The organism is Enterobacter sp. CPE_E863 (assembly GCF_046521465.1).
Lineage (GTDB): Bacteria > Pseudomonadota > Gammaproteobacteria > Enterobacterales > Enterobacteriaceae > Enterobacter > Enterobacter adelaidei.
The window spans coordinates 1-115,343 of the sequence record NZ_JBKFZX010000002.1 but is presented as its reverse complement, the minus strand read 5'-3'; the positions used below and the strand labels follow the sequence as shown (position 1 = coordinate 115,343).

Here is a 115,343-nt window from a genome sequence, read left to right as displayed (position 1 = left end):
TTTGGGTTTGCATTTAATCTCTCGCTGTCATTTAGTGAACAAGACTAATCCTCGCCGTGGTTCAGCTTATGGCTTTATTTACGCTGACGATCCTTAGCCTTAAATTTTTGCCATCGTATCCGAAGGTTTTCGATGTTAACCGGAACCTGCATGCGTGTCGTCTCTATCTCATTCCCATGCCATTTCAGGAGATCATCATCCAACTCCCGGGCCTCCCGGCTGAAGTAAATTTTCATAGTGTCAGGGTTTATGGCGCAATGGTCATTGTCGAACAGTGTATGGATATCACGGCGAAGTAAAATTCCGTTCGTTACGTCGGGAATGCCTTCTTCATGACGTGGCGTTAAGTGCGCGGCCTCAGTACGCCAGGGGGACCTTACGCCGGTGACAACACATCGCCCGTAGCAATTCAACCTAACATCCCGGGCGAAAGGACCTTGGTCAGGACTGGTGACAGAAGTACATTCCTGGCCCTCTTTGTAGATACGCTTCGGGAAGTCGATAGTGGTTTGAGCTGTTTGGGAAAGTGACACATACGTAACCCCTTTGTATCTCTTTATCCCACCATTAAAAGTGGTAGGAATCGAGCTGGTTATGGCCACCAGTTTCACATCGCCCATTTCGACGATCTTAAGGCTCTTATTAGCGGCTACATGTAACTGGATGAATTTACCTACGTACACATCATGGTTCTCATCTTGTCTTTCAACACACAGAACGACATGGTCGAAGGTTCTCTTGTCAGAGATTACCCAGTTGCCGGTTTTCACACGGCCTGCTTCACTCACCCCTGCGGTAAGATCGGGTATGAGCGTCCCCTGCATGCCGTCAGTTCGAATTGAAAGAATTTCACCCGATAAACCCAGCTCTGCAAGCTCACTAATAAACGGTCTTTTCATCCGGCTTACCGGTTTTGGCTTCGTCATTTTCATCTTTGCTGTAACACCTCAGTACCCCATTGCTCGTTCCTGGCGGGACAGCCGTTCATCAGCAGCCTGAAGACGCTCATCACGCCGCCGTGCTGCCAGAACCCGTCGTTCTGAAAAAGACATAGCCGCTACGTTTGGTACGCTGAGCTTACCGTCACCGGCACAAACGTCACAGCGAACATCAAATGCTCCGGCAAAATACTTTTCACGCATTTCTGGCTCCCACTCAGCCATTTCTGATTGGGTGAATCCATTTTCAAAGGCCGGGTTTTCCATGGTCCCGTGGCCTTCGCACTGGTGACAGATTATGTACTTAAATTTGCGCATGTAACGCTCCTGTATATGATGGATGAACCACTCTCGTTCAGGGTTATGGCGAAATGTTTATCGCCGCAGCGAGAGATTCAGTCTTGCTATCAATATTCCTGAAGGTTGTCCGCCTGATTTCAGGGAAAGCATTCATTCACTGGCCGGTTCTACCTTATTATTCATACAGATTAAAGTAGTTGTGCCTACTACTGCGGTCACCTTCCTTGACAAAGTAAGCAAAGTTTGAAAAATTTAACACCGACGAAAGGCCATACCTTCGTTAGTGTGCGAAAGCCGCTTGCGAGCGACGGAATAGGTGAAAGCTTTAGTCAGGGTTAATTACCCTGTCTGCGGTGATGGGATGGCTCAGGCGTATATCATCACTCCTTCCAAAGTCCGTACACACTCTTTCAGCCTTTGCAGAAATGCAGGGGCTGTTTCATATCAGACAAGCGCAATGAAATTTTCAAATGCTTTCCAGAAATTCAAAGGCCTTAAGCTTTATCTGTATCTTACGGTCCCCGCACGGAAAGTAACTTTCCTGAACAGGAACCGCCTTGCCAGCCTTAACTTTCTAAACGGTTAAAGTTACACCAGGCTGTAAATGGTGAAACAGTTTTTGAAGCCCATGAAACACCGCTGTCGGAAAGATAACTAGCCCCAAGACGTCTAACTTCTTTTTGATGTAGAGCTAATTCTTTCGGATCGGCAATATCTTCCACCACGCTCATCATGGCAATCTGAACTCCGGGAGATGCCATTTTATAAGCTGTCGAGCTTGCAACTGAATTTTTCAGGATTGCCAATCTTTCTTTTTCTGGTCGCCCGTTGTCAGACGTATTCGCGTACGTTGTACCCGCAACTAACAATGGAAGACTGGCGTTGGCACAGAACTGCATAACGCGTTTTTGCTGGAGCTGTAATTCAGTGGCTGCAAATGCTTTACTGCATCCGAGGATCCCGATAATCATCACTAATGCTGTTTTATACATAAAATTGAAACCGTCCTTATTGAACTTTAAATGTTGCGGTTAACACTGTGTGGAGATGTATGGACTGGATAATACCCACATGCCTGCGCCTGCCAGTATACCGGCTCAGGTATTAAACCTAAGAGATCTGGTGCACCGGATTTTACCTTTTCATTTCGGTTTTATCTTGAGCCTGGCTCTTGAGTTTAAATTTAAAGGTATGGCGCATGCAGGTTTCACTGACGGGTTTTCACACATCCCGGCTGTAACCCATCATTGTTCATGAGCCAGGCCCTGGTATCCTGCCCAGCGTACGGCCAGCCGCTCTAAGTCCAGATCGTACACCAGCGGTGTGATTTTACGGCCTTCAAACAGCTCGCCCAGCTCAATGCCTGGCTTAAAATGAACGGTCAGGGTGGCCGGATCTATGCCCATAAGATCGGCATCAAACAGAGCATGCATTGTTGGAGTCATCAGGATGCCATTAGACGGATTGTACCGGGTTCCATGTTCAATGTGTGCCGCATCCAGGACACCGCCATTAACCCAACCGGTTACCGCACAACGGCCCGCGAAATTCTCGATGAGCAGAGCTTTAAATTTACCCTGTGCCACGCCACTACGTTGCGTCACTACGCGCTCGCAGTGCTCACCCTGGATATCTACGTCAGGTTTCCGCTTTGGTTCGCTGGTGGCCGTCTCAGCTTGTTTTAGGGTGGAACGTGGATAGGCCAGGTTATATGCTGCGCCTGTGGTCATTTGCTCGATGACCGCAGGTGCATAACCTTCTGCTTCCAGCTTACGATATGCAGCCCGGTAGTCTCTTTGGGTTTTCAGCGGGTATATCTTTCCGCCTTTACCATCGAAAGCGATAAACCAGAAATCGTCCGTGCCAGTTTCCAGATTTCTGCAACGTTTCAGATGCCATCCGCCTTCTCTCGCCCAGATGGTACGGTTATTTCTGGCATTCGTTTTGTCATAACCGTTCTCGTCAAGCCAGCTATCAAAGCTGGTCAGCCCCAGATCCTGAACCTCCAGAGAAGGCACTCGAATGACCTGCAAGGTATGGCGGGGTCTTGGCTCTCTCATCTTGATCTCTTCCTAGCGCTGGTCTGGGAAATACGGATATTGCGGGCCATATTCATAGTCATGCGGGCCTGGCTCAACTTCCCAGAATGGACGGCCGCTAATTGTCTTTGGACCGCGCTCGTTTACGATGTCTTCTACATCCTGAATATTAAATGGCATCGTTGCCAGTAACAGCTGATCTTCGGGTGTCAGCGTCACAGTTGCACCGTCGATACGGCTGTAAAGGTCGGCAAACTGTTTACCTGCACCGTGCAACCGGTGCTCCGCTACACTTCTGATTGCGTGTAAGTCCAGCTCCGCCGCTTCCATGCGATCCACGTATAGTTTCATTTCTTTACGCAAAGCGCTCAGCTCACGGGCTTTAATAAACCCGCAGGCGTACCCACCCAGGGCGATAACTGCAATGATTGCTAAAATTGCCATTTTTTTCTCTCACGTGATTGCGGCCGTTACTCTAGTCTTAATGTGAAGTCTGGGAATTCGCTGGATGTTAAGTACGTTTTCATCCCCAGACTGACAGATGCTAAGGCGCGATCCCAACACTCCATTTGTAAGTATCAGGCCCATCTTCTCCGCTGGTGGCATCTGCTACAATCTGTGCATAACGTTCTCCAGCAAGTTCTCTTACCATCTGATCCACGACCCATTGCAGATGATGCATTTCATCGGTTCCGCCGTAACGACAAGCCAACTCAATAGCCCGCTCTATTCTTTTTTGTTCTTCAGTCATACTGAATCCTCACGCTTACATCAGCTATTCTGAAAACATGCACACTATAAATTGCGGCTGTCATTTCTCAGCCAGGCGCCTGCATTGCTGCCTCATTCCATCAAAAATACTTTCCGCAAGCTGCTGGGGGAACTGGTCCGGAAGAAGCCCGCTAACACGTTCAATGACACCCGGGGTTCTGGCGATGATTTCCTCTATCATCGCCTCTGTCTGCTGTTTACTCAGGCCGGTTATCTCACCATGCCTGATCCAGTGGCGTCGTTGTATTCGATATATCTGGTAATAGTTGCTACTGCCACGTACGGCCATCGCCAGTTTGCACTTCTGCCAGGATATCTGATTGTTCCCATGACCGATCACCGGCCATGCCGACAACACATCATAGAGTGGTGTAAGGTGATAACGTCCCTGTGGCCCAATAGAAATACTGAAATTTTTAGCGTGGCCATCTGTTGCGGCCATCATCCAGAAAACTATCTGCGTCATAAAAAACTGCGCTTTGTCACGCTCAGCACGGTCTGAATTACTCAGAACTTCCATAATTTCCGATATACCTGGCCCGCCGTCCGCCTGATATTTTCGTAATGGCGAAATGCCCAGGGCCTGACACATATCCTCCTGGGGTAAACGAATGATCCATTGTCCGTTTCCTGACCATTTTCGGTCAAAACGTTCTACCACCAGCGCTTTCTGATCTTCAAAGTGAGCAATCTGCGTTCTTGCCACGGGGAGCCCGTACTGTTCGAGAAGTACCGAGCAGAGCCATTCATTTTCAACCGACGAGCGCATGTCGGCTTTCATGTTCCCCACAAGTCCGAGCGGTAGCTTGAATATATGCGTCGTTGGTGTATTACCCTCCGGCATACACCACCGATCTTCATGCCACAGTAGGGCTGTTTTCTCCTGAGCACCGGCAATAGATAAACGTAAGTCGTCGTTATCTTCTGGCCTGCCCGGTAGCAATGTCTCCGTGGTATTACGCAAAGTTGCCGCAATTTCTGATTCAGTAAGCGGGTGATACTTCACGGAATATAAATCTGTGGGTTCATCTCCGTCATGAAGCAGCTGTATCGCGCCCACGCAGTCTTTTCCCAGCTCCGTCAGAAGATCAAAAGGCTCCAGGCTATCGGCCTTGTAACGCATTGCCAGACGTCTGCGTATGCCTTCGCTGTCCGGGAGTAAATTATCAAAATAGTCACGTACCACATTTCCACGCCAGACCTGGTTCCCGGGAGTAAAAGGAAGGGACAATGACAGCGGCCTTCCCTGTTCGTCTGCACTCCAGTCAGGAAGGTATTGTAAGCTGTCTACCCCTTTACTTTTTTCCCAGTATCCGACTTTGATTCCGTTCATCCAGATTGCCAGACGCTGCTGTTTCCGGCTCATATCGTTACCATTTCTCCTGTCGTGCAGGTGAGTTTGATTTAAGCATTTCTTCCGTCTGCTTCCCCTCTGAAGAGGCGGTTGTCGAGGAGAAGCTGATTTTTACGCCCAGGATAGAAAACACCTTGAATAGCCGTTCAATGCTCGCACTGGCAGGGTTGGCTTCCAGACGTGAGTATGTCTGTTGAGTGACCCCTAACCTTTCGGACAGGTCTTTTTGCGTCAGGCCATTCGCCTTGCGAAAACCAATGAGCAAGGGACGCAACTGGTTGAGCGTGTTTAACGGGTAATCATTATTGATCATAAGCTGGCCTCAGTAGTTCCTCTGATACACCTTGTACGCTGTTTTCTAAACATACACCCTAAAAGCTGTAATATCAAATTAACAGCCTAAAAGCTGTTAAATAGAGAGTACAACCTTTAGGCTGTTACTAAGTGGCAGCATAAATCTTTATGAGGTTTGATATGAGAGAACTATCAATAATAAGCCGTTACGCTCGTACAGCATCCGGTAAGAGAGCTGACAGATCAGGATCATCGGTAAACGAGAAGCGGAGTATCTTATGGCCCTGTTGTGAGCTGTATAAATAACTACGAGCTACTCTCTGCCTCGGGGAGGAGGCAGAGAGAGTATTAAAAGCAAAGGCAGACATTTTTAGCAGCTGGTGGGCTATGGGGTTCCGGAGGTGCTCCGGTGAATGTTACTTGACTGGCAAGTTTCCTGCTCTGATGGTCAATGCCTCGATGCTGTCTATATTGTTCTGAAGCCGTTCCAGTTCTGCCTTTTCAATACCGGCCCAAAGCTTTAAGTGTCGCTGATAAAGGGACCACTTGAGTGAGTGAAAACCATTCCAGGCCAACCCCATCCAGGAGGCGTAATTCGCATTGAGAATATTGCCGGTGATATACATTTTACCTGCGTTAACAGCACTGGAAGTTCCATAACCCAGGGCAAGCATCATCCGGAAGCGTGGATTTAGCCGCAACGGCATGGTATCCAGTAAGGTCTCCCCAAAAGCTCCTTTTCCCAGCGATACCTGTTTCGCCACATAGAAAACCCGCATCAAAACTTCCATTATGCTCATCGGAATACTTGTCACGATAAACTGACGAAAGTCATACCCGTTGACATACATGTACTCTATTTGTTTGCCGAAGTTAGAACTCCCCACAGGGATCCCCTCAAGCATACGAAGTAGCCCCATAAAAGGAGCCGGTAACCCCATGCCACGGTTTCCTTTTGCTGAGGGGGCATTAACATCCGATGCCAGGTGTCCAAACATTCTGGCGATGAGCCTGAAAATATTGGTTTCGTCTGTAACGCCTTTACTGGAAGGATAAACCACGATCTGTCCATTCTGAACCACCGTACAGGTCCCGTTCAGCATATCCTTTATACCGAAAATAATGCCCAGTACGGGATCGTGTGACAAAGCTCTTAAGCGGTGATTTGTGGGAGACAAAACGCCACCGGCCGCACCCACTAAATCGCTGCTGATCGAACTGTCTGGTGCCCCTATAGGGAACAAATCTGAGAGTTTTGTACTCAGGTCCTCCGGCAAAATGGCATTGAAGGCTTTCTGCACCTGTTTATTGAAAATACCATCCACTTCTGCCGTAAAGCTCACCGTAGGTTTTGGCGGGGCTCTGACGCAAAGTAAATCCAGCATGGATGCTATGAGCCCGCATCCGCAGGCAATAGCATAATCCCAGGCGTCGAGTGCGTAGCGATCATTAAATTCTTTAATATGATTCTGGATCCGGGCATCTACAACAGCCAAGTCATCCGTGGAGAGTATTGTGGCCAGTCCAATATCACCGCATACACGCTGGTTAGCCTCGCTATATATAGTCTTGAGACCAGTAGAATGCATGGCAGTATCTGAAGGGGTCATTTCTCGCAGATGATGTTCTTTAAGCGCCAGATGCTCCGCTTCATCAAGTTCAGTGCCGCTGATTAGCCCGGTCAACTGTGCCTTAAGGCTCTCTATATCACTGTTAATTGTCTCGTGAGCGTTCGCGATATCCTGACCACGGAGCTGAATATAACGGATGGCCCTGAACTCATCATCATAAGGAGACTGACTCATGTGTTTACCTCACCGCGACCAGGCTACCTTTTGGAGCTTTCTTAGTAAGCATGTCGATTGTTGCCTTGATGCCAGCAATTTCTGCCTTAAAATATTCCGCATTCGACATCAACCTTTCCTGAACTTCGTAGAGCTTTTGGATGGCCTGACTAAGGGCGGCTGTCAGTTTCGCATTTTTTTTGTGTTTCACTATCGCGTACCCGCCAATCCCTAACACAGCTACAGGTGCGGCCAATACCGCAATGCCTGCAACCATACCGCCACCGACGATAGACCCTGCTGTAGCGAGCCCGGAGGTTATGCCTGCTGCTGACACTCCCGTTGTACCAAGCGTATAGAGAGCACCGAAGGAAGCCGCTGCGCCTACGCCTGACCCCGCCAAAGCTGCTGCGCCCTCAGTAATACCCGGGAACTTATTTTCAAGCGCCTGAAGAGCACTTGTAACTTCATCCATTGCCTTCTTGCGAATTTTTTCGAGCTCTTCAGTTTCGGTAGCGTCCATTACAGGCCTCGTATTCATAACTTGCTGTGTGATAGGTGAAAAAGAGCACCATAAAAGTGATGAAGAAATCATGACTTACTATTGTGGCACTTTCGAGTTCATGTTTGTCAGTTTCAATGCTGTTGCTGTTAGTAAGGGCAGACGCCATATCGGGCAGACCCAAAATAACTATCGTGCCAGCGTCATTTTGGAACTGACTTTGCTAAAAATCAGTAGCGGACTGAACAGACATGTGTGGATTTGAATCTGGGCAGGTTCCAGACATTATTCCAACCAGACTTCCAATGACAAAATGCTCGTCATTCTCGGAGACGACATAGGGTCCACCAGAGCAACCATCGGTGTTGAAATGTGCTATTACAAAGCGAGTTGTGAGATGTTGGGGAGAATGATTTGAGCAATTTAAAGGCCAAATGCCTGAAACTTCACCAGGGAATGTCGAAATTGTTGTCTCATTCATTGGATATCCGACACCCAATGTACCCATGCCAGCTGCGGGAGCCAGGACCTTAAAGTAACTACTTACAGGCTGTTGTATTCCAGCTGGTAATACGATTTCTGCACTGTCAACAAACGGAATGCCGTCTTTAAAGTCTGCCCTGTCATTAGCCTCATTGAGAATGAAATCGACTAGAACAGGCTCTTCGTTCACCAGTCCTTGATGGTTAAGAAATTTGACGTAAAGTTTAAGTGTATTGCTGACGGGATAAATTTTTCCAAGAGCATTGGTAACAACATGGGCTGCGGTGAGAATCTTTTGCTGCTGACCATTATCGAAACCAAACGCAGTTGCTTCGAGATGGCTACTAAAATGAGGATCATTGCTTACATAGATTTTACAAACGTAGTTTTCAAACATTATTTCCTCCTTTTGCCGGTACCTAATCAGTTACACGGCTGCATGTTATAAACAACTAAACTCGCTTCCTGATATTTGAGTTTGTATGTTTTGCCAGGCACCAGCTCACCTCTGAAACACGGTTAGTCTCCTCCATGACATGGTTATGGCGATGGTCAGAAACTGTTATCGACGAAAGGCTGGAATTCCTTTAATGGCATTATCCATTTCAAGTCGTATGTCCTGAACGGGAGCGTATATTTTTATGATTCCAGATCTTAACCCTGAAACATTCCCCGTATCAAAACTGACCCGTTACAGATAAGTCACCACCGGTGCTGTCGATTAATTTAGTGAATTGCATGTCCTCATCCCATAAAGGGTAGGGCCTACCCCCGGCATCGAGCAAACCTGACCACCCTGCCCTTATTAAGACCCCACATGCGGCAATGGTGCCCTGTCCACGCCGCCCGCGAACTTTGAGGAAATGGGGAGAAAATAAAAAGAAAACAGAAAGTTATCGGCTGAAGTACCGGCGCAGATCGGGAATCAGGCGAAGCCTGACAGCACGTTAGGGCCTGGCAGGGGGCTTGAGGGATGAGGACATGCAATTGTGATAACCTTCCCGCCACGGGGTCGGTTAAATTCGTATCCTGCCGGTGCAATTCCAACGGCCGCGTTACCAGTTCGCCGGGTAGCATGGCCAGCAAAGCCAGGCATCGAGCACCCGGGTTTCACTGACGGCCGCTGCATAGACGCCGGTATCCGGGAAGAAATAAACCGGGGTGGCGTTGTTCAGCTGGTCGCCTTCATCGGCCAGAGCGCCGATCACCTCATGAGGCTTAAGCAGCATATCCGTTAAATATTCATCCGGGTGGATGGCATTCAGCGATATGGCCATCTCCAGAAATTCATCCAGGGTATGGCGGGTACGATACCCCCGGAAAACCTCGTATGAAGGCGTGACGCATTCACCATCCAGGGAACAGGCATCGTAACCGGCCAGCTGCTCTTCGGTGAGTCCGGAGGCATGCTTTGCCACAAGATTCGTAAATTGCTCTTTATCGTCCATCACAATCCTTACGCTGTAGGGGCCTGTTTGTGTTATCACTGCTTCCGGTTTTTACTTCGCACAACCCGGCAGGTATCCGGTCGCCCGGGCGTCCTTTGCGGTCTTGTTCGCCCTTCGCCTGAATTACGTCAAATCCCTTTCACTACCCGGCCGCAGGGTGACACCTCCCCTTTTCTCCGGAAGCGAAAGAGGAAGAACAGTTTAACAGCCCGGATCCTCAATAATTTTCGCGTAACGGACTAAATAACCGGTTTATGCAGCTTCTGATAACCACAGACCGCGATAGAATAAAACGTCTGGTGAGGAACCGGAGTGTTATGTAAGCGGGGGGTTTAACTGGGTATCTGTGTAGTCCTATTTAGCCAGATATCCCGAATAAAAACCTCAACGATTAGGTAAACGAAATGGATGGATTCTGGTCGATGTTCTGTTTGTTTGTCGTGGTAGTTTCACTGCATAAAGCCCTTTCTGTAGCAGCAGCACGAGCAGACGCAGCAAAATTAAATATGCTTCTCAGAATGAGAAAGTTTAAAAAGTAGCTTTCAAGACATCTGAGAATTCTTTTAAATCCTCAGAGGAAGTTATATGTTTAGGCTATTTGCAAACTAAGGTTGGAATTCCATCATTCTAGCCTTAGATCTTTGATCAAGTGAAGTTGCTCACTTGGTTGGATTTTACCGTTTCCTGACGGCTTTTCAGAAGCGAGGGCTGGTTGGAATGCCTTCCAGCTAGAAGTCTTGCAGATGCTCTCCGGGCATTAACTCATTGTCGAATCTGCACCAGTATCACTAGGTTGTTGAGCGGGCGATTAGCTTTTTCACTGAGCCGCTGTACACTCGACTGCTTCAAGAAGCACTACTTACCATTTGCCTGCCGTAAGGTCTGTTCTTAGCTGGATTTTTTTGGGAGGATACGCAGTCATGACAACTCAATCCAGCTCAATACAATACGCTTACGCGCTAGACGGCGAGGGCACCCTCACGCACATTGGCGCTGCCCTGCGCTCACATACTTACACCTGCCCAGGTTGTAAGAGCCCCCTGACCCCGGTAATGGGCGAGTTCAACGCTAAGCACTTTCGCCATTCGGAAGAATGCTGTGCCCTTGAAACCTATCTTCACAAGTGCGGCAAAGAAGCATTCTTCTATCGCTACCAACAAGCTCTCAGCCGTGAAATGCCTATTAGCCTTGAGCTGGAGCGCCGGGTTGCCTGTAATGGTTCTCGTTTAGCCTTGGTTAGAGACGAAGCACGTCAGTGCGTAAAATCCGTGCCTGCACGCTACAACTTGACTCAATTTTTCGATCAGGCAGAGCTGGAAAAACACGATAAGGTCACAGGGCTGCGACCAGACGTGATGTTGTATGATACGACTGGCGAAAGGCGTTGCTACGTAGAGATTTGTGTCACACACCCCTGCTCTCAAGACAAGATCGAAGCCGGTATCCCGATTCTTGAGTTTAAGGTCCAATCTGCCTCTGATATTCAGATGTTGCTTACCGGGGCCTACTCGATCAAGGAGAAGATCCTGAGAGTATTCAACTGGCTTCCCCCGTTTCAATCTGTGGACACCTGTAGCGGCGTCTGCTCAGTAGGTAACGTGGATATGTCTGTCTGGAGTTTAAGTGGTTCCGGCCGACTCAACGAACAAACGATGCCGCTCGCTGAAGTGGATTTAACAATCAATTCTGACGTGAACACATGGCCTAGATCGTTAGGGGCCGCTGAGCTGGCTGATAACTTACGAGCTTTTATCCGTCACGCCGATCCTCATTCACTATTTCCCAACTGCATTATGTGCGAGCAAGCAGGCCGATGGGAGGATGGCTATCTGCAATGTCACAGTAAGGCAAAGATCGTTCCCTACACCGAGGCCCGTCAGTGCGCCAATTACAAGGTTAAGGCATGACCAAAAGACTGACTTGGGAGCAGAAAAGTATTGTCAGCCATGACACCGGACATGCGTTGGTAAAAGCCGTACCTGGTAGCGGGAAAACAACCACACTTGTAAAGCGCGTTGAGCGGCTGGTCAAGACGGGAACTGATCCTCGCTCCATTCTGATCCTGATGTACAACAAGTCGGCGCAGGTGAGCTTCACGGAGAACTTGAAGACGGCACTGATGTCGAGCGTGATTCCAGAAATCCGCACGTTCCACAGCTTGGCCTTAAAGATTGTTGGTTACGGAGAACGCCAACAGATAATCAAGAAGAAAGACCTCATTACTCCAAGCGACTACCGCTATGAGCAACTGGTAAAGCAAGCCTACCGCTATGGCTTTGACCATGAGGCGAATTATATTGACCCCAATGAAATTGAAAACTTCGAGCTGTTTATTGCTCGCTGCCGGGCGGCGGCCGTAACTCCTGTTGATGCTGCCAATGATCCAACGTTCAGCAACATCAAACGGGAGTTTATTCACGCCTATGGCCGCTATTGTGAGCTGCTGGAGGAAAACAGTCTGCGAACCTTTGATGACTGTTTGATTGAGGCTGTCGCACTGTTGCGTAATGACAGCAGCCTTGGTGCCCACTTCAAGCACATCATTGTTGATGAATATCAGGACGTTAACCTGATACAGCATGACATGACCCGCTTGCTATCTAAGTCGGATACGTCGGTTATGGCTGTTGGTGATGTTAACCAGTGTATTTATGAGTGGCGTGGTGCTCGACCAGACTTTATCGGCGGACTGTTTGAAAGGCACTACCCGAATACGAAGGTGTTTCAACTGTCATGCACGTTCAGATTTGGCCATGAGCTTTCCTTGATGGCTAACTCGGTAATTCGGCGCAACTCTACAAAGCTGACCAAGCTTTGTGTCAGTCATCCTAGCACCCCCAAAACAGAGGTCAGATTGCACTTTGATAACTGCCTATCCAAGGTGCTATCAAACCTCTCGGTGAGCAGTGGAACACAAGCCATATTGTCCCGCACTAAGGCGAACCTTGCTGAGGCGGAAATTGCTTTACGCCTGTGTGGGCTACCTTATCGCTACCTCAATGGTTCAAGCGCATTACACACCCGCACCGAAATCGGGATACTGGTAGTTGGCGTCTTGCTGTCTGTGTACGGCGATCTGCGGCTACTGGAAAACCATCCCAACAAACAAGCGATTGTTTACGGCTTTCTGAAGGAGGCTGGTTTTAGATGGCAGAAAGGGCAATTCAAAGCGGCGCTCAGTGGATTGATGGCTCCGCACGCCGACCTATGGTCTGCTCTAGGTCAGTTATTCGAGGGCGCACAATACCAAAAAGATCGGCTGGGCAGGCTCGCCACTATCTGCCAGAAAGACGGAGAGGAAACGCCTGCTATCGATGTGTTACGACGCCTGAGTATGGAGGGTTTCATTGATAGTGTTGGCTCTGAGGGTGTAACTCGCACTGGATCGAACGACCAGCAACGAGGGGTCGTGAGGATCGGGGAGCTACTTGACTCCAGTAAGATCGATTCCCGCACGTTTTTAAACCTTATCTTGAATCCAGGCGAGGCTGCTACTGACTGCGATCCCTTCATCCTTTCCACACTGCATGGTTCCAAGGGGCTGGAGTGGGATAACGTAATACTGATCGGGGTCGTCTCAGAAAACGGAATCTATGGTCACTCCCGTTTTTGCAACACCGATTTTGACGACAAGTTGGCTTGCTTGAATCTATCCGGCGTCTGAATGGGATTTTATTCCCGCGCCTTGATGAGTTCCGCGCCTGATGAACCTCCAGAAAATATACGGCTTCAATGAGCCTTTCCGTTTTACAGGTTCCTCAACAGGCCGGTGGGCCGTTAGTATCATCAATATCAGTATTCGCAAAACCAGATCAGTAATTCTTTAAACCGGTGTATTTCTGCCGTTATGCTACATAAGTTTGCTGTCGTGCCGTTAGGGCCCAGGCTATTCTGGCCAGCTTGTTTGCCAGAGCACAAGTGACGACAAAGTTGCTTTTCCGGCACAGTAAATCCCTGACCCAATCGGCCAATTTGCCAGACTGGTGTTCCAGTTTTTGTATGAATACCCTGGCACATTGAACCAACAAAGTTCGGATCTTTTTATTACCTCGCTTACTAATTCCCAGCAATGTCGTCCTACCTCCCGTGCTGTACTGCCGAGGTACAAGCCCTGTTGCCGCCGCAAAGTCACGGCTGCTGGCGTACTGCTTCCCGTCGCCAATCTCAGTTGAAATAGTACTCGCTGTCAGTGTTCCGACGCAGGGAATGCTCAGCAAGCGCTGTCCAACCTCATCTTCGTCCAACTTTCGTTTCAACTGGGATTCCAAATCTTTAATCTGCTCAACAAGATAGTGATAATGCTGTTGTAATTTCAGCAATAACTGGCTGAGGTAAAGAGGCAAACTATTATCCTCAAGAATGGTACTCAGTCGGCTAATAACGGCAGCTCCTCGGGGAACGCTAATGCCAAATTCCAGCAGAAAAGCATGCATTTGATTGGTTGTTTTTACCTTATCCTGAACCAGGGATTCACGGACACGATGCAGAGCCCGCATTGCCTGCTGAGATTCCGTTCTGGGCTGCACAAAACGCATAGACGGACGCGATGCAGCTTCACAAATAGCTTCGGCGTCGACAAAGTCGTTTTTATTGCTTTTAACGAACGGGCGGACAAATTGTGGTGATATCAGCTTTGGGGAATGCCCCAACTCTTCCAACTTGCGTGCCATAAAGTGAGAACCGCCACAGGCTTCCATTGCGATGGTTGTAGCGGGGCATGTCGCCAAAAATTCGATCAACTTTGGCCGGGTAAATTTTTTACGGTAAACAGCCTTCCCGCGACGATCCTGGCAATGAATATGGAAAGAGTTTTTACCCAGATCGATACCAATGAGCGCAATGTTTTCCATGATAGTTCTCCGAATGAAAGCCTGTCCTCAGCATAGTACCGGGAAGGAGGGAGTGACCATCTCATTAAATAAAGCACGCTAAGCGTGCGTGGAGGCTGGCACCCAGCGGTACAGCGTCGGAATGGACACGCCGAGGTTCTTGGCCACGTCCTTGGGCGGCACCCCGCTGGCCAGCAGCTTCTTGGCCGACTCGATCTTGCTGTCGGTCATCTTCGGCTTGCGGCCGCCTTTGCGGCCGAGCTGCTTGGCGACTTCCAGCCCGGCGCGGGTGCGCTCGACGGTCAGCTCGCGCTCCATTTCGGCAAGGCTCGCCATGACGTGGAAGAAGAACCGCCCGGATGGTGTGCCGGTGTCGATGGAGTCGGTGAGGCTCCTGAACTGGACACCGTGCTTGTGCAGATCGCCGACCAGATCGACCAGTTGCTTGACCGACCGGCCCAGCCGGTCGAGCTTCCAGACGACCAAAGTATCGCCTTCGCGCAGCATTTCGAGCGTCTTGGCCAAGCCAGGCCGGTCTGCCCGCGTGCCACTCACCTTGTCCTCGAAGACCTTTTTACATCCGGCCTTGCTCAAGGCTTCGCGTTGCAGCTCCAGGTTCTGATCCTGCGTCGAGACGCGCGCATAGCCAATCAACATGGCTTGTCTCGCGCCCGGTCGATGCGTTCCTGCATCGCCTGCATCACTTCTTCGTGGGTGTACGATCTGGCGTTGGCGTCGGTGGCTTGCCGCAGGGCTTCCTCAACCTCGCGCGTCATCCGCTCGTAATCCTCCGGCCACAGCGCTTGCTCCATGCGCAGCGACGCCTGACTCAGCAGGTGCAGCAGGCTGAACAGCCGCATGTCGTTGGTGGCGACGATGCGCTCCCGAATCTGCTCCTGAATAGCTTCGCTAGCCCGATGCGCTTGTGGTGTGGCAGTCCCCTCGTAGTCAGCGGGGAATTCCGCTTCCTCGGCAATCCTTGCCCAGGCGCTGGCCAGCGCCTCGATGGTTGACGTGCTCATTTCCGCCGCTCCTGTGCTCTTTGGCGAATCAACCGGCCAAGGGGCCTCGACGCGAAAACCAGCAGCATCACGCCTATCGGATACCAGGTCGAGAAGACCACCAAGGCATCGAAGGCTGGCCGTCCGGTGTTGGTAGGCAGTACGGCGGTCACAGCCATCAACCCGCCGACCGTCCAGATGATGCGCCACACGTAGGGCATCACGCGGGGCACGTAGCCGTCATCGAAAGCGGTCTGGTAGTAGCGGCGCAGGCCGCGCTCGGCAAGCGCCTGGCGCTGCCGCTCCGACAGCGCATCCGTCCGGCCATACCAGCGCCGGAATGGTGGACAGCGCAGCAGCAAAGGGGTGAAGAGGATCATCACCGCCACGATCGCGACACCCCACGCCATGACGGCGCCGGCATCGGGCCGCTTGGCGTTCTCGATCACGGGCGCGAAGACGCCCGGAGCACCGATCATCCAGAACAGCGCAATGTGCTGATGGAAGGAGAGCTTCATTTGCTCATCCACTTGCGCAGCAGGCGCTTTTTCAGGGAGGCGCGTTCTTGCGGGTTGCGTCCCTTGTGATTGGCGATGCGATCCGCCGTGGCGGCCTGGCGCTTGACGGGCCAGTAGGAGCGGCCATCCTTGCCCATCGACCAGACGCTGCTGGCCTGGTTTTCCAGCAGGGGCAGATGGGCGCTCAGGGCTTCGGGCGACGCGCTGGTCAGCGCCGTGCGCTCACGGGTGCGCCAGCGCTGATGCCAGAGCTTCTTGTCCTCGCGCTCGCTGCCGCAGGTCGTGTGCCCGACGATGGGTGTTTTGCGGCGGCTGCGGCTCATAACGTAGTGGTCTCCAAGAACATTCAGGACTGATCCCAGGCGTCGATGGTCAAGACCTGATCGGCAGGACAGGCGGCTACGCGGTCGGGAACTGGATGGTGTTCAGTCTCATGCCGACCCCATTCGATTGATCGCGTCGCTTGCGGCACGCTGCGACGCAAGGAGGTTTGCGACCTGGTTTAGCAGCCGTGTCCGCTGCATGTCTGTTACCTATCTCCCCGACCGCTCATTGGACCAACTCCAGAGATTGGGCTCTATCGCTCAGCCAATACGAAACCGGCATTGGCTGATGCCACAACCGAGACTAACACAAATGGCTCGGTACCTGTATTTCGCGCCCCGTGCACTTGGCCCGGTCTTGCCACGGCTATCTCACCTTCCCTGAGGGCACGAACAATCCCATTGCCCTGAAAGTAATCAGCCATTCCCGACAAAACAGTCCACGTGTCTTGGCCGTGAGGATGAATGTGAGCCGCAATTTCCTGCCCGGGATGGACATGCCAAACCACGATAATTGAGTCTCGGGTTTCAAGCACAACGGAACGAATAGGCTCGCCTTCGGACGGCTGAACATACTCGGCTACAGAAAATATTCTCGATTCAACAGTCATCGGAGATCCCTCTTTCACAGTTGTCGTTACGGTCTTCATCGTCGGCATCCTGACGCACGGCGGGCAATTGCTGGAGCAACGCCGGCAGCCATTCCTGTACCGTCTCCCACACCACATCGAGGTTGATGTCGAAATAGCCGTGAGCCATGCGATTACGCATATTGCGCATGCTGCGCCACGGCACGTCGGCATGCGCCTGGGTGAACTCGACGTAGCCATCCATCACCTTTGTGGCCGCCTCGCCGATGACGATCAGGCTCATGATGACGGCCTGCTGGGTGCGCTTGTCGGCCAAGAAGTCGTCCTTGGCCATCCCTTCCACGAAGCTGCGCGCATCGGTTGCGGCCTGCTGAATGTGGTCGAGGTAATCGGGCAGGCGGTTCTCGCTCATATCGGTTGCGCCTCCGCGAGCACCTTGGCCCGGAACTTCGGCGGCAGGTCGCCGGGAGTCAGCAGATCGACGTCAACGCCGAGCAGCGATTTCAGTTCTTCTTCCAAATCGCCCAAGTCCAACAACGTGGCACCGGGCAGCGCATCGACCAACAGGTCGAGGTCGCTGCCATCCCGGTCGGTGCCATGCAGCACCGAGCCGAAGACGCGCGGGTTCGCGGCGCGAAAGCGGCCTACCGCTTCACGCACTGCGCTTCGCTTCATGTCAAGCACAACAGACGGTCGCATGCGCATCCTTTCTTATCGAAACTCGTTGAGATGATATGCAATCAAGAATAGAATTTCAAGAACTATTTTCGAGAATCGCAATGCCTTGATTCCCGTGCCGCGCCTGTCATTTTCAGAAGGTGACTGCACGGAATATCAAGAGTCGGCTGCACAGTCTTTTCTGATCTGTGGTCGTCTCAGAAAACGGAATCTATGGTCACTCCCGTTTTTGCAACACCGATTTTGACGATAAGTTGGCTTGCTTGAATCTATCCGGCGTCTGAATGGGATTTTATTCCCGCGCCTCGATGAGTTCCGCGCCTGATGAACCTCCAGAAAATATACGGCTTCAGCGAGCCTTTCCGTTTTACAGGTTCCTCAACAGGCCGGTGGGCCGTTTGTATCATCAATATCAGTATTCGCAAAACCAGATGAATGATTGTTTAAACTGGTGTATTTCTGCCTTTATGCTTCGTAAGTTTGCTGTCGCGCCGTCAGTGCCCAGGCTATTCTGGCCAGCTTGTTTGCCAGAGCACAGGTGACGACAAAGTTGCTTTTCCGACACAACAACTCCCTGACCCAGTCGGCCAACTTGCCAGACTGGTGTTCCAGTTTTTGTATGAATACCCTGGCACACTGAACCAACAAAGTTCGGATCTTTTTGTTGCCCCGCTTGCTAATCCCTAACAATGTCGTCCGACCTCCCGTGCTGTACTGTCGGGGTACCAGCCCTGTTGCCGCCGCAAAGTCACGGCTGCTGGCGTACTGCTTCCCGTCGCCAATCTCAGTTGAAATAGTACTGGCAGTCAGCGTTCCAACGCAGGGAATACTCAGCAAGCGCTGTCCAACCTCATCTTCGTCCAACTTTCGTTTCAACTGAGATTCCAGATCTTTAATCTGCTCAACAAGATAGTGATAATGCTGTTGTAATTTCAGCAGTAACTGGCTGAGATAAAGAGGCAAACTACTGTCCTCAAGAAGGGTACTCAGTCGACTAATAACGGCAGCACCTCGCGGAACGCTGATACCAAATTCCAGCAGAAAAGCATGCATCTGATTAGTTGTTTTCACCTTATCCTGAACCAGGGATTCACGGACACGATGCAGAGCTCGCATTGCCTGCTGAGATTCGGTTCTGGGCTGCACGAAACGCATAGATGGACGTGATGCTGCTTCACAGATAGCTTCAGCATCAACGAAGTCATTTTTGTTGCTTTTAACGAATGGGCGGACAAATTGCGGTGATATCAGCTTTGGAAAATGCCCTAACTCTGCCAGCTTGCGTGCCATAAAGTGAGAACCGCCACAGGCTTCCATCGCGATGGTTGTTGCTGGGCATGTCGCCAGAAATTCGATTAGCTTTGGTCGGGTGAATTTTTTACGGTAAACGGCCTTCCCACGATGATCCTGACAATGAATATGGAAAGAGTTCTTACCCAGATCGATACCAATAAGCGCAATGTTTTCCATGATGGTTCTCCGAATGAAAGCCTGTCCTCAGCATAGTACTGGGAAGGAGGGAGTGACCATCTCATTAAATAAAGCACGCTAAGCTGTGGAAGCCCCTGCCAAGCTCGTTCCACCTTGCAACGACGCAATCAGCGGACACGAAACATTCCCCTGCCGCGAATGGCAGGCGCACACCAGGTCAGACAGCACAGCCTCCATGCGCGCCAAATCGGCCATCTTCTCGCGCACGTCTTGGAGCTTGTGCTCGGCCAGGCTGCTGGCCTCCTCGCAGTGGGTGCCATCGTCGAGCCGCAGCAACTCGGCGATTTCATCCAGGCTGAAGCCCAACCGCTGGGCCGATTTCACGAATCGCACCCGTGTCACGTCCGCCGCGCCATAGCGGCGAATGCTGCCATAGGGCTTGTCCGGCTCGGGCAACAAGCCCTTGCGCTGATAGAACCGGATGGTCTCCACGTTGACGCCGGCTGCCTTGGCAAAAACGCCAATGGTCAGGTTCTCCAAATTATTTTCCATACCGCTTGACTCCGTACATGAGTACGGAAGTAAGGTTACGCTATCCAATTCAAATTCGAAAGGACAAGCCGAGGAAGGTAGCGGACGACTCATTGGGGTACAGGCAGTGGCCCCGGAAGCGGGCGAGCTGATCCAGACGGCGGTGCTCGCGATCCGTAACCGCATGACCGTACAGGAACTGGCTGACCAGTTGTTCCCCTACCTGACGATGGTCGAGGGGCTGAAGCTCGCGGCGCAGACCTTCACCAAGGATGTCAAACAATTGTCCTGCTGCGCAGGATGAAAGGAGATGGAACCATGAAGCTCGCCCCATATATTTTAGAACGTCTCACTTCGGTCAATCGTACCAATGGTACTGCGGATCTCTTGGTCCCGCTACTGCGGGAACTCGCCAAGGGGCGTCCGGTTTCACGAACGACACTTGCCGGGATTCTCGACTGGCCCGCTGAGCGAGTGGCCGCCGTACTCGAACAGGCCACCAGTACCGAATATGACAAAGATGGGAACATCATCGGCTACGGCCTCACCTTGCGCGAGACTTCGTATGTCTTTGAAATTGACGACCGCCGTCTGTATGCCTGGTGCGCGCTGGACACCTTGATATTTCCGGCGCTGATCGGCCGTACAGCTCGCGTCTCATCGCATTGCGCTGCAACCGGAGCACCCGTTTCACTCACGGTTTCACCCAGCGAGATACAGGCTGTCGAACCTGCCGGCATGGCGGTGTCCTTGGTATTGCCGCAGGAAGCAGCCGACGTTCGTCAGTCCTTCTGTTGCCATGTACATTTCTTTGCATCTGTCCCGACGGCGGAAGACTGGGCCTCCAAGCATCAAGGATTGGAAGGATTGGCGATCGTCAGTGTCCACGAGGCTTTCGGCTTGGGCCAGGAGTTTAATCGACATCTGTTGCAGACCATGTCATCTAGGACACCGTGATCGGATATCGACCCAATGTTCTACGGCACCGGCATCGGATTCGCAGCGCGCGGATTGAACTCGGCGAAACGGTATATGCATTGCCGTGAACCGACCAAAAGGAGGTGTTCGATGAACGCCTACACGGTGTCCCGGCTGGCCCTTGATGCCGGGGTGAGCGTGCATATCGTGCGCGACTACCTGCTGCGCGGATTGCTGCGGCCAGTCGCCTGCACCACGGGTGGCTACGGCCTGTTCGATGACGCCGCCTTGCAGCGACTGTGCTTCGTGTGGGCCGCCTTCGAGGCGGGCATCGGCCTCGGCGCATTGGCGCGGCTGTGCCGGGCGCTGGATGCGGCGAACTGCGATGAAACTGCCGCGCAGCTTGCTGTGCTGCGTCAGTTCGTCGAACGCCGGCGCGAAGCGTTGGCCAATCTGGAAGTGCAGTTGGCCGCCATGCCGACCGCGCCGGCACAGCATGCGGAGAGTTTGCCATGAACAGCCCCGAGCGCATGCCGGCCGAGACGCACAAACCGTTCACCGGCTACCTGTGGGGCACGCTGGCCGTGCTGACTTGCCCCTGCCACCTGTCCATCCTCGCTGCCGTGCTGGCCGGCACAACCGCCGGTGCATTCCTTGTCGAGTATTGGGTCATCACGGCGCTCGGTTTGACCGGCCTGTTTCTTCTGTCACTGGCGCGGGCGTTGCGGGCATTCAGGGAAAGATCATGAGCGCTTCCCGGCCGGATGGATGGACTACGGCGGAGGGCCCAAGCGTTCGAGCGCGGGCAAGGCTTTCTGTTCGCAAAGCCGATGCCGGCGGCGGCATTCGCCGTCTTCGTCAGTCAATGGAGGGGTGCCACCATGAATGCAAATGATCCGACCGCCACCAGTTGCTGCGTGTGCTGCAAGGAAATTCCGCTCGATGCCGCCTTCACACCGGAAGGCGCGGAGTACGTCGAGCACTTCTGCGGGCTGGAGTGTTATCAACGTTTCCAGGCGCGGGCCAGCACTGCGACCGAAACGAGCGGCGAACCGAACGCTTGCGGTTCGCCGCCGTCAAATTGAGACAAACCACGCTTTCGCTACGTCGCCTCATGTCGGCATCAAATTCGGCTGAGTAGCTTCTCGCCATCTGGACGTAGCTCGCCCTTGGGTGAAATATGCCGATACAGGGTCTGCCGCGTGATGCCAAGTTCCTGGCACAGGTCGCCGACCTTGGTCTCTGACTGCCCCATTGCCGCCATCGCCAGCCGCAGCTTGGCGGCGGTCATCTTGAACGGCCGGCCGCCTTTCCGGCCGCGTGCCCGTGCTGAGGCCAGGCCCGCCACGGTGCGCTCGGCGATCAACTCGCGCTCGAACTCGGCCAGCGCGGCGAAGATACCGAAGACCAGCTTGCCGGCGGCGGTCGTGGTGTCAATGGCCGCGCCGTGCCCGGTCAGCACCTTGAGGCCGATGCCGCGTCCGGTCAGGTCATGGACGGTATTGATCAGATGGCGCAGGTCGCGCCCGAGCCGATCCAGTTTCCAAACGACCAACGTGTCGCCTGGCCGTAGTGCCTTCAGACAGCTCGCCAGACCGGGACGATCCTCGCGTTTTCCGGACGCTTGGTCTTCATAGAGATGCGCCGGATCAACACCGGCCGCGACCAGCGCATCGCGCTGCAAGTCCGTCGCCTGGGAGCCATCCGCCTTCGATACTCGCATGTAGCCAATCAGCATCTTGTACCTGTCACATATACGTTCGATTATGTGACAGTTTGCATCGGGAAGCTCTGCACGTCAAAATTTGTCACTTAACCCGTCATTCTGTCTAAGGCATGCAAAGGGTAGGCTAGGCTCATAATGTGACAGAAATTCCGGGGGGATGCCTTCCTTCGCGAAGGTGGCGCGCAACTGTTCCAAGGAAGCGGGGTCGCGCCGACCATAGGAAGCCAACGCGAACAGCGAGCGTGCCGTCTCGGGGTTGTGTCGTGCTTCAATGATGGCCTCATCAATGGCCTGGATTGCACGCTGCCAGTGATCGACGGGTTCGGGCTTCGGCGCTTTCGCCGGCAGGCCACTGGTGAACCCGGTTTGGGGCTCGGACCAGAATAGCTTTGCGTGCTCGCCTGGCGGGCTTATATCCCTCACCTCAATCAAGCTGATTGCCGTTGCCGCCGCCTCCAGCATCTGCAACCGTACTGCCGGGTTCAGGGTTTCATACGGTCGCCACAGACTTTGCCCAGCACGCAGCGGATGCCCGCAGCATTCCCAGATTTGGCGGAGATACCCCGCGTAGGTGCCGCACGTCGAAAGCGGGGTGTTCAGCTCATCGAGCAGCGTGCGTAGCAGCCTAAACCACAATCCGGCGTGGATGCGTCGGCGCGGCAACTCCACGTGGCCGGTCGTCAGTGCCTGCCAGGTACGCTGGTCCATCGCCGCAATCGCGTCGCTGGCAGTGCGCGGTTCGGCGTCGGCGTTCTCCCAGCCGAGAAACCGCCCTGGCACGCCCCAATAGGATTCCAGCCAGCAGCCATGCAGTGGGCAGCTCAGCATCAGGGGCAGCTTCCACGCGAGCAGTACGGCTTGGTTCTCCGGATCGTTCAGACAGAGCGGGCAGGCGCGATGTATCGGCTGGCTGGGCAGCCAGGCACGCCAGCTCGTGATGGATCGCGTCCTACGGCGGAGTTTCGGCAGCAGCACCGAGAGCTGGAACGCATAGGTTTCCAATGCATCTGGAATCTGATCATCAAGGCTGTCCAGTAGCCAAGGCACCCAGCCGGCGAAACTCATGCAACGCAGCCGGTCCGGCTCGATGCCGCTCCGCTGGGAGAGCATCGCCAGCAGCGCCAGTGGTGGCGCGGTGTCCAGGTCATCAACCTGGCCGTGACCAAGATCGTGCTCCAGCAGCTCGGACACCTCCATGTGATAGCAAAGGGCCACGCGGTTGAGCCACGAAGACAAGGCTTCGCCTTCCCTGGGAGCCGGATGCAGTGGCCAGTGTGGCGCTGGCTTCACATCAGTTCCCGCTCGAATTGCCGCCGCCGCTCGCTGGGACCGGTGTAATCGGCCATGCTGAGCGTGCGATGGTTGATCGCTTCCTCACCGCTCTCCACGGCAGCGACGGCCGCCGCCATCAACAGGTGCGCCAGCTCGCCGATGGTGCCCTCGCTGCGCGTGAGCAGGTAGCGGGCCATATCCAGCGTGGCAATCGACGAGGGTCGCCGCAGCGGGAGCGAAGCCGCGAAGCTGGCCAGCAGTGAGCAGCAATCGTCGTTGGCCTCCCACACCGGCAGCATCATCGGCTCGAAGCGGTTTTCCAACTGGTCGTCCGAGCGGATCGCCAAGTAGGCATCGCGTGTGCCGACCCCGACCAGCGGGATGCGCAGCTCGTTGCCGAGGAAACGCAGCAGGTTGAGGAATTCCCGGCGGTTGACGCTGTTGCCGGCCAGGACGTTGTGCAATTCGTCGATCACCAGCATGCGCACGCCGACCTTGCGTAGCAGTGCCAGCGCCAATTGCTCCATTTCCGGCAGCCGTGGGCGCGGGCGCAATGGCGCGCCCATCGCGGCAAGTAGCGCGACGTAGAAGCGGATTACCGACGGTTCGGATGGCATCTGCACGACCAGTACCGGAATGTGCTCCTGGTCGGCGTCGGAGCTGGCCGGGTGGGTGCGGCGGAATTTCTCGACGATCATCGACTTGCCGTTGTTGGTTGGACCGACCAACAGCAGGTTGGGCATGCGTTGTTTGTTCGGCCACGCATACAGGGCTTCCAGCCGATTCAGCGCCTCGACTGCTCGCGGATAGCCGATCCAGCGGTCAGCGCGAAGGCGATGGATGCGTTCGTCCGCCGGAAGACGGGCCAAGCCCTGGGCCACCGGCATCAGGTGGGACAAGTCGATGATGGGATATTCTTCCACGGCTACCACTCCTCAATCTGGTCGAACGGTTTGGCAGGTGGCTGGTTGTCTGCCTGCGGGTCAGCCATGTCCGCGTCCGGTGGTGGCGTGGTTTTGAAAAGAACTGCCGTTGCCTTGAGATGCTGGCGTCGATCCGCGTCGCGCCGCGCCTTGCGCGTAGCTTTCTGCGCGGTGGACACGATTTCGCGCATCTGGCCGATCATGCGAAACAGCGCCGACTCATCCACCTGTTCGCGCCCTTGCTGCCGCAATTTCGCCAGCGCCTGTCGTTGTTCCCAGAGGGTGACAGCCGGGTGCGACAAGGTGCGGTATGGAATTTCCAGATAGTGCTGCCCCTCCGGCTCCAGCACCCAAATGCGGCTGATGTCGCGCGGGTCGCGCCGGATCAGGAACGCAGGCAAGCGGTCGCGCCGAGCTATCCACGGCTTGAGCGCATCGGCGTAGTAATGGATGTGGTCGATGACGAAGCCGGTGCGGGTCAGCGTGCGGCGGATGATGGGCAGAAAATCGACCAGAAAAGCCGTGGTGCGAGTGATGACGGTTGGCACGCCGGTCCGCGCGATAGCTTCGGCCCAGCGCGCTGCCGGCGGCTGGAGCAGGCCGTTGTGCACGGAGCCGTGGTAGGTGCCGACCGCCAATGTGAGCCAGCGCTCCAGCTCACGCAGCGTCAGGGCGGCCTTGTTTTCGGAATCGTAGTCGCCGCGCTGGTCAGGGTTGGAGAAGGTCGTCCCTGGCAATTCGTCGTGGATCATCTGCATCGCCGTGCCGATGATCCGTTCCACGATGCCGCCGTAGTGCGGCTGCCCGAGCGGGCGATAGTCAAGCCGGATGCCATGCTGCTCGCAGCCTCGGCGTAGCGCTTCGCTCTTGAACTCGGCCGCGTTGTCCAGGTAGAGCAGCCTGGGCTTGCCGCTCATCGGCCACTCCATTTCTATGTTCAGACCCTCCAGCCAGGGACGCTTGTCGCAGGCGACATGCACAAGGCACAGGCCGACCGAAACAGATGACGGCGCTTCCAGCGTGACGACCATGCCGAGCACGCAGCGGGTAAACACGTCGATGGCGATGGTCAGATACGGACGGCCAATCGGTTGCCGGTCGCGCTCGTCCACCACGATCAGGTCGATGACCGTGTGATCAATCTGCACTTGTTCCAGTGGCGCGGTCACGGCGGGAGGCTCACCACCGACACCTTGCAGGCTGCGGGACGCATCCTGACCTTCCCGGCGGCGAGTGGCCTTGAGCGGATCGAGGCCGGCGATCCGCAGAGCCACGGTGTTGCGCGCCGGCGCCCGCAGCTTTTGCGCTTTGCAAGCCTGCGCGACCTCGCGGTGGAACGCTGCCAGGCTACGCTTCTGCTTGGTCAGGAAGCGCTTTTGCAGCAACTCGCGGATGATGCGCTCAACTGATTCCGGCAAGCGTCCCTTGCCTTTTCCGCCGCCGGATCGGCTGCGAGCCAGGTCCGTCACAAGCCCAGCACCTTGCCGGGCACGGCGGATTAGGACATACACCTGCCGCCTGGACAGGCCAAGCGCGTGAGCAGCGGCATCGGCGGCTTCATGCCCGACCACATCAAGCGCTGCCAGCGGCCCGATGATTTCCGCCCGTTGCCGGGCCTGCGCCCAAGCCGCATCGGGCAGGGTGGCCACGCCTTGCTCGGCAATCAATGATGTGTCTGACGCCATGCTCACACCTCGCTTTGGTGCACACGAGTATTGAGCATAGTCGAGATTGGTGCAGATGACTTCTGATATTGCGTTGTCAGGAGTCGCCTGCACATCTGGCGTTACGCCCCGTCAATTGGTGCAGTCGTCTTCTGAAAATGACAACTATCATGGAAAACATTGCGCTCATTGGTATCGATCTGGGTAAAAACTCTTTCCATATTCATTGCCAGGATCGTCGCGGGAAGGCTGTTTACCGTAAAAAATTTACCCGGCCAAAGTTGATCGAATTTTTGGCGACATGCCCCGCTACAACCATCGCAATGGAAGCCTGTGGCGGTTCTCACTTTATGGCACGCAAGTTGGAAGAGTTGGGGCATTCCCCAAAGCTGATATCACCACAATTTGTCCGCCCGTTCGTTAAAAGCAATAAAAACGACTTTGTCGACGCCGAAGCTATTTGTGAAGCTGCATCGCGTCCGTCTATGCGTTTTGTGCAGCCCAGAACGGAATCTCAGCAGGCAATGCGGGCTCTGCATCGTGTCCGTGAATCCCTGGTTCAGGATAAGGTAAAAACAACCAATCAAATGCATGCTTTTCTGCTGGAATTTGGCATTAGCGTTCCCCGAGGAGCTGCCGTTATTAGCCGACTGAGTACCATTCTTGAGGATAATAGTTTGCCTCTTTACCTCAGCCAGTTATTGCTGAAATTACAACAGCATTATCACTATCTTGTTGAGCAGATTAAAGATTTGGAATCCCAGTTGAAACGAAAGTTGGACGAAGATGAGGTTGGACAGCGCTTGCTGAGCATTCCCTGCGTCGGAACACTGACAGCGAGTACTATTTCAACTGAGATTGGCGACGGGAAGCAGTACGCCAGCAGCCGTGACTTTGCGGCGGCAACAGGGCTTGTACCTCGGCAGTACAGCACGGGAGGTAGGACGACATTGCTGGGAATTAGTAAGCGAGGTAATAAAAAGATCCGAACTTTGTTGGTTCAATGTGCCAGGGTATTCATACAAAAACTGGAACACCAGTCTGGCAAATTGGCCGATTGGGTCAGGGATTTACTGTGCCGGAAAAGCAACTTTGTCGTCACTTGTGCTCTGGCAAACAAGCTGGCCAGAATAGCCTGGGCCCTAACGGCACGACAGCAAACTTATGTAGCATAACGGCAGAAATACACCGGTTTAAAGAATTACTGATCTGGTTTTGCGAATACTGATATTGATGATACTAACGGCCCACCGGCCTGTTGAGGAACCTGTAAAACGGAAAGGCTCATTGAAGCCGTATATTTTCTGGAGGTTCATCAGGCGCGGAACTCATCAAGGCGCGGGAATAAAATCCCATTCAGACGCCGGATAGATTCAAGCAAGCCAACTTGTCGTCAAAATCGGTGTTGCAAAAACGGGAGTGACCATAGATTCCGTTTTCTGAGACGACCCCTGATCGGGCTGAATGAGCAGGAATTTCCTGGCGGCAAACCCGATGATGTTTACAGCGTTCGCACATCGATGAACACCCCTCCGGCCGAAGAGGAAATCGAGGAGGAACGTCGGCTGTTTTATGTCGGTATCACTCGCACAAAACAGCAGCTAAATCTGGTGGTCCCTCTTGATGAAGGGCTTGCGCGGTGGCTCAAAAACCGCTGGGATAGCACCCCGAAGAAGTCACCGATAGCTACTCGCTTCGTCTATGAGGCTGGCTGGACTGCTTGTGCGGTTACCAGTGATGCGATCTATAACAGCACGGTAGAGAAACAGAAGGCTGACTTCAGCAAGTTTCACCAATGGTATCTAAGAGATCTTCAGCGGCTAAAAGTCTAGGGCTACCGATACTTTTCGATTTCAGACAGGTGCTCGTTATCCAGATCAATTGTGGCTTTTCTTTCAGAAGCGAGCTTCTTCGCTCGCTTTGCATACTGAAGCCCCTTGGCTGGCTGCTCTCCGCGTAGGATCTGTTCAGCCTGCTTGCTCGTGCTGTGCCCCAGAAAGCGTTCGTACTGCTCGTCAGATACCTCAGTGCCGATCAGTCGTTCGATCCAGCCGCTTTTCGGCGGGTAACTTACGCCCAGCGCAAGCAACTGCCTTTTCTGTACCCACTATTTCCGGCGCGGCCGGCTTCAATCAAGGCTTTGGTTAGAACTACAGCCATTTGGGGACTCTCATACACAAACCTGAACCATGCGGGTCTGATTGGCGGTCAAGATAGCAGCGCATCGAAATCAACACTGAACTCTGCTTCTAAGAACTCAATCGTGGCTGGTTGGCTATCGAGCGATGCTTCCCGTGTAGACTCCAGTGCGCACTCCAATCGACGCAGCAGAGTAAACGGCAAAATGATCTTGCCGAAGTCGGTATGCTTGAAATCCCCCCCCACAGGTCTTCCGCGTTCTTCCAAATGAAATCAGCTTGCGAAGCAGCCGAACCTACGAACTCTGCCATCTTGGCCTCCAACCAACTTTTGCACGAAACGGCACATCTTCCAAAAGAGGGTTGTCAACCAAGTTTTGCACAAAACGGACTTTGATCCATTTCTAACTAAAATCTACAATCCAACCTCAGATTGCAAATAGCCTATGTTTATTACAGATGGTATGGTTCGTGTTTTTGTTTATTCGATGGCAACTGTACTCTTTCTGCCGCTTGGCTTGTTGAAAAGCACGTGGTGGTTTTCACCATTGTTTGCGATAGCTGCTATTGATTACTTAATGTTTCTGCGTCGACAAGGCTAGTTGCTGAACCTCATACCTCAGAGCAATCTGTATGTTTTTTACACCACTGGTTAAAAGGTCAGGCTACGTTCCTGACGTTTTTTAAAAAACAGTTTTATGTTTGATGCGTTACTGGTCTGTCTGGTAACCCAGTGGTACATTACCATTATTAAGGCTGGCTGGCGGTGGTGCATCATGCTTAAACGACCCTCTCTGAGCGTACTTTCCGACAGTCCTGTGCACCGCACCACTTACCCGGCAGGCCTATGTCTTGGTTATTCTTCGTTGTACCTTTTTCTTCAGCTTTATCCCTGACATGTCTGTCTGAACAGTTCTAAGCAAACCGGAATGTTGTCATGGCCAAAGTACAAGGGCTCTTTGTTGGATACCGAAAATTCGCTGTTGATCGCGACTGGCTTCGTCAGCAGGAAGAACAACGTTATCGGGATCGCCAGCGACAATTTGATGAATGGTCCAGGAAATGGGTCACTGTAACCAGGCTCAAAGAGACTCGTTTATGGACTGACGGAGCCATCAGGCGATGGTTGGGTGAACCTCAGCAGCAGGGTAAATATAAAGTTTTCCCCGTTGAAGCGGTTTTGGCTGCTGAGAAGTTGAATGAGTTTCGGCTCTGGCTTAAACCCCGACTGGAAAAGAAACGTGCCCAGCACCACCACTTTTTAATTCCATTTCTGTAAAGTAGAAACAACGGCAGTTCCGGCCGCATTCAAGGCTTCGGCATCTGGTCAGAAATAAAGCGCCATTTTTCAGTATAAGGGAGGTTAGATAGTGGAAGGTATTGAGACACTGAGTTTGCAGCTTGATGAGAATGAAACTATGGCCCTTGCTCAATTAGTTAAACGTCTGAGCTGGAGCGATCTTCGTGGCTGTGCTGTGAGTGACGAAGAAGCCTGGGTAATGAAAAGCGCAATTGAAAAATTACAACAGGCGTTAAGGGAAGAAGGTTATGCGCCTCGATGAGGCTGGCTTCGTTCTTTATTCCGATAACAAATTTGCTTAAGGACTAACTATGAGCCAGCACTGGTATGAGGTGAAAAGCAATCAGGGAATTGTTCAGGTGATTGTTGGGAGAAGATATTAATGTAATGCGTTTCTGCATTACATCAAGCAGATTAGCTTTTTCTGGTCAAAATAGACGATGTGATTTTTCTTTAGCCGAAGTCCATCCGCTCCCCACGCAACCGGTAAAGGTTCGCAGGTTTAATAAAGATAGGTTTCGTATCTCCCTAAGGGTGGGATAGGTAAACTCATAATGGCATCTGTGTTTACTATGTAAGTATTCGGGTAAAATTCATCTAATACAGTAAAGTTTAGTTTCTTACAAAAGCTTAATAAATATGGGTTTTTCACGTCTTCTATTACAACATCGCACCAGGGATTCGATTCACAGCAAAGCTTCAGAAAAGACTTAAACCATCCCTTGTTTTGTATTTCTTCCGGAAGCCGTACCACATGTATGGTCAGACAATCTCCATGATAACGATTAGTACTTTGTCTAAGCCCTACAACAATCCCCTTTTCTTGAATCTGTACACCTGCCTGATGCTCTTTCATGTCGGGCGTATAGTGCCTTGCTCTGTTTAACCAGGCCACCAGCTGCTGAGCCGTACTTGGTGATTCTTCAGCTATCCATTTCAGGTACTTGATGCGGTCCATATGCGCCTCCCTGTACGATTTCCAATGAACAAAGGCTCTACAGTATTAAGCTGCTGTAGAGCTCATTCAACCAAGCTCAAACTGTGCGTATTAAAGGATGCCTAACCTTTTTGTTTCATCGATCCACGGTCTGAATTCTTCCAGTAGATTATCATATAACTTTTCATCGCTAATCGAACCGAAATCATCCATGGCAAAGAAGTGGGTGTTATCAACCCGGCGGTCAGTAAAGTCATCCAGATTTTTGAGGATACCGTAGCTTGAACCACCCAGGCCGACAAACTTCCAGAAGATGGGGTAGTTGGCAGAACGCCGGATTGCATCTTTAATCGCCCGGGTCTTGCTGATCCCGCCATCGGTAATAAATACAACATACACCGGGATTTTCGAGTCCTTAAAGTAGTCGACTATTTCTTCCATCACAGGAGGCTCGTTGTTTGTCCCTCCGAGGCCCGGCAGGTTCTCCCAGGCTGAACGCTTTCCAGCCCCGCGAATGGACTGAATATATGTGTCCAGGTTGTCCAGTGTGACGTTTGGATACTTCTTATGCTTCTCTCCAAATCCCCAGACATCCATTTCACCGTCGTCGTCGAACTGGGCGGCAAGAACGGCGATGCGGTCCAGCACAGACTGAACGTTACCCTTACTGAACTGGCCACTCATTGAGCCGGATGCGTCAAGTACAAATGCAACCGCTGCCTCAAGGGTGTCCAGTTTATTTTTAGTAAGACTGACCGAGGCTTTTTTAGCGAGGCTTACAAGGCGCGGAGATCTGGTTTCCAGTTTCTTTTCCAGACTGATACGAGCAGGCTTTGCTGGCTGCGGAGCTGGCTGTGCGACATCAACGCCATAGCTAATGGCCAGAGGCTCAAGACCACCGTTGAAACCCTGCCCGAGCGCACGAAGCTTCCAGGCGCCATTGTGCCGATATACTTCACCCAGGATAATTGCTTTCTCACTGCGGCCCTGAGTCTCAGCCTGGAACTCAGCGATTCCTTGAGCCTGCATGCTCAACGAACTGAGCCCACTGATGGTATCTTCACCATCAATGACAACTGTGATTGCAATTTTACTGATGTTCGCAGGAACACGATCCAGTGCTATCTCAATGCTGGACTGCTGAGAACCGGTAACGAGCTTTACTGCCCCTTCAGGAGAAGACAGATTATTGTAAAAGATAAAGTCAGAATCGCCGCTGACCTTTCCCTGAGCATTAAGCAGGAACAGGCAGGTATCGGGTTCGCCTTTAAAGCCGGATTTGGTAGGGTACTGAAGATTCAGCCTGATCGCAGATTGCTGAAGTGGTATGTTTTGTCCGGATTGTAGATTCACATTAACTCTCCTGATTTTTGATTATTTTAAAGCGCAGCGTTTATATAGGTTCCCCTGGCTTAGTTCAGGACGCTGGATTTCTGGTGAGGCGTATATATGGTGTGACACCATATTTCATCACGTTGAAGTTTCTATACCTGTTGAATTGGAATTTCCATTGGTCGGGTATTTTATCTTCCAGAACCCGTGCCTTCATAAGTCGCAAACGTAACATATATCAGAGGGGCATGCTGTTGATATAAGGCACGGAATACAGGCTTTAACCAGCAACCAGAGAAAAATCCGTTTCCTGCCTTTAAAAGGCTCACGTCAGAATTAACATCTCTCTGCTTTCTGAGATTCCCGAACCCTTTCTGCCCCCCCCCTCCTGATAGCGGATCGCAACCAAAAAAAACCCCGGCATTGCCGGGGTATGATTCAGCGTTATTTTAGATGTTAACGCCGTGCTGGGAGGCAAGAGCCGCCAGGCCACCGGCAAAGCCCTGACCGACAGCTTTAAACTTCCACTCAGCGCCATGACGATACAGTTCACCGAAGACCATAGCGGTTTCGGTTGAGGCATCTTCAGACAGATCGAAACGGGCAATTTCCGTGCCGTTGTCGTTGTTGTAAACGCGCATGAAGCTGTTGCTCACCATGCCGAAGTTTTGTTTACGCGCTTCTGCATCATAGATGGTAACGGCAAACACCAGTTTTTTGATATCTGCTGAGACTTTGGTCAGATCGATTTTGACCTGCTCATCGTCGCCGTCGCCTTCACCGGTACGGTTGTCGCCCTGGTGCTCTACCGCGCCATCAGGGCTGGTTTTGTTATTGAAGAAAATGAAATGCGCATCTGACAACACTTTACCGTCTTCGCCTACTGCGAACACGGAAGCGTCCAGGTCAAAACCCTGACCATCGGTTACACGGGCATCCCAGCCTAGGCCAACCATAGCAACATTCATGGTTGGTGCTTCTTTGGTCAGAGATACATTGCCGCCTTTTACGAGAGAAACTGCCATTTTTAGCTCCTGCAAACAGTTGAATGAGGGCTGCATTAACAGCCCCGGGTAGAAAAGTTACTTTTTGATCAGGACGCGTTAATGCCGTACTGAGCACATACAGATGCCAGACCACCAGCATAACCCTGACCTACTGCGCGGAATTTCCACTCACCATTGTGGCGATACAGCTCGCCGAACAGCATGGCAGTCTCAGTGGACGCATCTTCGGTCAGATCGTAGCGAGCAACTTCAGTCTGGTTATCGTCATTAACCAGACGAATAAACGCACCGGATACCTGACCAAAGCTCTGGCGACGAGCCTGAGCATCGTGGATGGTCACAACGAAGATGATCTTGTCAACTTCAGACGGGACGGCGTCCAGTTTAATTTTCAGCGATTCATCATCACCATCGCCCTCACCGGTGCGGTTATCGCCGGTGTGCGTTACGGAACCGTCGGATGACGTCAGGTTGTTATAGAAGATGAAATCTGAATCGCCGCGCACTTTGCCGTTTGAGGCCAGCAGGAATGCTGAAGCATCCAGGTCAAAGTCCTGACCGTCTGTTGAACGCGCATCCCAGCCAAGGCCCACCAGGACGTTTTTCATTGACGGAGCTGCTTTACTTAGGGAGACGTTCCCGCCTTTGGAAAGAGAAACACTCATAAAATAACCTCTTCGATTAGTAATTGTTCAGGTTAACACTTAAGGGGATTAACTCCCCTTTTCCTCAGATTCAGGTTTGCCCGGGAACATGACGCTTGCGAGAATGCCCAGCGCCAGTACACCCAGTACAACATACAGGCTGGTTGTTGCCGCGATGCTGTAACCATGATGCCAGATGTGATCGGTCGCATTCAGGCCGAGTTTTGCCGCGATGAAGAACAGTAGCACGATAACGGCCTTCTCCAGATGAACCAGGTACTGTTTCAGTGCCTCAAGGACAAAGTACAGAGTACGCAGGCCCAGGATAGCAAACATCATGGCACTATAGACGATAAGCGGTTCACGACTGACGGCAATGATTGCCGGTACCGAGTCAAACGCGAACATTACGTCCGAGAGTTCAACCACAGCCACACACAGGAACAGCGGGGTCGCATACAGCGCCGCTTTTTTACCACGGCCAATGGTGACATCGCTGTTTTCTGGTTTCGCCAGTTCAGCATCCACTTCCTTCTGGTTAAGCAGGAAGGCATGCCCTCTGAGCTTCGGCCAGATAGGGAAGAAGCGTTTAACCATGCGGTAAGCCAGATGCTGGGAGTAATCCTCAATTTCATCATCGTCATCACCGCTTTTAAGCATCATGACCGCTGTCCAGGCAACGATAATAGCGAAGACAACTTCAACATACGGCCCCAGACTCAGCAGGCTCGTACCGATGGCGACAAAGATGCCCCTGAAGACAATGGCACCAATGATCCCCCAGTAGAGAACACGGTGGCGATAACGATCCGGAACGGCGAACCAGGAGAAGATGGCCATCATGACGAACAGGTTATCGACCGACAGCACTTTCTCCAGCGCATAACCCGTGACAAACAGACTGGCAACCTCAGCACCGTGGTGGATATAGAGGAAACCGGCAAATGCCATCGCAACCACAACCCAGAATACGGACCAGAGCGCCGCACTCTTCAGCGAAATAGGCTTGTCATCACGGTGCATAAACAGGTCAATAAAGATGGCACCGACTGAAAGCGCAATAAAAACAATGACCGTTTCAGTCGGGAAGCCGATGTGTGTGGAAACCATATTTTACCCTTAGGGATGTGGATCAGAGGCCAAATTCAGCCGGGTCGAAGCCCAACGCGATAGCGATCTCGCGGGAGGCCAGTTTCTCGTCCTGATCGAAGTTACCGTCACTTTTCGCAACGGCAATACCAACACGTAAGGCCAGCTGAGCGGCCTCAGGCTGATCTTTCAGCGCCAGGATGTATTTCATGGTTTCGCCCTTGCCGATTTCAACATCGAAATCGAAGCTTGAAACCAGTTTATTGAAGAACTCAATCACCTCATTGGTATCGAAGACCTTCAGCTCTTCTGAAGAGCGCAGAAAGCCCATCATTTTCTGCTTTTCTTCCGAACTTACGCCGTCACTCGATACGGCAATACGGGCACATACAGCAACGGTGCCCTGCATGAATTTTTTGTTTTTGAAACGGCCAACCTGGCGGGTCAGTTCGTCACGGCCTGAGTTAATGGCACCTTTAACTTTGTCGAAAAAGCTCATACCTGTTTCCTTTGTTGCTGTGTTATTTAGAACCGGCGCTCCAGCGAAATCCCCAGCCAAATGCCCGGTCCATTTCGTCCTGGCCTTTGAAGTACTGGTTAATTCGCTCGACTTTAATTGCGCCGTTTTCGTTTACGAGTCTGGCAATGGCGCACAATGTGCGACGGTTTTCACCTTCGGTCAGGCGGGTCTCAATGGGCGGTTGATCCGGCACATGAATGGTGACCACACCATCAGTCTTGTCCCAGCTGGGAACACCTTCATAAATAAAGGCGTAAATCAGCACTTCGCGGATATGCTTCCATTCACGTCCATTGATATGCAGCCACTCGCCGTCTGATACATCACCCGTCCGGTCATCGCCCTTGAGCTGAACATACGGTTCATCGCGATAATCACCGAATGCATTACCGAGCGCCTGAATGACCGATTTATACCCGTCCTGAAGCTCAACAAAGGCCCCCAGATCCAGGTCGATTCCTTTGGAGCCGAACATGCCTGCAAAGCCTGATTTGCCGCTGCCCCGGTGCCAGTTCAGGTTGATCCGGATTTCACCGAAGTTATCCCGTTTGGTCAGGCTGATTGCAGGCTTCTCTTTTGTCAGCGATACCTTGCTCAGGCTGATTTTTGTCTCAACTGGCGGAGGGGTTACAACCGGAGGAGTCGGGGCTGCGGGAGCCGGTTCGTCGGCAATATTTACGCCGAAATGCTCTGCCAGCGGTTTAAGTCCACCGTTGAACCCCTGCGCAACGAAGCGGAATTTCCAGTCATTATTACGACGGTAAAATTCACCCAGAATTAAGGCTGCTTCCTGACGGCCGCTCAGTTCGACACTGCCGCTAACCAGGCCGGTAGCCCCTTGCTCCACGTCGATGGAAAGATTACGAAGACCGGACACCGTCTGCCCACCGTCACAGGTCACGGTGAACGCAATTTTCTGGACATCAGGTTTCAGCCGGTTGAGCGCGACAGTAAAGGTTGAGTACTGGCCTTCACTGACCAGGCTGACGGTACCATCATCGTTACGTGGCTGACCATAAAACACCATGTCCGCATCACCCTGCACCTTCCCGTCGGCATACAGGCGAAACGCCGAAGCATCCACCTGGCCGCCCGAGGTGATCCGGACCCGCAACTCCTGGGCTGGAACGGGGGCATTGCCCCCCGGCGTCAGGTTCATTAGCGAATAACCGCTGAAACGATATCGGAGTGCATATCGTCAATTGTGCGGCCGCGACAGGCATGGCCAAGGGCGGTAAAGTCCCAGTTGCCGTTATTACGGCGCAGCGAAGAAATAACGATCCCGGTATGTGAGCCCTGCTCAGTCAGCTTGTAGCGAGCCAGCTCTTTGCCGGTTTGATCGACAACGCGGCAGAACGCGTTTTCGACGTCATTGAACGACTGACCACGGAAGCTGTTTACCGTAAACGCCAGGTATTCAACGTTTGCAGGCAGTCGGGAGAGGTTGACATTAATCACCTCATCGTCACCGTCACCTTCACCGGTCAGGTTATCGCCACTGTGCACAACAGCGCCGCAGGTGGATTCCAGTTTGCGGAACCAGATGGTGTCAATTGTTTTACCGGTGCTGTCCATTAATACGCAGCCAGCATCGAGATCGATTGAGTCGTTGCCTCCAAACAATCCTCCAAGAAGACCTTTTTTCTTAACCGGATCCCAACCGAGACCGAAATGAAGCTGGCTTAATGCAGATGATTCTTTGCTGAGTGATACCGTCTGGTTCTTAACTAATGAAACCATGTTTTATTCCTTAAAATGGTAATGACCGAGACAATCAAAGGTATATTTAGTAACTGACGAAGAAAATCATATCATGATGAAGTTCTCTGACAAGGGAAATTTTGGTAGTTTTCTGTAAAAACACAAAAAGAAATCCTTTTCAGGGTGTTAATTTTCTAAGTTTAATTTAAATATCAATGTGTTATCAGGAATCCAAAAAACCTGACGCACTCCATAACCACAGGAGTTATAAATCATATTATGATTGACATGTAGCTTAGACACTCATAGACTCACTTCTCAATCATAAATTTGCATGGCGTTCCGGATAATTAAAAAAAATGAACAAGAAAATTTGGTTTATGGAAGGTTTATCCTCCCAGCGAGATATTATTCAGGGGGTAAAATCATTTGCAAAAAAAAATAATTTTGCCATTACCGTTTTTGCCTCCCACCGTAACGAAAGAAATGAAATCCTTTCCGTTGCCGACTATTCTTTGACTGAACCTGAAGATCCTCAAAAACGTCTTCAGTTTATCCAGGAAACCATTCAGTCCTACGGCATCCACCATATTCATACTGGCCGTAACAGCCAGTGGTTTGAAGAACACCGTTCAGCCATTGAATCGACCGGTGCCACCCTTACTACCGGTGCAACGGGCGTCGACTGGTTAACTCTGGCTGACGAAAAAGTTACTTTTGCTCAGTTTATGGAGCAAAAGGGTCTCCCGGTCGTACCATCCTGGCGGGTGAATACGCTGGCAGAATTAAAAACACACCTCGCGGCCCCGCCGTTCACTGACAGCCCGGTATGCGTGAAGCCGGTGACGGGTATCTATGGCATGGGATTCTGGCGCTTTGATGACAGTGCTTCGCCTATGGCCGTCTTTAATCATCCCGAACATCGTCTGGTCAGTCCGCAACAGTATATTGCAGCAGCATCAGCTGCTGAGTCGTTTAAACCCCTTGTTTTGATGCCGTACCTGCCAGGCCCGGAATTTTCCGTCGATATCCTCGCGGATAAGGGCGAAATACTCGCAGCCGTGGGACGCCGTAAGGAAGGGGTTATCCAGTATCTGGTAAACGAAGGAAGCGCCTGGGAACTGGCGTGTGACTGCGCCAGGGTTATGAAGGCCGACGGGCTGGTGAATGTTCAGACGCGAAACGATGTGAATGGCAACCCGGTGCTGCTTGAAACCAACATGCGTCCGTCAGGGGGGGTGGGTTATACCCTTCACAGCGGGGTGAACCTTCCTGGGTTATTTGCTGCCTTTAAGCTCGGTCTGATGTCTGAAGATATGGTGCGCCAGAGCGCTAAAAACACCTTTTCTCCGGTTGCGGTGAGATCCATTACGGATGTAATTGCATACCCGGAATCACTCTCTAACCTTCTGAATTAAGGCGTATTTATGTCTGATATCCTCGAAGATATGATTTATCGCCGTACCCTCTCATGCGGTACGATTCAGGTAACCCGCGACCAGGGTGAAGTTTCGCTCGATGACCTGTTTGACATCGCTGAAAGACGTAACCCGAAACGCGCCTTTCTGTTTGTCAGCAAAGTACTCGGCAGGCACATTCCCGTGCCACCCTCAGTCATGCGGCAGGCCTACAGACAGCTTGCCAGCCAGTTCCCCTCGACACTGACAGGACCCGTACTGTTTATCGGTATGGCTGAAACCGCCGTTGGGCTTGGGGCCGGTGTATTTGATGAAGTGCGCCACCAGCATCCTGAATCTGTCTATCTGACCTCTACCCGTCACCCGGTTGATGGCACGTTGCTTTGCGAGTTCAAGGAAGAACACAGCCACGCCACCGATCATCTGATCTATCTGCCAGATGATGAAGAGAAAAGACGTCGTGTTACCAACGCACGAACGCTGGTTTTGATTGATGACGAGGCAACCACCGGTAATACCTTTATTAACCTGCTTTCAGCCCTGCGTAATACCGGCAAGCTTCAACATATTGAACAGGTTATAGCCGTTACGCTTACCGACTGGAGTGGCAAAGCCTTGTCCGAGCGCAGCACCTTACCAGTCACTTCGGTTTCTCTTGTAAGCGGTAAGTGGGGATGGACCCCATTACCTGATGCACCTGTCCCGGACATGCCGAAAGTCAACGTAACTTCACGAGGAGAATGGGACATCCAGGGAAAACAGTCCTGGGGCCGACTGGGGATGCTCGCACCTGCGGCCGATCTCGGCCATGAGGTCTCCGTCCACAAGGGGGAACGTATTCTGGTTCTCGGGACCGGGGAATTCGTCTGGGAGCCGTTCCTGCTTGCTGAACGGCTCGAAGCTGCCGGAGCACAGGCATTTTATGGATCGACCACCCGCTCCCCTATCGCCGTTGGTTATGCCATTGAGTCCGCCATTTCCTTTACGGATAACTACGGGCTGGGCATCCCCAATTTTGTCTATAACGTCGCCCACCAGCAGTTTGACCGCATTCTTGTGTGTACTGAGACACCCGCAGAAAGTATTGACACGCAGCTTCTTAAAGCGCTGGCTGAGGTTGCGGCCGTCGTGGAGATTGTTACCTATGAATAAACCCGTTGTTCTGAGCGACCTTGACGACACGCTCTTTCAGACCCGTCGTAAAATGGTGGACGAGCTGGCCCTGGAGCCATTCCGTACCGGTGCCGTTGATCGCACCCTGAATCCACGAAGCTTTATGACGGAAGAACAGTCCATGTTGGTGGACTGGCTCCTGGAGCAGGCTGAACTCATACCCGTTACCGCACGGGGAACTGAAGAAATCAGCCGCGTACGGATCCCTTTCCACTCCTGGGCAATCACCACTCACGGGGCCGTCATTCTCACGCCAGAAGGCAAACCCGACGAGGAGTGGAAGGCCCATATGCTCGGCCAGCTGGCTCCCTATCAGGAAAAGCTGACATCGATGCAGCGTCTGATCACTGAAATGATGGACGCAAAAGGGATCAATGCCTGGGCAAGGCTGAACTTCGAATACGGTGAAACGGCGGTTTATATGGTGATGAAGCACCGCGACAGCACCCGCCTTGACGAGCTCAATGCCATTGCAGATGAGATAGAAACGGTGTTTCCGACCGAGGGCTTCTACATCCACCGCAACAGTAATAACGTGGCCTGGCTTCCCACCGCGGTTGAGAAAGGGCTGGCAGTCAGATGGCTTCTTGAAAAACTTCGGGCTGAACGCGGAGTCTTCCCCGTAATTGGTCTGGGCGACAGCCTGAGCGATCATCGTTTTATGAAACTGTGCAGCTGGTTTGGCATCCCGCGTCAGAGTCAGTTTGCAGATGCCATTTCACAGCGAATTTTTGGAGAAAATTAAAATGCAGCCACATGACACATTTACCGGCTCATACCAGCCCGGTGACGTGGAATTTCTGCTAAAGCCGGTAGTCATTGAGATGACGCCGGTTGAGCAAAAAGAAGAGCTGATTCAGTCAGGGAAGAAACATTATTCGGACATGCTCAGTCAGGAGCCAGCGCCAACACAATGGCATCTTGATTTGTTTCACCGGGCGCTGGATCGGGGCGCAGAGAGACTTGCAAAAGAAGTCACACAGCTCGCTATTGCTCTGGCCGAACGCTTCGGTGATGAGCCCATTGTACTGGCCAGTCTCGTCAGAGCTGGCGTGCCGCTCGGCGTTATGCTGCACCAGGCCCTGCGTGACATGGGGAAAACCTCATGGCATTACGGTATCAGCATTATCCGGGATCGTGGAATTGACGGTGCAGCCCTCGACGTCATTGAAGAGCGCCATGGTACCAGCGGTATTGTCTTTGTTGACGGATGGACAGGTAAAGGCGCAATTACCGGAGAGCTTGTACGCGCACTGAAAGATCGCCCGGGCTATCCTGAGCAGCCGCGACTGGTTGTCCTGGCCGATCCCTGTGGCTGCTCCTGGCTTGCAGCCAGTGATGATGACTGGCTCATTCCTTTTGGCATCATGGGTGCGCCGGTATCAGGCCTGATCTCCCGGTCAGTATGGTCCTCTGAAGGATTACATGGGTGCATGGTTTGCGAGCATCTCAGTGAATTCGAATGCAGCCGGATGCTTGTCGATACCGTCGCCCATTTCCGTAAGAAGTTAACCCCGTCATCCCTCGCTACCCTGAGCTGGAATATGGAGTCAGCCCGGGTCTTATGGCAGACAAGTCGCGACGTTATCGCGTTCCTGGCCGATGAATTTAAAGTGGACAGCGTCAATCGTATTAAACCCGGTATTGCTGAAGCAACCCGGGCTGTATTACGTCGGGTACCGGACCATGTATTTGTGCGTTCTATTGACGACCCGGACGTTGCCTTGCTTGTAGGGCTTGCTCGTGAAAAGGGAATAGTTGTTACAGAAATGGGGGGAACCCTCGGCCAGTATCGGGCTGTAACCATTATCAAGAAGGTACTCTGATGAAAAATCGTCTTTCTCCCTGGAATCTGGGAGCCACGCTATACATGCCTGCAACACGGGAAGATATTGCTGATGCCGTCCTGCACGGGAAAATCCCGGGTTTGCGCTCTCTGGTGATTTGCCTGGAGGATGCTGTCAGTGAAGCAGACATCCCCATCGCCCTCAAAAATCTGGAGCACCTGCTGCACGAGCTCAGTAACAGCATGCGTAGCCTGGGTAAAAATGACTGGCCTCTGGTGTTCATTCGCCCCCGGCATGCCGACATGGGCAGATGGTTAAAAGCGCATTATGATCTTTCCGCTGTCGATGGGTTTGTGTTGCCGAAATTTACCCTCAGTTCGTTAGCTGAATGGTGGGATATCATGGGCGGGACTCACCTGTGCATGATGCCAACGCTGGAAACAGAAGACGTCTTTGACGTGGTTCAGATGCGCGAGCTGGCCACTCGCCTGGTGGAACATCCCTGCCACGACCGCATTATTGCGCTTCGAATCGGCGGCAACGATCTTATGAACGTTGTGTCGCTTCGCCGCCCCCGGGACCTGACGCTGTATGACAGCCCGATGGGCTACGTCATCAAAATGCTCGTTTCAGTCTTCGGCCCGCGTGATTTTGCCCTGACCGCGCCCGTATGTGAGCATATTGACGATCATGCCGTTATGGCCAGAGAGCTGGCTCTTGATATGGCACATGGGCTTGTTGGGAAAACGGCCATTCACCCGGGTCAGATAGAGGTCATTCAAAACGCGCTGATGGTCACTCAGGGTGAGTATTCTGACGCTCTGCGGATCCTGAACTCTACCCAGGCCGTGTTTAAGTCGCAGGGAGCAATGTGTGAACCCGCCACACATCGCCGCTGGGCGGCTGGCATTCTGGACAGAGCTCGTTTTTATGGGTTACAGAACGAGCAAAGCGCTGATGGAATCAGATTACTTACCGTGACCCAGCATCATTAAGGAAATCATAATGGGGTTCAGGTTCAGAAAGTCGATCAACATTATTCCTGGCGTTCGCCTCAACCTGAGTAACGGTGCACCGAGCCTGAGTGTCGGGCCGAGAGGTGCTTCCGTTTCTTTTGGTAGCCGGGGGACCTATGCCAATCTGGGCTTGCCCGGTACCGGGCTGAGTTACCGTACCCGGCTTGACCGGGCCGCGCGTTCCGGAGGTGGAAACCGGACGGCAACCGACCCGGGGCTCAGACAGGCGCTTGAGCAGGAAGCCGCTGAACTCATGTCAGCGGTAACCGCAATCCGTAATATTCACGAGCTGACGCCGGATCCAAAAACAGGCATCAGCTGGGCAGAGCTGGAAGCAGTATACCTGCATAACAGAACGTCGCCTTTTCAGGTTCCGGCACCGGTGCGTCCAGAAAAGCCAGACTACCTTGCATTGCCGGAAAAGCCTGCCGAGAGCGAAGGCATTAGTTTTCTGGGTAAATGGTTTGAATCGGAATCAGCTAAAGCTGAGCGCCACGCCGAAAATCTTCGCCGGTGGCAGCAGGAGCTGATTGATGTGGAGCGTGAGAATACCCTTCGACAGCACCGGTACCAGCAACAACGGACGGCCTGGGCCGAACAGTATGCAAACTGGAAGTTTGAAGCAGAAGAACATGAAAAACGGCTCGCCACGGCTCAGGCAGATGCCCGGCAGCAGTTCCGGACAGACGCCGCGTTTTTCGAATCATACCTGGCGGGTGTGCTGGCAGAAACTGAATGGCCGCGTGAAACGATTGTTGCATTTGAAGTAAAGCCGGAGCTATCAGCAGTCCTGCTGGACGTTGATTTAGCTGAGATTGAAGATTTCCCTGATAAGATTTACGGCGTTAATGCCCGGGGCACGGAGCTGACGGAAAAAGCCATGACGCAAAAAGCCGTACGCGAAAACTATGCCCGCCACGTCCATGGCTGCTTGTTCCGCCTGGTCGGTATCGTTTTACATACGCTACCTTTCGACAACGTGATTGTGTCAGGCTTTACGCAACGGGTCAGTAAGCGGACCGGCTATCTGGAGGATGAGTATATCCTGTCCTGCAAATGCACTCGCAGCCAGATGTCGTCAGTAAATTTTGCAGGCATAGAACACATTGATCCGGTTGAAGCGTTAGGCGATCACCCGGTTATTCGAAAGATGAGCAGTACCTTCATTTTTCAGCCTATTGAACCACTAACCCTTTAAGCAGGCTAAATCTTACGATGCAATTAAATACCAGACAGGCCCGGATTTTTAAGCTTGCCAACTTACTGGGCACCGGCAAGCCCGTTTCCGCTGCCGACATTATAACCAGTCTGGAATGCTCAGAGCCGACATTAACCCGGGCCCTCAAAGAGCTACGCGAGTCATATTCTGCGGAGATCAAATACAGCAAGGCAGGTCATTCCTACCATCTCGTTAATCCGGGCCAGCTGGATAAAAAGACCCTTCGCCGGATGAATGAAGCGCTCGCACAGAATGCTGAACTGAAAACCGGTGAGTCTACAGGGAAGGTCGTACTCGATAAGGATAAAAAAACAGCCGTGTCCTTATCGCTACGCATGCGGATCTTAAGAAAAATTGACCGTCTGGCTGCGCTGAGTGGCTCGACCCGAAGTGAAGCGGTAGAGAAGCTGGCTCTGCACTCCGTTGACGAACTGATAAAAGAATACAGCGCTAAAAAGTCCTGACGCTAAATCTCAGACCGGGGTGAAAACCCCGGTTTTGTCATATTTTACCTCTGTATTGGCGTGACGTAGTTTTGATCTATTCTCCTCCCGCAATGCCAGCAGCGCCTTACTGACTACAAAACCTGGTGTCTTGACATCCTCTTGTGCTACACATCAATCTTTGGGCGTTTTACACTCCATTCATGCAGATCTGTGATGTATGATGAATTTCATACATAAGACAGTTTATTTGTCCGAGTTTTTTCAGAAATCTTATATTCCAGTCCGGTCTGAATTATTTTTCTGTTGATAAGAGGCCATTCACATGTCGGTAATTCTATGGTGGTTAACTTATTTCTTTAATGCCGCTTCTGAGTATTTAATCTCCACCCGACAGATGTCGTGCCGTTTTATCAAATCAACAAACCCTGGCCTCTTCCTGAAACTACTCTCCTCTTCCGATCTCTTAAGAAGGAATTACATTTGAGACGCTTACCCGTATATCTGCTACTCGACACGTCCGGCTCTATGCACGGAGAGCCTATCGAAGCGGTTAAAAATGGCGTTCAGACGCTGCTTACCACGCTGAAACAGGATCCGTATGCACTCGAAACGGCTCACGTGTCAGTGATCACCTTTGATTCTTCAGCCCGACAGGCAGTCCCCCTGACAGACCTCCTGAGTTTCCAGATGCCAGCACTAACAGCCAGCGGCACCACGTCTCTTGGCGAAGCGCTTTCCCTCACGGCCAGCTCCATTGCCAAAGAAGTACAGAAAACGACGGCTGACACTAAAGGTGACTGGCGTCCCCTTGTATTCCTGATGACGGATGGAAGTCCGAATGATGACTGGCGTAAAGGCCTGAATGACTTTAAAGCGGCCAGAACCGGCGTTGTTGTGGCATGTGCAGCCGGGCATGATGCCGATACCAGCGTCCTCAAAGAAATCACTGAAATCGTGGTTCAGCTCGATACAGCTGACAGTTCGACGATTAAAGCTTTCTTTAAATGGGTCAGTGCGAGCATTTCGGTAGGCAGTCAGAAAGTGGAGTCCAGCAAAAAAGAAGTGATCGGTCTTGAAGACCTGCCACCGCCGCCGCCAGAAGTAAATGTGGTCTTATAATTTTATTGATTAAGGGGATATCATGTCTGTCAGTCTGAGCAAAGGCCAGGGCGTAAGCCTGAAAAAAAATGAATACGATCTCTCGTCCGTTACTATCGGCCTCGGTTGGGATATTAATGAGGAAAAGAAAGGTTTTCTCGGCGGGATCTTTGGTAAAAAAGAAGAAGAATACGACCTTGATGTGATCGCTTTCCTGTGTAATTCAGCCGGAAAGGTGACCGATCTCGGCAATGTGGAAAATGGTAAACCAACGCTTGTGAATGGCGATATCATCTTTTTCAACAGCCTTCGCCATAAGTCAGGCAATATCTGGCTGACGGGCGATAACCGAACCGGAGCCGGTGACGGTGACGATGAGCAAATTATTGTGCGCCTGAATTCCCTTGACGCTCAGTACGAGAAAATTGTGTTCATCGTTCAGATCTACAATGGTGAAAAGCTCCAGCAGCACTTTGGTAAAGTTCAGAATGCCTTCATCCGGGCAGTAGATGCCCGTAATATTGAAATGGCACGATTCGATCTTTCTGGCGGACCCGCCTTCGCCAGCCAGCGCTCCATGGTCTTTGCCGAGCTGATACGCGAGGCTACAGGCTGGAAACTCAGGGCAATTGGTGAGCCTTCAGAATCAGATTCGTTTGTCTCGCACCTGAGGAATTACATGTGATGCGCCGCCTGCCTGTTTACCTTGTTATCGACACATCCGGCTCGATGCGCGGTGAGTCAATCCATTCCGTTAACGTTGGAATTCAGGCGATGCTTAGCGCTCTTCGCCAGGATCCCTACGCCCTCGAAAGCGTTCATATCTCCATTATCACCTATGACAATGAGGCGCGTGAGTTCATTCCTCTCACGCCGCTGGAAGACTTCCAGTTTTCTGACATCGTTGTGCCAAGCGCAGGCGGGACGTTCACCGGTGCTGCCCTTGAATGTCTGATGCAGTGTGTTGAACGGGATGTACGTCGCTCAGATGGTGATACCAAAGGAGACTGGCGTCCTCTGGTATTCCTGATGACTGATGGAACCCCTTCTGATGCCCTGGCGTACGGTGAAGCGGTAAAAGCGATTCGCGGCCGGGGATTCGGATCCATCATTGCCTGCGCCGTTGGTCCTAAAGCAGGCCATGAGCACTTAAAACAGCTCACCGATAAGGTTGTGTCTCTGGAGACGCTAGATTCAACCGCGTTTGCAGGTTTCTTTAAATGGGTATCGGCCAGCGTGTCTTCCGGCAGCACAAGCGCGGGGATTAATAACGGAACTGATACCCTTCCCCCTCCTCCACCAGAAATCCAGCTGGTGCTCTGACAGACAGAAAGGTGCTGTTTCCGGGCAGCACCTTTCTGTACAGCAACGTTTTCTGCTGGCCGTACCAGCCGTACGAGGAAAATTATGAGACGCCTTCCCGTGTTTTTTGTCCTGGACTGTTCAGAGTCCATGATTGGTGAAAACCTGAAAAAAATGACTGATGGTCTGCAAATGATCGTCGGAGATTTAAGAAAGGATCCACACGCACTTGAAACAGCCTGGGTCTCGGTAATCGCATTTGCCGGTGTAGCCCGTACGATTGTACCTCTTCACGAAATTGCCTCGTTCTACCCTCCCCGCCTTCCCGTTGGCGGCGGTACGAGCCTTGGAGCTGCATTGCGTGAGCTGACCGTGCAAATTGATACCCAGGTCAGAAAAACCACTCATGAGGCTAAAGGCGACTGGAAACCCGTCGTGTATCTCCTTACCGACGGACGTCCGACTGACGACACAACCGCAGAAGTGAAGCGCTGGAAGGATCACTACGCGAGTAAAGTGAATCTCATTGCCGTTGGCCTGGGGCCGTCAGCGGACCTGAATATCCTGCGGCAACTGACAGAGAATGTCATGCTGTTCACCGAATCTCAGGAAGGGGACTTTACCCGCTTCATCAAATGGATCACGGCCTCGGTTACGGCGCACAGCCGCAGCGTCGGGGACGACAAACAACCTGAGCTCAGCCAGACTGAATACATAGTCCGGCTGGCCAAGGACGAGCCAGTAAAAGCGTACGACGAAAACTGCGTTACGCTTACCGGCCGTTGCAGCAAGACCCGTCGTCCGTACCTGATGAAGTATGAACGGCCACCAGCAAGGGTTTCCGGGCTCGATTTCAGTCTGAACCTGAACAGCTTTAATATTGCCGGATGCTATCCCATCGATGAGGACTATTTTGCGTGGTCAGATGCCACCGCTACCGGTTTGCAGGTAAATACCAGCGAACTGCATGGCGTACCGGGTTGCCCCCACTGCGGTAATGCCAGTGCGTTTGCCCTGTGCTCATGCGGAAAGTTGCTGTGTATTGACGGCCCGGATGACGTGATCTGCCCGTGGTGTGAAACAGGCCTGTCATTCAGCAATGATGGCGGAAACACTAACTTCGACGTAAACAGAGGGAGAGGTTGATGTCGCAAAATGCTTTACTTGAAGAGAAGATTATCCGCTTAGTTCTGTCTGAGCTGGGCCACCCTGTTGAAGGTGAGCGGCTTTTACTTCTATCGCAGGACCCATCCCTTACCGAAGAAATTATGCGGCTTAAAGAGCGGATTGAGAGCCTTGCACAGGGTTTATCTGCGCGGGTTAGCGAAGGTGATAACGACGCAGAGATTGCCGCCTCGTCAGCATCCAGTCTTTCCGATCAGCAACAAACGGTCGTAAGTGTTGCTGATAACCCGGGCATTGACGCTACCGATACATCAGCACTGCAACCCCTGCCAGAAAATGAGCCTCATCCTCCGTTCTGGAAGCTGATGCCTTATTACGAATTTGATAAACCAGCACAGAGGGAAGACGAAAACCTGTCTTCCCTGGTATTAAAACCCGGGCAGATACCGACAGGCCAGCAGCGGGCCAGCTTAGCTGTGCCACCTGCCGTTCCCCCGAGAGCTAAAATAACGATCCCCAACGCCCGCGCAGGCGAACGTTTCTCTTCGCCGGTTGCTATCGTTCTGGGTGAGGGCCAGCAGGCTACTGTCAGGGACGTTGTCTTTCCCCGGAACATTGGCCTGTCTTTTGACAAAGAACAGGAGTTGCTGACAGGTACTCCCACCGAAAGCGGCGATATAGAGCTTTCAGTAATCTGGTCATGCACGTCGCACGACGAATGTGAAACAAAACAGCTATTTATAATCAATCCCGATCCGAGAAGCCTGTGGAAGGTGGTAGAGCCACCAGCAGACGCTCCCTACCCTAAGTCCCATCTGGACGCTGCTGGCCTGGTCAGGGGTGATATACGTATTGCTGCCGCCAGTCGCCGGGGACGCTCTCATGAGCATGCCGGAAGCTTCAGAGATGACGACTTCTACATCAACCACTGCCAGGAAACAGGATGGTCTGTCATGCTGGTCGCAGACGGAGCCGGTAGTGCGGTAAATTCCCGGGAAGGCTCCCGGATTGCAGTCAAAACGGCTGGCGATTACCTTTTAAATCAGCTCAGTGGTGTGAAAGGCGTCCATTTAAAGCAGCACATCACGGCGTGGGAAGGGAGCGATCAGCAGGCAACAATAAACGCCATGCTTCATCATTTTAAACAGGCAGCTACGCTCGCGGTCAACAGTATCCAGAACGAAGCCATTTGTGCAGAACAACCTGTGAAATCCTATTCAACAACCCTTCTGGCAACTGTAGCGCTACGAACTGATAACGAGCTGTTTGCGACTGCATTCTGGCTTGGTGATGGTGCGATAGGTGCATACAGCCCTTCCGGTAAAGTCAGGATACTGGGAAATCCCGATAGCGGAGAATACGCAGGACAAACCCGTTTCCTTGACCAGAGCATTATCGCAGACCCCTCGTTTAGCGGCCGCATCAGCGTGGGTAAATGGAATGATGTATCTCACTTGATCCTCATGACAGACGGCGTCTCAGACCCTCTGTTTGAGACGGATAATGGGCTTCGCAGTGACGAAAAATGGACCCGTCTCGTTGATGAGCTCAACCCTGTCCTTACAGACGCCAGTATTGCGCCTGAGAGGTTAGGCGACTGGCTTAACTTTTTCTCCACAGGGAACCATGATGACCGCACTATTGCGGTGTTGTGGTAAGGGATACGCTTTTTCGGTGATCAATATGGCAAATATCGTTACGTGCAAAACAAAGGACGGCGAAACAGTCCAGTATGTTGACGAGGTAATTGGTTCGGGCTCGATGAAGGATGTTTACTTTTCGCCTGATAAATCATACGTCGTCGCTTTTTATCATAAACCGCAGAACGAGCAGGCCCGGGATCGGATTGATATGATCACCGGACGCTACAGGCAAAACATTTTTGGCCAGTCCGGAGGTGAATACTGGAAGGACCTGTTTTGCTGGCCGACCCATGTTGTTGAGCATGGGCATAAAATCGGCATCGTGGTTCCAACCTACAAAAGCTACTTTTTCTTTAAATACGGCTCTAAAAACGATGATTTTCTTGGCATAAAAGGTCGTGAAAAGGAAGGCAAATGGTTTGCCAGCGCCAGCAACCAGAACAAATTTCTCGACCCACGTGAACGAGGCAATACGCTTACCTATCTCAAGGTCTGTCTGCTGCTGACAAGAGCCGTCAGAAGGATGCATGCGGCAGGTCTCTGTCACAGCGATCTAAGCTATAAAAACGTGCTTATCGATCCAGAAATGGGACATGCCTGCATCATTGACGTAGACGGCCTGGTTGTCCCTGGAAAGTATCCTCCCGACGTGGTGGGCACCCCGGATTTTATCGCTCCGGAAGTGGTGAAAACCAGTCATCTTTCCAAAGAGGATCCGAACCGCGTATTGCCAAGCATTACTACTGACCGTCATGCGCTGTCGGTGCTTATCTACATGTATCTGTTCTTCCGTCATCCGCTACGTGGCGGAAAAATACATGACATGTCGGATGAAGTACGTGATGAGACCTTATCTATGGGTGAGAAGGCACTCTTCATTGAACATCCGACAGACAAAAGCAATGCAGTCAAAGTCAGTCAGCTATCGTCCTTTTCACTGCCCTGGGCTGACCCGGAGAAAATTCCTTACACCATCATGGGCCCTTATCTGACACCTTTGTTTGAGCGCGCCTTTATAGATGGCTTACACGATGCCACTAAACGCCCGACCGCCGATGAGTGGGAAAGCGCCCTGGTTAAAACAGTCGATCTGATACAGCCCTGCCAGAACAAGGCGTGTGAACAGAAATGGTACGTTTTCTCGGGTAAGACAAAGCCGGTTTGTCCCTACTGCGGTACGCCATACAAGGGTAAATTACCGGTTCTAAATTTATATTCTTCCCGAAAGGAAGGCAGTTATCGTCCTGACGACCACCGGTTGATGGTGTGGAGCGGGCAGTCAATCTATGCGTGGCATGTGAATCGCCTCATTGCGCCAAATGAGCGTACAACCGATTTGCAAAGGAAACGAGTTGGGTATTTTGTTTTCCATAACGATCAGTGGTGGTTAGTAAATGAAGGCATAAATGGGCTTATGTCATTACCGGATAAACGACAGATTGCCATTGGGGAAAAAATTGAACTGACGAATAACGCTCAGTTTGTTCTGTCAAAGGAGGAAGGCGGCAGGCTGGTCGTCGTTCAGTTAGTAGAAAACTAACGGACGCCCATAACGACTAAAACGTTCTGGCAGCATACTGAACCTGTTTAATGAATCACTATATTAAGCTGTGTCAAATTTAAGCTGCCAGAAAAACTGACTGTCTGTGCCGGATATGCGGTACACCTCCTGCGGCAAGGGTTTAATGCGCAAAGCCCAATTTATTTATAAGAGTGAATAGTTTTGTGGCTCTACCCTGCCGCTCTCCTTTCCTGTGTCATGGTTTTTAACATCTGAAATACTGACATTGTTAAGCCGGTGATTGTATAAGGCGATGCGGACAATCTCATGAAGATATTCAAGTTCGTTTTGTGTCAAGGACTGGCCTTCCTGGGTTTTTGAAATCATTTCCTGCCAGCAGATCAGTCTTTCGTAACTGACATGTTCGCTGTTTTCCAGGCAGTGCAACCTGAAATAGCGAAGGAACAAAGGAAATTCATCGGTCTGAGCGATGTCATAAGCCCGAACCGTTAACCGACACAGACATACAATCGTATCCTGCTGTAACCTGACTAACGCGTTATGACTGCCCGGAAGGATATCAGGCAATTTCATCTTACAGTCAGCAAGGCGCTGAAGAAGAGGCCCTTCCTCTGAAGGCTCCCGTCCCCGATACTCCTGAAGAGGTTCAGATTCAAGTTCATGCATTAATGGATGATATAGCCATTCCCGGGAACTGGTCTCATCAATGATCAGGCTTTCAATGCACTCACTGTATGTTGTTTTACGTCGCCCGAGCTGCACCTGACTGATTTCATATTCAATATCTGGAAGATCGATACGCAATGCGGCAACTCTTTCGGAAGGATGAAGGTGGTCAAAGGTTAACTTCGCAGAAATGCTACGATCCCTGTCCAGAAAGACGGCCACACATAAATCATTAACCTTTACGAACAGATCAGCTGTGCCTCCGAACATACTGCCGCTTCCAATAACCTCATTCAGTGAAACCGGCCCACCATCGTCGCCAGCGAGAAGATTTGGGAAACCAAGAACCTGGTGCTCGTTGATGACTTCAATAATTTTTCCCCGGATGGCTTCCATCAGACCATCACAGTCACCGGCTACAGCAGTACTGTGTGAGAAATGCCAAAGCTTGACCTCCCCCTGCTTTGCTAACAGATCAGTTTTGCAAGCGGGGCAGATGCAGTTACAGTCGATACCCCGGCTGACCTCTGTAATATCTAAAAAGAGTCCTGATTCTCTCTGGAGTCCAAATGGAATACCAAATGTGTAACTCTTACGCATGGCTGCACCCCGTTTTTGATAATTATTCAAACTATATCCGAAATAACGGAGGAGGATTTCTGTAAAACGAATTAAAAGAAATGATTTTTTAGTTTTCCAGATTAATGTTTGACAAGAATCAAATGAGAGCCTTACAAATATGGAGAGAGAAGTTTAGGTAAAGTAACTTTTATCACAACTTCTAAAATTAAGGAGAATATCGGATGTATTTAGCAGTGGGCTTGGCTTATGATTAAAGTCTTTCTCCGAACTTAATAAGAAAGTTAAAAAGACAGGCTATTACAGTGCCTTTAGCCCCGAAAGGGGCATAAACTATTTTCAAATCCAGACACAGTCTTTTTGTTGTGCCAATATCAATAATTACTCGCGAACAAAGGTCCACACACTCGCAGGAACTTTGTCATATAACTTTTTCATTGTCAGTTCAGCTTTACGATGATCATAAGCACCAGAAATTTCAAGAGAGGCGACACCCGAGTTTTTTTCACATAACCTTTCAAATACTTTTTCGAGCGTTTCGAACGAACTACACTTACGGAATTTCATTAAATAAGACTGCTTTGTGTCAGACATAATCAACCTTCTTTAGACAGGCCTCAACTGGCCAGGGATAATCTTAATATCATTTTTCACTTAAGCCTAACGATTTCACAACCTTTTTCGTTGTTTCCACCCTGTTCATAACCAGGTACATGAGTGCTAAAATGACTGTAAATAAAACCAGTGTATCCCGGTGAGCAGGATGAAGAATCAATCAGTGATCAGACAGTTTTCGGAAAGCGAATTGCATCAGCAGCTGGAAACGTTCGGCAACCATGATAAACAGCTTTCACGCTTGATCCGTTACTTTTCCCATCTGAGATACAACACAGCTAAAACCTATCTGCACTGGCTACGAGTATGGAACGAATGGTATCAGGCGAATGCCCGGTTGCATACAGACTGGCCAGTAAGTTCGCTCCCCGTGTCTGAGGAAGCTCTGCTGGCGTTTATGGGGCATCTTGAAGGCAAATTGTCACGAAGCAGCATAAACAGCTGTCTTCAGGCCTTAAACAGTATCCATAAAAAAGGGCTTAACCTGCCCGGGATTATTACGTCTGAAGCATGGTACATGCTGGAAGCCTTAAAACAATCGGAAGCCCGGAAGCGAAAGACGACTAAACAGGCAACTCCCTTTCTTATTGGCGATCTCAAGGCTCTGATAAAGTTACGCAGTACTACAAACTCAGTTCGTAAGCTTCGTGACCTGTGCCTGATCTGGACAGGCTTTGAAACACTGCTCCGTTCATCCGAAATTCGCCGTATACGTCTGAAAGATCTGTCTCTGGATAGTATGACCGGTGAATTTAACCTGACGGTATACCGTACAAAAACGAACATCAGTACACTTCTTACCTACCGGCTGACACGTCAGTTAACTAACTGCCTCTTGAGATTGATGAACCTTGTGAAAATGGATCAGCACAGTCATCCGGATGAATACCTTTTCCAGGCCGTAAATTTCCATGATACAGGCTATATGCCACCCGGCTGGAAGCTTCGGAGTAAAGGGAATGAGCTATCTGAGCTTCTTAAACGGCATAACCTGCCCTACCGTGCTAAACAAAGTCTTCTGAACGATGAAGATGAGGAAGACACTGTGGACGATGCCGGTATGCTCAGCAAAAATTCCCTTTTACGGGCATTTAAAGAAATGTGGAATGAGCTTTATCCAAATGAGACTAAAACCCGTTACTGGACAGGGCACAGCGTTCGTGTAGGCGGTGCGATACAGCTGGATATTGAAGGTTACTCGCTACCACAGATTATGGAAATGGGGAACTGGTCGAATGAAGAAATGGTTATGCGCTACATTCGCAATATTGAAGCTGGTAAAAAAGCCATGATCAAGCTTATGCGAAATGCCTTTGATGAATAGCGCCCTCACGGGCGCATAACTTTATTTTTTCTTGAACGGGTTAAGTCTGGTGAGATTAGAGAGTGCCCCTCCCGGAGGCAAAATTCCCGTCCTTTTATATTTGTACACGCCATTTAATTTCATTGTCTGGATTCCAAGATTAATAAGCGTGACAAGTTTAAGGGTATACAGGAGTGTAAATTGGGGAGCAACCTGAATAAAAACTAATAACAAGCCTGCACACATTACACGTAGCCATGCCGCGTACTCCATGCTCAGCGGACGCTTGAAATAGAATCTTTCGAGCAAATCAACTGTCTTATTACTGATCCACGCCGCCGCCACTGAGAGTAACAACACGATGCACACCATAATGCCCAGTTCCATTTTCACTCCCTTCTCTTTTAGTCTGTTTAAGTTGAGGCTTAGCCACAGTAGTTTTGTTTTTTGCTTTTTTCTTAGGTTTGGTATGGTGAAACAGAAAACAATCCACCATTACCCAACCATTTTTATATCGAGCCACCAGCATCTTCTGGCTGGGGTAATGAGCATGAAACAGCATTTTCACGTCCATGGTGCCCATCAACGACTGTTTGCGCTTTAGCTCATCCTCAGCCATCTGAAATTCTTGTAAGAATTCTGAAGACAGACGCTGACGCAGAATTCTTATGGCACTGGAGTTTTCATCATTCTTTGCCAGGTGCCCGAAGCGTACAAGTGCCTTGTGGGTTATCTGGATGGGTCCCAGATGAGAGCTGAGCTGTTCGTACTGCCAGAAGTAGGTCAAATCCACCTTAACCCAGCTGATGCTGTCCAGCAGAGCCTCGTTCATGATGGTTCCGGACATAGGTACCATTGTCAGCCTGGCCAGACGCATATGTATGTAGTCCGTAAGCAACCTCAGCGACTCAGGAACGTTTTTATTGAGTAGGAGATGCTGAAGCACCGGGGTTGCGGTCTGCCAACACAGATTGCGCCCGTCAGGCAGGAAAGCAAACTTTTGATCGTCAGGCGCAGAGTTCGAAGCGTTTTCCTTACGAAGCAAAAAATAATGGCCGCACAGCAGCTCTGCTCTTACCTGGTCCTCGTCAGGGTCATGTCGGGCTTTACTTAGATCAACGGTTAGCACAACGCGGTTAATCGCATCAGCGTGATATTTTTTTACCCAGACGCAGACACGATAGAGACGCTCATCGATTTTCTGGCTGGCTGTGGAAATCCATTGCATTGTTGTTCCTTAATTTTCGGGGCTGACAATGAAAATGCCCAGCTCAGCCCCCGGCACGAGTTCTGTATATTTCAGGCTCAGCTTCCGTTGGTTGGACGGACCCTGGCTGTTTTCAGGAGCCCAGTCAGAGAGCGTTTTTAATTGAGGTATGTTGCCTGCTGCGAAAATGGGCAAGGATGCTTTTACTACTGAATAATCAGTCTCAGCATATTTATTCCCGTTTCGTTCCTGCCCTTCAGGCCTAAATGCAAAAATGTGAGCAATCGGAACAGGGAAAGAGTTAGTTCGACAAAGGCGATAAGATTCGCCCTGCTTCAGTGGGTGAAATTCAAGACGGTGTAAAGCCTTATCGATATTAGACACGACATTCAAATTGGTAGTTGCTACATTTTTTACTTCTGAGGCTCTCCTGCGCTCCAACAAACTCACAAGTTGCTCTGCTGTTTTAACTTCCTGGTTTCGGTTTAGCCGCCATGAAAAAGTAACTTTTTTAAGCTGGGACTTGATGAAAAGGATATTTCTTGTTGAGTGCATAGCGACAAGGCCCGGGAGCTTCTTGTGCACTTTATCAAAACGGACATTCTTTTTATTATCGATACGCCTCATTGCCGCAGCAAAATCATTTTTTGCTTCGTTTATAGAAGTGATCAAGCTTTCGAGAAGATCTGCTCTTTCGGGGACAATGATTAGACCCGGGTATTTAGTGGTTACTTTGGTGGAATCATGACTTAATGACTCTATGTCATCCACACAGATGTCAGTAAGTGCCTGAATAATTTCCTCAACCGAAGCATCGTCTTTAATACTAACCCTGATGGGTTTAACCTGCTTCAAGCGCTCTTCTGTTCTAGATACGGTGGAGACAGTCATCAGGTTTGCCATCATCGGGGGGGTGTTCGAAAGAAAACACTTGAGCGAGTCGATGCGTTCCAGAATCTGGTCACGAAAATAGGGCAAATCGTCATAACTCATACGTTTCTCCAGGCTCATGTTATTTCCAATCAATTTTGCTGCCCAGGCTGACCTTGCAGAACATAAATGTCATGTAAACCTCTAAAGAAGTCATTTTGAAACAGCTTTCACAGCATGCGATTTATGTTCGATAGGGCTCATGAACAAAGGATGATAATGGAGACGCCATGGATAGTGGATAGTCTTACCCACCTGGGTGATCCGATTGAGGCGAAAACGACCATTTATACAGTCAACTGACCAAAGCCCGGGAGAAACTAACCTCTTCCAGCGGTAAAAAGAGAAACCTGCAACACAGAGGTCATGCTCCAGGAAATGTTGAGTTTCGACGACGCGAACTTTTATCAAAAACCCCAGCATTGGCGAAAACCAGATCAACAACCATGTTGGCGGCAGGATGACTTTGTTCAGGAGATGATCTGTCATAAGCAAGGCAGATAACATCAGAAAACTGATAGTCAACCACAGGGCCATCCAACCGGCCCATACGCGGCTCTGACAGGGTTTCCATTCGAGAAGAAAAAGTTTTTTATGCATTCTGCCCCGCCTAATTTTAATGTATTGCCGAAGTATGCTGCATCATGATGGTGGTGCGGGGAAAGATTTCAAACTTCCACAATTCTGAAGCCGTGTTCCAACCATGAAAGATCCCGTCTCCACAGCGAGTGTTAAAAGCAAGAATTTCATCCCTGACCTGGTAAGCGAGCACTTCTGGCATATCAATAAACTCAGGTAAGGAAAGAAGAATTCCATGGATAACTTCTCCGGTTAACTTACTCATAACCTCTTCCTCAGACAGGGCAGCGTCCGGGAACAAACACAACGGAAGTGAAAAACAACATAGGTCAAGACCAATAGCAGCCCTTCCTGCGTCGTAGCCTTCTTCATTAACGACAAAACGAAAGAATTTTTCTGTCTCACCCCGTAATGATGACGGTCCTTCAGACGGAACTTCAATACCACTGAAGACTTTATCGGTCCAGTTGGTAAAAGGACTGGTGAAAACCCAACAAATTAAGGATAACGCCAGCTCTTCCTTAAACATACGTTCAGTGCCGGTAGTTCTGGAAAGTTGCTTTTGAGTACTCATGTTTTACCTGTTGCATGAAATTATTGATGTTATATAAACACAACCGGCATTTTATCTAATAGGTTTGAAAACACTAAAAATCGCAAATGCTGGTACCTTTCTGTTTTAAGAGATTTTCAAGGTAAAGTGAGGCTAGATCAATTGGCTGGTTCTCTTCAAGACAGGCTCGCACAAGATCTTCAATAGAGACCGAATCAACCCCCCTTCCCTGTAAAATTTCTTTAGCAGATGCCAGCGTTTTATGAACGCTTCGACTTAGTTGTAATCTGACTTGTGTGCGGGTATCAAAAAGACAATCTTCTGTGACACTTTGTGAAACGGTTCTACTCATTGAAAAATCACTCCATTTCTGGGATCGAATGAAAATTAACAGCTATAGATGTATCAGGTTTCCCATTTTCTACGATACTCAACCACGTACGCGCTGAGATTTGTTGTTCACAGACGAGTATGTAACCTGTTCCCTGTTGATGATGTAGCTCAAGAGCTTTTAGGATAGGCTCTGAATGAGGTCCGAGAGCATCACGCGTGTGAATAAGCGTTTGCTCTGGCAATACGTTGCTAAGCATAGACAGCAGAACATTACGCTCATCCTCATTATCCGACAAAACAAGAATTATACGAAAACCCGTTTTTATACGAAATCTGATTTCTGAAACTAACTTTCTTAATCTTAATTTATATATGACCAGGCGGAATCGAGTCATCAGTAAAGAGACCACTGTGAAGATAACGATTACTGCGCCATATTTTGACCTGTAGAACCACCAGTTAAGGCCTCCAGCAACTATCAGGATTAACATTAAAATTAAACTCCCATAGAAAAAAAGTGCTGGGTAGCGAGTTGTCTTTCCTTCAATTAGTGCTGAGGCAAATATCAAAATGGATATTCCGTAAATTACCCAGTCAAAAATACTTTCTCCAATCATTCTTTAGTGAACATCCTTAAAAGTGGAAATGTAGGTTTATGGGTTTATGCATTTTCCTGATGGCCTTGACAACCAAGGATTTCACAGAAATTGTCACAGTGTGAAGCTGTAACAAAGCGCTCTCCACGTTCGAATCGCTCAACCAAATCCTTTCTTACTTCACTTCCAGGTTTCTGGAAGATGTACTCAAGCTGGAGATCCTCGGCCGTTGAAAGTAGTCGTTCTATGCTGAAATCAACATGGTAAAAGCAAAACTGATTATCAACCGGGGGAAAGTTGCTTTTGGTACTGTTCTCGTTTTTGGATTTTAGTTCATTCATGAGCTCTCCTTGGTTGAGAACAGTATACAAATCTCTTTAGGGATTTTTTTTCGTTAATAGCACTTTTTTGAGTTTAAAGAGTATGTTCATACCAGAGCATTAGAGGCTACGAAAAGGATAATGGAATTAGAAAGATAGATTTTAAGTGGTGATGTAAGGTGGGATAGGTAGAAGAGGAGTAGACGCTTGTAAGCGAGGCAAAAAAAAGGCACGGAAACCGTGCCATAAGAGTATGTGAGAAAAAATCAAAATCAGGGAAAGAATCAAGCAGCTTGTGAAACTGAATCTCCAACTGCAAGATTTAAATTTCTTAGGTTATCGAAAACTTCAGATACTAAGTCATTACGGTCGTGGATTTTAATCCGCCCACCGGTTAACTCTGAAACATAAACGGTATGGCAGAGGTCAGTAACCACTTCGCCGTATTCATCAACGACTTCCAAAGATGCAATCATCGGAATATAAGAAGCCGCAGCATAGCTCTCATAAATACTTATTATGGAGTCATTGTTGCGTCGAGAAATTACCCTACCAGAAGGTAAAGCCTCATCTTCCATATAGCAATCAGATAGGTCCTCACAGAAGTCATTTTCTTTAAGTGAAATATTAAGGGTCAATTCACTGTTGATAGAGCGTGAATAAGAATATTCACTCAGTTTATAGCAAGCCAAACTTATATCACTAAAAGTTTCATAAGCTTTATAGAGGCTCGATGTTATAGACTCAGATACAAATGTTATTAGTCCAATAAAATGAGTATCCCAGAACTGTTGCAAAGCAAAACGGGCAATCATAACCTGACCATCAACCTGCATCAGTCTGTTATATTCATCCCGGTCATAACCTTTCGACTGAGAAACATCATTAGACATGCTAAGAACTTCACTACAAACATCATCATATTCAAAACGGCTAGTTGCAAAGTGTTTTCCTGAAATCTCAAGGTACTGACCAGAGACTGCGTCAAACACCTCAAGAAAGTAACAGAGTCGAGATTTTAAAGATTCTCTGTTTAAAGCTTCTATTTCATTCTCAGAGATACTATCGACATATAAATCAACAGCATTCTTGAGTTCAATAGCTTTGATATTACAGGTAAAAGAAAGCTCGTCACTTTGACAATGGCAAACACTTAATACTATATCCGCCTCATCAAAATCTATGCCAAGATAGCTCAGAACTGCTCGGACATAGTTTTTATCATCAGATGAATGTGTCATATACACTACCTCAAATTTGAGAGGAAGTGCCCCAGAAGGGAAGCGACTTCCCCACTGGGTTAGATAAAAGTTTGGTTAAGCTAAAAGAAGATGCCAGCGACAGATTTTACATTGTCATAGACAAGTGTCTTCAGCCAACCAAAGTTACTTTTTTGGACTGAAGCAAAAGGATCATTGAGACGCGTTACGAAAATCGTCAAAAGCTTCAGTTATTAGTAATGTGCGATCAGTTACTCTGTATCGGTCATTACTTTCGAGAGATACGTAAGTTGAATGCGAAGAATCACAGACAACACGCCCTCTTTTATTGATCAATCTTACTTCCATCATCACCGGCACATTGATAATTGAAGCAACATCGGTATAGAGGGATATGAGGGCATCATTGTCACAATATAACGCCCCGTTCCCATCAAATGTATCGTTAAACTTAATATATATATCTGGCATATTTGCCGGATAATCATCAGTATTGAAATCAATGCATAACTATAAGTCATCATTAATACGGCGATTAATCTTATGCTGCCCAACACGTACAAAGCCATGTTCAACAGCTTTGATAATCCTTAAAGTTTCATTAAGACAATCTGTAATTCTTTTCTCGACAAATGAGATAAAGTCACCAAAGTCGGAATGAAAAAACTGTTTAAGTGCAAATTTCGCAACTAACACTTTCCCATCCACCTTCATTTTATCGAGATAAAGATTTCTTATAGCATCAGTAGAAGAATTAGCTTTAGATAACTCTTCACAGTCATTAATAATCATTGAAACAATATCAATAACTTTAACTGGGCTTAAAGTATTACTATATCCGCGAATATCAAACGTAAAAAATCCGAAATTCTTAAATACTCCAAGAAAATAAATTATTTTTTGTTTCAAAAGAATAGAATCGGAGTAAGATGCGTTGTGCTTTATTAGTTCAGATATGTAGAGATCCAACATACAATTTAAATTATCGATATCTACATCGTAATCAAAGGTTACTTTGTCGAACGAAGTATCAGATAATTGAACGGTTATATCGTCAGCGGGAACATTAAGGCCTAAATTTTGATAAAGAAAGGCACTAACAAATTCCACGTGGTCAGATTCTTTAAACATTTACACTACCTCATGACTAAAAAGGAAGTGCTTCCCACCGGGAAGCAAGTTCCCGGATGGGTTAGATTAATTATAAAAGAGTTCTTCAGAAGGTACATGCATTTCTGGTTTGAACTGTTTTAAGGAGTTGTTTATAGCTTTTCGATATAACCCTGAAGAGTGTGGCTTAAACATTTGATATTCCGTAACGAGCAGAGGAGACGTAAAGCATCCTAAGTTCACTAGTGAAATATTTGATGTTTCTTCACAAACATCTAATTCAGCGTATATCCGCCTCTTCATTACCCTGCCTGCTAAATAGCGACGAACATGATTTATAAACTTGTCCGCATCTGATATAGAATTAACTATATAATCAGATGTGACTATCTGATTAGATACAGTTTCAGGTATAGCTTCGGCTATTATTTTTACGTTCATTTCATAATCAACACTATGGAAGCAAGCAAGAATTTGTGGCTTCGCGCTTTCTAAAATCTTTTCAAGAACAGAAAAAATCAGAGAGAACTCGTTTAAAATTCGCTTTTGTATAAGTCCATGTAGATGTTTTATGAAAGGAGAACCGTGTTCAACAAGGCCTAGTATAAGATCCTTAGAGGCCAAATCTGAGCGGTAATAAACGTATTCTAGATTATCCCGGTTAAATCCTTTGATAAGCAAATCAGGCTTCTCTGAGACCAGTCGTAAATGAGTTGAAGCTATAGAAACTTCAAAACGAAAGTTCGCGAGATTTACAGGGCCTGCTTTTAATGTAGCCGCTTCGGAAAAATAAATGAAAAGAGGATGCAAATCATCGTTACCACAGTAAAGATGGTCTGCGCCCTTAAGATATTTCACCAAATGAGGTAGAAAAGATATTACTGGAATATCAGCCACAAATCGAATATGCCGAAATGGTTTTGAATCCAAATATATATTTTCCACTACAGCGCCAACAAAACCCATTTTAACAAGAATAGATTCAACTAACTTTTGTATCGCATTCATTTAAATACCCTCTTAATAGAGGGATTTCTCCCAAAGGGAGAAATCCCTATGGGAGAAAATAATTTTAATTAATAATTGTAGCGAAGCGCATGTTCTTTTTCACTAAGATGGTTTTCATATTCCGACTTACCAGAACTTAAACACTCTTTGAAAAAGACCTTTGAAAAATTCTTCAAGTCACTTCGGTTGTTAATTTCTTTGTCAGACATCAACTTAGCTGAGTGTGAGGTATCCACAGGCCCCAACCACCATTCATATTTAATATAAACACAATTGGTTTTTGTATGTCCATTTAGAAATCGTTTTGCATTTCTAAGTATTTTTCTACAACCGTTAAGGTCTGAAAGTAAGATATCTGGAGCAATGAGCTCTTCCAGAATATGACCAGGTAAGCCTTTCCTAAAAAGCTCAACATCGTAACTACAATACCAGTCACGATAATTAAAAGCTTTAATAAGTCTTTCAGGTGTATCCAAAGATATCTTATTCAGGATTTTTAATGCAAAGCATACAGCATCTTTTAACAACTCGTGCACCTCAACATTGATAAATGAGAAAAACGAGCTTAATTCTTTCTCTAAGGAATTATACAACTTACCGTAAATATCCTGAGAAAAAAGATACTGCAATCTTTCTTTATTATAAGTGCAATTCGAAATTGAATAGACTTCTCCTCTTTCGATTTTGCACCCTTCCCTTAAAACTATAGGAAACCTCAAATGGTTAACAATGAAAGAATGATTCTTTCTTTGCTTCAAAGCATCTAATTGAAATTTCGTAATTTCCTCCAGATTTGCATCTTCAAAACCTGGAAAGGGAATATCACAGAAACAAGAACTATATGCTTTTGCTGATTCATACATAAACTCCAGTGAAACATCAGCATCAAAAGACATACCAGAGAACATGCCCTGCCCATTGTCTAAAAATGTAATGTTTTTAACCTGTATTTTTTTATGTTGAACAACCAAAAAGGCATTAATGATTTTTTCGATAATTTTCATGTGATCCTCTCTCAATAAAAAAGGGATCACTCCCATATGGGGTGTGATCCCCACATGGGTATAATTTAATTAAAAATCTGTAAGACCTAAATCTTTATTTCTACCACAAACTGTAGAAGATATAAGACGTTTTACTCGCTTTCGAGCACTTCGGCCTGACGTATCTTTCAAGTACATCGGTAATGACAATGATGAGATTTGATTACTTCGCTTATGATGGCAGACTATATAGCCCTGCCTCCACCCCGAACGCACAAACTCACGGATGCGGTTAATATATGCCGAAGCTTGAGATTTTGTACTTATCGATTCAGAACACTTTAAGTTCTGTTCGATAGAGTAAAGCTCAGCCGCCATTAATTTCACCTCATACAGGTCATCCCCATAACTTATAGTTTTCAACAGCTCTTCCTTTTCCCGAATGAAAAATACTTGCTGCATTCCAAGGATCAGGTCATAGGCCTCTCGAAAGAGGTCGATAAGCTTATTACGAACATAAATCATAAACTCCTCAAAGTGCTGAAGCCAGAAATAAGCCGCATTACTTATTTGTGAATTGTGAGAACAAACAAGCCCTTTAGCAAGCTCGACCTCTTCCTCCCGAAAAGTAAAGTTACTTTTCTTAAACCGACTTTGTTCAAAAATGCTTTGATGCATTTCTATCCATACAGAAACAAAACCGAGGGATTCAAATTCTTCGTTTAACAAATGTAAACTTTCGAAGATTTTCTGAATTTCGATCCCGATGTCATATGACAGTGGACATTCTTTTATAGAATAAACATAACCGGGTAGGAAGTGAGATAAATGCTCAGTTCGCAAATATAAACTGAATTTAAGTTCTGTCAGTGGTTGTTTCAAAGATAATTTAGATGATTCGCTTATATTTACTGGTTCAACACCATTTCTAATCAAAATAGCTTTTACCAGGTCCGTAGCTAACTTCATACAGCCTCCAGTCGTTATTGAGGCCTCCCTGATGCAGGTTGGCCATCAGGGAAAATATGTAAATCAATTAGCAACCAATCAGACCGTTGCCATTACATTGTCAATGTATCTGACAAGGGATGGGCGGTCGTCCTGTAAGGCAAAACGGCGAAGGTCATCAAGATTATACGCAGGAAGATAATCAGCGTAACCTCGAATACGAAGGTCCTCAACCACAACTTTTATATACTCAAATCGTCCAAGATTTCCTTTTAATGGGGGTTTTCCTGGACTAGACAGCATATCGTCTGCTTGCTCCCATGTGATTTCTTTAGCTTCACCACTATGTAGATCAAGATGGACATATATGAATGACTTATAATCTCCACGGCAACGAAGATAATATTTCGGATAGAAATATTTGTCACAACGCAACAAACACGTTCCTGAAGGACGAACTACGTACAACAGGTTTCTGTCATTTTCTAATATGCCATGTTTCAAAATCGTTATATCTATCTCATTATCATGCAGCAAATAGCATGACGATGGTTCATTGACGATGCGCGATTTTATAACAGCAGCAAATTTATTAAAAACTTCGTTAGTTTGAAAATTCATTAAAATGCTCTCCGATGTAAAACGACGAGCATCACCATAACGGTAATACTCCCGTTATGGGTTTTAATAGTTTATGGAATAACCATGTCATACAACCGACCATAGCCAGTAGTACCGCACATTTATTTAACTGAGCAAGCATCTCAGCCGTGAAAAGACCTTAAAGGCAGGTAATTATCACGAAGGAAAGCGGTTATCTTATCAATACAATTTAAAAAATAATATTGATAAGATAACCCCCCCCGCAAAATGCGGGGGAGTTATCGTTGTTACAGCTGATTAAGACATTCAGGAGCCCAGTGAATCGGGAATCCATCCTGCCCTGTTAACTGGAGAACATCGTTCCAGTCGATACCCTTTTTCCCATCAGGAATATCTTGTGCTGGTTCGAAGACTTCAATTGTCAGCTTTGATGCGGGATATCGTTTAGCCAAAAACTCAACCATGCGGCTTTGAAGTCGCTGAGCAGCTTCGATACCGGCACGAGTGCCTTGTGAGTTAGCAATATCCTTATCCGCCCAGATATAAAAGTTTATATATTTTACATCCGGCGGAGGCAGTAAAAAATCAGGAACAGTAACGTTTTCAAGGCACCATGCGGAGCTGGCTGCCCAGCATGGTGTTGAAGTCGCTTCTACAACAGAAAGCGCATTCTCGATCCCTTCAGCCACTCCCAGTGTCCAGGTCGAACTACCTGAATCATAGTGAGGGTCAAACAACTGAATTGAGCCACCTGTCATATCGGCAGGAGGCTTCATCATCAGCTTTGGATTTTCTACAGGTGCCTTATCACCGTTTTTGTCTACGTATGGGCTTTGTTGAATAAATCAGATTTCGGGTAAGTCTCCCCGTAGCGGGTTGTGTTTTCAGGCAATACGCACGCTTTCAGGCATACCTGCTTTCGTCATTTTGTTCAGCGCTCGTACCAGGGCCATAGCCTCTGCAACCTGACCATCGTAGTCACGCAGTGTCAGTGAACCTCCGAACAGCTGTTTTACCCGGTACATCGCCGTTTCCGCTATCGAGCGACGGTTATAATCTGTTGTCCATTTCCACCGCGCATTACTCCCGGTCAGCCGCTGATTCGCAACAGCACGGTTACGGTCTGCATATTCACCGGGCCAGTAACCCGCGCCTTTTCGGGGCGGGATAAGCGCGCTGATTTTCTTACGCCGCAGTTCATCGTGACAGAGCCGGGTGTCGTAAGCGCCGTCTGCCGATGCTGCCCTGATTTTTCTGTGAGTCTGCCGGATAAGACCCGGGAAGGCTTCTGAGTCCGTCACATTGTTCAGCGACAGGTCTGCACAGATGATTTCATGTGTGTTGCTGTCAACTGCCAGATGCAACTTTCGCCAGATACGGCGGCGTTCCTGGCCATGTTTTTTGACTTTCCATTCGCCTTCACCAAAGACCTTCAGCCCGGTGGAATCAATCACCAGATGCGCGATTTCACCCCGGGTGGGCGTTTTGAAACTGACATTAACCGACTTTGCGCGCTTGCTGACACTGGTGTAATCCGGGCAGCGCAACGGAACATTCATCAGTGTAAAAATGGAATCAATAAAACCCTGTGCAGCCCGCAGGGTCAACCTGAACACGCGTTTAATGACCAGAACGGTGGTGATGGCGAGATCAGAATAGCGCTGAGGTCTTCCCCGTGATGAAGGCGTTGCCGACTCATACCAGGCCTGAATAGCTTCATCATCCAGCCAGAAAGTTATGGAGCCACGGTTGATGAGGGCTTTATTGTAGGTGGGCCAGTTGGTGATTTTGAACTTTTGCTTTGCCACGGAACGGTCTGCGTTGTCGGGAAGATGCGTGATCTGATCCTTCAACTCAGCAAAAGTTCGATTTATTCAACAAAGCCCTACGTATGTTCTATGGATAGTCAGAGGCCGACCTCGGGTGTCACGATAGATTGCAATCATTCCCGGATAGATAATCGATTTCTGCTTATCTTTATCCCAATAGTAGATCCGGTTATTAAAGCCTAAATCCTTTGGTAAGTGACTCAGTAAGCGGGAGATCCCACGATTACGGAGGTACAAAGCAACAGGAGTATTAGGCTTTATTTCACCGGTATAGTGATACATCACATCAAGTTTTCGCATTCGCTTTGCCACTTCCTCTCGGTCAAGAGTTTCTGTGGCACGAACTGCTGATTTATAGCGTCGTTCATTTTCAATGTCGGCGTCAGTTAACGGAGCATGCAGATCCATCCCGAAAAAATCTGAGAGAATCTTTTTGCAAGTCTGCGTTTTACTTAATTCATAATATTTCGCCAGAACATCAATTCCGTCGCAAAACTCATTTACCGGAAAGTCATTATGGATCGCACATCCGGTATAAAGGTCTTTTTGCCGGAAACGAAACTTCGATTTCCCTGCGCCAGTAAACGGGCAAGGAACCTGGCTCGGGGCTTTTGCACAAGCGTCTTTGAAAGCAGGTATTCTTTCGAATATATACTTCCAGCCAGACACTTCAGCAATTCGAGCATGAACGAGTTTAATAAAGTGTTCAGATACTTCCTGTGGTTTACGACGAAGAGCCGGGGATGCATAAGTCATGATGATCTCTCTTATCTGGCATTGTGAGTTTCTCAATGCCTTCTGCGGTGCAGAAGACAGGGAGAAACCCACAACGCAGAATTTAAGAAAGAGGGCCCGGGGGCCCTCAACATTTATGCTTCAGTCGTGAAGCCATTATTCTCAAGACGCTGTATGTAGTTATCTACAAGTAACGCAGCCTGCTGGCTATTACCCTCCGCTATAGTGACTTCGCGGAAGATTCTTTCCTGAGGGCTATCATTGCTTATAACTTCACCAACACGTCCGAAAATACGGACTTTATGCATCGCACCGACTTTTTCATGTTCTACACGGTAAGTTTTTATCTGAGTCATATTTTGCTCCTTATTCCTTCATGGAGCAAAAAGACCCACCGGGGCCTTTTTGCCCCGATTGGGTAGAGTTTATTAAGAAAGTATTTGATGAACTAGCTTACTGACTTCAATAGACAATAAAGAAGTATCATCAACTGTTACGAAAGTGTCCGTTTCAAAACCAATTATTTCATCAGTCTTAATACCAACACCAACGATTTCTATTCCATTACATTTAGCCTTTTCCATAACTTCGACGATAGTAAATTCCGATTTATTCGGATAACCATCAGTTATAAGAAAAATTATTTTCCTATCGAATTGGCTGTCAAGTAACAGATCAACAGCTGCCATTAAAGCAGATCCCGTAGGGGTATAATAACCCTTACATCCAAGAGTGAATTTCGATAGAGATTCCTCAACGCTTTGATCAAACGTTTTGATAATCTCAAATTCACTTTCCTTGAAGGGAAAAACTATATTGGAGACATGCATTTTTGACAAACTTTCAGCGGCCATCGATAAAGCAAGATCTGACTTAATGGCATGAATATATCTTTCATCATTAGCCATTGACGCTGAAATATCACGAACTAATACGAGGCCAACATGCCCTCTATTTTTAGATTCGCTTTGAGCTCTGAAGACATCACGAACTCCCATTTGTGACAGAATTAATCGATTTCCATCGAAGGTAATTCCACGCTCATGAGTTTTGTTTCGGCCACGCATTTTAACCTGCTGTAAAACAGACAAGTCGCTACCGATTGAATGACTCAGAGACAAAGCCTCATTGTAAACATTCAAATCGATAAGGAGATCAGGGATATCCCATTCAGAAGCACCGAATTCGGCTTTCACGTCATCGGATACTTTTGATGCAATACCTTCAATCTCTTTAGCCAAAGCATCGTGATAATCTTCGCTATCCTCATCACTGCTAAGAAAGGCATCCAACAAATCTGCCAGTATCTCCCATTGAGCCGATGAAAAGTTACTTTCATCTTCAACGTTAGTCGAACTGGCTTCATCTGATTCACTCTCGGAAGGGTTAATCGCATCAGTATCGTCTTCAATAATGTTATCACCCGTGGGATTGCCACCGGTGGGTTCATTATTTCCCTCGTTATCTTCAGCAAGTTCTGAAGGCTCAGAACATCCCTCTTGAGCAAGATCAGCGTTATCGGAAGTATCTGCCTGACCTTCACTATCGTCCTCAGAATCATCCTCACGACTATCAGTCGACGTAAGCGATTTATCTTCTGATTCGGTATCGGTATCGGTCTCGGATTCATCATATGCCTCCTGCTCCTCCTGCTCTGTCTGCTGCTGTTGTTCCTTTGCCTCATCCCGCAGTCTCTCTAAAAGAGCCAGGGTCTTACGAGCAAGGGATTCACAGCCCTGAGTATTTTCACAACCAAGAGCATCATGAAAAATTTCCTCAACATCAGAAATTACTGGAGAAAGTATCTTTTGGGCATAGTCAAAAAACGGATCGAGGGTTTCTTTGTGACCTACCTGCTGAAGGACTTTTACTCGCAATGAGTTAAGCAGATACCACTCAATAAATAGGACAGGATTTTCCGGACGAGAAGATATATCAGGAGTCATCCTTCCGGCTTTAACCATCAGTGCGTAAGTGGCTGCAAGCCGCCGCTTTGCATCCGGATAATCGTTACCAACCTTCTCTTCCATCTGTACATCATCGAACAGATTTATAAGCCCGGTAAGACGTTTTGCCCTGCTATAAGCTTTACGTTTCTCAGCGAGGCTCTCAAACTCTGCATTCATTCCGTCATCGAAGCGTGTAAACCCTTCAGATGACATGAGAACACTATTAAAGGCGTCACTGTAAACCTCACTGACGGTATAGCGACCATGACCAGCTTCATGACAGGTAAAACCTTCAATCAGACTGACAAAGTCATCATCGCTATAATCGCCGTTTGGTAAAACACAAACTTTATTGACAGGATCAAAATACGGTCCTTTGGTATTGTCGTCTATTACAACTCTTACATCGCCTAAGCCGCTAATGACTTTTGCTATATTCTGTAAACGCTTAATATGGCGCGGCGATGATTTAAGATCTAATTTCATAGAATACCTCTTTATAAAAAAGGGGTACTCACCCAGATGGTGAAGTACCCATCTGGGGTTTTTAATAAAGCAAACAGTTACCAGCCTTTGAGCTCGATATCAAAACCATTTTCAGCATTGTCTTCCTGTTGCGAAACTGATTTCTCAGGTTCAGCTACAGAATCAGTGTTTGAAAACGTGCTGTTTTTTATATCGTTCTCTACGACAGGTTCAACCTGAAACACATTTGTTGAATCTAAAATAGCTTCAATACCTGTGTTCTGTAGCGCGTTCGGTTCTGTTTGTGAGCTTTGATTAAATGATCTGGTAATAGATTCCAACCAGTCAGTAACCTTTTGCTCTCCTGAAATAATACGCTTTAACATTGAAGCATCACTCATGAAATAAAACCACTGCTGTAACACCGCAACGTCGCGAGGTTCAGAAATGGCACCTTTAGGTAAATTATTCATTATGTGTTTTATAGCTTCTGCAAGTACTGCCGCCTCTTTATGTATAAACATGAAGCTAATGATCTTATTTTGCATTTGCTTCAGTCGGTCAATAGTACTTGAGCGCAAATTATTATTTTTACTAATTTTTTCATAAACCCTCATTGCTTCTTCTGCCAGATCTGTTATCAATTGTTCCTGATAGTAGTCCTGGGTTTCATCACCTTCAACGCTAATAGGCGTAAAAGGAATAAAGTGAGCAATATTAAATCTAAAGGATTTTATGAAATCATCTTTAGTTAATTTCAACTGATCAATCAAAGAAGACATTCTTGGGCTTCTATTTTTTTCAGCCTCAATATGCATCTCATAATTGTCTACAACGTTTTGAATACCTGCCTGAAACTCTCGTTCAATCTCTTGGGCCCCTTCCAGAAACTCTTCCATACTGGAAACTGGTAAAATCCACATATTGCTATAGCGGATGCACAAGCGTGAGCAAAGGGTTGATATTCTGCTGGTAATCGTACTTTTGAAGCTAAGGGCTTTTATGTCAATCCAACGTACTTCGCTTTTAGATACGCTTTTTTGATCCGTAATATCATCTCCATCATAAGACAAATCGATTTTATCGGTTCGACGCGATCCTTGACAGCCACTTATTTCAATTTTTGTTATAACTGCACCTTCCAGTAAATCTGGATATGATTTTGCAAAATTCTCAGAGATTTGTTTTGCAGATACTTTGTTAAGCATTGAAGTATTTAAAGTCATGGGTTTCTCCAAAAAAAAGGGGAAACCCTCCCCAACGGGAAAGATTTCCCGATAGGGTTGATATTAAAGCTTCTCTGGCGCAATTAAAAGAATACCGGGAAACTCAGCGGCAACATCATCATTGCCCATTGCTCCCTGATACATATAACCTTTTAATTCCATTTCTTTAATTATACCTTCCATATTTATTTTACCATCATGATAAAACAATAAAGAATAGTCGTTATTCAGTTGCATAAGTCCAGTAAAATTAGTTCCGTTTTTTGCTATAGCAATGGTAGCAGCACCATCCGTACTTAAAAACGCACTAAATTCAAGATGGGATAACTCTGAGATACAAATATCAGAGGTTTCATAACAAATCCCATCTAACTCGACTTTTTTGCTGTGAAATACTCCAGCGATTTATCCTTGTCTTCGCCAAGAGAAAGATCTATAGCTTGAAGAACAAGATCGACCACATGTAAAGGTAAAGCAGAAGCAAAAGCTATTTTGAAAGTGTCAAGAAGACTAAAGGTTTTTAACGTCATCGACGTGCCAACCCAAGCTACTAATTGACGAATATCCATCACACTGTCTTCTGTACCAGAGTCATTTACTGCAATCGCTACTCTTACGAACTTCTCAATGACCTGAAAAGGCAAAGAGCTATATCGTTTAGTAAGCACATTGGTTAAAGCAACTTTGTCGGGCTTCACCATTTCAACTATCAAGAACCGCTTTATAAAAGCTGCATCTTGACGTTGAGAAGAAACGAACCGGCGAGCGCCTCCACTCATGTTTGTGTTTGCAGTACCAATAAATCGCGTGTAGCCATTAGCAGTTATAACCTCACCACCATTAGCACTGAGTGACCAGGGCTTACGTTCAATGGGCATGTGAAGTTTTGCTGCCGTATCAGGATCGATTTTGTCCACTTCATCCAGAAGAATGAGGTGACCATTACGAAATCCCGTTACCAAATCGCTGTGTACAAAACCTGTATTACCACCATTAAGACTGCGCTCACCTTCAAGCTCATCAACTCGAATATTGCTGTTGATCTGCTTAATTGTCAGCGGCCAATTCATCATGTGGCTAATGTACATTACCATTTCAGTCTTGCCAGAACCGGACTCACCTTTAAGACACACACTTAAATCTATATCCGGACTGATAAGCAGTTTAACCACTTGTTCAAGTATTCGGGGATTTGGTATGTAGTCTTTGTTCAGCGGAGCTCGATACGAGGTTTTAGTTTTGAAAACAGGCACAGCCATCTTTGGATCCATTTCTGGAATACCAAAAAGGTCCTTTGCTAGAACTAAAAGATACTCACCTTTATCCACATAATGTTTTAACTTTATAACATCCGGGGAAAGAAGAGCTTCTAATTTTTCATAAGCATCAGAAGATGTTTCATTTAACTTCATAGCGGCATTAGACATTTTTAACTCCGGTAAAATGCAAACACCGCCCTCTGGCAGATGTTTGCCAGTGGCATTTTATTTGAGATTCATTTGGCAAATAGTTGCCATCAGTTTCCTGATTTGAGGCACATTATAACCAAGATGATTTCCCACTATTTCAAAAGCTTCAGACATGATCCATTCAAAATGATTTTCGAATATTGGATTTATTTCTAACTTGCCAAAAGCGTTTCGTTTAGTTAACAGATCACATGAAACAAGCTCGTCAAACAACTCTAATGTGGATTTAAAAGCTTTTATGTAAACATCCATAATTTCCCTGTCAGTCCATTTAACAGCCAGTTTTTTTTCTGACATTAAATAATCCTGATCAAAGAAGATGTCCCAGCCCATATCGTCATTGCAATCATGCAAAATGATTTCATCATCATTCCTGCATTCAGCTAATTTCGTGTTTTCACTAATCGAACGATGCGAATGATAATAGAGCCATGATTTTAATTCCGCTCTAAATTCACATGCATCAAGTCCATGAGATAAACAAGTGTATTCAAATGATTTTGACATATACCACCGTGTTTCAGCTTCTAAAAGTGGATTCACTGTGATATTACCATTGTCATCTTTGAAGAATAACTTTCTCCTCAACACTAGTTCTTTAATGATTTCCAAAGACTCTTCCATAGCGGATAGAAAAACAACATACACATCCTCAGGGGTCCATTCTATTACCAGACCACCCAAATCTGGGTTATATTCTTCAACCGAATATAGATAATCTGTTTCTGCTGCAAAATTAATTGTATGCAAAATCTGATTTTTAAGTAATTTGGATTTTTCATAAAGGTGATTTTCACGCCTTTCAGAATCATAATTTATCTCAGAAATGTTACTTTCATCTGATTTAAAGTTTAATCCGGACGTGTATGCATCATTTAAATGCTCTTTGGGTGAATCAACTATTTGCGTTATTTCATCTTCATCTATATCGAATATAGAAAAAAAACTAAGTTGATTACTACTTATTGCAGTAGCCCTAAATTTTTGTTTCATGGGGACTCCAAAAGGAGAAATCCCATGAAGGGATTTCTCCCCTTTAGGGTGGGTTTAATGTCAGATCTGATTAAAGCTACTTTGTCCAAAACCTTTTAGAGGTTTAGGTATGTGAGCCAACTTACTTGTTGCTACCACTCTCATGTAGTCAAGAGGATGTTCTCTCCCTTCAATCATAATAGTATCGACAACAATATAACCGGAGACCATCAACTCATCACCCTGATTTATACCAGTGAAACAGGTTGAATACATTTCAGGCGACACCTTGATTTGAACTGAAAATTCTCTCTCAGTGATTTCACCATCAACTTCTGTCTTCATCCTATTTTTGAGCTTTATTAACAAACCTATACTCTGGTCAGTCATTTTTTTCTCCACAGCACTGATAACTATCCCGGACACTTTTACTTCATTGATATATTCAAGATATGACATTTTCCGCTCCTCGATTTGTTCAAAGAGAAGCCCCGTTAGGGTTCCCCCTTAACAGGATTAAATAAATTTATTAGTTACATACATGAACGTGCAGACTACCAAACAGGCAATTCCGGCAATATGTAACCAATTTCTTGTTGGTTTAGTTGGTGCAATCGCTAAAGAGTTCTCCAACTTCTCTGTTACAAGACGTCGATTCTCTGCTTTAGCCGCATCATCTAAATATTGAGTTTCACGCTTAGCGAGAGTCTCAATTTTCGATTTTATTGCATGGTCCCATCCTTTAGTTTCAAAAACGCTTAACTCACTAAAGGTGTGCGTCATGAGATCTTCTGGGAAACCCAGTTTTTTCATTAACGGACGAATGGTATCATACATTTTTTCTACATTTTCGTAGTGGGCCTTTACTGCGACATCAAAACGCTTACGTAAAGTTAATTTTTCACGTTTGCAAATGATGTCCGAAACCCAATTTATTAACTGCTCATTTTTGAGTTCACTGGCTTTTTCAAGTGAGTAATCCAGATTATCCACGTCAAGAAATGAATTTAATCCGTATTTTTCAAACTCCTCAACAAGATATTTATCCAGTTCAGTTAAGCTTTTAAAAAGTGGTACATCTGGGGAAGCTTTAAGAAGCTTATAAGCTCCTTCGAAATCAATTTTCTTGACCACGAGCTCCACAACATCCACATGATAATAGCTTGAATAAGCAGAAAGCTTTTCGGCCAACAAAGACACAGGCTTAAGAGACTTAAGTTCAATGATATTTGGGCCGTCCTCATTCAAAATAACAATCAGTTCATTATCACGTTCTGTATATTTCATCAGAACTTCTAAGAGCTGTTTGTTTAGCGCCTTATCCATCTCTGGAATAATTTCACTAAAGGTTTGATGAAGGGCTTTACTGCGAGCTTTATTTTTAGACATTTGGGGTCACCTATATATAGTAAGAAGGAAGAAACAAATTTTTGTTTCAACACGAAGGCAAAGCCTGTCATTCATCTCCCGTAAGCTATGAACCGCCTGATTTATACTATCTGGCATTAGAAGTACGCAACAAAAATAGCCCCAGGAGGAGCTAAATTAGTTACGGTTTGGTAAATTCAGATTGCCTTTTGCAGGCATGGGAAGTGCACCAGCGACAAAGGTGACATTTTGCCGGTGGTGTCTTACAGCTTGTTTAAGCTGGCCGCTTTTCACGGCTAAATCAACGCTTAACGCGAAAGTAACTTTAAGCAAAGTTACTCAAATTTGGGAGCTGATATTTAAGCTCATTGTTTTTATACTATAGCTTTAAGCATAAGTAAATGCCCATATCGAATTATTCTGTATAAAGTGGAGAAATTCGAATATTAGCTGCTTCTTTTATCTTTTCTTCACTGCATTCTCTTAAAAAGAAAGAAGGATCACCATACCACATTACAAAAAGTTGCTTTTCTGCACGCGTAAATCCAACATAAAGCAAACGTCTTTCTTCTTCTATTGCCTCCTCCCCAACTGATCTTTTACTTGGTATCTGATCCGCATTACAACTCATTATTATTACTTTATTCCACTCAAGACCCTTTGAACCATGCAAGGTTGATAGGACTACTTTCTCTGGGCTGTATTCCTCGTCCTTCTTCCTAGGGCCTAATGACATTGCAGCAGCACGATTTATCATATTCATCCAACCAGTCTTTTCTGCCCACTGTTTACAAGTGTCTAAAGCAATTTTTGTTAAGGTTGCTGTACCTTTATTACTCCTCATCTTGATTGACGACGATTCCATCCATTTCGTAAGGTTGGCGAAACGTTTTGCTATCTCAACTTTATCAGAACTTTCCTGGGTAAAGCGCACGAAGTTTGAATGTAATGTTTTTGTTTCGAGAGAACTGTCCTCCGGGATGGCAAGGTCGCCAAAAGTAACTTTTCTTCCTCTCATACTCAATGCCACTTCATCCAAAACTGATTCCTGTTCTCCAAACAATGCCAATACTCTCTTCATTAAGCGAGGATCATTTGATTGTCGGAAAAAGGCCATAAGGCTTAACACATCGCTTGTTTCTTTTTCATCCCAGAATGATTTACCTCCGTAACGAATTACTGGCTGTTCGATCAAACTTTCTAGCTCATCCAAGTGAGCATTATTGCGGCTTAGAATTGCCCATCCATGTGGATCCTGATTTATAAGGCTTAAAATACCCTGTATCTGTTCCTCCATATCTACATATGAACGAAAAGTGACCTTTCCCCCTCCCTTTTTTGCCGAGCGTAACTCTTTGGCATAACGGTAAACATTCTTTCCTATCAGTGCTCCGGCCACCTCTAAAATTTCAGGTTCACACCTAAAGCATGTGTTTAAGTAAAATATGTTAGGTCTGAAGTGTTTTTCAAACTGTTGAAATATTTTGACTCCTCCTGAGGATCTGAAGGAGTAGATGGCCTGATCATCGTCTCCAACTATACTCGTATAGACTCCAGCTCTTGTATGCAATGCTATCCATGAGAATTGTATAGAGTCAGTATCCTGAACTTCGTCTACTATCAAATGTGTCAAATCTAACGTGCGCATTTTTCCCGAATGCATTTGACCGACAACAAATTTTGAAAGAGCATTGAGGTCCGCCACATGGTCTTTCTGGCATAACGCCTGATAGGTATTAAACAAATGGATCTGTTGTCTGTTATGCCGAACTGAAATCACATCCGTATCCATTTCTCTGCCGATAGCATCAATAACGAATTCAGCTTCAGCAAACTTCATCGTTACACCGGATTCTTTCAAAGCCCGGTGAATGACAGATCTCTGTGCTGGCCCTATCAACATCTTTCCCGGCCAGCGAATCATGTCCAGTTGCTTCTTAACGAGTCCGTGAAAAGTATCCACCAGCACCCGGTCAAGATCCTTCTTGCTCAATCGCTTTTGTAACTTTGCTGCAAGTGCGTTTGTTGCAGCGCGAGTAAAGGTCACCATCCCGATTCTTGCATATGGATACTTTTTGAGAATCGATATAACCGCTTCTATCATGGTGAACGATTTGCCTGATCCAGGCGCTGCTATCACCATATTGTTTGCGCTAGCATTCTCGATAACAGGTCTTTGCTCTTCTGTTGGCTTACCCATTTCAACCTCATTACTTCGTTTTAATAATTATACATTTTTATAAAAGCGCTTTTCTTGTGTACTGCTGGTTCTACTGGAAATCACTTTTTTTCCTTTTTTATGCAATCAGGTTGTTTGTGAAACGCGTGACTATGGAATAATGGTTCCATCTCCAAAAGACATTACAAAAAGGGCTTTAAATGAAACTTTTACGTTTAGTATCTCTGGTCTCTTCTGTCGTCATTGGTTTTTCCCTATCGGGTTGTGCCGGTGACACCGGCACTACGCCAGGCACCGCTCTGAATGCGTACAGTCACGGCCAGTACTGGCATGCTAATGCAAATGATTCTGTCGCCAAGAATGCCTATTCGTTTGCTGGTTTCGACGTTAATTTTAAGGAGCAAGAGGTTACTCCTGGAGGGGATGCCGACAACTTTCTTTCTAAGTATCTCATCAATAGTTCGATGGGCTACGTAACAGGCGGTCTAAAAGGTTTTGGGATCATGAGCCTCAGCTCTTTGTACAGTTCTTCTGACGCCGAATACATCCAGGTCAATCAATACCTAGTGTTCGTCCCCAATCCAAAAAAATTGCCTTACAATGATGAAAGTTTGGTACGTGAGGGAGCTAAGTATGTTTTTGAGCATACAAAAGCAACTCAGGCCTCATTTGGATACAACCCTGAAAAACAGAAAGCAGCTCTGGCCACATGTAAAATTGATATGGCAGTCGTCAATAAATGGAGTACCTGTGATCTGCCCTCTAAGCCTGATGCTGATGTTTTCCCTACAGATTCAATGTACAGCTTTCAGGCGATTCGCCCCGCAACAGGAACCGAAATTCCTGAGCTAAACCTTCCCGCTGGTGATTACGCTGTAATTCGTTATGTGTTCATCCCATTTAAAGGAAACGAAACAAGCGCTGATTTTTCGGGTATCATTTTCCGTTCTGATAGCCCAAATACAACAACTCCAGGGGGTGTTGCAGCCTCCATCAACGGAAAAGATTATTACCTCTTTACCGGTGAATACGGTAAAAAAGGCTTCCCAGAAAAAACATTGAAAGCCAAGTAATTAAAAAAGGGGCCTAACGGCCCCTTCTTCAATATTTCGGCAACTGCTTGCCCGTAACCGGATCCAGCGTAGTTGAACCTACCTCACATATGGCCGGTCGAGGTAAATAGCTACAATCTACATTTTCCTCTTTTATAGCCTGAGCATTTTCTTGTCTGGCCTTTATCATATTTTCTTCACCGCCCATTGCTTCCTTGGTACGTTCTGATGGAAGTTGATAGTTCTCATTCTGGAATGGTAAGTTTTCCACAATTGATTCTTCGGAGAATTTTGAATATTGATCAGGAACTTCTCCTACCTGAACTGCATCATTAATCCACTCCGTCAGATCAATTTTATCGAAATCCAGTTGCTGTATTTGCTTTATTGATAGCCCCACGCAATTAGAGGCGACAGGGTCTATTCCTAATTGCGGATAAGCTTGTTGCATAATAACGCGTGACAACATGGAATTATAACAGCACATGTCTGTTGCTTTTTTAACGCATTTCTTTGTGAAACCAACATTCAGATATTTGACGCATCGTTCCGTATCTAATGTAAAACAGGATTTTTGATTCTTATGAATAGAAGCTTCCATCTCTTTCTGGTCGCATGCTACCAACATTTCTAAAAGCATTTTAGTGACCTGATAGGCTGTATAAATCCAACCGATCACGTTTAATGCAAGCATAAAGTTTTGAACCGCAGCCGAGAAGACAACCTCTCCTCCGGTAGTAGCAACGTTCTTAAAGACAAAGTCACGAACTGTATCTGGTAGCAATTCGTAGGCTTTCTTCATTGCCATCTGCTTAAGCTGACCTATACCGAAGCTGGACATTGTTTCCTGTGCCAACTGGCCAGCACCTCCTGCCCCTCCAGAAGTTGCGGAAGACCCAACTGCCCTGCTTAGATTACCAGCGACGTTTTCATATACGCTCGTTAAGGAGCTCGTGACGTTGTTCCACATTTGCCCTACTGTTTTACCAGCTGATGCAGTCCACTCTCCGACCGCATTAGACATAGAAGCCCATGTACCTGTATCACCGCCGGTCCATTTTATTAGCTGAGCATTAACTCTGGTCCAGTTTGTGTTTCTGATCATAGATCCGGCAAGCATGATACCTTCAAGTGCTCCTGCGGTTCCCTGTGGTGCTTCGCAGCAGTCCGTCTTTGCCAGGCCATTTACAAAGCCTACTGAACGACCACACCATTCAGGTTTTCCTTCAAAGACGGAACATGAATTGGCATCGTTAGGGTCTTCGCATTTGGCTTCGCCCTGCATGTACTGAACCATGTTTGAATAAGCCGCAACTTTTCCAAAATCGTTGTTCTCTTCCTTTGGCCCAGTTTCGCATGTTCCACCTGAACATGGGATCATGCCAACACAGGCATTTGTAGAAGATTCAACCTCCCGAACTACATCCTTCCCTCTGTCACAGGTGTATTTCTGTTCATACATGTAGCAACTGTTAGTGCCCTCATCGAACCAACCCTCTGCACATGTTTGTTTATCGAGTACACATGCTGCATCATTTTTATAAGCACTACATGCATCAGGCATACTCTTTATTTCTTCATAGTTGTAACAGAGGTCCTTTCCATTAGCGTCTTTCATAATTTTTCCACTAGCGTCATAAGAGCAAATTTTGTCTTTGGCCAATGGATCACAAAAGTAGCCTTCAAGGTTTGTCTTCCAGGTAAGAAATCCTTTATCACCTTCATACAGAGGCTTTGCCAATGAAAGCACGCTTTCCGGAAGCCGTTTTGTGCCAACATCCATATCTTTAAACCGATCGAAACGGCAGAATGTATTCGGAGCTTGTACAGCATCGTAACAACCAGCTGGTTCCTGGACGTGCTTATCTTCGAGCTTCATATTTTCAAAAGTCAGCTCAACCTCAAAATACCCTTCACCCTTCCCACCAACCCATACTCTGGATGCCATTGTCACTTCTCGATCAGGCTCCTCATACACCGATTTTCTGACCTTATCAGTCACATCGTAAACCTTGTCGAGTTTCCACGATTTTTTTAACTCCCAAGATCCCTTAGGAGCCGGATAGTCACTTTCTCGATATGCACCATCTATGTGAGCAAAAATCTGCGTGCCATCAAGTGTTACCCGCATGTGGTCATCCCACTCCGCGTTAACAATCTTTGCTGAGGCCAATTTTGCATCCGGATGGAATTTTAATGTCAGTTCGTTATCATATACCCCGTCACTCCAGTAGTTGTCATCACGGCGACCAAACCATATACGCACACAATTATCGCCGCACATCGACATGTCTCCGTTTCCGCCTGAAATGTAAACAGGGACTGAAAAATCACGGGTTATCGTGCAGCTGCTGAAGTTATCTTGCTTAGGCGAGTTACAGTAGAACTCTTTGTAATCAGGATAGTGTGTGGTTACTGTTTTTTTAGAGGTCTCAACATTACAGTTCTGAAGCCAGTTTCCAGTACCAGCAACAGCATTTGTTATCTCATTTCTCCCCGCAGTAAACATGGGATCGTTAGGCTTTATAGATGATGCCGGGTTGTCCTTGTTAGCATTTACGAGGGTGCGGTAGGCAACGCCATCATAACTTTGAGCATCAAATAACTGGCTTTTCCGATTCTTTATATCGTTTACAAAGCCATCCTCATCCCCATAACGATCTGCGGCATTGAACTTAATATCGCTGTGCTTTTGCTCTGAGCTGAAAATCTCTCCGGTATTTGTTTTGGTTCCAGGAGTAGTATTGGGATTACTGCTTATACCAATGTTGCCATTAGCATCCCGAGAGAGCAGCTTTGCCCCTTCCTTGGTATAGTTTGAATTGATTGTCCCTCCAGACATACTCGGCAGTTGTACGGCGCTACCAATGGACTTTCCATCGGATGCGGCATTTTTCATGACACTTTCATTTGAGTTCCCTGCCCCATACTTTCCGAGATTAAGATTAGCGGATTCGGCTTTACCCACGTATTTCTCGGTGATCTTCCCACTGACATTCTCGCCTGAATCCGCATTCTTGTACTTCTCAACAATGTCCTGAGCACTGGTTGTCGCATTGCGATTTGCGTTAGGATTAGCAAGATTAAAGTTACTTTCGAGCTGGTCAAATATAGCGTCTGCCGCATAAATACGAGGAGTCATTACCATATTTATGAGAGAGATATAAAAAGCCCAACTCATAGTATTGGCAATCATTGATGCAATAATAGTTGAAGCTATCGTTTTTCTAAGTTTCATTATTTTTACCCTTAGAAATCAAGCGCCTGGTATATATCTGACGCAACAGTCATTGTAACGCCACAACATATAGACATAATTATCATTGCCTATTTTTTTGCGCCCACCTTTAAGGGTTGACCAGTCATGTACCGAATCACCAAGACGATGACAGCAATCCGGCCCTTTCGCCTCAGGAGTTGGGAAAAGCATTGAAAGCCGATACTGGGAACGAGGTGTAAAGTATTCCCACGTTTTCTCACACATTGCGTCTGCTCCCATCGTTCGCATCAGCATTCCCTGGCGATGTAGTTTAGTCAGAAGACGCTGGGTTATCAGTGAACTCGTCCTTACAGCGTCATCATTTGCGTAAATGTGGCCGGTTAATGGATAAAGGTTGCCATCGCATCCGGCACAAAAGTATGCAGCGAGATTATCCTTTCCTGCTGTTACTGCTACACAGTCAGCAGCGCACACCATTGAGGCAATTGGGTTTGCAAAAACTACTGCCTCTGGATTCAGGACGAGTGTAAGCAGATCACTTTCCCACATAGGGTCCACTTCGCTTATATAGGTCAGGCTGGCATCTATATAGGGTTCAGCAGTGCACTCGCCAATAATCAGTAATTTGAGCATTGTCATGATTGGGAACTCCCAAAGATGAACATCGTAAAATCCGGCTTCAGTTGCTGTCATTGGCTGATTTGTGTTGCTTTTACCAATATCAAACTGCGATTTTTGAAGCATCGTGCCTTCAAGAAAGGGGCTGCACCAGGGGCTCTTTACAACTTCAACAATCTTCACCGGCTGAAAGAAGCTCAATTGCCAACCTATTTCCGGTACGCCGTTCTGATCTGTGCAGTAGCAACCCGGACGTGAAGGAGCAGCGCCTTCTGGAGCTGCCCCTATGCCCATTATCCTCATGGGAAAAATGCAGCTCCAACAGATATTCTTAATCAAGCCCTGCCACACTCCAGCTGACTGACACATAGCCCCAGGGACTCCAGCATCTGCTGCCATAGCCATACCCGGTATAGAAAGCGAAAGCATAACTGCTACAATGAACTCTAAAAGTAACTTTTTGAATTTTTTCACCATCATGCTCACTTGGATGTAATAAATGTTGCAACACTTTCGATATAGTCGACGGCTTTGGTAAAATAACTTCTCATCTGGTCCGGATAATTTAGCGTCAGCCATGTTGCAAAGAGAGCGCCTATAATAAATCCGAGTTTCATCTTATTTTTCCTCTGAAAGATTTGGGGCTCCGATACCACGGACTTCTGCCTCGCTAAACAGGGTGATCCGGAATTTATCTTGGTCAGTAGTTATAAGCGCAGGTGTGTTTTTAATCTGAAAGCGTGAGATGATCTGTTCGTTAACTTTAAACACCTTACCGTTAAATTTTTCACGTAAATCATTTAGGTGATCCCATCCATTATCTTTTTGGATACGGGTAAACATTGGCATTACTTTTCCACTACCCAGACGTTGTCGATACTGCTGCTCAGCCCATACCAGCTGGCCCGGATTGAGTGGATCGAAAATTATCATCGTCAGGTTTTGAGGAAATCTCGAAAGTGGATTAATCAACTCACCGGCGGAAGCTATTACACGGCCCTGCTTATCTTTTACGTCCTGAGTGACCCTCACTGTAGGGTCAATTAAAAATTCTTTGTGTTCCTGGGCAGGAGGGAGGTCGACCATCCATTGATTTTTCCATGTGTCAGAAACGGCCCTTTTTTTTGCACCTTCCCAGTCATATTTTTGTGCACGTTCTTCCAGTTCTTTAATGATGCTCTTTTCTTCAACGGGATAAGTGGTACCAGCAACCGGGAAAATATCCTGATCGGGTTTTTTAGCAAGTTCTCGCTGAAAAAACTCAACGTTGAAGGAGCCTACCATTTTTGCAAAACGAGCTTGCTCCCTAGAAATAATTGTCGGTACTTGAGTTACTTGATACTGACTGAAGCTATCAGGATCAATTGTAATCAAAGGAGATTCAAATTTTCCTTTGACAATCATTTGGTTTATTGCTGCCTGTGTCTCTGGTAGCCGAGTAGTTCCTTTCTTTAGACCATTGAAAACTACACGAGCTTTATGCTCTGAGGCCGTACGTAGAAGGTCTTCCAGTACATAATCCGGCAAGCTAAATGAAGCAAAGATCGTTATTCCATTTTCAGTTGATAGTGCTTCTTCACGTGTGCTATCCATTTTTCTTTCGAAGTCAGCAGCTGTGATGCCCGAGGAACCAAACAATTTTTCGATATTTTTAGATTGTCCTCGCATGACTTCCGGCTTATTTTCCACAGCTTTCAGAGCCGCTTCATTAAGGCTGGCGTTTTCTTGAATTTCATCACGTCTTCTAATTATATCGTTGACAGCTTCAGAGTTATTACTTTGGGCCCTGATAGCCTGGGTATGGTCTATAACTGCTTGAACACTATCCGCATTCATACCGGGGACGTAACCACGGTTTATTTGCTTGCTCAGGTCCTGGTTTTTTTGGAGTGCTTCAGCTTGCGCTATGTACTTCTGCACATCTGGTGATTTTAGCGTAGCATCAAGGCTAAGAGCCCCATCTGGCTGCTGTGCACCTTTAGCCTGTGCCCCAAGCCCTTTTGCTTGCTGAGCGATTAGGTCAGCATCATGTTGATACTCAGTGCTTGCATTTGTATTACTTAAAACTGCACATAACGCAAGTCCAGGAAGTATTGGTAAATATTTTTTATTTACATTAAAAGATCGCATATGTTTTCCCAATTACTGAATTCAGCTTTACTGTTCCCCAAAAACGGGAATCCCATGAGTGATCGGTTTGCCCAATTAGGAAAACTTCGCCTTCAGGAATTATCAATTCTTTTTCAATCAAAATGGACGGAATATTGTATTTCTTCGAAATACGACGTGCATTAGCTTCAAAAAATTTGTCCCCGTTATAAACCCCATCCATTGTTACTTTAAGTTTGTCACCGCCCACACCGGCAACAATTTTTATGACTCGTTCATTTTCTGGGATAAAACGTACCGATTTCGGCATGTTAAATGCTATGAGTTCACCAGTTTTAATACTTTTATCCGAATGATCAATCATATAAAAATCAGCAGGCAGGCACCCATTCAATAAACCGTATCCAAATGTATAACGGGTGAAAAAGACACACATAACGAGAATCAGCAATAAAATATTAAGGGGGACATACCAATCCAGTATAAGCAGCCCTCTCTTTTTAGGTATGTAGTCGCTCATATTTTTCTCACTGGCACTGAAGAATATTTTTACTAGGCAGATGCACCTCTATCCAAGTAACTATTATCCATGTTTTTCAACGCTCGGAAGTCTGCAAACTAACCTAATATTCACCTATAAGAATGTTAATTCCTCAGCATGTATACGCAGCTTTGTTAGCGGCCATGAAAGATGCCTTTGGAGCAAAGTTACTTTCCGACATTAATTTTTCAAAGGTCCAATTATTGGGTATAAAAAAGCCGGGACATAATGTCCCGGCTTTATATTTAAAAATTAACTACTCACTGCTTGGTATTGATACAGTGTTTTCAGACTTACTTGCCTCTTCAGCCGGTCCGAAAACTGTCACGTGCTGTGTTGCAAAGTCTCCACTATCATCATAAGCAATTACTTTTATGTCCTGCTTACCACGGTTAAGGTTTTTAGAAAGTGTAGCCGTACTACCGAAAACGTTCCTTAATTCGCCGTTGATGAACCATTCATATCTAACCATTTTTCCATCAGTATCATCACATTTATTGGTAAAGCTCCAGCTTAGGTTGGTTTCCGTGTAGCTCAATGTACAATTAGGCACTGCGTTTTTAACGACATCAAACTCAACAGATGCTGAACCTCTCTGTCCAAGTTTACTAACAACATCAATTGTAATCTCGTATTTCTTTTCTTTTAAACCCGAGATCAGTTGAGCCCAATAATTTTTGCCGCTGGGTATTACTTCACCGTTCACCTTGTATGTGACCGTATCTATCGAGTCCGCCGAATGAGATAGCTTGATGTTTGACCTTAAGGTTACATCGAGTGGAGCTCTCATATATTTGTTAGAGAACTTGGGTGTCATCTCAACGTTCATTGGCGTTTGTTCATCGACAACAAAGGTATTTTCGATACGCTGTTCATTGTTTCGGTTATCTTTGAAAACAACCATCAATGTATATTTGCCAGGATTTTCAATTGTAAATTCTTTGGTGTCACCTTCATCTTTAGTGATTACCAGATTCTCTTTGTCGTAGATCCATTCACGGGAATAAGTAACACCAGGATAGTCTCCATCCTTAATACCGCTCAACGCAACGCGTAGGGTGGTCGGTGCCATGTCGTATTTAAGTTTGGAGCTTATTTTCATCTCGGGAAATTTATAAACCCACGATTTGACAGAAACTCTACGGGTAGAAACCGTATTCTCCTTATTGTCCGCTAACCATGCACTGTATTCAAAAGCAGCATATCCCTGTTTATCCAACATTTGCTCAGTAAGGGTAACAGACAGTGAAGAGCCCTTAAATGTCTGGCCATCCGGTGTTTTCCATTCTTCAACTACGTTATTACCATTCTGGTACTTACTGTTAGGGTTCGTGAACTTACCTTCCAAAGTAACTTTTTGACCAACCTCTACCTTTGAAACCCCCGTTACCGAGACAGAAAGGCGCTTGGGTTTTGCGGCTGCCAACCGAGCAGACGTTTCCTTCCATGAAGACTCCTCTGCCAGTTCATCGGAATCAAGGTAACGCATCCGGGCATAAATCGTAGACGGTAGGGTATCAGCTGAAGCCACAGTGTAAGTTGTATCTCCCTGCACCCAGTTGACTTTATCCTCTGACCAGAGAACCTCAGCGGTGCCTGCTGGTATAGGTTCATCGTTATCAAGCAGGGTTACAGGTATATCTGAGCCCTGAAGAATGTCTGTAACATCTATACTGAGCTTAGGCTGCTTGTAGGTAACTACCGTTAAGGCATCTGTGTAGGAAATCTTGGATGTGAATTTATTAGTCATTTTTGCCCTATAAAGCCACTTTCCTACTTCTGTCTTTTTGATACTTACACTTCTCTTTCCGGTCATGTCGGAAAGCATGGTCCAGGTTTGACCATTATCAGAGGACTGCTGCCATTCGGTGGGGGCGAGTGCATCAGAGTTAGCCGTACTGGCAGATTTGAAGCTTACCAGAGTACTAAGTGGGATCCTTCCGATAATAAGGCTTTTCGACAGGTTACCCTCCAGTTCCTCACCTTTATAGATTCGAATGCCTACAGCACTGGTCTCACGTTTCATTTCAAAATCAGAGAATGGCGATCTGACCTTAGCCACACCAACCAGACGCATATTACCCAGATCCATATTTTCAATTTTAATCTTGGTTTCGACAATGCCCGCATCATTGACCGGCAATGCTTCAGTCAGCGCAGTTCTTTCGTATGTAGTTTTATAACGGCCTGTTTCTGGATCTTTGCCGTATACACTTTTTTGAGAGTATATCGTGACGTCCCATTCTCCCATTGTTTTACGGTCAAATGCACTTTTACGTGTGGAGTTGTTATAACGCCCCACTGTTACCTTTAAGGGCACTTCAAGAGATGTGGCTGTTTTTTTGTCATCCACTTCCATCGATGCTCGAATATTGAAATCAGGCACCGTATATACGTTGAGGGTGTCTGTAGTTCTTAATTCTGGATCCTTTGAGTATTCTACAGCTATGTCAAAGACGTTCTTTGTCCACAATGGTGCAGCAGCAACCTTGACCCTTTGTACAAAGGTCGTTGCATCGTTGTTTGAGGAACGATTTTTAAATGACGTTTTGACAGCCTCAGAGCCGTTTTGAGAGACGATCATCGTAACGTCAGCTGGTACCACCTTCGCTAATATTCGAGCGGCCTCCCCCCCGGTCGTATAAGCCAGAGCAGTGTTCGGATTGATGCCTGCTATGACTTTATTCTTTTTGTAAGAGATGATCGGGTTGTATGGTAATTGTGTGGTCAGAGTACGGCGATTCCTTGCGGAAACCGCTTTAGAGCCCTTCCCGTTAATCATATAGACTTGATAGTCGAGCAGATTCTCACCTGTTTTATTAAAGAATCCAGTTAGACCCGGGGTACGTCCTTTAAAATAGAACTCCAACCCATCAGGGACATTGTTCCACTGAGGGTAGCATGCTGTAACATCTGATTTTTCCCCATACCAGGCGAGGTAAGCATTCGCATTTTCCTCTGTGGTAAACAGAGTGCATTTATCACCAGCTGTTTGACTAAGCAGGTCCGTATACTGACGTACGCGCGAGTAAAGAGTTACGTTTTTTTCCAGATTCTTAAGAGTGAATCCAGTAGGTTGATAAGTGAACACGGTACTGAAATTTACGTTTTTTCCATAAAGGTTTTCAGCCACCACAGTAATCTCGTGATCCGAATTAACTGCTAAATCGTCTCCAACCGGCAGGTAGTAAATACCTTTATAATTTGTAGGTGTTAACGAAACTACTTTGTTGTCTATTGTTACTGATTTTATGTCAGCAACCCCAGCCTGCCCCTGGAAAGCTGCAACGATAATCTCGTTCAGGAAGTATACGGGTGCTCGTTTAGTTAATACCTGCCCATCTTTGAGAACCATAAGCGTTGGGTTATCAGACAGCATCAGTTTGCTTTCAGGCTCAGTGTACGTAGAAGAGTTTTTGCTCGTATTTTCTACTGTAAAAGTCGCTGCGTAGGACCCGTTTATAAGATCCGTTAAGTCAAAGATATAGAGGTACTCATCACCGACTTTTTGAGGTCCACTTACCGGCTGTAAAGTTCTACGTAAAGGGGTTGCCCAGGACTGTTTGAAATCAATCTCAGTGCCATCATCTAAAGTCACTTTAGTCGTCGGCTTAAACACGCCATCCGGAGTCATAGTGAGCGACATAGCTGTTGGGAGCCACCATTCACCTTCTGTTTCTTGCTGGGGTACCTTAACGGCCACAGCAACGGTTTTGGCTCCGGTATAGATGTCCTGGCCACCTACTTTGATTGTTTTAGCCTCATCGGTAAAATTCCAAAGTGTATGGTCTACTACAGGAGGCCGATAATCCCAGTTAACAACAAGCTTTTTGGATTCAGGAGGTGCGAAATAATTATTCTTAGAGTTTGCTGTAATTGTGATATCACGTGAACCCAAAAGTTCATCTGTATCACTGGCCTTAATGCTTCCAACTTCAATGGTACAGGAAGTTCCGCCAATAGGTACTTCACAGGCGGAGCCTGAACCTATTGAGATGTATTGAATATAATTGCGGGGTTCAACAGAAACAGCGATATCTTTGATCGCTTCATCCTTTAAATACGATTTGAAAGAAAAGCCGTCATAGACTAATCCGTTCAGGGATGATTTAAGACCGGTGATAGTTGGTTTTACCGGTGCCACACTTTTGATTGAATATTCACCTTTTACTATTTCAACTTTTTTCCGTTCAGAACCAGAGAAGTAAGAAATCTTGTAAGGTAGTTTTAAATCACCGGTGGTGTTGGGAACGCCTGAAAGAGTGAAGCCGTTAGAAGTTAATCCCAAGGTATTGGGTAACCACTCAAAAAAACAAACGAGGTTATCAACAGAGGAAGTCGCTCGATCATCAACCGTTACATTACAGGCTGTGCCTGCACCTGAGGCAGTGATAGTGTTAGAATTAACGTATGCAACAAAGTCGCCCGGCCCCGGGTCAAAGGATACGGCTGGCAAATCAGCCTGTAGCTTTCCTGAAATCATAATCGCTTCAGCATAGACCGCTTTAATCGGAGCAATTAAAGAAAACAACAGGGCTAAACCTAAACCTGATTTTCTCATGACGAATACCTGTTTTTCTGAGCAAAATTAAACTCACTTTACGATGAAAAACAGAAATATCCGTTCGTATAACATTTAAAAAAACCTGTATTTTTCCGTATATTCCGTATGTTAATGCGCTATTTTGAATTCTTGGCTTCAGATAAGCGAAGCGCGGTAATTATAGACTCGGAGCTTACCCAGGGCGTTTTTTGAGCAAGATATCCAAGTATGTAGAGGCCAATTTTAACGCAATCCATTTGTGAGACGGGGACCATGTGCATGAAGGGTTTTAAGCCATCTTTATCGACTGGAACTATCCCTGCGGATAACAACAAACCGCCCCTCTCGTTTGGGGTAACGCTTATATTTTTGTATACGACGTGGCCATGATGTGAGGTTTTCCTCTTATCAATCTTTAAAGTATGCATGATTCTAAGAAATACAGATGCCATCTGCATAACTTCATTCGTCGACAATTTTAGAAGTACAGAACGGTTTGAGCCCCAGTCATAATCTTTTTTTGCGTTCCTTGGAGCGACGTGCAATGTAAGATAATAATTATCAATCTCATTTGAAAAAGGTGAAGGTTTTGATGAGCTAACATCTTCATTGTTCATCTCAATGACAAGGGCTGCATCCTGACCAAATGCTTTAACATTATGGTTTTTAAGAGCGAAGTCTGAAGTTGCCATATAAAAAGTCACTTTTGATAAAACCACATACCGCCTAATGATTCATCATCGGCAAGATGCTTGAAATTTGATAGTGTAAATCCTGTTTTGGTTTCAGAAATCACCAGGCTGTAAGATGCCGTATGTACAAGGCGAGAATTGTTTAGATCAAGATCATCACAAAAACCAGGGCTTTTGACGGGGTCAGCCTTTTCAACAAAAGTTACTTTTGAAGCGATGCCGTTGATCACGATTTTCTCGTTATCAGCAATTTTAATGTTTAAAGAAGGCGAGCTTTTATCACATGGCAGGAAGAGTGATGTCTTTTTAAATGTGTTTCCAGTGAAGTCCAAAAGGTCAGGTTTAACCGGAACATTGTTTAGGATTTTATAAACTCCAGCAAATGCACATAACACAACAAAACCAGATAAAACATATCTAATCTTAGACTTCATCCCCCAGTTCCTCTCCTAAAAGTTTTAACGCGCTTACGCACATAAGCCTCAACTGATACAGTAAGTTATCAGCGGTTATTCCACCAACGAAGGTAACTGTACGTCGTATTGATGCTCCGCCAGGCTCGCACTGGATATGGCCAATACCAGAATCACGGAGGAAGTCATTTTCTGCACTTACAAGGTCTGACTCTACAGGTGGAATGATAACTTCAATGAGTATTGTATCAACTGGGGCCCACTCCCAATCGAACTTAAGAGAGGAAATTGGGGATATAGAAACAAGAAGCTCATCAATATTAAAAATTACGGGTTTTATTCCCATAACCTCAGACTGAATGAAGTGGCTTTCTACCATAACTACCGGAAACTCTGAAATAGTCAGAACTCCGATTAACTGGTCTCGGCGTAAACCATGTATTAGTGAGTTGCGAGATAGCATTCGATCAGCCTTTATTATAATAATCAATCATTTGGGACAAGGACAAAAGGGATTACAGAAACGAAGATTCTACATGAACATCGTTGTCAGTGACCTTAGGTCCATCGGGTATAAGGGTATCAAAAAATCCTTACATAACCATTAAACCACAAAGACTTTTTACGTAAAATAATAATTAAGTACCAGATTTATTAAGATAATTCTTAGGTTTTTTACAAATTTAGGAAAAATCCGCACTTCCTGTAACAGCATCCAAATTAACCTAAAATACCGTTTCATTAACAGTAATTTTACAGATTCAGCTGAAGCCTGAGTTTATTATAACAAAAAAAAGGCCAGCAAGTATGCTGGCTTTCCTGGTAAGACAAGTTGAACTCAGAAGTCGATTGTACTGTCTCTCACCTATCTTGCCAAAGTCGCTAGTCGCTTGTTTGCCTTAGCTTTAGATTTTATGCTTATGGAGGCGGTTTGATTTTCATCCGATACTTTTTCTAGCACTGGCACCACAGAGGAAATGGACTTTTCTTTTGAAATTTTGGATGCACCTGGGCTTTGTTGAATAAATCAGATTTCGGGTAAGTCTCCCCGTAGCGGGTTGTGTTTTCAGGCAATACGCACGCTTTCAGGCATACCTGCTTTCGTCATTTTGTTCAGCGCTCGTACCAGGGCCATAGCCTCCGCAACCTGACCATCGTAGTCACGCAGCGTCAGTGAACCCCCGAACAGCTGTTTTACCCGGTACATCGCCGTTTCCGCTATCGAGCGACGGTTGTAATCTGTTGTCCATTTCCACCGCGCATTACTCCCGGTCATTCGCTGATTAGCCACTGCACGGTTACGGTCTGCATATTCACCGGGCCAGTAACCCGCACCTTTTCGGGGGGGATAAGCGCGCTGATTTTCTTACGCCGCAGTTCATCGTGACATAGCCGGGTATCGTAAGCGCCATCGGCGGCGGCTGACCTGATTTTCCGGTGGGTTTGCCGGATTAACCCGGGGAAGGCCTCTGAGTCCGTAACATTGTTCAGCGACAGGTCAGCGCAGATGATTTCATGTGTTTTACTGTCAACGGCGAGATGCAGCTTACGCCAGATACGGCGGCGTTCCTGGCCATGCTTTTTGACTTTCCACTCGCCTTCACCGAAGACCTTCAGCCCGGTGGAATCAATTACCAGGTGTGCGATTTCACCCCGGGTGGACGTTTTGAAACTGACATTAACCGACTTTGCCCGCCTGCTGACACAGCTGTAATCCGGGCAGCGTAGCGGAACGTTCATCAGAGAAAAATGGAATCAATAAAGCCCTGCGCAGCGCGCAGGGTCAGCCTGAATACGCGTTTAATGACCAGCACAGTCGTGATGGCAAGGTCAGAATAGCGCTGAGGTCTGCCTCGTGAAGAAGGTGTTGCTGACTCATACCAGGCCTGAATAGCTTCATCATCCAGCCAGAAAGTTATGGAGCCACGGTTGATGAGGGCTTTTTGTGTAGGTGGGCCAGTTGGTGATTTTGAACTTTTGCTTTGCCACGGAACGGTCTGCGTTGTCGGGAAGATGCGTGATCTGATCCTTCAACTCAGCAAAAGTTCGATTTATTCAACAAAGCCATGCACCTGAAGAAAGTGGGCTTTCAGATGGTATAGAGGTATCGCTTCCCTCATTTTCAATCTTCACACCAAAGCAGGCATGTTCCTTTTGTACAAGGAAGGTTTCTTTTACAGAAACAGAATCCTGCTTTGAATTATCTAATTGTAGAGGTGTTAAATACTCCATAAACTTTTGATCTAAGACATTCTCTAGCAATACATTAATAGGAGGCTTAGGTTCAGTATCTATAGTATTTCCATCATTCAGAAACCTATTAAGATCTGCAAGTGTTAATCTTTCGTTTAAACCATTTATAAAATTTGCCAAGTCAGGAAATAAATTATTTAATACCAACCCGGTACTAATAGCCGACCTAATTAAATCCAGTTGGTCACCCCTATGACAAAGTTCTGTTTTTTTCAAGAAACTATAAACATAGGGTGCTTTTCTTTCGGATATCCAGAAAGACCGGATCTGAATCCGGTCGTTATCTGCCTTATTTGAGATAGGGTATTTAGCCATGTTCTAGCTCATTATTCTGAATAAATAGTATCAGCAATTGCCAAAGATAATGCGAACTGCGGATTGTCTACCATGATAACTTTAGCCGTTTCAAAATGTTTACGAATAGCTGTTTCGATGAGATATGAACCTCCCCCAACAAGGAAAACATTATGAGGCCTCTCTTCGACTTGTGTAACCGCTCTGATTACTTTACTTTGCAACTTCTGTACCGCAGAGTTTACCGCATCAAAAACACCGTCACGCTTGTCCTCTGCAACCTTCAAAGCTGATTTATCATGACGATTATCAACAAGATGATGAATGTAAGCATTACTCGTATTCAGTTTCTCAGATTCAAGATACCTGCTGATCTCATCGTAAACAATAGAACAACCAATACGGTCAAAACCTTTTACTTTCGAAATCTGTTCTAATTGCCCAGTAATACTTGCAACATCAAGAGTAGTACCACCAAGATCAATTACCAAACTTGATTCAAATGAAGCAATATCCTCAATTTCATCTGCCCGGGTCACAGCTGGTAAAGATTCAGGGAAAACAGTCACAGACAAAACGTTAAAAGAATAGCGTTTACCGTCAAGATAACGCTCTACTGGTTTCATCAGATTATCTTTTTTTCTCTGAATATTTTCAATATTCGTTTCCCCTAAAGCAGTATAGAACTGGCTAAGTGGTAAAGTAACAAAGAGGTGAACATCCTGAGGAACTAAACCAGAAGCATGAAGTGCATGGTGAACATTTAACCGGCTAATTTCATCGTATTGGTGAGATACATCAGTCGATGCCAGTGAGTTACTAGATTCGCTGTGATGCGAAAACCTTTCCAGCCCATCAATAAGATAGTTAAAAGGATTGAGACCCTCATGGCGAACACGGAAATCTGGAACAAAACTATTTTGTGTAAGCAAGGGAACTAATTCGTTTCTTTCATTAAGACAAACCAGTTTTGCAGCTTTACTTCCATCATCGACAACGATTTTTAAAGCTTCAGTGATATCCTGCACTGATGGTGAAACAGGACTTTCAGATTTTAATAGTTCAGCCATAAAAACTCTCTTTTATTAATAGGACCATATTAGATATTAACTTTATACATTAATGGTGACCTATTATCAACATTAACACTATTAAAAAAATACGTAAGTCTATGTTATTTCAGCATCCTTCCATTTTAAATACCTTACCGTTAAATTTCCTGTATTCATGTATTAACCATGTTTATAAAGGAGCCAATTATAATCAGAAAGTTACTTTGCATCCTAAGTATGAACTGTTTGAGAGCCAGGACTGGGGCCTTTACCTGTAAGTAACAAAGGTCCTTAGGCTTAGAATCCAAAATGACGCCTTTTTGTAAAAAAATCATAGTTCGAAATACCGTATCATCGATGTAAACATACGTAGAGGAATTTATGGCAGCTGAGCACGTCCAAACTATAGACCTTACAAACTTCTCCGGAAGGATTTTCTTTCTGGCAGATCCTCATGGACATTACTCTGCGCTGTGCAACTTGATCCAATCAGTTACAAAGCCAGAAGAAGAGATAGTAATTTTCTCTACTGGAAATTTGTTTGACTATGGGCCGGAACCCATAGAATTGATGAAGGCGATAAACAGTGGCTTTTTCGATGGACGTTTTGTGAGGCATTTCTCAGCTGCCGGAGCCGGAGAAGAAATGTTAAAAAAATTGTTACCATTAAACAAAGACCGGAGAACATTTTACCCCAGCACATACCTCAATGAGAGATGGTGTGTAATGGGCGGAAAGTGGCATAAAGCTGTGAATCGTTACTATTTAGAGGAAGAGGTAAAAAAACTTCTTAATACCCAGCTTGGTACGATGATGCAGATTTTACTAAAAGGCGATATAAAAATTGGGGTTTGCCCTTCTGATTACGCCCCTATCCGCACATCATTCACTGATACTTATAATGCGCTTCAAGCATTCAACTATGCCAATGTGAATATTTTTCAGAGCCAGTTTCTATTCGGTATGGACCATGCCGTAATACCAATGATGATAAATGACGTCAACCTTATGGTCCTAGGTAGGAATCCTGTAAACAGCATTCGAAAAGCCCATGGTCGTACTCAAAACAATCTTCCAGTACTGATCGGTAATTGTTTGCATATAAATACTGGATCACTCTATATGTCAAAATTAGAAGACCAGGTAATAGTTGCTCCGGGTATACCGCAAACTGACTCACCAGCACTTACATTAGTAGAAATAATCATGAAGAACAATCCAGTTTTATTGTGTCATCAGCTAATACAAACAACAAACAAGTTTTATTCACTTAAAACCTATCCTTTAGAACTCGATTCGATTGAAAACAACATTGAGGTAACAAGATGAAGATAAATTGGAAGATTATCTCAATTTCAACATTACTTTTGCATCTTCACGCAGCAGCTGCACCACATCAAGAGAAAGAGCATAGAAAAGATGCTTTTTCTTCTGCCGCACAGAAAAGTGATTCACTTATATCTGCTAAAGCGGAGCTTATAAACGGAAGGTGGTTTATAAATGGTAAATATAGGCCTGTTCTAAAGACCAGCATGACCAAAACCAATTTCTTAGAAATCATGAATGTTTCAAATAAAGAATCACTTTTTATTGTGATACCAAAACTTGAGTATAATATCATTGCCAAAAATAAAATCTTACTAAATGAAAAAATTGCATTAAGCGAAGGCACATCCGGAAAAAGCATTGTTTGGGTCGAGCCAAAATCAAGTCTAACTATATCGTTTATAAATGACCTTGCTAATACGCCCCTTCAGGCTATCGTTTCGATCACAAGAAACAACAAAGATATAATTGCCATCTTTGGACCGGATCAGGGTAAAGGGTTTACTCTTCCCGGAAATACGTCTAATGATCAAGTGTCCGTTCCTGACTATTCTGACCTAAATATAAAAAAACTTAACATACCTCAAAGTGTTGGTAATCCAGTAACCATCAATCCTAAAGAGAAGAATTACCTCTTAGTTGGACAAGGAAAATATGAAATCTTATCTCTTCCTAAATATCAACATTTAGTATTTTCTGAACCCGTTTATATTGAGAAAAGAAAAAATATCCTCGGTGGTTATGGTTATTGGACGAAAGAAACAATTCTCTACCCCGGTGAATCATTATCTTTTATAACGAGCGCCAAAAACAATCTAAGGAAGCGGGATGATTAAAGTTATCACACTTTTATTGTTTGCATTACTGACTGGTTGTCAGTCAGTAGAAAGTAAAATCGAAGAACTCCCGACAGTTGGTTTTGACCCTATTCTATACAATAAAAGTGAGGCCTTTACTGACGGAAAAGTTACTTTACGTGTCGAAAGTTCAGGAACTGATGTTTGGCTTGTCGCCAAGAATGGAACCAGAAGTTTTATTGAGCTTTCAGGCCTAACGCTAGGTGGTAGTCGTTGTGCTTACAATGCCCGTAGTAAGCAACTTTTGCCCCCAGGCAGCGTAAGCACATTCGTAGTTCCTACGGTTGGAATGCTTGGACTTTGCTTCAACAATGAAGATCAACTTATGTTTATTAACCGTGCTTTTAGCAGAATCTCTCCCAAAGCAAAAGGAAAAGATTCGCTTTCGCTTTTATTTTCTGTTAGTTACGATTTTCCCGGAAAAGCGGACCTAATTACTAACCACGATTTTCAAGAGTTATATCTTTTATTTTTGAATGAGGATAATCTATGAAACAAACATTAATTGTTATTTTAATATGTTTTTGTCACACGGCTTTAGCATATCCATACCGTATCTATACTGTCCCGGAAGGGGCATTAGTAAAAAACATACTAACTAATGAATATCTAGGAAAAACCCCTGTGGTTGTGGACGTGAGCAATACCGAAGCTGGTTCTACTTTTGGGATTTCATTATTTAGACATGAAAATGTTGCTATAAAGATTTTTACAGTAATGCCTTCAGCAGAAAATAATTTTGCTGTTTCTGGACCTGACGTTGCAACTATGTCATTGCCGGGAAAAGCACCTTTAAACGTAGTAAATGATGGGAATGGCGCTTCTGTTCATATAGAACTAAGACCTTATATGTCAGAACCTGCGCACACCCCATATTAATATAACAAGAAATTAAAAATATAAATCATATGAACTGCATCATAAAGATGCAGTTCAATATTTATTCTGGTACTTTTAATTTTTCTTTTATGAACTCCTCTAGTTCCTTAATAAAACCCGCATTTATCCTATTGAATTCAAAGCGAATTTTTCTACCAGTATTGTTTTTACTGATTCTTGCATACTTATCTTTGTTATCAAAAGTAATAAGATCACTTGTTTCCCATTTTGTGGAATAAGTTTTTTCACAAACACTTTCCACAGATTGTGTGATTTTTTCCATTACAACTTTTTGAGCAACCTGGAGATCTCCAATGTCTAAATCTTTTGTTTCCTCTTTAACATTATCTATTACTTCATCTAAAGGAAATAGATTTTTTTGCACATATTTCTGTAAACGAGACAAGCGACTATAATAGGAGTTCGGGATTCCTTCATAATCCGGGAATAAAGAGATCAATGTTTCGTCAATACGGGCCGCCTGGATTCTTTTGGCTACCGATACATGACTAATCCCAAGATATGCTGCGAGTTCTTCATTAGTAGAAAATCCTTTTTCTTCCATTTTTTTGATAAATTGAAACCCAACTTCTCTATATGAAAATTTTCGAGATGTTTGTGCTGCGGATATAATTGAATTTATATCATCTTCGGTTAGTTCATCCGGAAGAACCCACAGGGGGAGATCCTTTTCTGCCTTTATACAGCAGAAACGTCTGCGACTTCCTTCTATTAATAAATAAACCCCATCTCTTTTTACAGCGATCCCTTCGGTATCGACCCCTCTTTCTTCAATCTGCTTAAGAATATCTCTAACAGAATAATCTGTAAGGGCTTCTTGATTTCGTGGGTTCGCTGGATGGACTAAGGTCTCCTTCTCCACTCTCTGGGCTGGAACAATCACATGTTCCGCTTCAAGTCTCCGGCCCTTATGAAGAGTGAATAACTTTTTTATGCGAGGTGCTGTTTTCAAACCCGCAAGACCTGAACGGTGACCGACTTCTGTCCGCTTTGGTGCGTTTAAATATCGAGATTTATCATTCCCGATATGTTGCTCATCGCTCATGCGTTAACTCCTTGCTTAGCTGAAAAACTTTTTATTTCATTTATAAATTGCTGATATACCTGTAATACAGATTCTTCTGCGACATCAAGCTGCTTTGCGGAACAAAGTTCCTCTGATTTTTTGATATCAAGCACTGTACGCCCTTTGGAAGCAGCTGCCTTAAATGCTTCAGAATTTTTTATGTTAGCGGACATCAAAAGGTCCTGAACAGTTCTGATTAATTTATCCAAAACTATTCTTTCATATGGACTTTTGTCATCTACATTGACAGCAAGAACTTTGAACCATTTTAAATTGTCGCCCTTACTTGGTGATTGTTTAAACCTTTCACTTATTGTAAGCATGAAGTCTGTAGTAGAGGCGTAATCATATTCACGTGGTGACACTGCGACAAGAATCCCATCGGCCGCTTCGTCAGCAGCCCAGATCAAAGGTGAATCTTCAGGTGGAGTGTCTATAATAATCAAATCATAGTTCTGCTTCAGTACCGGTAAGATAACTTCCTTGAAACGTAGTAACAAAGACGTACGTTCTTCTCTAGAACATTGCCAGTATTTATCTTTAAAACGAGCATCTGTCGGAAAAGCCGTTATTACGTCCAAGTTTGGCAGATGCGTTGAAAAAGGCATATTAGTGATGATTTCTTCTTCAGAGAATCCTGAATCTAAATATTTTTTATACTCAGAATTTTCTTCATAAATTCCAAGGATTGCATCAATTGCTGTAAGGAAGACATCATCTTCTGAGACACTTTGAATCATGCTGCTTCCAATCGAACCTTGTGGGTCCCATTCGATCATTAATACACGTGCATTGAGTTGTAGATCTAAAGCAGCTGCTACTGCTAAAGCTACAGATGTAGTGCTTTTCCCTGTACCGCCTTTATGATTCTGAGTAACAATAGCTCTGCTAAAGTAATGATCGCGGTACTTGGGATAACCCAGGGCATCCATTATTTTTTGAACATCCCAGCGGGTGTAAAGATGATTTTTGTTTTGATAAATAGGTGCACCAACAAGTTCTTTTTCTTCTAAGTCCGAAAGTATTTTATTGAACGTTACTCGTGACTTCCCAAAAAAATCAGAGAGATTTTTTTTATTCAAACAGTGGTTATAGATCAGTCTATCAACACCATCAACACTATCATCAGAAACAGATACTCTTGATGAAGCCATCAGAGATTCCTTTAGAGAAATCTGCTCGCTTTTCATGCGCTGACCAACGAGGGCGATCTTTTCAAGTAAATTCATGGTTATGACCTTTTTGCACTGAAAACCGACTTTTACGCATATATGTAAACTTTACGTATAATGCGTCCATTTCCTTGTTATGCGTACAATTCTATCCTTAGTTTCAATCTTAAGCTAATGTTTGTTTACTTTTTTATGATTTTTTGTGAGCTTAACTTGCAGATGTGAGCTCAGACTCTCTAGTCCATACCTAATGCACAACCTGTTTAAACCACGATTCTTGTCTCCTTCTCTACGCTTTGAAGTTAAGAGCTCCATTAATGAATCTTCACGCCTACCCTATTTCTTGCTTAGACCCTAAAATCTATCTCACCGGTGTGCTGATATACGTTTCCTAACTGTGAACCGTTGTCGTCAGTCCAGTCTAAAGATATGAGGTGTTAATCTCTTGAGGAGGCACACTACGAATTATGGGAGCAGAGTTAGCAACCTCACCCCGAAATGAAACCCAACTTAAGGAGGCAACCCCAGTGTGGAGATTAAGGGGGTTAAATCTGCCAGCGGCTGACAGTGTCCCAGCTGCTGCTCAGTCACACCACGCCCTGATTTAATCCCCTGCCCGGTATTGTAATGACCGAAAAAAACCCGTGCACTGGTGTCGGCAGACCGGCATGCATGAATATGACGTTAATCTGTATCAGCAGGCACTTTTCGCATAATGGGAGCAAGTGATAGCAACGCCGCCCAGAACGGAATGCCAACATCAGGACTGAACCCAAGTTTGGCGATTAAGGGGGTTAAATTTGCAAGCGGATGACAGTGCCCCCAGCTGCTGCTCAGTCACACCACGCTTGATTAAATCTCTCGCCAGGTCTTGTTTTGACCGAAAATAGCCCAAGCACTGATGTCGGCAGACCGGCATATAGGAATATGACGTTAATCTGTATCAGCAGGTACATTTCGCATTATGTGAGCAAGTGATAGCAACCCAGCCCGGAACTGAAGGCCAGCATGAGGACAGAACCCCAGTTTGGCGATTAAGGGGGTTAAATCTCACAGCGGCTGACAGTGCCTTCAGATGCTGCTCAGGCATACTACTCTCCCTGATATAATCTCCCATATGTTCTTGAGATCGTCGGAAATCGCCCATGCACCGGTGTCGGCAGACCGGTATGCAGTAATGTGAATTTAATCTGCATCATCAAGCACATTTCGTATTATGGAAGTAAGTGTTAGTAAACCAAAGCCCGCCCAGAACGGAAGGTCAACATCAGAACAGAATCCCAGTTTGGCGATTAAGGGTGTTAAATCTGCAAGCTGCTGACAGTGCCCCAGTTGCTGCTCAGTCACACCACGCCCTGATAGAATCTCCTGCCCGGAAATGTGATGACCGAAAAAAGCCCGTGCACTGGTGTCGGCAGACCGGCACGCAGGAATATGACGTTAATCTGTATCAGGAGGCACATTTCGCATTATGGGAGCAAGCGATAGCAACCCAAGCCCAGAACTGAAGGCCAGCATCAGGACAGAACCCCAGTATGGCGATTAAGGGGGTTAAATCCGCCAGTGGCAATAAGATCCCGAGCGGTGTTTAAGAAATATTTCCCGAAGGACAATCTTCCGCTCGTACGATGAATATAGTGTTCAACCCGGGAGAGGGATCACTTAACCTGCTTAGCCTAAATCTTACGTCATTCTCTAAACGGAGTTTAAGCTTAATGGTCCTGAGAAAGTTAAAAGGACTACCCATAATGACGGTTTGAGATGGCGAATAAGGGTTTTTTCTGCCAGCGGCTGACATTGCCCCAGCTTCTGCTCAGTCACACCACGCCTGATTAAATCTTCCGCCAGGTCTTGTTATGACCGAAAATTGTCCGTGCACTAGAGTCGTAAGACCTGCATACAGGAATGAGGCGTAAATCTTTATCAGGTGGCAAGGTTCGCATCATGGGAGCAAGGGTCTTGAACTGGAGGTTAACATCATAAAATCCCAGATTGGCGATTAAGGGTGTTAAATCTGACAGCGACTGAAAGTGCCTTCAGATGCTGCTCAGGTATATTACACCCTGAAAAAATCAAGCATCTGTGCTTGCGAATATCGGAAAAGGCCATGCACCGGTGTCGGCAGACCGGCATGGGCAATGAGACGTTAATCTGTATCAGCTGGCGCATTTCGTATCATGGGAACAAGTGTTAGCAACCCTCTCCAGGACGGAAGGACACTATCAGGACTGATCCCAGTTTGGCGATTAAGGGGGTTAAATCTGCCAGCGGCTGACAGTGCCTTCTGATGCTGCTCAGACATACTATGCACAGATATAATCACCCGTCCGTCCTTGTGATTATCGGAAAAGGCCATGCACCGGAGTCGGCAGACCGGTATGCAGTGATGTGACTTTAATCTTTATCAGCAGGCGCATTTCGTATTAAGGGAGCAAGTGTTAGCAACCCTGCCCAGGACGGAAGGACACTATCAGGACTGAACGCCAGTTTGGCGATTAAGGGGGTTAAATCTGCCAGTGGCTGACAGTGCCTTCTGATGCTGCTCAGACATACTATGCACAGATATAATCACCCGTCCGTCCTTGTGATTATCGGAAAAGGCCATGCACCGGAGTCGGCAAACCGGTATGCAGTGATGTGACTTTAATCTTTATCAGCAGGCGCATTTCGTATTAAGGGAGCCAGTGTTAGCAACCCTGCCCAGGACGGAAGGACACTATCAGGACTGAACGCCAGTTTGGCGATTAAGGGGGTTAAATCTGCAAGCGGATGACAGTGCCCCAGCTGCTGCTCAGTCACACCACGTCCTGATAAAATCTCCTGCCCGGTAATGTGATGACCGAAAAAAGCCCGTGCACTGGTGTCGGCAGACCGGCACGCAGGAATATGACGTTAATCTGTATCAGCAGGTACATCTCGCATTAGGGAGCAAGTGATAGCAACCCCGCCCAGAACTGAAGGCCAGCATGAGGACAGAACCCCAGTTTGGCGATTAAGGGGGTTAAATCCGGCAGCGTGAGTAAGTGCCCGTGCTGTGTTAAAGAAATATTCCCTAAGGACAATCTTCCGCTCGGCCTTTTGTATAAAGTTGTCACCCCGGGAGCGGGGATCACTTTACCTGCTTAGCCTAAATCTTACGTCAATCGCTATCCGGAATTTTAGCTTAATGGTCCTGAGCAAGTTAAAAGGGCTACCCATAATGACGTCCCCAGATGGTGATAAAGGAGTTAATTCCGCCTTCGGCTTACAGTGCCGCAGCTGCTGCTCAGCAACACCACGCCCTGATTAAATCTCCCGCCTGTCCTTGTGATGACCAAAAATAGTCCGTGCACTGGCGTCGTAAGACCGGCATACAGGAATGAGGCGTTAATCTTTATTAGGTGGCAGGATTCGCATCATGGGAGCAAGGGCCCTAGAACTGTAGACTAACATTAGAAAATCACAGTTTGGCGATAAAGGGGGTTAAATAAGTTAAAAGTCTTCGGTGAGCAAATTGGATAAATTTTCAGAAACCAAACCGTTAATAATAAACTTTTAGAAGAATGATTAAAGGATATTAAGTTTTGTATGCAAAATGACACCAGTGATCTGTTTTCACTAATAATGCCGCGCTACTTTGATTACCTTTGGTAAACAAAAATGTAATTTACGTGATTTTCATCTTATAATGTCAGTATTGAAGTTATAAATTTTGTTTACTTAATGCGTACACAACCTAACTGCGATTTGTATTTATGTCACTGTTTTTACACCACATTAATTATAAAACCAAAATTTGCAGCACAGTGATGAACTCATTAAGTCACAACCTCATTTGTTTACTTAAGGCATACAATAAAAAACCAGATTCTTATGAGACATCTGGTTTAATTATTTTTGCTTGAAGATATTTACTCTACGCGGCCAAACCCGCTGCTACTTCTTGAGCATAGAGAATTTCTATTGCCTCGCCATAGCTACAATTCTCGCGGCTTTGAATTTCCCATAATTTACTCCTGTCAGCACTATCCGTAGTAAAACAAAGCTCCATTTTCCGGTCTACGTATAACCGACAGATCTCTTGGAAGTTTTCGAACCTGACTAACATCTCTGAAAACACCTTTTTGACTGTACGAATATTTTTCATACGTTCATATTCTGCATCTGAAGTAGAAAAATATTTATTAGCCTTCATTGCTTCAATGCTTTCTTTTTCTTGTTTCATGATTATCTTCCAAGGCGAGTTAGCAGTCAGGGCCCGGCCAACAGAAGAAGTAAAATAATCTTCAAACGACTGTGTGATACAGATGCCAGCGCAGTTTGTTTTCCTGAACCTACGCCATGCCGCTTCGAGGAAGGAAGAGAAGAATTGGTTTGATTGATTTCCGGCACCTGATGAATTATCAGGACGAATGTACTCCCATGCTTCATCAAGGATGAACAAGCGACGACGCCCATCTTTTTTGATGAACATTGCATGCTGAGCAGCCTGAATGATAGACATTAATACAACTGTCTGAAGGTGGGGGGTGCCTTTTAGCTCCTCCAGTTCCAAAACAATAAATCTGCTGTCGAAGTTGATTGGAGGCAACGTATCGGTAAACCGGTGCCCATAAATTCCACCTTCGCACCATGCTCCGAGTTGCTCCCCAATATCCTTTATACGTTTGTCTTCATGCTTCTTGCAACGCAGAGCAAAGCCGGTTATTGAACCGGTCCGACCTGATTTTCTGGATTCTTGGTACTCTTCTGCAATAAGCTGAAGCATCACTGATTGTTGATAATCATCGATAAGGCCTTTCTCTGAAGCCATAATTTTTAGCTGATTCAAAACCATTATGGTCTGAGCAACTTTGTCTTTTTCTGCATCGTTTGAAGTTGATTCACCGGTAAATTCAGGTGCTTCGTTAAATACATCGTCGTTATGACCTGCCCCCACGATTAGATACAACACTCAGTTAGTAACGTCGGAATCTTCATTCTCAGAATGACCCTTTCTCCAGCCCGCTGCAAATTCAGACGGTGTCTGATAATTCAGCGTGGAGTGCGGGCGGCATTCGTTATAATCCTGCCGCCAGTCATTAATAATTTTCCTGGCATGAACGATATCGCTGAACCAGTGCTCATTCAAACATTCATCGCGAAATCGTCCGTTAAAGCTCTCAATAAATCCGTTCTGCGTTGGCTTGCCCGGCTGGATTAAGCGCAACTCAACACCATGCTCAAAGGCCCATTGATCCAGTGCACGGCAAGTGAACTCCGGCCCCTGGTCAGTTCTTATCGTCGCCGGATAGCCTCGAAACAGTGCAATGCTGTCCAGAATACGCGTGACCTGAACGCCTGAAATCCCAAAGGCAACAGTGACCGTCAGGCATTCCTTTGTGAAATCATCGACGCAGGTAAGACACTTGATCCTGCGACCGGTGGAAAGTGCGTCCATGACGAAATCCATCGACCAGGTCAGATTGGGCGCCGCCGGACGGAGCAGCGGCAGACGTTCTGTTGCCAGCCCTTTACGACGTCTTCTGCGTTTTACGCCCAGGCCACTGAGGTGATAAAGCCGGTACACGCGCTTATGATTAACATGAAGCCCTTCACGGCGCAGCAACTGCCAAATACGACGGTAGCCAAAACGCCTGCGCTCCAGTGCCAGCTCAGTGATGCGCCCTGATAAATGCGCATCAGCAGCCGGACGGTGAGCCTCATAGCGGCAGGTCGACAGGGATAAACCTGTAAGCCTGCAGGCACGACGTTGCGACAGACCGGTCGCATCACACATCAACATCACGGCTTCCCGCTTCTGGTCTGTCGTCAGTACTTTCGCCCAAGAGCCACCTGAAGCGCCTCTTTATCCAGCATGGCTTCGGCAAGCAGCTTCTTGAGTCTGGCGTTCTCTTCCTCAAGCGACTTCAGGCGCTTAACTTCAGGCACCGCCATACCGCCATACTTCTTACGCCAGGTGTAAAACGTGGCATCGGAAATGGCATGCTTGCGGCAGAGTTCACGGGCGGGTACCCCAGCTTCGGCTTCGCGGAGAATACTGATGATCTGTTCGTCGGAAAAACGCTTCTTCATGGGGATGTCCTCATGTGGCTTATGAAGACATTACTAACATCGGGGTGTACTAATCAACGGGGAGCAGGTCAGTTAACAGTGATGTCAGTTAGGAAGGCAAAGGGATTTAGGGTGAAGTCAGGGGTTTTACCGAAATCAATAAATTGACTGTTTGTATATTGTTCCGCAATCCCCTGGTAAGAACGGCCCACGTCCACAACAAATACTTGAGCACCGTCAGGATCATCATCTGGGTATTCGTTTTCTAAAAAATGCTTAAATGTTGAGCGATAATGAACGAGGTTATTAGATCGCGGTCCAGCTCCAAGATAGTTATTGATTAGATATGCTGTCCAGAATGACTTCCCTGCACCTGACGTTGCACCAATAACCATGTTATAGCTTGCAGAAGTCTTGAAAATATCAAGTCCCATGAGTTGACCTTCACGAGAAACTAAACTCAGTACTGGTCTATCTGTATTACCTTTCCAGGGCCCAAAGATCGGTGTCATATGAGCCGCTCCGGTGTTGCTCACTACTTCGGAACGGTCAAGGTCGAAAATTGTCTTTGGGTCATTGCACATTGGCAGACATGACATAAATGACGGGAAAACGATAAAGGAATCATCTGCTACTTTGACCCGGCTTTCGAGGTAAAAGGATTTGAGATCGTTAGCTGCTGTCTGCACAGAATTGGCATTACTACCCATAACAGTGAAAGTAAGATACCCTCTTAAAAGCTTTGCGCCATCCTCAAGCTCGCGAGTTACGGCCATGTAGTCATTATCCATATCCCGCAGGCGAGGGCAGAATGTGACAACTGAAGGTATACTTGCCTGTTTATTAGTGATTGCTTTGTAGCGGACGTTTTCTTTTGACAACTTGAGCGGATCGGCAAACTGAACAGTCTGAGTGATCATAAATGGGCTGAAAATTGTCTTACGTCCATGCATCCAGTTAACTACTAACTCATACATACAACCGAAATTGACGTATTCAGGAAACTTTACAACGGAAAGTTGTTTGAAGTAACGATGCTCAGATTCGTCGTCACTTTGTGTGACTGATGAGAAATGATTTTCTGTGACTGTATACTTACGGCCGGGAACGTTAACTTGTTCATTAAGCCTTTTCATAGTGTTAACGTCTATGAAACCTTCAGCCCACCGGGAGTTCTTTCCGGGGTTTACGACCTTATCTATACAATAGAGCCAGTTTTCTGCATCGACCTTAAACGGATGCAATCCAATCGTAATTAACTTACTTACAAGTTCAGAGTAAAGTGAATCGATACGCGAATGTTCCAGCTCGGTAGGAAGGGCAGACTGTAAAGGAATCGATAGCGAGATCCATACCTGAAAATCCCTCAACATAAGGTTATCATGATCAGGTTTTAAAGGCTTATGCATACTTCTGTCGTAGTAGTCCAACTGATAACCATTAAGCAGATCTGCTTTAAGCTTATCGTTCCCAGTCATACGCCCACCTCGCACAGCTGACCAAGCACTAAGCTGTAAAGTCAGGTCTGGCAATGCAGTCAGAGATATTTGACAGACAGTATCTGTAGGGAAATCCATTTTGAACATTTCAGCAAGAACATCTTGCTGATTATCAAAAACTCCAGGGGATGGATTACAGATAAACATAAACCCTAATCTGTTGCCATCAATCAAAAAATAGTGAGTCCCTGCTAATTGATCGTAAACAGGGATAAACCCACCTAATTGATGGCGATTTAAACCGCTATTGTAATTATTGATAGCTTCCATATTTGACCTTACAGTTGTCTAACAATGCCGTTCGAAGAGACAGCTTTAGTTGCTTTTTGTTGCTGCTGCATATTTTCCCGGGCCGCATCCTGTACTTCTAAAGGAACTATGCGAGCTGGGTTTGAGGTCGAATTCTTGCCAGCAATCCATGTTTGCGGTTTTACGTTGACATAAACGTAGCCGGGAAGATTAAGCGCATCGTTATCATCGGTATAAGGTGCAAAAGTAATTCTCATTACTTTCCCCTGTTGCAGAACAGCAAGTGGTTCAGGAGCCACTACAGCTTGTTTATAACCTTGCGAACGGTATTGCTGGATCTGCCCAGGGTTGAGAGTCGGGTTAACGGGCTGGCCATTGTAAAGAGAGTACATATCCTTACCAGGGCTGATATCAGAATTAGGTGCAACGTAGCGTGGGGCATTTCCAGCAGAAACCGGATAGCTTGTTTGTTTAACGACTTCCGCAGCCGGATGAACGAAAGGGTTACCAGTTGAAGAGGCAGTGCTATAACTGCTAGTCATCCTTACGTTTGAATTAACCGGTACACCAGAAATAGGCCGTGGTCCAATGGATGAAGTAGGGGCACCCATTTTTAAAGTTTTATCGTACATGACAGGTAACTGACCAACTGGCTTAATTTCGGTTTTTGAATAAGCCACAGGCTGATTTTTAAGGGTAGTAGACTGTGGATATTTGACTTCCCCTGGAGGGCTAATTTCAGTTGGATAACGGCTGTCATTGACAGCCGATTTCTCCTTTCCCGATTCCGACTCTTCCCCCGCCAGTGCAGACAGATCATCTCGATTATTAGTTAACTCCATAACTTCGCGAGGACCTTTACAGATAACGCCCTTTTCAATGCCTGGACATTCGGATTCGGAACTACCGATGGAGCACCCCGTAAGATATGAGGATGTACCTACAACCAGAGCACTGAGTACCAATCTTTTGATGTTCATAAACTAGCCTTAATTTGTCTCAAATGGATTTTTTAAGAGAGGTTCAACGCTTTGGTTCAACCAGTAGTCGAAATCTTTTGGAATGCCATTACCAGCCAAACCATCCTGTCTGACAACTGAAGGTACACCCTGCAATTTATAAATTCCTGCGAGCATCAATGACGCTACCAAAGGTTCCGCCGGACATTCTTCTGCTTCTTTTTGAGAGAGCAATCTTTTTTCAATGTCGGATTTGCTTCCCATTAGCCAACGAAGAATATCGAGGTTGTTTATTTTTCCTTTTTCTTTACTACACCAGAGCCTTCTAAGCTCTTCTTTTGGCTCACCGGGTGAGGGAACTAAAACAATATCTATCCGATACTTGTCCCGATCTGCATAGAATTTCTTAACAAGTTCCATGCAACCGTCACAATCAAGTGTTATGAAAATGGCTGCTTGTCTTTTAAGCTTTGAATTTCCCAGAGGAATGGACGCTACAGTTTCCAGAGGGAAGGGGGCCTCATCAAGACTAATAAAATAGGAATTCCTGATTTCTTCTACAGTCAGAACAGGTTTACGTTTAATTACATCAACAAGGCTTCCCCCAGTAAGGGAGTATCGGCCATCGGTCGTTACTGCCATTAGCTGCGAACGTTCGTCCTGAAAGAGGTATAGCCCACCAGAAGGAATGTATATGGCATCCTTAGGTTTATATCCTTTCATTTTTGATAACACACCCGAGATCTGACTGGGTGAAACGCCACCTTCCTTTGCCTTTGCCATTAACGCAGCAGCATCACTATTAGTTAGGACCTGCTCTGAAGCATAAGTGACCGTATTCGCCATAATGGCGAAAGCCGCCATTAAAGGGAAAAGTAACTTTTTCACTATTGGGTGCCCTCTACTTCTTTGCATTATAAGAACTTGATTGTACCGCTTCAGAGCTATCTTCAAGTTCCATATAAGTGACGATTTCAACACTATCCGGTACAGTAACGGCAAGCGTTGCATCAATAATTAAATAGCCACGGTCACGGTAGATCTTCATTAATGTTCTGAAATATTCTTCGAATTGAGATCTATCATTGTCAGCAGTACGGCCTCCGTGATGCTTGAAAAATTCCTTACGTAATTCAGGCATGTCAAGCACTGCAATCTTGTACGAAGGCTGGGATTGTTTATTGAAGTAATCGTAAACATTCATAAAGCCTTTATAACCATAAATAATGACCAATACGGCAAAGGCGAAGAAAAATAAATACTTCAATATTTTTTCAATATCAATTTCGAAGGTAATTTTTTTTGTTGTCCTTTCTCGCACCATTTTTTTAGTGATTTCAGGTCCAGCTGATTCAGGCGATTCTTTTTTTTCTAAACTATCCATTTAAACCTCAGCGACTGGTCAGATTCGTTGGAATTGTAGTTCCGGTCTGAACGACAAATGTAATAGCTCGGCCAGGGCTAATTTCTACGATTGGCCACTGTTGTTCTGCAATTGCGGTGTAGTAATCGACGAGTCGATTAAGACCACCTTGAGCTGCACCAGCCCCGGCTAATGCCCCAAGTGCACCAAAATTAGGGGACTGATACTGAGCCTGTGAATTAGGGTCGATGTTAAGTGAAGATACCTTACTGGGACTTAAGCTACCGGCAAGTGAAGAAAGTCCACCGGCAAATGCAGCTCCTGCAATTGCGTTACCATTTCGGCTGATAAGCGTGCCTCGGATCCCATTTTTTCCGTCATTTTCACTTACAGCATATGCTTCCAGTTTTACGTCAAAAGCTTTCCCTTTTGAATTAACACAAGAGATAGAAGTGGCACGTATGTAAGCACGCTGTGACGCCAGATCACCAACAGCTGAACCCAGAAGGTTACAGTCACGCAAATCCATGGTGAAATTATTGGGCATGATGACATCTTTTTTAATACGCATCGTTACTGGCATTGGTTCTGATTTGGAAGAAAGGCTTGTAGGCGCTTCAAGCCCGGTAATCAGAACACCAGTGATAATAGATGTTGCCGGAAGAAACATTTCATCTTTTCGGGCAGCATGCCGCGCTTTGCTATCAACTGGCGCAGTACCATCACCTCGTACAGTCCGAGTTGGCGCTTTATCTCCTGCAATGACCTCTCTGCCTTCCTTGATTCTGTTTTCAGACACGGGCATAACCTGAATGACACCATCGGTACCATTAGTCTTAATGGAACTTTGTGTGATTGTTCTCATTGGGCTATTACGCGTAGGTGTGATAGAAGCGTAATTAGGGTTTACGCCATTAATCGGCGCATTAGCATTAAGCTGATAAGGAGCTGCCGGTGCCTGCTCATTAATCGTTTTACGCGAACTACCAGCATCCAAGTTACGATTGCCGTTTCGATTTGTCTGCATATCATTAATTTGCTGAGACAGCTGCTGAAGTTGAGAAGTTAAACTTGCAACTTGGGCTTTAGTTTCCTGTTGGGCTTTTTCTGCTTTTTCGCGGTCCTCTTTCGCCGCATTTTGGTCAAGTCGGTTTTGCTTAACCATTTCTTTATATACTTTCTGGCTTTCTTCATTACTCAATTTGTTCATTTGCGAATCATCTAACAACAAATTGGTCTGCATGTCTTTTTTCTGTGTTTTCTTTTCTTTCTTAACTGGTGTGGAAAAAATAGACTGGCTAATAATATAAACAATCACTACCAGCAGAGCGCCAATAACAGAAAGTCTGACGGTCTTATTTTCCCAGGCCTTTTTAATGTCCATGATTAGCTCCACTTGTAGGTTTCTGGAATCGTTTAATTTTTAGATTTCGTTCGCTGTCAGACATCTGAGGAACGATATAGGGTTCACCTGCTCTGGCCCAGTTTTCACGAACAGATGGATGATTCATTTCAGCTTTATCTATCTGGCTCGTTCTAGATATTTCATGTTTGTAATTAGGTTCCAAAACGTTACTTTTGTGATAGTCAAAAGCATTCTCCTCATTAATATTGCCCTCTCCTACAAATTTATCAATAAGAGTTGGATCGTTCATTATTACTGTCTGAACGGGAAAAGCGTTACTGCCATCTTCGATACTAATGGGTGCGTCCGGAACGATTAATACACTCCTTTTTGGTATATATTCTGACCTGTAGTAAAAGCTGGTTAAAGCAAATACGACAAAACCAATCACGGTGGCCCCAAGCAGAGCAGGCAAAGTAACTTTTCCCATATTATTTTCTGATTAGACTTGGTCTGGTTGTAACCCGGGCCTCGCGTTCCTTGAACAATTTATCCCGGACTATGTAAAGCTCTGTTTCTTCTCCCGGTTGCAGGTATGCTTTATCAAATAAAGCACTTGCAATAACGCCTTCTGCCATACACTGCTGATCAGCAACGATTTGACCGTATGGTTTATCGTTTTTCACAAGAATTACATCAATAAGTTCACGTGAGCCAACCAGTCTCTGACCGAGCTTTGCATACATATTAAAGTTACATGGTGACTGCTCTGGCGCAGGAATACGAGAAAGTCGGTCCTGTTGTAAACTGAATCCTGAAGGGACCTCACCAAGAGCCACAGGAGTCAATAAATCAATGATTCTTTGTTTATGATCGTCTTGTTTTGGATCCGTTGGAGCCAGTTCTTCTGACTGGGAGCGGGCCAACATTTCCTCATAGTTTTGCTTATCCAATGAGGTTTCACGTTTGGCTTGCATAGATGGGCTTAAAGATGTAGTAACTGAAATCATCGCACCGGGAACATCAAGCGGTACCAGGGTCAGGTTATAGGTCGATTCAGGTACCTGATCTTCAGACAACATAATCCCGATTGGTTTATCGGTATTAGTTGAAATAAAGACATCGCCACCATTAACAAATATGCTTGCCTCTTCAGCAGGGGTAGAAGTACTGACAGAAGCATTCTTGAAGCTGGTCGATATTCTGTTTTGAAGTCCTCGTGAAACTGGCAGTACCACATTCCCACCAGGCGGCACATTTACACGCTGAACTTCTTTATATCGGTTACGAGCTTCGACATAAAGTTCATCGGCTTTTGACGTGGCGGTCGCATTGGTTGCATTCTGCTGGGAAGAGGTACCTGTTGGTCTCCCATAGCTATCAATTGCACCAGATCGGGTCTGTGCGTCAAATCCGGGGAGACTAGGATTATTTGATAATGCTCCAGTAATAGCGCTTACCGCAGGCGAAGCATTGCTGGCTGGGGAAAGTTGCACGGTAGGGAGATCAGTTGTAGGTTTTTGTCCCTGCGCATTACCGGCTTCACTAAGGTTTGTTTGTGCACCTGACTGTTCAGAACCAGCTTGACCCGGAATAATGGCTTTTGCAGCTCCATTCTGAAATCCGTCAGCACCAACTGGCATTACAACCGGGTTATTAATTGTTGCTGGCAATTGGTATTCTTCAGCGATTACGCAGTTCGAAGTCGTGAGCATGATCAATGCTGTAATTGCGTTGAAGCCTAAGCCCTTTTTTTTAATCATCACTTGTTACCTGTAGACGGTGGCGGATTATCCAGCGTTGCCAGTTGCTCTTTGCCGTTTATCGTAATTTTTTTAATATTCGGTGTTCCGGAATATTGATTTACATATGCAATTCTTGGGCGACCATTTTTCATCCCGAGAACCCATTCATAAGTCCATTTCGATGATTCAGTTTTGTCCGGAACATTTACAAGTCGAGTCGTTTTGGTACCCCAGACATAGACCATGTCATTTTTTGGATCAAAGTAAATATCATTAGGCTTAAAGGTCTGCTCAACACCACGAGCCTGCATGATATTTATCTGCTCCTGTAAAGACTCACTCGTTTTAGCCTGTAGTTCAGGTGAAAGGGCATCGAGGACATAGGCCGTCACAAAGGAAATATTAGTTGGATTAATATTCCCTAAAAGGGTACTAAAAAAGAGAGCCCATTGTGTTTTATAAGATTCCGATGCTTTGTTACCAACAACCGTGATCTCTTCATTCATGTTTGGAGGGGTAACAATCGTCACTGGGTCAGTGAAAAAAAGAATCTTTGCAACCAATAACCCAATGACGGCTATTGAAACAGTATTAATGCGGATAAGTTTTGTATCACGATTAATCAGGGCGCTGTATGTAATTCCAGCACCTGACGCTTCAGCTTGTGGGCTAAATCGTTTTTTAATGTCCAAAAAACGTCCCTTAGCACTTTCATCTTTCTTTACGTATGACTGTTCAAGATCACCGTTTTCATCCTTTTTAGATTTTTTGAAAAAAGGGATGTTAATGCCACTTAGCATTTTCATTCATAGCTCCATCAAGAATACAAATCTCTGATAAATGGATCGTTGAAATAACGGCTACTAAAAACTGCTTTACCTGGCAAAAAACCGAGCCACCAGAGTTTGTGTTTTAGCAATCCTCTTATTCCTGACTCAGCTGCTTTGTTATACGCAATCCAATACACAACCGCTGCTACAACAGAAAACCCGAAGCATTCGAAGATATTCCCAAATGCAACCAGAATGAATGCAAGCCCTAATTTTTTGGCATCCCAAAACAAAATCAGTAGAGGCATGTTGATCCTGAAAGGGAATCTATAGGTATGCTGAGGAACGTCGTTCTGCTTACTCATTAAAAATCCAGAGAGGGGGATGAACCCCCTCATGCATGATTAACAATAAATTACAGCGGTACGCCAGCATCCATAAAGGTGCTGATAATTTTCTCGCCGTTGGCCATTACCAGCATCATGAATAATGAAACCAGTGCCAGGCCCGGGTTAGGCTTAAGGACAGAGAAATATACGCTTGAGATCAACATCGCGGCTGCCAGAATTTTGCCCGGAGCTCCAGTCATACTTTCACTCATGTATGACCAAATATCTCCCAGTGCCCCATCATCTGAACCCGCATATGCCAGACCGCAAAAAAGCACGGTCAGCAGAACAAACAAAATCACTTTTGCGCTTTTTGTTTTAAAAAGTGCAGCCGTGTTAGATTTCTTTTCACTAAGGCCAATATTTAAAGAAAGTTCCATAATTACTCCGTGTAGATTTGAGTTCACGTAAACGCGAATGAATAATACTTTTTTATTCCGATCCTTCCGTTCGCATAAACCCCCTTTTTTTAACGTTTAGCTATTGGTGAATTTTTAAGCAAAGGGCCTAAAGCATAATCTTTGAAAGGTACCAGTGAACGCTTAGTAAAAGTTTGAAAGAGGGGAGGGGGTAAGATTACGTTAAGCTCAATCCTGAAGCTGATGAGACTCCTCAAGCATAAAAGTCACTTTTGATGGTTTGAAAAGCTCTAACTAGATATCGGGCAGGTAACTAAGCTTCATATCTAATCTTTTTTGTTCCCTTATTATCTATCTCTTGATTCTGAGAAGGCCGCATATCACTGTGCTCCCTGGTTCGGCAACTATCAGTTGGAGAAACTACATACAATCCTCGGGCCGGTGCGTCATTCATCTAAATGCCTTTTACACCTCTGGGCGTGAGTGGGACTTTGTCTTGTCCATACGAACATCATTCATTCGAATGCTTTTGGCCAATGCTATTTAAGCAAATGCTTTCTGGCTGAGTCCTTTTGCGAATGAGTCTTTGATATAACTGCATGAATTTTGGGTTGTTTGGTGTACTAACAAAACAAAGGCATTTCTTTGAATGCCATTGGAGTTGTGATGCTTCTGATATTTTTTTGATCTCATATCAAGCACATAGTCCTTCTGATGCCCAATGTCATAGATGTCTTGGACCATTCTCGCTCTTAACAAAGCTGAACTGTGTGTCATTCGACCTAATGCCATTCACCAAAATGCCTTTTTATACCACTGCATAGCTATGCTCGGGATACAGTGGCAAACAAAAGCATTTCAATGAATGAATTTTTGGGATACCGACATCAAAAGCATTTGTATGAATGTAAGAGGCGTAATCCACAAAAGGCATTCACGTGAATAGAGTGCGCACGAAACCATCTTGCTCAACGGCATTTAATGAATGGGCTAGCATGTACGCTTGAGTCAGAAAGGCATACAGATGAATAGTCAGGAGTTCGTTTGAAAAGTTACTTTTTTGCACATTAAGCCGAGATGTAAGACCAGTAGTAAAAGAAGCACTAAGCATAGCACTGATAAATAACTTATTTTTCAGCAGGTTATAACCAGTGCATACCAGATAGCTTTCAACCTTGTTTGGCAAGGGCCAGCTTAGGGCTTCTTTTGAAGATCTGAAATTGTATGTCGCGACCTTTCTTAACTTCTTGATAATCGAGATATCCGATAGATTCAAGTTCCCGCATTGCTTTACGAATTATCTGGTTTTGCGTACGAATAGGGGTTGTAAGAAGCAACCTTTCCCTCAACCGTTTCATATTAACGAACAACGTACCAGCTGGCATTGCTTCAAAATAAATATAGAGAGATTGCGCAGCTTCTTTTTTAGCCAAAATGTATAGAACCTGAAGGCTTAACAATGTCTTATGGTCGTAACGATACAGTTCCCACATAGAAGGATCCCCAACCAGCTCAACAGTATCGCTTTTTGGATCAATCATAGCCTTCTGCACCAGATGCGTTACTGTGAACCGACCACTACGAGAGTCTGAGAAGGCAAGCACTACCGATGCAAGGTTCATTAATGACTCTTTAAAGCGCGCACGAGTTCGTTTGTTGATGTTTGTTGAACTGATACCACACATCTTCGCAAACTCGTTAAAAGTCAGGCTAATCTTCTCGGAAGTAAAACCATATTTACTGAAAGCCATGATGATCCCGAGCCAGCACTTAAAGTCGGTAGACATAGATAGTTTGACACCAGTTATCTTGATGTCGTCATAACCCTCCGATCTTGCAATTTCCATACACGAAAGCTCATCAGAGGCATCAACTTCAAAGTTTCGGTCGCGGTTTTCTTTTGTGCCGACAGGGGTAAATACACTCAATCTCAGCAGGGCCACGGGCTGAACCGACTTGGACGAGTTAGGCGTCAGTTGATAAGTCTTACCTGATTCATTACTGGTTACGTCAAAAGGATGGATTAACTCGTTGTTTTTAATCAT

General features: G+C 46.4%; 116 protein-coding genes and 4 pseudogenes. 30 read left to right on the top strand and 90 right to left on the bottom strand.

All coding sequences use genetic code 11. The features are described 5' to 3' along the window. Positions 1-74 precede the first annotated feature (74 nt). From ACLHV8_RS22825 to ACLHV8_RS22770, 12 genes are all read right to left on the bottom strand, one after another. A complete protein-coding gene (locus tag ACLHV8_RS22825; RefSeq protein ID WP_000784387.1) occupies positions 75-932 on the bottom strand; it encodes an HNH endonuclease signature motif containing protein in 858 nt (285 codons plus the stop codon). Between the two features lie 15 nt (positions 933-947). After that, positions 948-1,256, bottom strand: a complete 309-nt coding sequence (locus ACLHV8_RS22820; protein ID WP_001224686.1) for a hypothetical protein — start codon at positions 1,254-1,256, stop codon at positions 948-950. 548 nt (positions 1,257-1,804) lie between these two features. Then, entirely contained in the window at positions 1,805-2,230 is a 426-nt protein-coding gene (locus ACLHV8_RS22815; protein WP_000278471.1) for a hypothetical protein, read from the bottom strand. A gap of 252 nt (positions 2,231-2,482) precedes the next feature. After that, complete coding sequence (locus tag ACLHV8_RS22810) at positions 2,483-3,298, bottom strand: HNH endonuclease signature motif containing protein (protein ID WP_001641519.1); 816 nt, start codon at positions 3,296-3,298, stop codon at positions 2,483-2,485. A 12-nt stretch (positions 3,299-3,310) separates the two neighbouring features. Beyond that, entirely contained in the window at positions 3,311-3,721 is a 411-nt protein-coding gene (locus tag ACLHV8_RS22805) for a hypothetical protein (protein ID WP_000985909.1), read from the bottom strand. Positions 3,722-3,821: 100 nt separating this feature from the next. Further along, positions 3,822-4,028 carry a hypothetical protein gene (locus tag ACLHV8_RS22800; protein WP_000134171.1) on the bottom strand — a complete coding sequence of 69 codons (207 nt, stop codon included), beginning with the start codon at positions 4,026-4,028 and terminating at the stop codon, positions 3,822-3,824. A 60-nt stretch (positions 4,029-4,088) separates the two neighbouring features. Further along, positions 4,089-5,414: a type II toxin-antitoxin system HipA family toxin gene (locus ACLHV8_RS22795; RefSeq protein ID WP_000088044.1), complete on the bottom strand. Its 1,326-nt coding sequence runs from the start codon at positions 5,412-5,414 to the stop codon at positions 4,089-4,091. A gap of 4 nt (positions 5,415-5,418) precedes the next feature. Beyond that, positions 5,419-5,712 (bottom strand): helix-turn-helix transcriptional regulator, encoded by a 294-nt coding sequence (locus ACLHV8_RS22790; protein WP_012477377.1) that lies wholly within the window; start codon positions 5,710-5,712, stop codon positions 5,419-5,421. 400 nt (positions 5,713-6,112) lie between these two features. After that, positions 6,113-7,501: a hypothetical protein gene (locus ACLHV8_RS22785; RefSeq protein WP_000083579.1), complete on the bottom strand. Its 1,389-nt coding sequence runs from the start codon at positions 7,499-7,501 to the stop codon at positions 6,113-6,115. 4 nt (positions 7,502-7,505) lie between these two features. Continuing rightward, positions 7,506-8,003, bottom strand: coding sequence for a membrane protein (locus ACLHV8_RS22780; RefSeq protein WP_000340139.1), 498 nt, complete (start codon positions 8,001-8,003; stop codon positions 7,506-7,508). A 202-nt stretch (positions 8,004-8,205) separates the two neighbouring features. Beyond that, on the bottom strand, positions 8,206-8,862 hold the full coding sequence (locus ACLHV8_RS22775; RefSeq protein WP_000462754.1) for a trypsin-like serine protease: 657 nt from the start codon (positions 8,860-8,862) through the stop codon (positions 8,206-8,208). 658 nt (positions 8,863-9,520) lie between these two features. Further along, on the bottom strand, positions 9,521-9,913 hold the full coding sequence (locus ACLHV8_RS22770; protein ID WP_000341066.1) for a hypothetical protein: 393 nt from the start codon (positions 9,911-9,913) through the stop codon (positions 9,521-9,523). Positions 9,914-10,833: 920 nt separating this feature from the next. Here ACLHV8_RS22770 and ACLHV8_RS22765 point away from each other — a divergent pair. Then, on the top strand, positions 10,834-11,820 hold the full coding sequence (locus tag ACLHV8_RS22765) for a hypothetical protein (protein WP_000211823.1): 987 nt from the start codon (positions 10,834-10,836) through the stop codon (positions 11,818-11,820). Next, positions 11,817-13,577, top strand: coding sequence for an ATP-dependent helicase (locus ACLHV8_RS22760; RefSeq protein WP_031942310.1), 1,761 nt, complete (start codon positions 11,817-11,819; stop codon positions 13,575-13,577). The genes ACLHV8_RS22765 and ACLHV8_RS22760 overlap by 4 nt, the downstream gene beginning before the upstream one ends. A 181-nt stretch (positions 13,578-13,758) precedes the next feature. On the opposite strand, the gene ACLHV8_RS22755 is transcribed toward ACLHV8_RS22760, so the two are convergent. The 10 genes from ACLHV8_RS22755 to ACLHV8_RS22710 form a co-directional block, all read right to left on the bottom strand. After that, on the bottom strand, positions 13,759-14,763 hold the full coding sequence (locus ACLHV8_RS22755; protein ID WP_000427623.1) for an IS110-like element IS4321 family transposase: 1,005 nt from the start codon (positions 14,761-14,763) through the stop codon (positions 13,759-13,761). A 78-nt stretch (positions 14,764-14,841) separates the two neighbouring features. Continuing rightward, positions 14,842-15,399 (bottom strand): recombinase family protein, encoded by a 558-nt coding sequence (locus ACLHV8_RS22750; protein WP_003100847.1) that lies wholly within the window; start codon positions 15,397-15,399, stop codon positions 14,842-14,844. Then, positions 15,393-15,764 (bottom strand): hypothetical protein, encoded by a 372-nt coding sequence (locus ACLHV8_RS22745; protein ID WP_021243030.1) that lies wholly within the window; start codon positions 15,762-15,764, stop codon positions 15,393-15,395. Before ACLHV8_RS22745 ends, ACLHV8_RS22750 begins: the two co-directional genes overlap by 7 nt. After that, a complete protein-coding gene (locus ACLHV8_RS22740; protein WP_003100856.1) occupies positions 15,761-16,261 on the bottom strand; it encodes a hypothetical protein in 501 nt (166 codons plus the stop codon). The genes ACLHV8_RS22745 and ACLHV8_RS22740 overlap by 4 nt, the downstream gene beginning before the upstream one ends. Then, positions 16,258-16,584 (bottom strand): hypothetical protein, encoded by a 327-nt coding sequence (locus ACLHV8_RS22735; RefSeq protein WP_003100858.1) that lies wholly within the window; start codon positions 16,582-16,584, stop codon positions 16,258-16,260. Before ACLHV8_RS22735 ends, ACLHV8_RS22740 begins: the two co-directional genes overlap by 4 nt. 254 nt (positions 16,585-16,838) lie before the next feature. After that, positions 16,839-17,195, bottom strand: a complete 357-nt coding sequence (locus tag ACLHV8_RS22730; RefSeq protein ID WP_000215515.1) for a cupin domain-containing protein — start codon at positions 17,193-17,195, stop codon at positions 16,839-16,841. Continuing rightward, complete coding sequence (locus ACLHV8_RS22725; protein ID WP_001293886.1) at positions 17,185-17,586, bottom strand: DUF86 domain-containing protein; 402 nt, start codon at positions 17,584-17,586, stop codon at positions 17,185-17,187. The genes ACLHV8_RS22730 and ACLHV8_RS22725 overlap by 11 nt, the downstream gene beginning before the upstream one ends. Then, on the bottom strand, positions 17,583-17,873 hold the full coding sequence (locus ACLHV8_RS22720; protein ID WP_001247892.1) for a nucleotidyltransferase family protein: 291 nt from the start codon (positions 17,871-17,873) through the stop codon (positions 17,583-17,585). Before ACLHV8_RS22720 ends, ACLHV8_RS22725 begins: the two co-directional genes overlap by 4 nt. Positions 17,874-18,317: 444 nt before the next feature. After that, a complete protein-coding gene (locus tag ACLHV8_RS22715; RefSeq protein ID WP_000427614.1) occupies positions 18,318-19,322 on the bottom strand; it encodes an IS110-like element IS5075 family transposase in 1,005 nt (334 codons plus the stop codon). A gap of 78 nt (positions 19,323-19,400) precedes the next feature. Beyond that, positions 19,401-19,835: a mercury resistance transcriptional regulator MerR gene (locus ACLHV8_RS22710; protein WP_010981353.1), complete on the bottom strand. Its 435-nt coding sequence runs from the start codon at positions 19,833-19,835 to the stop codon at positions 19,401-19,403. Between the two features lie 70 nt (positions 19,836-19,905). On the opposite strand from ACLHV8_RS22710, the pseudogene ACLHV8_RS22705 reads away from it, so the two are divergent. The 5 genes and pseudogenes from ACLHV8_RS22705 to ACLHV8_RS22685 all read left to right on the top strand — a co-directional run. Beyond that, a pseudogene (locus ACLHV8_RS22705) lies at positions 19,906-20,118 on the top strand (mercuric reductase); the annotation flags it as partial. A gap of 14 nt (positions 20,119-20,132) precedes the next feature. Next, complete coding sequence (gene merB, locus ACLHV8_RS22700) at positions 20,133-20,771, top strand: organomercurial lyase MerB (protein WP_000761850.1); 639 nt, start codon at positions 20,133-20,135, stop codon at positions 20,769-20,771. Between the two features lie 111 nt (positions 20,772-20,882). Beyond that, positions 20,883-21,248, top strand: a complete 366-nt coding sequence (gene merD / locus ACLHV8_RS22695; protein WP_031942307.1) for a mercury resistance co-regulator MerD — start codon at positions 20,883-20,885, stop codon at positions 21,246-21,248. Further along, on the top strand, positions 21,245-21,481 hold the full coding sequence (gene merE, locus ACLHV8_RS22690) for a broad-spectrum mercury transporter MerE (RefSeq protein WP_005413392.1): 237 nt from the start codon (positions 21,245-21,247) through the stop codon (positions 21,479-21,481). Before merD ends, merE begins: the two co-directional genes overlap by 4 nt. 15 nt (positions 21,482-21,496) lie before the next feature. Next, positions 21,497-21,817, top strand: coding sequence for a DUF3330 domain-containing protein (locus ACLHV8_RS22685; protein WP_010981356.1), 321 nt, complete (start codon positions 21,497-21,499; stop codon positions 21,815-21,817). 38 nt (positions 21,818-21,855) lie between these two features. Here the strand turns inward: ACLHV8_RS22685 and ACLHV8_RS22680 are convergent, their stop codons facing one another. From ACLHV8_RS22680 to ACLHV8_RS22665, 4 genes are read right to left on the bottom strand one after another with little or no spacing between them, the layout of a single operon-like run. Further along, a complete protein-coding gene (locus ACLHV8_RS22680) occupies positions 21,856-22,470 on the bottom strand; it encodes a recombinase family protein (protein ID WP_010981357.1) in 615 nt (204 codons plus the stop codon). A gap of 60 nt (positions 22,471-22,530) precedes the next feature. Beyond that, on the bottom strand, positions 22,531-23,748 hold the full coding sequence (locus ACLHV8_RS22675; RefSeq protein ID WP_011405615.1) for a TniQ family protein: 1,218 nt from the start codon (positions 23,746-23,748) through the stop codon (positions 22,531-22,533). Next, a complete protein-coding gene (locus tag ACLHV8_RS22670) occupies positions 23,745-24,653 on the bottom strand; it encodes a TniB family NTP-binding protein (protein WP_000393453.1) in 909 nt (302 codons plus the stop codon). The genes ACLHV8_RS22675 and ACLHV8_RS22670 overlap by 4 nt, the downstream gene beginning before the upstream one ends. A gap of 2 nt (positions 24,654-24,655) precedes the next feature. After that, entirely contained in the window at positions 24,656-26,338 is a 1,683-nt protein-coding gene (locus tag ACLHV8_RS22665) for a Mu transposase C-terminal domain-containing protein (protein ID WP_010791757.1), read from the bottom strand. Positions 26,339-26,487: 149 nt separating this feature from the next. On the opposite strand from ACLHV8_RS22665, the gene ACLHV8_RS22660 reads away from it, so the two are divergent. Next, complete coding sequence (locus ACLHV8_RS22660; RefSeq protein WP_000427623.1) at positions 26,488-27,492, top strand: IS110-like element IS4321 family transposase; 1,005 nt, start codon at positions 26,488-26,490, stop codon at positions 27,490-27,492. A gap of 111 nt (positions 27,493-27,603) precedes the next feature. After that, positions 27,604-28,149, top strand: coding sequence for a 3'-5' exonuclease (locus ACLHV8_RS22655; RefSeq protein WP_306307854.1), 546 nt, complete (start codon positions 27,604-27,606; stop codon positions 28,147-28,149). 2 nt (positions 28,150-28,151) lie between these two features. On the opposite strand, the gene ACLHV8_RS22650 is transcribed toward ACLHV8_RS22655, so the two are convergent. Next, positions 28,152-28,406, bottom strand: coding sequence for a hypothetical protein (locus ACLHV8_RS22650; protein ID WP_000880375.1), 255 nt, complete (start codon positions 28,404-28,406; stop codon positions 28,152-28,154). A gap of 140 nt (positions 28,407-28,546) precedes the next feature. Continuing rightward, positions 28,547-28,767: pseudogene (locus ACLHV8_RS22645) on the bottom strand (type I restriction-modification system subunit M N-terminal domain-containing protein); the annotation flags it as partial. 625 nt (positions 28,768-29,392) lie between these two features. On the opposite strand from ACLHV8_RS22645, the gene ACLHV8_RS22640 reads away from it, so the two are divergent. Both ACLHV8_RS22640 and ACLHV8_RS22635 read left to right on the top strand, forming a co-directional pair. Next, entirely contained in the window at positions 29,393-29,734 is a 342-nt protein-coding gene (locus ACLHV8_RS22640; protein ID WP_001151572.1) for a hypothetical protein, read from the top strand. Positions 29,735-29,825: 91 nt separating this feature from the next. Continuing rightward, positions 29,826-30,017, top strand: a complete 192-nt coding sequence (locus ACLHV8_RS22635; protein ID WP_000398479.1) for a hypothetical protein — start codon at positions 29,826-29,828, stop codon at positions 30,015-30,017. Between the two features lie 240 nt (positions 30,018-30,257). Here ACLHV8_RS22635 and ACLHV8_RS22630 read toward each other — a convergent pair whose 3' ends face one another. From ACLHV8_RS22630 to ACLHV8_RS22595, 8 genes are all read right to left on the bottom strand, one after another. After that, positions 30,258-30,713 carry a hypothetical protein gene (locus ACLHV8_RS22630; RefSeq protein ID WP_000374058.1) on the bottom strand — a complete coding sequence of 152 codons (456 nt, stop codon included), beginning with the start codon at positions 30,711-30,713 and terminating at the stop codon, positions 30,258-30,260. A 90-nt stretch (positions 30,714-30,803) separates the two neighbouring features. After that, positions 30,804-32,045, bottom strand: coding sequence for a vWA domain-containing protein (locus ACLHV8_RS22625; protein WP_001053340.1), 1,242 nt, complete (start codon positions 32,043-32,045; stop codon positions 30,804-30,806). Between the two features lie 428 nt (positions 32,046-32,473). After that, the gene (locus tag ACLHV8_RS22620; protein WP_000301247.1) at positions 32,474-33,049 is read right to left on the bottom strand and encodes a TerD family protein; all 576 of its coding nucleotides are present in this window, start codon (positions 33,047-33,049) and stop codon (positions 32,474-32,476) included. Positions 33,050-33,117: 68 nt separating this feature from the next. Continuing rightward, complete coding sequence (terD, locus tag ACLHV8_RS22615) at positions 33,118-33,696, bottom strand: tellurium resistance membrane protein TerD (RefSeq protein ID WP_000116680.1); 579 nt, start codon at positions 33,694-33,696, stop codon at positions 33,118-33,120. A gap of 48 nt (positions 33,697-33,744) precedes the next feature. Further along, positions 33,745-34,785, bottom strand: a complete 1,041-nt coding sequence (terC, locus tag ACLHV8_RS22610) for a tellurium resistance membrane protein TerC (RefSeq protein ID WP_000255079.1) — start codon at positions 34,783-34,785, stop codon at positions 33,745-33,747. Between the two features lie 22 nt (positions 34,786-34,807). Next, positions 34,808-35,263 carry a tellurite resistance TerB family protein gene (locus ACLHV8_RS22605; protein WP_000007449.1) on the bottom strand — a complete coding sequence of 152 codons (456 nt, stop codon included), beginning with the start codon at positions 35,261-35,263 and terminating at the stop codon, positions 34,808-34,810. Positions 35,264-35,285: 22 nt separating this feature from the next. Next, a complete protein-coding gene (locus tag ACLHV8_RS22600; protein ID WP_001054786.1) occupies positions 35,286-36,443 on the bottom strand; it encodes a TerD family protein in 1,158 nt (385 codons plus the stop codon). Beyond that, positions 36,443-37,024 (bottom strand): tellurium resistance-associated protein TerZ, encoded by a 582-nt coding sequence (locus ACLHV8_RS22595; protein ID WP_000254137.1) that lies wholly within the window; start codon positions 37,022-37,024, stop codon positions 36,443-36,445. The genes ACLHV8_RS22600 and ACLHV8_RS22595 overlap by 1 nt, the downstream gene beginning before the upstream one ends. A 320-nt stretch (positions 37,025-37,344) precedes the next feature. Between ACLHV8_RS22595 and ACLHV8_RS22590 the strand changes: the two genes are divergently transcribed. The 13 genes from ACLHV8_RS22590 to ACLHV8_RS22530 all read left to right on the top strand — a co-directional run bounded on the left by ACLHV8_RS22590 (position 37,345) and on the right by ACLHV8_RS22530 (position 50,752). Next, on the top strand, positions 37,345-38,403 hold the full coding sequence (locus ACLHV8_RS22590) for an ATP-grasp domain-containing protein (protein ID WP_012695441.1): 1,059 nt from the start codon (positions 37,345-37,347) through the stop codon (positions 38,401-38,403). Between the two features lie 9 nt (positions 38,404-38,412). Beyond that, positions 38,413-39,555: a phosphoribosyltransferase domain-containing protein gene (locus tag ACLHV8_RS22585; protein WP_001280115.1), complete on the top strand. Its 1,143-nt coding sequence runs from the start codon at positions 38,413-38,415 to the stop codon at positions 39,553-39,555. After that, complete coding sequence (locus tag ACLHV8_RS22580; protein WP_001040058.1) at positions 39,548-40,321, top strand: hypothetical protein; 774 nt, start codon at positions 39,548-39,550, stop codon at positions 40,319-40,321. The genes ACLHV8_RS22585 and ACLHV8_RS22580 overlap by 8 nt, the downstream gene beginning before the upstream one ends. A 1-nt stretch (position 40,322) precedes the next feature. Continuing rightward, positions 40,323-41,402, top strand: a complete 1,080-nt coding sequence (locus ACLHV8_RS22575; RefSeq protein WP_001585166.1) for a cysteine protease StiP family protein — start codon at positions 40,323-40,325, stop codon at positions 41,400-41,402. Further along, positions 41,402-42,358 (top strand): HpcH/HpaI aldolase/citrate lyase family protein, encoded by a 957-nt coding sequence (locus ACLHV8_RS22570; RefSeq protein WP_031942304.1) that lies wholly within the window; start codon positions 41,402-41,404, stop codon positions 42,356-42,358. The genes ACLHV8_RS22575 and ACLHV8_RS22570 overlap by 1 nt, the downstream gene beginning before the upstream one ends. Positions 42,359-42,368: 10 nt before the next feature. After that, positions 42,369-43,577 (top strand): DUF4236 domain-containing protein, encoded by a 1,209-nt coding sequence (locus ACLHV8_RS22565; RefSeq protein WP_011152964.1) that lies wholly within the window; start codon positions 42,369-42,371, stop codon positions 43,575-43,577. Positions 43,578-43,594: 17 nt separating this feature from the next. Then, the gene (gene terW / locus ACLHV8_RS22560) at positions 43,595-44,062 is read left to right on the top strand and encodes a tellurium resistance protein TerW (protein ID WP_001176767.1); all 468 of its coding nucleotides are present in this window, start codon (positions 43,595-43,597) and stop codon (positions 44,060-44,062) included. 462 nt (positions 44,063-44,524) lie between these two features. Next, positions 44,525-45,163 (top strand): vWA domain-containing protein, encoded by a 639-nt coding sequence (locus ACLHV8_RS22555; protein WP_001253657.1) that lies wholly within the window; start codon positions 44,525-44,527, stop codon positions 45,161-45,163. Positions 45,164-45,185: 22 nt separating this feature from the next. Then, on the top strand, positions 45,186-45,827 hold the full coding sequence (locus tag ACLHV8_RS22550) for a TerD family protein (protein WP_000116681.1): 642 nt from the start codon (positions 45,186-45,188) through the stop codon (positions 45,825-45,827). Then, on the top strand, positions 45,827-46,465 hold the full coding sequence (locus ACLHV8_RS22545) for a vWA domain-containing protein (RefSeq protein WP_001253658.1): 639 nt from the start codon (positions 45,827-45,829) through the stop codon (positions 46,463-46,465). The genes ACLHV8_RS22550 and ACLHV8_RS22545 overlap by 1 nt, the downstream gene beginning before the upstream one ends. An 84-nt stretch (positions 46,466-46,549) precedes the next feature. Then, a complete protein-coding gene (locus tag ACLHV8_RS22540) occupies positions 46,550-47,590 on the top strand; it encodes a TerY-C metal binding domain-containing protein (RefSeq protein WP_001253656.1) in 1,041 nt (346 codons plus the stop codon). Continuing rightward, complete coding sequence (locus ACLHV8_RS22535) at positions 47,590-49,227, top strand: PP2C family serine/threonine-protein phosphatase (RefSeq protein ID WP_000081060.1); 1,638 nt, start codon at positions 47,590-47,592, stop codon at positions 49,225-49,227. Before ACLHV8_RS22540 ends, ACLHV8_RS22535 begins: the two co-directional genes overlap by 1 nt. A gap of 25 nt (positions 49,228-49,252) precedes the next feature. Then, a complete protein-coding gene (locus ACLHV8_RS22530; RefSeq protein ID WP_001284318.1) occupies positions 49,253-50,752 on the top strand; it encodes a helix-hairpin-helix domain-containing protein in 1,500 nt (499 codons plus the stop codon). 165 nt (positions 50,753-50,917) lie between these two features. On the opposite strand, the gene ACLHV8_RS22525 is transcribed toward ACLHV8_RS22530, so the two are convergent. After that, positions 50,918-52,000, bottom strand: coding sequence for a hypothetical protein (locus ACLHV8_RS22525; RefSeq protein ID WP_001232447.1), 1,083 nt, complete (start codon positions 51,998-52,000; stop codon positions 50,918-50,920). A 360-nt stretch (positions 52,001-52,360) separates the two neighbouring features. After that, complete coding sequence (locus ACLHV8_RS22520; RefSeq protein ID WP_001285422.1) at positions 52,361-52,573, bottom strand: Hha/YmoA family nucleoid-associated regulatory protein; 213 nt, start codon at positions 52,571-52,573, stop codon at positions 52,361-52,363. Positions 52,574-52,742: 169 nt separating this feature from the next. Here ACLHV8_RS22520 and ACLHV8_RS22515 point away from each other — a divergent pair, with 169 nt between their 5' ends. After that, positions 52,743-53,918 (top strand): tyrosine-type recombinase/integrase, encoded by a 1,176-nt coding sequence (locus ACLHV8_RS22515; RefSeq protein ID WP_000795949.1) that lies wholly within the window; start codon positions 52,743-52,745, stop codon positions 53,916-53,918. Positions 53,919-54,219: 301 nt separating this feature from the next. Here the strand turns inward: ACLHV8_RS22515 and ACLHV8_RS22510 are convergent, their stop codons facing one another. From ACLHV8_RS22510 to trhI, 25 genes are all read right to left on the bottom strand, one after another. After that, positions 54,220-55,125, bottom strand: coding sequence for a hypothetical protein (locus ACLHV8_RS22510; protein ID WP_001198595.1), 906 nt, complete (start codon positions 55,123-55,125; stop codon positions 54,220-54,222). 9 nt (positions 55,126-55,134) lie between these two features. Then, positions 55,135-56,097 carry a DNA replication terminus site-binding protein gene (locus tag ACLHV8_RS22505; RefSeq protein ID WP_000119428.1) on the bottom strand — a complete coding sequence of 321 codons (963 nt, stop codon included), beginning with the start codon at positions 56,095-56,097 and terminating at the stop codon, positions 55,135-55,137. Between the two features lie 90 nt (positions 56,098-56,187). Further along, entirely contained in the window at positions 56,188-56,634 is a 447-nt protein-coding gene (locus ACLHV8_RS22500; RefSeq protein ID WP_000549069.1) for a hypothetical protein, read from the bottom strand. 16 nt (positions 56,635-56,650) lie between these two features. Further along, the gene (locus ACLHV8_RS22495) at positions 56,651-57,187 is read right to left on the bottom strand and encodes a hypothetical protein (RefSeq protein ID WP_000107167.1); all 537 of its coding nucleotides are present in this window, start codon (positions 57,185-57,187) and stop codon (positions 56,651-56,653) included. A gap of 73 nt (positions 57,188-57,260) precedes the next feature. Next, entirely contained in the window at positions 57,261-57,518 is a 258-nt protein-coding gene (locus tag ACLHV8_RS22490; RefSeq protein WP_001371933.1) for a hypothetical protein, read from the bottom strand. Positions 57,519-57,525: 7 nt separating this feature from the next. Continuing rightward, positions 57,526-58,116 (bottom strand): hypothetical protein, encoded by a 591-nt coding sequence (locus tag ACLHV8_RS22485; RefSeq protein WP_000578891.1) that lies wholly within the window; start codon positions 58,114-58,116, stop codon positions 57,526-57,528. Between the two features lie 44 nt (positions 58,117-58,160). Beyond that, positions 58,161-58,436, bottom strand: a complete 276-nt coding sequence (locus ACLHV8_RS22480; RefSeq protein ID WP_001004201.1) for a hypothetical protein — start codon at positions 58,434-58,436, stop codon at positions 58,161-58,163. A 263-nt stretch (positions 58,437-58,699) separates the two neighbouring features. After that, positions 58,700-59,656 carry a hypothetical protein gene (locus ACLHV8_RS22475; RefSeq protein ID WP_000149830.1) on the bottom strand — a complete coding sequence of 319 codons (957 nt, stop codon included), beginning with the start codon at positions 59,654-59,656 and terminating at the stop codon, positions 58,700-58,702. 489 nt (positions 59,657-60,145) lie between these two features. Further along, on the bottom strand, positions 60,146-60,766 hold the full coding sequence (locus ACLHV8_RS22470) for a hypothetical protein (RefSeq protein ID WP_031942301.1): 621 nt from the start codon (positions 60,764-60,766) through the stop codon (positions 60,146-60,148). Positions 60,767-60,832: 66 nt separating this feature from the next. After that, the gene (locus tag ACLHV8_RS22465; protein ID WP_031942300.1) at positions 60,833-61,753 is read right to left on the bottom strand and encodes a hypothetical protein; all 921 of its coding nucleotides are present in this window, start codon (positions 61,751-61,753) and stop codon (positions 60,833-60,835) included. 68 nt (positions 61,754-61,821) lie between these two features. Further along, positions 61,822-62,757, bottom strand: a complete 936-nt coding sequence (locus ACLHV8_RS22460; protein ID WP_000691119.1) for a hypothetical protein — start codon at positions 62,755-62,757, stop codon at positions 61,822-61,824. A 69-nt stretch (positions 62,758-62,826) separates the two neighbouring features. Next, entirely contained in the window at positions 62,827-63,705 is an 879-nt protein-coding gene (locus tag ACLHV8_RS22455) for a hypothetical protein (RefSeq protein ID WP_000762003.1), read from the bottom strand. 78 nt (positions 63,706-63,783) lie between these two features. Further along, entirely contained in the window at positions 63,784-64,305 is a 522-nt protein-coding gene (locus ACLHV8_RS22450) for a hypothetical protein (protein ID WP_001011130.1), read from the bottom strand. Between the two features lie 269 nt (positions 64,306-64,574). Then, entirely contained in the window at positions 64,575-65,066 is a 492-nt protein-coding gene (locus ACLHV8_RS22445) for a toprim domain-containing protein (RefSeq protein WP_266143999.1), read from the bottom strand. Between the two features lie 105 nt (positions 65,067-65,171). Beyond that, complete coding sequence (locus tag ACLHV8_RS22440; protein WP_022649395.1) at positions 65,172-66,140, bottom strand: IS5-like element IS903B family transposase; 969 nt, start codon at positions 66,138-66,140, stop codon at positions 65,172-65,174. 21 nt (positions 66,141-66,161) lie between these two features. After that, entirely contained in the window at positions 66,162-66,872 is a 711-nt protein-coding gene (locus tag ACLHV8_RS22435; protein ID WP_266144058.1) for a hypothetical protein, read from the bottom strand. Between the two features lie 113 nt (positions 66,873-66,985). Continuing rightward, complete coding sequence (locus ACLHV8_RS22430; protein ID WP_000192120.1) at positions 66,986-67,207, bottom strand: hypothetical protein; 222 nt, start codon at positions 67,205-67,207, stop codon at positions 66,986-66,988. A gap of 72 nt (positions 67,208-67,279) precedes the next feature. Then, positions 67,280-69,286: a VWA domain-containing protein gene (locus ACLHV8_RS22425; RefSeq protein WP_000762700.1), complete on the bottom strand. Its 2,007-nt coding sequence runs from the start codon at positions 69,284-69,286 to the stop codon at positions 67,280-67,282. 77 nt (positions 69,287-69,363) lie between these two features. After that, entirely contained in the window at positions 69,364-70,491 is a 1,128-nt protein-coding gene (locus ACLHV8_RS22420; protein ID WP_000174396.1) for a DUF3150 domain-containing protein, read from the bottom strand. Between the two features lie 63 nt (positions 70,492-70,554). Continuing rightward, positions 70,555-70,728, bottom strand: a complete 174-nt coding sequence (locus ACLHV8_RS22415; protein ID WP_031942299.1) for a hypothetical protein — start codon at positions 70,726-70,728, stop codon at positions 70,555-70,557. Positions 70,729-70,859: 131 nt separating this feature from the next. Beyond that, entirely contained in the window at positions 70,860-71,918 is a 1,059-nt protein-coding gene (locus tag ACLHV8_RS22410; protein WP_031942298.1) for an ATP-binding protein, read from the bottom strand. 57 nt (positions 71,919-71,975) lie between these two features. Beyond that, the gene (locus ACLHV8_RS22405; protein ID WP_000810361.1) at positions 71,976-72,953 is read right to left on the bottom strand and encodes a hypothetical protein; all 978 of its coding nucleotides are present in this window, start codon (positions 72,951-72,953) and stop codon (positions 71,976-71,978) included. Positions 72,954-73,013: 60 nt separating this feature from the next. Beyond that, positions 73,014-73,391 (bottom strand): hypothetical protein, encoded by a 378-nt coding sequence (locus ACLHV8_RS22400; protein WP_000120822.1) that lies wholly within the window; start codon positions 73,389-73,391, stop codon positions 73,014-73,016. Positions 73,392-73,448: 57 nt separating this feature from the next. Beyond that, positions 73,449-74,321 (bottom strand): hypothetical protein, encoded by an 873-nt coding sequence (locus ACLHV8_RS22395; protein WP_000041927.1) that lies wholly within the window; start codon positions 74,319-74,321, stop codon positions 73,449-73,451. 394 nt (positions 74,322-74,715) lie between these two features. Then, positions 74,716-76,500: an IncHI-type conjugal transfer helicase TrhI gene (gene trhI / locus ACLHV8_RS22390; RefSeq protein WP_000517885.1), complete on the bottom strand. Its 1,785-nt coding sequence runs from the start codon at positions 76,498-76,500 to the stop codon at positions 74,716-74,718. A 179-nt stretch (positions 76,501-76,679) separates the two neighbouring features. Here trhI and ACLHV8_RS22385 point away from each other — a divergent pair, with 179 nt between their 5' ends. After that, positions 76,680-77,552, top strand: coding sequence for a hypothetical protein (locus tag ACLHV8_RS22385; RefSeq protein WP_000771834.1), 873 nt, complete (start codon positions 76,680-76,682; stop codon positions 77,550-77,552). Positions 77,553-77,580: 28 nt separating this feature from the next. Here ACLHV8_RS22385 and trhN read toward each other — a convergent pair whose 3' ends face one another. The 11 genes and pseudogenes from trhN to parM form a co-directional block, all read right to left on the bottom strand. After that, entirely contained in the window at positions 77,581-80,769 is a 3,189-nt protein-coding gene (gene trhN, locus ACLHV8_RS22380; protein WP_000776701.1) for an IncHI-type conjugal transfer protein TrhN, read from the bottom strand. A gap of 18 nt (positions 80,770-80,787) precedes the next feature. Continuing rightward, positions 80,788-81,843 carry an IncHI-type conjugal transfer protein TrhU gene (gene trhU / locus ACLHV8_RS22375; protein WP_181231580.1) on the bottom strand — a complete coding sequence of 352 codons (1,056 nt, stop codon included), beginning with the start codon at positions 81,841-81,843 and terminating at the stop codon, positions 80,788-80,790. A gap of 144 nt (positions 81,844-81,987) precedes the next feature. Beyond that, entirely contained in the window at positions 81,988-83,499 is a 1,512-nt protein-coding gene (locus tag ACLHV8_RS22370) for a TrbC family F-type conjugative pilus assembly protein (RefSeq protein ID WP_001256132.1), read from the bottom strand. Next, positions 83,486-83,998, bottom strand: coding sequence for an IncHI-type conjugal transfer protein TrhF (gene trhF / locus ACLHV8_RS22365; protein ID WP_001286760.1), 513 nt, complete (start codon positions 83,996-83,998; stop codon positions 83,486-83,488). The genes ACLHV8_RS22370 and trhF overlap by 14 nt, the downstream gene beginning before the upstream one ends. A 277-nt stretch (positions 83,999-84,275) precedes the next feature. Further along, positions 84,276-88,580 carry an IncHI-type conjugal transfer protein RSP gene (rsp, locus tag ACLHV8_RS22360; protein WP_001232109.1) on the bottom strand — a complete coding sequence of 1,435 codons (4,305 nt, stop codon included), beginning with the start codon at positions 88,578-88,580 and terminating at the stop codon, positions 84,276-84,278. A gap of 119 nt (positions 88,581-88,699) precedes the next feature. After that, positions 88,700-89,254, bottom strand: a complete 555-nt coding sequence (locus ACLHV8_RS22355; RefSeq protein ID WP_000235773.1) for a plasmid transfer protein — start codon at positions 89,252-89,254, stop codon at positions 88,700-88,702. An 8-nt stretch (positions 89,255-89,262) separates the two neighbouring features. Continuing rightward, positions 89,263-89,688, bottom strand: coding sequence for a hypothetical protein (locus ACLHV8_RS22350; RefSeq protein ID WP_000836981.1), 426 nt, complete (start codon positions 89,686-89,688; stop codon positions 89,263-89,265). Next, positions 89,678-90,130 (bottom strand): H transfer determinant A, encoded by a 453-nt coding sequence (gene hdtA, locus ACLHV8_RS22345; RefSeq protein ID WP_000952689.1) that lies wholly within the window; start codon positions 90,128-90,130, stop codon positions 89,678-89,680. Before hdtA ends, ACLHV8_RS22350 begins: the two co-directional genes overlap by 11 nt. Positions 90,131-90,733: 603 nt before the next feature. Then, positions 90,734-91,701: pseudogene (locus tag ACLHV8_RS22340) on the bottom strand (IS5-like element IS903B family transposase). 21 nt (positions 91,702-91,722) lie between these two features. After that, complete coding sequence (locus ACLHV8_RS22335; protein WP_031942296.1) at positions 91,723-92,235, bottom strand: hypothetical protein; 513 nt, start codon at positions 92,233-92,235, stop codon at positions 91,723-91,725. An 11-nt stretch (positions 92,236-92,246) separates the two neighbouring features. Next, positions 92,247-93,284, bottom strand: coding sequence for a plasmid segregation protein ParM domain-containing protein (gene parM, locus ACLHV8_RS22330; RefSeq protein ID WP_103488154.1), 1,038 nt, complete (start codon positions 93,282-93,284; stop codon positions 92,247-92,249). Positions 93,285-93,647: 363 nt separating this feature from the next. Between parM and ACLHV8_RS22325 the strand changes: the two genes are divergently transcribed. Genes ACLHV8_RS22325 through ACLHV8_RS22310 form a run of 4 tightly spaced genes read left to right on the top strand, consistent with a single transcriptional unit; the run spans position 93,648 to position 96,328 of the window. Beyond that, positions 93,648-94,595 (top strand): metallophosphoesterase, encoded by a 948-nt coding sequence (locus tag ACLHV8_RS22325; protein WP_000718595.1) that lies wholly within the window; start codon positions 93,648-93,650, stop codon positions 94,593-94,595. Continuing rightward, positions 94,592-95,428: a hypothetical protein gene (locus ACLHV8_RS22320; RefSeq protein ID WP_000700976.1), complete on the top strand. Its 837-nt coding sequence runs from the start codon at positions 94,592-94,594 to the stop codon at positions 95,426-95,428. Before ACLHV8_RS22325 ends, ACLHV8_RS22320 begins: the two co-directional genes overlap by 4 nt. Further along, entirely contained in the window at positions 95,421-95,942 is a 522-nt protein-coding gene (locus tag ACLHV8_RS22315; RefSeq protein WP_000598517.1) for a hypothetical protein, read from the top strand. The genes ACLHV8_RS22320 and ACLHV8_RS22315 overlap by 8 nt, the downstream gene beginning before the upstream one ends. Next, a complete protein-coding gene (locus tag ACLHV8_RS22310) occupies positions 95,939-96,328 on the top strand; it encodes a hypothetical protein (RefSeq protein WP_000815011.1) in 390 nt (129 codons plus the stop codon). The genes ACLHV8_RS22315 and ACLHV8_RS22310 overlap by 4 nt, the downstream gene beginning before the upstream one ends. A gap of 61 nt (positions 96,329-96,389) precedes the next feature. Here the strand turns inward: ACLHV8_RS22310 and ACLHV8_RS22305 are convergent, their stop codons facing one another. From ACLHV8_RS22305 to ACLHV8_RS22230, 16 genes and pseudogenes are all read right to left on the bottom strand, one after another. Further along, positions 96,390-97,394 carry a ParB family protein gene (locus ACLHV8_RS22305; protein ID WP_031942295.1) on the bottom strand — a complete coding sequence of 335 codons (1,005 nt, stop codon included), beginning with the start codon at positions 97,392-97,394 and terminating at the stop codon, positions 96,390-96,392. Then, a complete protein-coding gene (locus tag ACLHV8_RS22300) occupies positions 97,391-98,644 on the bottom strand; it encodes a ParA family protein (RefSeq protein ID WP_001050364.1) in 1,254 nt (417 codons plus the stop codon). Before ACLHV8_RS22300 ends, ACLHV8_RS22305 begins: the two co-directional genes overlap by 4 nt. A gap of 1,128 nt (positions 98,645-99,772) precedes the next feature. Then, positions 99,773-99,934: a hypothetical protein gene (locus ACLHV8_RS22295; protein WP_001371949.1), complete on the bottom strand. Its 162-nt coding sequence runs from the start codon at positions 99,932-99,934 to the stop codon at positions 99,773-99,775. A 2,548-nt stretch (positions 99,935-102,482) separates the two neighbouring features. After that, positions 102,483-103,481 (bottom strand): annotated as a pseudogene (locus tag ACLHV8_RS22290) (AAA family ATPase); the annotation flags it as partial. Between the two features lie 39 nt (positions 103,482-103,520). Continuing rightward, a protein-coding gene (locus tag ACLHV8_RS22285; RefSeq protein WP_121528277.1) for an IS3-like element ISSen4 family transposase occupies positions 103,521-104,641 on the bottom strand; the annotation gives its coding sequence in 2 pieces (ribosomal slippage) (positions 103,521-104,383 and positions 104,383-104,641; 1,122 coding nt in all). 68 nt (positions 104,642-104,709) lie between these two features. Further along, positions 104,710-106,389: a TraC family protein gene (locus ACLHV8_RS22280; protein WP_410377054.1), complete on the bottom strand. Its 1,680-nt coding sequence runs from the start codon at positions 106,387-106,389 to the stop codon at positions 104,710-104,712. 8 nt (positions 106,390-106,397) lie between these two features. After that, the gene (trhV, locus tag ACLHV8_RS22275; RefSeq protein ID WP_001022588.1) at positions 106,398-107,348 is read right to left on the bottom strand and encodes an IncHI-type conjugal transfer lipoprotein TrhV; all 951 of its coding nucleotides are present in this window, start codon (positions 107,346-107,348) and stop codon (positions 106,398-106,400) included. A 9-nt stretch (positions 107,349-107,357) separates the two neighbouring features. Next, entirely contained in the window at positions 107,358-108,110 is a 753-nt protein-coding gene (htdT, locus tag ACLHV8_RS22270; RefSeq protein ID WP_182911723.1) for a protein-disulfide isomerase HtdT, read from the bottom strand. Between the two features lie 118 nt (positions 108,111-108,228). Then, complete coding sequence (locus tag ACLHV8_RS22265; RefSeq protein WP_000377632.1) at positions 108,229-108,711, bottom strand: hypothetical protein; 483 nt, start codon at positions 108,709-108,711, stop codon at positions 108,229-108,231. A 7-nt stretch (positions 108,712-108,718) separates the two neighbouring features. Then, positions 108,719-110,074, bottom strand: a complete 1,356-nt coding sequence (trhB, locus tag ACLHV8_RS22260) for an IncHI-type conjugal transfer protein TrhB (RefSeq protein WP_000351841.1) — start codon at positions 110,072-110,074, stop codon at positions 108,719-108,721. Next, on the bottom strand, positions 110,064-110,525 hold the full coding sequence (gene htdO, locus ACLHV8_RS22255; protein ID WP_000521242.1) for a plasmid transfer protein HtdO: 462 nt from the start codon (positions 110,523-110,525) through the stop codon (positions 110,064-110,066). The genes trhB and htdO overlap by 11 nt, the downstream gene beginning before the upstream one ends. 1 nt (position 110,526) lies before the next feature. Beyond that, positions 110,527-111,798: a type-F conjugative transfer system secretin TraK gene (locus ACLHV8_RS22250; RefSeq protein WP_000592092.1), complete on the bottom strand. Its 1,272-nt coding sequence runs from the start codon at positions 111,796-111,798 to the stop codon at positions 110,527-110,529. Continuing rightward, the gene (locus tag ACLHV8_RS22245; protein ID WP_000783153.1) at positions 111,798-112,586 is read right to left on the bottom strand and encodes a TraE/TraK family type IV conjugative transfer system protein; all 789 of its coding nucleotides are present in this window, start codon (positions 112,584-112,586) and stop codon (positions 111,798-111,800) included. Before ACLHV8_RS22245 ends, ACLHV8_RS22250 begins: the two co-directional genes overlap by 1 nt. 11 nt (positions 112,587-112,597) lie before the next feature. Beyond that, complete coding sequence (locus ACLHV8_RS22240; RefSeq protein ID WP_001447770.1) at positions 112,598-112,948, bottom strand: type IV conjugative transfer system protein TraL; 351 nt, start codon at positions 112,946-112,948, stop codon at positions 112,598-112,600. Positions 112,949-112,965: 17 nt separating this feature from the next. Beyond that, positions 112,966-113,319, bottom strand: coding sequence for a hypothetical protein (locus tag ACLHV8_RS22235; protein ID WP_000423602.1), 354 nt, complete (start codon positions 113,317-113,319; stop codon positions 112,966-112,968). A 1,148-nt stretch (positions 113,320-114,467) separates the two neighbouring features. Beyond that, positions 114,468-115,343: RepB family plasmid replication initiator protein (locus tag ACLHV8_RS22230; RefSeq protein ID WP_000594611.1), on the bottom strand; the 876-nt coding region annotated here is incomplete at its 5' end.

Bases quoted from the DNA above. Each gene is read 5' to 3' on its own strand.
- ACLHV8_RS22825 (WP_000784387.1), bottom strand. From the start codon at position 932: ATGAAAATGACGAAGCCAAAACCGGTAAGCCGGATGAAAAGACCGTTT.
- ACLHV8_RS22820 (WP_001224686.1), bottom strand. From the start codon at position 1,256: ATGCGCAAATTTAAGTACATAATCTGTCACCAGTGCGAAGGCCACGGG.
- ACLHV8_RS22815 (WP_000278471.1), bottom strand. From the start codon at position 2,230: ATGTATAAAACAGCATTAGTGATGATTATCGGGATCCTCGGATGCAGT.
- ACLHV8_RS22810 (WP_001641519.1), bottom strand. From the start codon at position 3,298: ATGAGAGAGCCAAGACCCCGCCATACCTTGCAGGTCATTCGAGTGCCT.
- ACLHV8_RS22805 (WP_000985909.1), bottom strand. From the start codon at position 3,721: ATGGCAATTTTAGCAATCATTGCAGTTATCGCCCTGGGTGGGTACGCC.
- ACLHV8_RS22800 (WP_000134171.1), bottom strand. From the start codon at position 4,028: ATGACTGAAGAACAAAAAAGAATAGAGCGGGCTATTGAGTTGGCTTGT.
- ACLHV8_RS22795 (WP_000088044.1), bottom strand. From the start codon at position 5,414: ATGAGCCGGAAACAGCAGCGTCTGGCAATCTGGATGAACGGAATCAAA.
- ACLHV8_RS22785 (WP_000083579.1), bottom strand. From the start codon at position 7,501: ATGAGTCAGTCTCCTTATGATGATGAGTTCAGGGCCATCCGTTATATT.
- ACLHV8_RS22780 (WP_000340139.1), bottom strand. From the start codon at position 8,003: ATGGACGCTACCGAAACTGAAGAGCTCGAAAAAATTCGCAAGAAGGCA.
- ACLHV8_RS22775 (WP_000462754.1), bottom strand. From the start codon at position 8,862: ATGTTTGAAAACTACGTTTGTAAAATCTATGTAAGCAATGATCCTCAT.
- ACLHV8_RS22770 (WP_000341066.1), bottom strand. From the start codon at position 9,913: ATGGACGATAAAGAGCAATTTACGAATCTTGTGGCAAAGCATGCCTCC.
- ACLHV8_RS22765 (WP_000211823.1), top strand. From the start codon at position 10,834: ATGACAACTCAATCCAGCTCAATACAATACGCTTACGCGCTAGACGGC.
- ACLHV8_RS22760 (WP_031942310.1), top strand. From the start codon at position 11,817: ATGACCAAAAGACTGACTTGGGAGCAGAAAAGTATTGTCAGCCATGAC.
- ACLHV8_RS22755 (WP_000427623.1), bottom strand. From the start codon at position 14,763: ATGGAAAACATTGCGCTCATTGGTATCGATCTGGGTAAAAACTCTTTC.
- ACLHV8_RS22750 (WP_003100847.1), bottom strand. From the start codon at position 15,399: ATGTTGATTGGCTATGCGCGCGTCTCGACGCAGGATCAGAACCTGGAG.
- ACLHV8_RS22745 (WP_021243030.1), bottom strand. From the start codon at position 15,764: ATGAGCACGTCAACCATCGAGGCGCTGGCCAGCGCCTGGGCAAGGATT.
- ACLHV8_RS22740 (WP_003100856.1), bottom strand. From the start codon at position 16,261: ATGAAGCTCTCCTTCCATCAGCACATTGCGCTGTTCTGGATGATCGGT.
- ACLHV8_RS22735 (WP_003100858.1), bottom strand. From the start codon at position 16,584: ATGAGCCGCAGCCGCCGCAAAACACCCATCGTCGGGCACACGACCTGC.
- ACLHV8_RS22730 (WP_000215515.1), bottom strand. From the start codon at position 17,195: ATGACTGTTGAATCGAGAATATTTTCTGTAGCCGAGTATGTTCAGCCG.
- ACLHV8_RS22725 (WP_001293886.1), bottom strand. From the start codon at position 17,586: ATGAGCGAGAACCGCCTGCCCGATTACCTCGACCACATTCAGCAGGCC.
- ACLHV8_RS22720 (WP_001247892.1), bottom strand. From the start codon at position 17,873: ATGCGACCGTCTGTTGTGCTTGACATGAAGCGAAGCGCAGTGCGTGAA.
- ACLHV8_RS22715 (WP_000427614.1), bottom strand. From the start codon at position 19,322: ATGGAAAACATTGCGCTTATTGGTATCGATCTGGGTAAGAACTCTTTC.
- ACLHV8_RS22710 (WP_010981353.1), bottom strand. From the start codon at position 19,835: ATGGAAAATAATTTGGAGAACCTGACCATTGGCGTTTTTGCCAAGGCA.
- merB (WP_000761850.1), top strand. From the start codon at position 20,133: ATGAAGCTCGCCCCATATATTTTAGAACGTCTCACTTCGGTCAATCGT.
- merD (WP_031942307.1), top strand. From the start codon at position 20,883: ATGAACGCCTACACGGTGTCCCGGCTGGCCCTTGATGCCGGGGTGAGC.
- merE (WP_005413392.1), top strand. From the start codon at position 21,245: ATGAACAGCCCCGAGCGCATGCCGGCCGAGACGCACAAACCGTTCACC.
- ACLHV8_RS22685 (WP_010981356.1), top strand. From the start codon at position 21,497: ATGGATGGACTACGGCGGAGGGCCCAAGCGTTCGAGCGCGGGCAAGGC.
- ACLHV8_RS22680 (WP_010981357.1), bottom strand. From the start codon at position 22,470: ATGCTGATTGGCTACATGCGAGTATCGAAGGCGGATGGCTCCCAGGCG.
- ACLHV8_RS22665 (WP_010791757.1), bottom strand. From the start codon at position 26,338: ATGGCGTCAGACACATCATTGATTGCCGAGCAAGGCGTGGCCACCCTG.
- ACLHV8_RS22660 (WP_000427623.1), top strand. From the start codon at position 26,488: ATGGAAAACATTGCGCTCATTGGTATCGATCTGGGTAAAAACTCTTTC.
- ACLHV8_RS22640 (WP_001151572.1), top strand. From the start codon at position 29,393: ATGGCCAAAGTACAAGGGCTCTTTGTTGGATACCGAAAATTCGCTGTT.
- ACLHV8_RS22630 (WP_000374058.1), bottom strand. From the start codon at position 30,713: ATGGACCGCATCAAGTACCTGAAATGGATAGCTGAAGAATCACCAAGT.
- ACLHV8_RS22620 (WP_000301247.1), bottom strand. From the start codon at position 33,049: ATGGCAGTTTCTCTCGTAAAAGGCGGCAATGTATCTCTGACCAAAGAA.
- terD (WP_000116680.1), bottom strand. From the start codon at position 33,696: ATGAGTGTTTCTCTTTCCAAAGGCGGGAACGTCTCCCTAAGTAAAGCA.
- terC (WP_000255079.1), bottom strand. From the start codon at position 34,785: ATGGTTTCCACACACATCGGCTTCCCGACTGAAACGGTCATTGTTTTT.
- ACLHV8_RS22605 (WP_000007449.1), bottom strand. From the start codon at position 35,263: ATGAGCTTTTTCGACAAAGTTAAAGGTGCCATTAACTCAGGCCGTGAC.
- ACLHV8_RS22600 (WP_001054786.1), bottom strand. From the start codon at position 36,443: ATGAACCTGACGCCGGGGGGCAATGCCCCCGTTCCAGCCCAGGAGTTG.
- ACLHV8_RS22595 (WP_000254137.1), bottom strand. From the start codon at position 37,024: ATGGTTTCATTAGTTAAGAACCAGACGGTATCACTCAGCAAAGAATCA.
- ACLHV8_RS22590 (WP_012695441.1), top strand. From the start codon at position 37,345: ATGAACAAGAAAATTTGGTTTATGGAAGGTTTATCCTCCCAGCGAGAT.
- ACLHV8_RS22585 (WP_001280115.1), top strand. From the start codon at position 38,413: ATGTCTGATATCCTCGAAGATATGATTTATCGCCGTACCCTCTCATGC.
- ACLHV8_RS22580 (WP_001040058.1), top strand. From the start codon at position 39,548: ATGAATAAACCCGTTGTTCTGAGCGACCTTGACGACACGCTCTTTCAG.
- ACLHV8_RS22575 (WP_001585166.1), top strand. From the start codon at position 40,323: ATGCAGCCACATGACACATTTACCGGCTCATACCAGCCCGGTGACGTG.
- ACLHV8_RS22570 (WP_031942304.1), top strand. From the start codon at position 41,402: ATGAAAAATCGTCTTTCTCCCTGGAATCTGGGAGCCACGCTATACATG.
- ACLHV8_RS22565 (WP_011152964.1), top strand. From the start codon at position 42,369: ATGGGGTTCAGGTTCAGAAAGTCGATCAACATTATTCCTGGCGTTCGC.
- terW (WP_001176767.1), top strand. From the start codon at position 43,595: ATGCAATTAAATACCAGACAGGCCCGGATTTTTAAGCTTGCCAACTTA.
- ACLHV8_RS22550 (WP_000116681.1), top strand. From the start codon at position 45,186: ATGTCTGTCAGTCTGAGCAAAGGCCAGGGCGTAAGCCTGAAAAAAAAT.
- ACLHV8_RS22545 (WP_001253658.1), top strand. From the start codon at position 45,827: ATGCGCCGCCTGCCTGTTTACCTTGTTATCGACACATCCGGCTCGATG.
- ACLHV8_RS22540 (WP_001253656.1), top strand. From the start codon at position 46,550: ATGAGACGCCTTCCCGTGTTTTTTGTCCTGGACTGTTCAGAGTCCATG.
- ACLHV8_RS22535 (WP_000081060.1), top strand. From the start codon at position 47,590: ATGTCGCAAAATGCTTTACTTGAAGAGAAGATTATCCGCTTAGTTCTG.
- ACLHV8_RS22530 (WP_001284318.1), top strand. From the start codon at position 49,253: ATGGCAAATATCGTTACGTGCAAAACAAAGGACGGCGAAACAGTCCAG.
- ACLHV8_RS22525 (WP_001232447.1), bottom strand. From the start codon at position 52,000: ATGCGTAAGAGTTACACATTTGGTATTCCATTTGGACTCCAGAGAGAA.
- ACLHV8_RS22520 (WP_001285422.1), bottom strand. From the start codon at position 52,573: ATGTCTGACACAAAGCAGTCTTATTTAATGAAATTCCGTAAGTGTAGT.
- ACLHV8_RS22515 (WP_000795949.1), top strand. From the start codon at position 52,743: ATGAAGAATCAATCAGTGATCAGACAGTTTTCGGAAAGCGAATTGCAT.
- ACLHV8_RS22510 (WP_001198595.1), bottom strand. From the start codon at position 55,125: ATGCAATGGATTTCCACAGCCAGCCAGAAAATCGATGAGCGTCTCTAT.
- ACLHV8_RS22505 (WP_000119428.1), bottom strand. From the start codon at position 56,097: ATGAGTTATGACGATTTGCCCTATTTTCGTGACCAGATTCTGGAACGC.
- ACLHV8_RS22500 (WP_000549069.1), bottom strand. From the start codon at position 56,634: ATGCATAAAAAACTTTTTCTTCTCGAATGGAAACCCTGTCAGAGCCGC.
- ACLHV8_RS22495 (WP_000107167.1), bottom strand. From the start codon at position 57,187: ATGAGTACTCAAAAGCAACTTTCCAGAACTACCGGCACTGAACGTATG.
- ACLHV8_RS22490 (WP_001371933.1), bottom strand. From the start codon at position 57,518: ATGAGTAGAACCGTTTCACAAAGTGTCACAGAAGATTGTCTTTTTGAT.
- ACLHV8_RS22485 (WP_000578891.1), bottom strand. From the start codon at position 58,116: ATGATTGGAGAAAGTATTTTTGACTGGGTAATTTACGGAATATCCATT.
- ACLHV8_RS22480 (WP_001004201.1), bottom strand. From the start codon at position 58,436: ATGAATGAACTAAAATCCAAAAACGAGAACAGTACCAAAAGCAACTTT.
- ACLHV8_RS22475 (WP_000149830.1), bottom strand. From the start codon at position 59,656: ATGACACATTCATCTGATGATAAAAACTATGTCCGAGCAGTTCTGAGC.
- ACLHV8_RS22470 (WP_031942301.1), bottom strand. From the start codon at position 60,766: ATGTTTAAAGAATCTGACCACGTGGAATTTGTTAGTGCCTTTCTTTAT.
- ACLHV8_RS22465 (WP_031942300.1), bottom strand. From the start codon at position 61,753: ATGAATGCGATACAAAAGTTAGTTGAATCTATTCTTGTTAAAATGGGT.
- ACLHV8_RS22460 (WP_000691119.1), bottom strand. From the start codon at position 62,757: ATGAAAATTATCGAAAAAATCATTAATGCCTTTTTGGTTGTTCAACAT.
- ACLHV8_RS22455 (WP_000762003.1), bottom strand. From the start codon at position 63,705: ATGAAGTTAGCTACGGACCTGGTAAAAGCTATTTTGATTAGAAATGGT.
- ACLHV8_RS22450 (WP_001011130.1), bottom strand. From the start codon at position 64,305: ATGAATTTTCAAACTAACGAAGTTTTTAATAAATTTGCTGCTGTTATA.
- ACLHV8_RS22445 (WP_266143999.1), bottom strand. From the start codon at position 65,066: ATGATGAAGCCTCCTGCCGATATGACAGGTGGCTCAATTCAGTTGTTT.
- ACLHV8_RS22435 (WP_266144058.1), bottom strand. From the start codon at position 66,872: ATGACTTATGCATCCCCGGCTCTTCGTCGTAAACCACAGGAAGTATCT.
- ACLHV8_RS22430 (WP_000192120.1), bottom strand. From the start codon at position 67,207: ATGACTCAGATAAAAACTTACCGTGTAGAACATGAAAAAGTCGGTGCG.
- ACLHV8_RS22425 (WP_000762700.1), bottom strand. From the start codon at position 69,286: ATGAAATTAGATCTTAAATCATCGCCGCGCCATATTAAGCGTTTACAG.
- ACLHV8_RS22420 (WP_000174396.1), bottom strand. From the start codon at position 70,491: ATGACTTTAAATACTTCAATGCTTAACAAAGTATCTGCAAAACAAATC.
- ACLHV8_RS22415 (WP_031942299.1), bottom strand. From the start codon at position 70,728: ATGCAACTGAATAACGACTATTCTTTATTGTTTTATCATGATGGTAAA.
- ACLHV8_RS22410 (WP_031942298.1), bottom strand. From the start codon at position 71,918: ATGTCTAATGCCGCTATGAAGTTAAATGAAACATCTTCTGATGCTTAT.
- ACLHV8_RS22405 (WP_000810361.1), bottom strand. From the start codon at position 72,953: ATGAAACAAAAATTTAGGGCTACTGCAATAAGTAGTAATCAACTTAGT.
- ACLHV8_RS22400 (WP_000120822.1), bottom strand. From the start codon at position 73,391: ATGTCATATCTTGAATATATCAATGAAGTAAAAGTGTCCGGGATAGTT.
- ACLHV8_RS22395 (WP_000041927.1), bottom strand. From the start codon at position 74,321: ATGTCTAAAAATAAAGCTCGCAGTAAAGCCCTTCATCAAACCTTTAGT.
- trhI (WP_000517885.1), bottom strand. From the start codon at position 76,500: ATGGGTAAGCCAACAGAAGAGCAAAGACCTGTTATCGAGAATGCTAGC.
- ACLHV8_RS22385 (WP_000771834.1), top strand. From the start codon at position 76,680: ATGAAACTTTTACGTTTAGTATCTCTGGTCTCTTCTGTCGTCATTGGT.
- trhN (WP_000776701.1), bottom strand. From the start codon at position 80,769: ATGAAACTTAGAAAAACGATAGCTTCAACTATTATTGCATCAATGATT.
- ACLHV8_RS22370 (WP_001256132.1), bottom strand. From the start codon at position 83,499: ATGCGATCTTTTAATGTAAATAAAAAATATTTACCAATACTTCCTGGA.
- trhF (WP_001286760.1), bottom strand. From the start codon at position 83,998: ATGAGCGACTACATACCTAAAAAGAGAGGGCTGCTTATACTGGATTGG.
- rsp (WP_001232109.1), bottom strand. From the start codon at position 88,580: ATGAGAAAATCAGGTTTAGGTTTAGCCCTGTTGTTTTCTTTAATTGCT.
- ACLHV8_RS22355 (WP_000235773.1), bottom strand. From the start codon at position 89,254: ATGGCAACTTCAGACTTCGCTCTTAAAAACCATAATGTTAAAGCATTT.
- ACLHV8_RS22350 (WP_000836981.1), bottom strand. From the start codon at position 89,688: ATGAAGTCTAAGATTAGATATGTTTTATCTGGTTTTGTTGTGTTATGT.
- hdtA (WP_000952689.1), bottom strand. From the start codon at position 90,130: ATGCTATCTCGCAACTCACTAATACATGGTTTACGCCGAGACCAGTTA.
- ACLHV8_RS22335 (WP_031942296.1), bottom strand. From the start codon at position 92,235: ATGGCTAAATACCCTATCTCAAATAAGGCAGATAACGACCGGATTCAG.
- parM (WP_103488154.1), bottom strand. From the start codon at position 93,284: ATGGCTGAACTATTAAAATCTGAAAGTCCTGTTTCACCATCAGTGCAG.
- ACLHV8_RS22325 (WP_000718595.1), top strand. From the start codon at position 93,648: ATGGCAGCTGAGCACGTCCAAACTATAGACCTTACAAACTTCTCCGGA.
- ACLHV8_RS22320 (WP_000700976.1), top strand. From the start codon at position 94,592: ATGAAGATAAATTGGAAGATTATCTCAATTTCAACATTACTTTTGCAT.
- ACLHV8_RS22315 (WP_000598517.1), top strand. From the start codon at position 95,421: ATGATTAAAGTTATCACACTTTTATTGTTTGCATTACTGACTGGTTGT.
- ACLHV8_RS22310 (WP_000815011.1), top strand. From the start codon at position 95,939: ATGAAACAAACATTAATTGTTATTTTAATATGTTTTTGTCACACGGCT.
- ACLHV8_RS22305 (WP_031942295.1), bottom strand. From the start codon at position 97,394: ATGAGCGATGAGCAACATATCGGGAATGATAAATCTCGATATTTAAAC.
- ACLHV8_RS22300 (WP_001050364.1), bottom strand. From the start codon at position 98,644: ATGAATTTACTTGAAAAGATCGCCCTCGTTGGTCAGCGCATGAAAAGC.
- ACLHV8_RS22280 (WP_410377054.1), bottom strand. From the start codon at position 106,389: ATGGAAGCTATCAATAATTACAATAGCGGTTTAAATCGCCATCAATTA.
- trhV (WP_001022588.1), bottom strand. From the start codon at position 107,348: ATGAACATCAAAAGATTGGTACTCAGTGCTCTGGTTGTAGGTACATCC.
- htdT (WP_182911723.1), bottom strand. From the start codon at position 108,110: ATGGCAAAGGCAAAGGAAGGTGGCGTTTCACCCAGTCAGATCTCGGGT.
- ACLHV8_RS22265 (WP_000377632.1), bottom strand. From the start codon at position 108,711: ATGGATAGTTTAGAAAAAAAAGAATCGCCTGAATCAGCTGGACCTGAA.
- trhB (WP_000351841.1), bottom strand. From the start codon at position 110,074: ATGGACATTAAAAAGGCCTGGGAAAATAAGACCGTCAGACTTTCTGTT.
- htdO (WP_000521242.1), bottom strand. From the start codon at position 110,525: ATGGGAAAAGTTACTTTGCCTGCTCTGCTTGGGGCCACCGTGATTGGT.
- ACLHV8_RS22250 (WP_000592092.1), bottom strand. From the start codon at position 111,798: ATGATTAAAAAAAAGGGCTTAGGCTTCAACGCAATTACAGCATTGATC.
- ACLHV8_RS22245 (WP_000783153.1), bottom strand. From the start codon at position 112,586: ATGAAAATGCTAAGTGGCATTAACATCCCTTTTTTCAAAAAATCTAAA.
- ACLHV8_RS22240 (WP_001447770.1), bottom strand. From the start codon at position 112,948: ATGAGGGGGTTCATCCCCCTCTCTGGATTTTTAATGAGTAAGCAGAAC.
- ACLHV8_RS22235 (WP_000423602.1), bottom strand. From the start codon at position 113,319: ATGGAACTTTCTTTAAATATTGGCCTTAGTGAAAAGAAATCTAACACG.